This is a genomic window from uncultured Sphingomonas sp., assembly GCF_964237335.1.
Classification (GTDB): domain Bacteria; phylum Pseudomonadota; class Alphaproteobacteria; order Sphingomonadales; family Sphingomonadaceae; genus Sphingomonas.
The window spans coordinates 1-114835 of record NZ_CAXSHM010000001.1 but is presented as its reverse complement, the minus strand read 5'-3'; the positions used below and the strand labels follow the sequence as shown (position 1 = coordinate 114835).

The following is a 114835-nucleotide window of genomic DNA, read 5'->3' as shown; positions in this document are numbered from 1 at the left end:
CGCCGACACCTATACCCTGTCGCTCGCCGCGCGGGCGTTCGAGGCGAGCGGCGGGCGCTTGATGGCGGCGCAATTGCTCGACCGCGCGGCCGCGCCTGCCTCGCCGGGAACTGCGCCGTTCGGTAGCGACGACGACGCCTCCGCGCTGCAACAGGCGGTCGCGGCGAACCCGACCGATCCTGCCAAGGTGATGGAGCTGGTGCGCTCGCTGATCCAGGCCAGGCGTTTTGCGGCCGCGCTGTCGCTTGCGCGGGCGCTCGCTGACGAAGGCCCCGGCGCGCCGGAGGCATGGCGGCTGGTCGGCGACGTGCAGGCCGCAGCGGGGCATCTCGCCGACGCCGCGACGGCCTACGCGCGCGCCGCCGACCTGTCGTTCGACGAGCCGACGATGCTGCGGCTGGTGGGCGCGCTCGCCGCCTCGGGTCAGCGGGTGCCGGCCGCGCGGGCGCTCGCGCTGTACCTCGCGCAGAACCCGGCGAGCGTGCCCGCCGGCCAGATGGCGGCGGGATTGCAGGTGCAGGCGGGCGACTGGGACCATGCGATCGCCACGCTGGAACGGCTGCGCGCCGCGATCGGCAACCGCGACGCCGATCTGTTGACGCAGCTGTCCGTCGCCTATCTGGGCGCGGGCGACGCGGCGGCGGCGCGGGCGTTCGGGCAGGCGGCGTATCGGCTGCAACCGATGAGCGCGCGAGCGACGGACGCCTATGGCTGGGCGCTGTACGCGCTGGGTGACGGGACGGGCGCACGCGATCTGCTGCGCAAGGCGGCGATCCTCGCGCCGCACGATCCGGCCATCGCCGCGCATGTCGCGGCGGCAAACGGCCGCTGAGGCTTGGCCCGGCGCCGTTCGCGGGGCAGGAAGGCGCGATGACTGACCCGCTCGACCGTATCGCCGCCGCGCTGGAGCGGCTGAGCCCGCCGCCGCCGGCGGCGGCCGACCCGCTGGCGCACCCCGCCTATCTGTGGCGCGGGCGGGCGCTGGAGCCGGCGCGCGCGTTCCGGCCGCTGTCGCTCGATGCGCTGCACGGGATCGACCGGCAGAAGGCGGCGCTGCTCGCAAACGTCCACCGCCTCGCTGCCGGTCACGCCGCGCACGACGTGCTGCTGTGGGGCGCGCGCGGCACGGGCAAGTCGGCGTCGGTGACGAGCGCGGTCGCGGCGGTTCAGGCGGGATATGGCCAGACGGGCGGCGGCGACCTGGCGCTGGTGGAGGTGGTGACAGCGCGGCTCGACACGTTGCCCGCGCTGTTCGCCGTACTGGCCGGAGTACGGCGGGCGTTCGCCGTGTTCGTCGACGATCTTGGGCTGGAAAGCGCCGCCGACGGTCGCGCGCTGCGCTCGATGCTGGAAGGCGGCGCGGAGGCCAGGCCGGCGAACGCGCGGCTGTTCGTCACCAGCAACCGCCGCCATGTGGTCGCGCGCGACATGGCGGGGCAGGCGGGCGCGGGAACGGAGGGAGCGATCAACCCGCGCGACACCGCCGACGACGAACTCGCGCTCGCCGACCGGTTCGGCCTCAGCCTCGGCTTCCACGCGGTGGATCAGGCGGATTATCTGGCGATCGTGCGCGGCTATGCCGATGCGCGCGGGCTGCTGCTGGACGAGGCGGACGCGCTCGGCTGGGCGACGCGGCGGGGCGGCCGATCGGGCCGCGTCGCGTGGCAATATGTGGTGGAGCTGGCGGGACGGGCGGGGCTGGAGGTCTGAGGGTCAGGCGCGAACCTTGTCCATGATCGCCTGTACACCGTCCGGATCGACCGCGATCATCCGGAGCAGCGTTGCCGATCCCGTATCCGGCTGACGCCGTCCCTGTTCCCAGTCGCGCACCGTACCGGCGCGGAAGCCGAACGTTGCGGCGAACCGGTCCTGACTCATCGCCGTCCTGTTGCGCACCGCCTTCACGTCCACGGTCGCGACCCGCCCGCGTGACGTGTCGCCGCGGGCGTAAGCGATCGCATCGTCTAGCCCTGCCGCGATGCCGGCGAAGTCCGTGTCTTCCATCATCCACACTCCTGCTTCAGCGTTGCGGTCAGCGCCTTGAACGCGGCTTCCTGAGCATCCGTCAGCGTGTCGTCCCGGCTCTTGTCGATGATCCACAGCAGGAACACAGGATGTCGGTCGCCGGCGTGGAAGCTGAACACGCGATAACCGCCGCTCTTGCCCTTTCCGTCCTTCGCGATCCGCCCCTTCCGCAATCCGCCGGTACGTCGGACGACCGCGCCATAATCGGGATCGGTGGCATAGCTGTCGTAGATCGCGCCTCGTTCGACTTCGCTGACGTCAAGCCTGTCCATCTGCCTCGTGAACGCGACCGTCTCCACGATCATGTGAGTCGGCGACAACATTAAGAGCATATACGGCAATGCCGTATTGCAAGCAAGCGTCTACGCCAACCCGTCTACCTGCGCCGCCAGCTCCAGCCACCGCCCTTCCGCCGCGTCCTTCTGCGCGCGCGCGACGTCCAGCGCCTTCATCAGCCGGTCGAAGCCGGCCGGGTCCCGCACATACAGCTCCGCGTCCGCCAGCCGCGCCTCGTCGCGCGCGATGGCGGCGTCCAGCGCCTCGATCCGCTGAGGCAACTGGTCGTAGTCGCGCTGGTCCTTGTACGTCAGCTTCCGTCCGGGCGCGGCGACCGGCGGCGCGACCTTGGCCACGGCTCCCTTCTTGCCCTGGACGATCGGTTTGCGGCGGCGCTCCCAATCCTCGTAGCCACCCGCGACCACGTCGACGCTGCCCGATCCGTCCAGCCCCAGCGTCACCGTCACGGTTCGGTCGAGGAAGTCGCGATCGTGGCTGACGATCAGCACCGTGCCCTCGTAATCGGCGATCACCTCCTGCAGCAGGTCCAGTGTCTCGAGGTCGAGGTCGTTGGTCGGCTCGTCGAGCACCAGCAGGTTGGATGCCCTGGCAAACTCGCGCGCCAGCAGCAGCCTTGAGCGTTCGCCGCCCGACAGGGTGCCGACCTTCGCCTCGATCAGGTCGGGATCGAACAGGAACTCCTGGAGATAGCCGCGCACGTGCTTGCGGACGCCCAGCACGTCGATCCAGTCGCCACCGTCGGCCAGCACCTCGCGCACCGTCTTGCCGGGCGCCATCAGCTTGCGCTGCTGGTCGATCACCACGCCGTCGAGGTTCTTGGCGAGCTTTACCCGGCCCTCGTCGGGCTGGAGATCGCCGGTCAGCAGCCGCAGCAGCGTCGTCTTGCCCGCGCCGTTGCGCCCGACGATGCCGATCCGGTCGCCACGCGTCACGCGCAACGTCAGGTCGCGGATGATCGTGCGGTCATCGTAGGATTTGGTCGCATGTTCCGCGTCGATCACGACCTTGGTCTTGCTGTCGTCGCTGGCGGTGACGAGGTTGGCCGATCCCTGCGGCCCGATCATCGACGCCCGCTCCGCGCGCATCTCCTTCAGCTTGGTCAGCCGCCCCTGGTTGCGCCGCCGCCGCCCGGTCACGCCGCGCTGGAGCCAGTGTTCCTCGATCTTCAGCCGCGCGTCGAGCTTCTGCGCCGCGCGCTCCTCCTCGGCGTACACCTGCTCCGTCCAGGCCTCGAACCCCCCAAAGCCGATCTCCGCACGCCGGATCGCGCCGCGGTCGAGCCACAAAGTCTGCTTGGTCAGGCGGGTCAGGAACGTGCGGTCGTGGCTGATGACGACGAACGCACCGGAGAAGCGCCCCAGCCATTCCTCCAGCCATTCGATCGCGGCGATGTCGAGGTGGTTGGTCGGCTCGTCCAGCAGCAGCACGTCGGGATGCCGGGCGAGCGCGCGCACGATGGCGGCGCGCCGCCGTTCGCCGCCGCTCGCGGTCGCCGCCTCGCGCGCCAGATCGATGCCGAGCCGGTCGGCGATCGCCTCGGCCTCGTACCGCTCAGGCGCGTCTTCGCCGCCCAGCACATAGTCGTCGAGCGTCGCATAGCCGGTCAGGTCCGGGTCCTGCTCCAGCAGCACGACCTTGGTGCCCGGCACGATCGTGCGCCGTCCCTCGTCCGACTGGATCGCCCCGGCGATCAGCCTGAGCAACGTAGTCTTACCGGCGCCATTGCGGCCGATCAGTGCCAGCCGGTCGCGCGGGCCCACATACAGGTCGAGGTGCCGGAAGAGCCAGGTCGAGCCCTGATTGAGTCCGATGTCTTCGCAGGAGAGGATAGGTGCGGCCATGGGGGCGAGCTAGGGCGGGCGGGCGCCGGGAACAAGCACCGGCTATTCACAAGCTGTTCAACGCAAGGCCATCATGGCAGCAGGCATGGCGATGTTTCCGGCCCTCCTCCTCGCGCTCGGCGCGCCGGTTCAGCCTGCGGCCCAGCCCGCGGACCAGCCCGGGGACCAGCATCGCGACCAGGACCAGGCGTGGCAGGCGCGGCGGCAGGGACATATCCTGCCGCTGAAGGAGATCGAGCGGCGCGTGGTGCCCACGATGGCGGGCGCGCAATATATCGGCGTCGACTTCGATCCGGCCAGCGCGGTTTACACGCTCAAGTTCCTGCGCAATGGCGCGGTGATATGGGTCGATGTCGACGGCCGGTCCGGCCAGATCGTCGGGCGGACCGACAAGCAGCCCGGCAGATAGGGGAAAGACCATGCGCGTTCTGATCGTCGAGGACGAGCCGAGCCTCGGCACCCAGCTCAAGAACACGCTGGAGGGCGCGGGTTATGCGATCGACCTCGCCACCGATGGCGAGGAGGGTCATTTCCTCGGCTCGACGGAGAATTACGACGCGATCGTGCTCGATCTGGGGTTGCCGGAGGTCGACGGGCTGACGGTGCTCGACCGCTGGCGGCGTGAGGGGCGGACGGCGCCGGTGCTGGTGCTGACGGCGCGCGACAGCTGGTCCGACAAGGTCGCCGGGCTCGACGCGGGCGCGGACGACTATGTCGCCAAGCCGTTTCAGACGGAGGAACTGATCGCCCGGCTGCGCGCGCTGATCCGCCGCGCGTCGGGCAACGCCTCGTCCGAGCTGACGGCGGGCGACATCCGCCTCGACACCCGCAGCGGCAAGGTGACGCGCGCGGGCGAAGCGGTGAAGCTGACCGCGCAGGAATACAAGCTGCTGAGCTACCTCCTCCACCACAAGGGCAAGGTGGTGAGCCGCACCGAGCTGATCGAGCACATTTACGACCAGGATTTCGACCGCGATTCGAACACGATCGAGGTCTTCGTGACGCGGATCAGGAAGAAGCTGGGGCAGGACGTCATCACGACGATCCGCGGCCTGGGGTACAGCCTGGAGGAGCCGGCCTGAGCTTCAGAGCCATGTTCCTCCTTCCGTTCAGGCTGAGCTTGTCGAAGCCCTGCCCTTTCCTGCGAAGAAGTACAGCCCTTCGACAAGCTCAGGGTGCACGGTCTTAGGTCATGGCATCCACCCCCGCCACCCTCCCCGCCCGCACGCGCACCACCGGATCGCTGTCGCGCCGGATGATCCTGATCGCGGCGGTGTGGATCAGCGTGCTGCTGGCGGGCGGCGGGTTCGCGCTCGACCGGGTGCTGGTGAGCGCCGTTACCGCCAATTTCGACGACCAACTCGAATATGTCCTGACCTCGCTCATCACCTCGGCCGAGATCGATCGCGGCGGGGAGGTGATGTTCAGCCGCCAGGCGGCGGACCAGCGGTTCCTCGAACCCGGCTCCGGGCTGTATTGGCAGGTATCGGGCAAGCGCCACGACGATTTCGCGTCCCAGTCGCTGTGGGACCGGCGCTTGCGCTACGTCGGCGCGCATGTCGACAAGGACGTCCACCGGTTCGACAGCCTGCAATTCCCGGACGAGAAACTGCGGATCGTCGAACGCGACGTGACGCTGCCGCGATCGGGGACGATCTGGCGGTTCCAGGTCGCCGCCAGCCGCGATCAGCTCGACGCGCAGATCGCGGTGCTGCGCCGCACGCTGGTGCGGTCGTTCCTGCTTCTCGCGCTCGGCCTGGTCGTCCTGGCGGCGTTGCAGACCTTCTATGGCCTGTGGCCTCTGCGCCGGGTGCGCGAGGAGATCGCGGCGATGCGCGCGGGCACGTCCAGCCGGGTCGCGCGGCCGATGCCCAACGAGGTCGCGCCGCTGGTGGAGGAGCTGAACGCGCTGATCGCGCACAACGAGCGCCAGGCGGAGGAGGCGCGCGAGCATGCCGGCAACCTCGCCCACGCGCTGAAGACGCCGCTGACCGTCATCATGAACGCCGCGACCGCGCAGGCGGGCGACCTGTCCGATACCGTGTGCCGCGAGGCGACGACGATGCGTCGTCAGGTCGACCACCATCTCGCCCGCGCCCGCGCGGTCGGCCGGCGCGGATCGGCGCACAGCCGGGCGGAGGTGTGGCCGAGCCTGGAGGCGGTGGAGCGCGCGGTCGGACGCCTATACCGCCACGTCCGCCTCGACGTGACAGGACCCAAGGACCTCGCCGTCCATGTCGAGCGGCAGGACCTGGACGAGATGCTGGGCAATCTGATCGAGAACGCGGCCAAATACGGTGGCGGCAGCGTGTTCGTCACGGTGGGCGCCGCGGACGGCTTCGTCGAGTTCCTGATCGAGGATGACGGCACCGGCATCCCGGAGGCCGACCGCAGCCGCATCTTCGATCGCGGCGTGCGGCTCGACAGCGGCAAGCCCGGCACCGGCCTCGGCCTCGCGATCGTGCGCGACGTCGCGGAGATCTACGAAGGCTCCGTCGGGCTGGAGGAGAGCGAGGATCTGGGCGGGCTGATGGTCCGGTTGCGCCTGCCGGCGGCCGGTTAGGCTTACCCGATGCGCCAGCGGCCCCATATAGGACGGCAATGACAACCGACGCTCCCCGACCCGGTCCGCGCATCCTGGCGCTCGGCGATAGCCTGACCGCAGGCTACGGCCTTGCCTCCAGCGACTCGTTCGCCCGTCGGCTCGAGGCCGCGCTGGTGGAGCGGTACGGCGCGGCGACGGTCCATCAGGCGGGCGTGTCGGGCGACACCTCCGCGGACGGCCTCCGCCGCCTGCCGCGGGTGCTCGCCGGTCTGGGCATCAAGCCGGACCTCGCGATCGTGGAGTTCGGCGCCAACGACATGCTGCAGGGCGTGTCGCCGGACCGGATGCGTGCCAACCTCGATGCGATGCTGGTGGAGCTTGGCCGCTGCGGCATCCCCGCGCTGGTCGCCGGCATGAAGGCGCCGGTGTGGCTGGGGGTCTTCGCGGCGTCCTTCGACGCAGTGTTCCCGGCGGTGGCCGAGGCGCATGGCGCGTCGCTCTACCCGTTCTTCCTCGACGGCGTGGTGGGCGATCCCACGCTGACGCTCATGGACGGGATGCACCCCAACGCGCGCGCGATCGGGATCGTGGTGGCGAGGATGCTGCCGTTTGTGGAAGCAGCGTTGGTGAAGGCGCGGACTACGGCCTAACCGGCTTCAGCCGCCAAACAATAAACCGTTCGCCCTGAGTTTGTCGAAGGGTGTGCCGCGTGGCCTGTGCTTCGACAAGCTCAGCACGAACGGGAAAGATTGTCCGTCCGACGGTTAAGCCGCGCGCCGCTCCCTCGTGCCGATCTGCCCCATCGCCGCCGCCGCGATGCTCAGGCTGTGCTTGCGCGCCGCATGGTCGAAGATCGCGCTGGTCATCAGCACCTCGTCGACGCCGGTGCGTGCGACGAACGCGTCCAGCTTCGCCCGCACCGTCGCGGGGCTGCCGGTCGCCGAACAGCTCAGCACCTGATCGAGGATCGCCGCGCCGTGGATGCCCAGGCTCTCGCGATAGCCGGCGACGGGTGGCGGCAGTTGGCGCGGATTGCCGGTGCGCAAGCTCACGAACGCCTGCTGCTGCGACGAGGCGAGCAGCTCGGCTTCCGCGTCCGTGTCGGCGGCGAACACGTTGAACCCGGCCATCGCATAGGGTTTGGCCAATCGCGCCGACGGGCGGAAGTCTCGCCGATAGATCGCCAGCGCCTGATCGAGCGCGTCGGGCGCGAAATGCGAGGCGAACGCATAGGGCAGCCCGAACGCGGCGGCGAGCTGCGCGCCGAACAGGCTGGAGCCCAGTATCCACATTTCCGGGTTTGCGCCCGCGCCCGGCGTCGCGACGATGCCGGTTTGGCCGTCATCCGCAAAATAGCTCTGCAGCTCCAGCACGTCCTGCGGGAAGGCGTTGGCGTCGGTCTCCAGCGTCCGACGCATCGCGCGCGCGACCCGCTGGTCGGAGCCTGGCGCGCGGCCGAGGCCAAGGTCGATCCGGCCCGGGAACAGCGCGTCAAGCGTCCCGAACTGCTCCGCGATCGCGAGCGGGGCATGGTTGGGCAGCATGATCCCGCCCGCACCGACGCGGATCGTCTTCGTCGCGGCGGCGAGGTGCGCGACCACCACGGACGTCGCTGCGCTGGCGATGCCGCGCATCCCGTGATGCTCCGCCACCCAATAGCGCGTGAAGCCCAGCTCCTCGGCGTGGGCAGCGAGATCGGCGGCATTGGCGAGCGCCTGACCGACGCTGCCGCCTTCGACGACGGGGACGAGGTCGAGGAGTGCGTAGTGGGTCATGGAAAGGAGGTGGGGAGGCCAAGGCGACGGGGGAAGGGGGCAGCGGGGGAAGGAGGCCGCGAGCCGCGGGGAAGGATGCTTGCCCGTCCCGCGCCGCCTCCCTAAGCGTGGCCGCGATGCTCGCCCGCTTCGCCTCGATCGACACGTGGATCTTCGATCTCGACAACACGCTTTATCCCGCGAGCGCGGACCTGTTCGCGCAGGTCGATGCCCGCATGACCGATTACGTCGCGGGACGGCTGGGGCTCGATCGCGACGCGGCGTTTCGGGCGCAGAAGGCGTGGTTCCTGGGGCACGGGACGACATTGTCGGGGCTGATAGCCGAGCATGACGTCGATCCGCACGCCTTCCTCGCCTATGTCCACGACATCGAGCTGGACGTGCTGGCGCACGATGCGCTGCTGGTCGATCGGATCGCCGCCTTGCCGGGGCGCAAGCTGGTCTTCACCAACGGCGATGCGCCCTATGCCGGCAAAGTGCTGGAGCGGTTGGGCCTGGGGGCGAGCTTCGAGGGCGTTCACGACATTCACGCGATGAGGCTGATGCCCAAGCCGCACGCGTCCGCCTATCGCGGCCTGTGCGACGCGTTCGCGCTCGATCCCGCGCGGTCGCTGTTCGTCGACGACATGGCGCGCAATCTCGCGCCCGCCAAGGCGATCGGCATGACGACAGTGTGGGTCGACAACGGATCGGAACAGGCCGGCGATCCGGCCCGCGACTTCATCGATTTCACGATTCCCGATCTCGCCGACTGGCTCGGCGTCATCCTGGAGGACCAATGACCGATCTCGCTTCGACCATCGATGCCGCCTGGGAGGCGCGGGCCGACATCGGGCTGGGCACCCAAGGCGACGTCCGCGACGCGGTGACGCAGGCGCTGGCGTCGCTCGATGCGGGCACGACGCGGGTGGCGGAGCCCGACAGGGCCGGCGGCTGGCGGGTCAACCAGTGGCTCAAGAAGGCGGTGCTGCTGTCGTTCCGCCTCAACGACAACCGGGTGATGGACGGTGCCGGCGCGCCCGCGTTCGACAAGGTCGCCTCCAAGTTCGCAGGCTGGAACGAGGCCGCATTCCGCGCCGCCGGCTTCCGCGCGGTGCCCGGCTGCGTGGTGCGGCACGGCGCGCATGTCGCGAAGGGCGCGATCCTGATGCCGAGCTTCGTCAACATCGGCGCGCACGTGGGCGAGGGGACGATGGTCGACACCTGGGCGACCGTCGGCAGTTGCGCGCAGATCGGGCGCAACGTCCATCTGTCGGGCGGTGCCGGCATCGGCGGCGTGCTGGAGCCGATCCAGGCCGATCCGGTCATCATCGGCGATGGCGCCTTCATCGGCGCGCGGTCCGAGGTGGCGGAGGGCGTGCGCGTCGGCGAGGGCGCGGTGCTGTCGATGGGCGTGTACCTCGGCGCCTCGACCAAGATCGTCGACCGCGCCACGGGCGAGGTGTTCCGGGGCGAAGTGCCGCCCTATTCGGTGGTGGTGCCCGGCACGTTGCCGGGGAAGGACGGCGGCCCCGGCCTCTACTGCGCGGTGATCGTCAAGCGGGTGGACGCGCAGACGCGGTCGAAGACCAGCATCAACGACCTGCTGCGCGACTGATGCGCGCGCGGCTCCTGCTCGCTCTGGCGGTCGCCATCGGTGCCATCGGCGGGGCGCCGGCGCAGATGCACCAGCCCGCATCGGTGCCGACGACCGCCGCCAGCGTCATCCGAACCTTCCCGCACGACCCGCGCGCGTTTACCGAGGGGCTGCTGTTCCACGACGGCCACCTCTACGAGAGTACCGGTGAGCCGGGCCGCTCGTCGATTCGCGAGGTCGATCTCGCGACCGGCAAGGTGGTGCGCAGCGTCGCCATCCCGCCCCCTACGTTTGGCGAAGGCATCGTCGTCTGGGGTCGGCAGATCATCAGTCTGACGTGGCAGGACGGCATCGGCTGGCGCTGGTCGCTCGAAGACTTCAAGCGCGTCGGCAGCTTCCGCTATCCGGGCGAGGGCTGGGCGCTTACCACCGACGGGCGGTCGATCATCATGTCGGACGGGACGGACCAGCTCCGCTTCCTCGATCCCGTGACGCTCGCCGAGCGAAGCCGGTTGAGGGTGATGGACGGCAACCGCCCCGTCGATCAGCTCAACGAGCTGGAATATGTCGATGGCGAGATCCTGGCCAACATCTGGCGCACCAACCGCATCGCGCGCATCGATCCGGTCAGCGGCGTTATCATAGGGTGGATCGACGTGTCGGCGCTGACCGCAAAGGTGCATCCCACCGACCAGGACGACGTCCCCAACGGCATCGCCTGGGACGCCGCGCACCGGCGGCTGTTCGTCACCGGCAAGGACTGGCCGATCCTGTTCCAGATCCGGCCACCCAAAGGCTGACTTTCCGTTTTCAGCCCAGCTTCGCCGATCGTATCGACAACGCGCCGCCGCCTGCCTAAGCGCGGAGCAACCAGGGAGAACGCCATGTCAGTTACCGCGAGCAACGTCCTCGATCGTGTCCTCGTGCTCGAGATGGTGCGCGTCACCGAAGCGGCGGCGGTGGCGGCGTCGACGATGACCGGGCGTGGCGACGAGAAGGCGGCGGACGCGGCGGCAGTCGATGCGATGCGCACCGCGCTCAACGAGCTCTACATGGACGGCACTGTGGTGATCGGCGAGGGCGAGCGCGACGAGGCGCCGATGCTGTTCATCGGCGAGAAGGTCGGCTCCGCGATCGGCAAGGGCCCCAAGATCGATATCGCGCTCGATCCGCTCGAAGGAACGACGATCTGCGCGACCGCGGGCCCCAACAGCCTGGCTGTGCTCGCGATCGCGGAAGAGGGCGGGCTGCTCAACGCGCCCGACGTCTACATGCAGAAGATCGCATGCGGCCCGGGATACCCTGAGGGCATCATCGACCTCGACAAGTCGCCGACGCAGAACGTGGAGGCGCTCGCGGCGGCCAAGGGCGTGGCGGCGCGCGACATCGTCGCCTGCGTGCTCGACCGTCCCCGGCACGAGGCGCTGATCGCCGAGCTGCGCGCGATCGGGTGCGGCGTGATGCTGATCGGCGATGGCGACGTCGCGGGCGTGATCGCGACCACCAACCCCGACACGACGATCGACATCTACATGGGATCGGGCGGCGCGCCGGAGGGCGTGCTGGCGGCCGCTGCGCTGCGCTGCGTAGGCGGGCAGTTCAAGGGACGCCTGCTGTTCCGCAACGACGACGAGCGCGGCCGCGCCGCCAAATGGGGCGTGACCGATCTCGACAAGCAGTACGACCTGACCGAGCTTGCCAAGGGCGACTGCATCTTCGCGGCAACGGGCGTCACCGACGGATCGTTGCTCGCCGGCGTCAAGCGCAAGAGCGGCAAGATGACCACCGAGAGCGTCGTGATGCGCGCCTCGTCGGGCACCGTCCGCTGGGTGAAGGGCGAGCACCGCATCGGCTGACCGTCGGCGGGCGGGCGGGCAGTTCCGGTGAACGCCTGGCCCACCGCGTTGCTGCTCGCGGCGCTGCTGCCGATGGTGCGGCAGGTCCGGGGAGCGCGGGCTGCCCCCATGTGGCGCGGAAATCGCTTCCGTCGGTTCGCCATCGGCGCCTTGTGGCGGTTCGGCCTGCCCGTTCCCGTGCTGCTCGTTCTGGCTGGGCGAGCGTCGGCGCTCGTGATGGTGCCGCCGGAGTTCGCGCCGGTGACTCGGCTGTTGGGCCTGGGTGACCGCGATCCGTGGCTGGTCGGCGGCATGGTCGCAGGCGCGCTGCTCGGCATGGCGGCCGCGTCGGGCATCGCGGCCTGGCGGGCATGGCGCGGACGCTCGCCGCGCTACTGGTTCGGCGAGTTCGCCAGCCTGGAGGCGACCGATCCCGCGGATCGCGGATGGGCGACGGTGCTGAGCTTCGTCGCCGGCCTGACGGAGGAGGGGTATTTCCGCCTGCTCCTCCCGCTGCTGGCGGCGATGGCGCGGCCGGGCGGCGGGGGCGCGCTGGCGGGCTTTGCGGGATCGACAGCGCTGTTCGGTTTCGCGCACCGCTATCAGGGCTGGCGCGGGGTGGCGACGACGACGGTCGTCGGCGCAGGCCTGACGGCCTTGTATCTCGGCAGCGGCAGCCTGGCGCTCGCGATCGGCTATCATGCGCTGATCGACGTCGGCAGCCTGGTGGTGCGGCCGTGGGTGCGGCAGGCGGTGCGGCGGCGGAAACACGCGAAACTTTTCTCAAACCGTTAAGGCTGAGCTTGTCGAAGCCCTGTCCTGTCTTGCCAAAGAAAGGCAGCCCCCTTCGACGCCGCTTGCGGCGTCGCTCAGGACAGGCTTCAACAAGCTCAGGGTGAACGGAGTTTGAGGCAGGAGGGACACGCATATGCGCATCGGGGCATTGATCGGGGCGAGCATCTTGGCATTTTCGGCCGGCGGACAAGCCGCTCCTCAGTCCGCGCCGCCGCCCGCCGCCGCGAAATCCCCCTTCACCTTCGAGGAGGTGATGATCCCGATGCGTGACGGCGCGCGGTTGCAGACGGTGATCCTGCGTCCGACGGGCCGGTCCGACAAGCTGCCGATCCTGCTCCAGCGCACGCCCTATGGCGTGCCCGATGCGGCGCCGCCGGGCGCGGGGCGGTATGAGACGCTGATGCGCGACGGTTATGTCTTCGTGTTCCAGTCGATGCGCGGGCGGTTCAAGTCGGACGGCGTCTTCACGCTGTCGACCGCGGTTCATCCCGGCGACTCCAAGGCGGTGGACGAATCGACCGACGCCTACGACACGATCGACTGGCTGGTGAAGCACATATCCGCCAACAACGGCCGCGTCGGCATCTGGGGCGTGTCCTATCCCGGGCTCACCGCCGGCATGGCGCTGGTCCACCCGCATCCGTCGCTGAAGGCCGCGAGCCCGCAGGCGGCGTGGGTCGATTATTGGCAGTCGGACGACCTCCACCGCAACGGGGCGCTGCGGCTGAGCTACGCGACCGACTGGGTGTCGTCGCTGCAGCTCGACAAGACCGCGAACACCGATTTCGCCTATCCGACCCGCGACACCTACGAGTGGTTCCTGGGCAAGGGCGCGGCGGCGAACATCGATCGCGACAGCTTCCAGGGGCGCGTGCCGATGTTCACGGCGCTGGTGGAGCATCCCAACCACGACGCCTTCTACACCGGGCAGAACTGGCAGACCGCATTCGGCCGCACGACGGTGCCGACGCTGAACGTCGCGGGCTTCTGGGACCAGGAGGACCCGTCGGGGTCGTGGCGCATCTACGCGCAGCAGAAGAAGGACGATCCCCGGCACCTCGCGCAGATGGTGTCCGGCCCGTGGAACCACGGCGGCTGGCAGGGCAAGGGCGACACGCTCGGCCCGATCCCGCTGCCGCAGGAGAGCGGGACGCAGTTCCAGGAGCAGATCCAGGCGCCGTTCTTCCGCTACTGGCTGCATGGGCAGGGCGAGCGGCCGGACTTCACCGCGAAGATGTTCGAATCGGGCTCCAACATGTGGAAGACCTATGCAAGCTGGCCGCCCGCCGGCGCGCAGGCGACCGCGCTGTACCTCCATGCCGACGCCAGCCTGTCGTTCACCGCGCCGGCGGCCGACGAGGGGTGCCGGCAGTACATCTCCGATCCCGCCAACCCGGTGCCGTTCCGCGCGCGACCGATCTCGCCCACCTATCCCGCGCCCGAGTGGCGGTGGTGGGAGGCGGCGGACCAGCGCTTCGTCGATCACCGCCCGGACGTGCTGAGCTGGACAAGCGCGCCGCTGGCGGCGGACCTGACGGTGACGGGCAGCCTGGCGGCGACGATCTTTGCCTCGACCACCGGCACCGATTCGGACGTGGTCGTGAAGCTGATCGACGTGCTGCCCGACGACACGCAGGCCTATGATCCCGCCAAAGCGAAGCTCGGCGACTATACGCGGCAGCTGGGCGGCTATCAGTTGCCGGTCGCGATGGACGTGCGGCGCGGGCGGTTCCTCGCGAGCGACACCGATCCGCAGCCGCTCGTGCCCGGCAAGGTGATCGCCTGGGACGTGCCGCTGCGCGACCACGACCACGTGTTCCTGAAAGGGCACCGGATCATGGTGCAGGTGCAGTCGAGCTGGTTCCCGATGATCGACCGCAATCCGCAGACCTTCGTGCCCAACATCGCGAAGGCGAAGCCGGCGGATTACGTGACGGCGACGCAGAGCGTGTGCTTCGCGCCGGGGCAGGCATCGCGGGTGATGCTGCCGGTGATGCGGTGAAGCTTACCTATTATAAAGACCCAGTTTGTCATCTTTATAGCTAGTTAAGATCGACGGGCTTCTCTATAAGATTCGATTGCGTCATCGCCACGGTCAAGCTCTTCTTTAATGATAGCTTCTATTTCCTCTGGGTCCACGCCGACGTAAGTTACAACCCTGTCCATCGGAAGGCCGATACCCCAATGTGGTTCAAGTACGTGTTCGCGGTGACCGCGATGAAAGGCATAACGCAGCCTTTCAAAGGCGTCTCGCTTACGTAGCTCTCCTTTGCTTAGGAGACCTTTTCTACGAGCCATTCTTTGTGCCCATTCATCCTTCGCGTGTTCCTCATCGTTCATACTCATTTCCTTTGCTAAGAACTTTCTCAATATTCAGCTCTTCAGCCGCCACCCGGTCCGGAAGATCACGACGATCACGCCCAGGCACAGAGCCAAGAACCCCGCCGTCACCGCCAGGCTGATCCCGACGCCCACGTCGCCCTGGCCGTAGAAGCTCCAGCGAAAGCCGCTGACGAGGTAAAGCACCGGGTTGAACAGGCTGATCGTCCGCCACGGCTGGGGCAGCATGTCGATCGAATAGAAACTGCCGCCCAGGAAGGTCAGCGGTGTGATGAGCAGCGCGGGCACGACCGACAATTGCTCGAACCCCTTCGCCCACAGCCCGATGATGAACCCGAACAACGAGAAGGCGACGGCGGTCAGCAGGAAGAAGGCGAGCGCGGCGAGCGGGTGGTCGATCCGCACCGGCACGAACAGCCAGGCGGTGGCGAGGATCAGCAACCCGATCGCGATCGACTTGGTCGCCGCCGCGCCGGCATAGCCGATCACCATCTCGACCGCGGTGATCGGCGCCGACAGCAGTTCGTAGATCGTGCCGGTGAAGCGCGGGAAATAGATGCCGATGGACGCATTGCCGATGCTGTTGGTCAGGACCGACAGCATGATGAGCCCCGGCACGATGAAGCTGCCGTAGGCGACGCCGCCGACCTGGCTCATCCGGCTGCCGATCGCACCGCCGAAGACGACGAAATAGAGCGCGGTGGTGATGACCGGGGTCGCCAGCGTCTCCCAGATCGTACGCAGCGCCCGCGCCATCTCGAAGCGATAGATCGCCCAGACGCCATGCGTGTTCATGCGGCGCTCGCCACCTCTGGCCGCCCGACGAGCGACACAAAGATATCCTCCAGGCTCGACCGGTGCGTCTCCAGCCCGGAAAAGCCGATGCCGAGCGTCGCGAGCTCGGCCAGCAGCGCCGCCGTGCGATCGTCGCCCGCGATGTCGTACCGCAGCCGGTGCCCGTCTTCCTCCAGCACCAGCGGCCAGCCGGCGAGCCCCTCGGGCAGCGCCGCTAGCGGCCGGTCGAGCGCCAGCGTTAGCGAGCGGCGGCCGAGCTTGGCCATCAGCGCGGCCTTGTCCTCCACCAGCAGCAGGCGCCCGCGGTCGATCACGCCGACGCGGTCGGCCATCTCCTCTGCCTCCTCGATGTAATGGGTCGTCAGGATGATCGTCACGCCGCGCTCGCGAAGCCGGTGGACCAGCCCCCACATGTCGCGGCGCAGCGCCACGTCGACGCCGGCGGTGGGCTCGTCGAGGAACAGCACATCGGGCTCGTGGCTCAGCGCCTTGGCGATCAGCACGCGCCGTTTCATGCCGCCCGACAGTTCCAGGATCTTCGCGTGCCGCTTGTCCCACAGCGACAGGTCGCGCAGCACCTGCTCGATATAGGCGGCGTGGCCCGAGCGGCCGAACAGCCGGCGACTGAACGTGACGGTCGCCAGCACCGTCTCGAACATGTCGACGTTCAATTCCTGCGGCACCAGCCCGACGAGGCGGCGCGCCTGGCGGAAGTCCCGCACCGCGTCGTGGCCCGCGACGGTCACGTGGCCCGCGGACGCGGTGACGATGCCGCAGACGATGTTGATGAGCGTCGTCTTGCCCGCGCCATTGGGGCCGAGCAGCGCGAAGATCTCGCCGCGCCGGATCGCCAGGTCGACGGGCTGCAACGCGACGGTGCCTGAGGCATACGTCTTGGAGACGCCCTCGATCAGCAAGACGGGGTTCTCAAGGTTCGTCGCAGCGCTCACGTCGCAGTGCTCACGTGGCGGTCCGACCGGTGCGCGCGGCGGCGACCGCAGTACGCAACTGATCGAGCGTCTGCGCGCCGGTCAGCACCCGGTCGCCGATCACCCAGCTCGGCGTACCGCCAATGCCCAGCCGCTGCTGCATCGCGAGGTTCGCGCGGATCTCCGTGTCGGCCGCCGGCTCCGCGTCGGCGGCACGCGCGGTATCCACGCCCGCCGTTCGCTCCGCGGCGGCGATCGTCGCGTCGCTGACCGGCCCGGCCGCGTAGAGCGCGTCGTGGAAGCGCGCGAACCGGCCCTGACGCGCGGCGAGCAGGCTGGCCCGCGCGGCGACGAGGCTCGACTGGGCGAGCACCGGCAGCTCGCGATAGACGATCCGTACGCGCGGTTCGGCGGCGACCAACTCGCGGATCGTCGGCAGGCTCGCCCGGCAGTAACCGCAATTATAGTCGTAATATTCGACCACCGTCACGTCGCCCTTGGGATTGCCGGCCCAGGCGCTGCCGACGGGCGTCTCGATCGCCGGGCGGTTGGCGGCGACCTGCCTGCCCGCCTCGCGCTCCTGCAGCCGGCCCATCGCCTCCTGGATCACCTCGGGATGGTCGAGCAAATAGGCGCGGATCGCCTCGCCCCCGCGCGCGTCGCTTCCGCTCCCGCCGCTCCACCAGAGCACCGCGCCCGCGCCGAGCATCAGCCCCAGCACGGCGCCGATATACGGCGTCCAGCGGCTCAATGCTTGTGCTTCCGGCCGTCGTCGAGCTCGTTCTGGTTGGTCATCGCGATGTCCTGCGCGCGGAACCAGTCCGGGCTGTTCTGGGGGATGCCGGCCATCGCGTTGCGCGCGGTGAAGGCGGCGATCTTGGTATTGCCCGTCAGGCTCGCCTGCTCGGCGGTCGCGAGCGCGGCGCGCGCGTCGTCGCCCTGCAACGCATAGACCTGGCCCAATTGATACCAGCCGAACGGATTGTCGTCGTCCCGCGCCACCGCGACGCGCAGCACGCGCTCGGCTTCGGGATAGTTCGCCTTGTCCTCGGTCGCGATCAGCGCGTGGCCCAGCGTCGTCGCGATCAGCGGTGCGTCGCGCGATCCGTCGACGGCGCGGCGTAGTGGCGCCAGCGCATCGCGCGGCCGCCCCGCCTCCAGCAGGATCTGGCCGCGGATCTCCTCGAAATACGGATCGTCGGGCTGCGCCGTCACCAGCGCAGTCGCCTCGGCGTCCGCCTGCTCCGGGAAGCCCGATTTATGGTACGCATAGGCGCGCGCGTAATGTGCGTAGATCGACTGGTCGGACACCGGATACTTGCCGAGCGTGTCCTTGGCGGGGGCGACGAAGCCCTGCAATTTGGCGCGCACCCGCAGGAAGCGGACGTTCAGCGCTGCATCGGGCTTGGTGTGGAAGGCGGGCGACGCCTGGATGTCGGCGCTCAGGTCCGCGATCCGCTCGCCGGTGAGCGGGTGGTTCTGCATGAACGGATCGAGCTTGCCGGTGGCGGACCAATAGGCCTCTTGCGCCTGCAGCTTCTTGAAGAAATCGAGCATGCCCTGGCCGGTGATCCCCGCCTCGCGCAGGAACTTCGCGCCGGTCGCGTCCGCGGTCGCCTCCGTGGTGCGCGAATAGGCGAGGTAATTGCCCAGCGCCGCCTGCTGCCCCGCCGCCATGATCCCCGCCGCCGCCTCGCCGCCGCCCGCGGCCGCGGCCGCGATGCCCAGCACGATCGACAGGATCTGGATGCCCATCGCCGGCCGCACGCCCTCGTTGGCGAGCACGACATGCCCGTCGGCGATATGGCCCAGCTCATGCGCGATCACGCCCTGAACCTGGTTGGCGTTGTCCGCCGCCGCGATCAGCCCGGAATTGACGTAGATCGTCTGACCGCCCGCCGTAAACGCGTTGATCTCGTCGTCGTTGATGAGGACGACCTTGACGGTCTTGGGGTCCATGCCCGCCGCCTTCACCAGCGGCGCGGCCATGTCGGCGAACATCGCCTCCGTCTCCGCATCGCGCAGGATCGACTGCGCCGCGGCGGGCTGGGAGGCGGCGAGTGTCAGCGACGCCAGAGCCGCGAGGCGTAGCGATCTCCGGAATTGGGACCTTGATGCGGCCGCAAGGTCCGATATCCCGACATTAGCGCCCTCGGTCCCGAACGATGCGGCGTGAGGTGACTGGCGAACGAGGCGGAAGGCGCGGTTCGGCATCGCCGCCCATAAGCACAATCGGAGGATACAGAACAGGGGCAAGCGTCGTCGGTGCAATGTCGACCGCGCCGGGTCGCTGGCCTTTCGAAACTAGTCGATCAGAATGGGGCGGGAACGGCGTGGATCATCCGGAGCGCCGCAATGCGATCGCCGTCGAGCGCCAGTTGGATGGTCCAGACCATTGCGCCGCGCGGGTCAAAGGCATCGAGCTCCCAGGTCTCGCGCGGGGTGCCGGTGACGCCGGCGAGATCGACGGGACTCAGCAGCGGTGTCACTATGTATCGACCGACCGCGAACGTGCGGTCAAGCGGCAGAGCCGAGAGAAGGGCGCTACGTTCCGCTCCGTCTGGAGTCCTGAAGATCAATGGGACGGTGCCGCCGTCGCCGATCGACACGGTGGCATCGACGTGATTCGGGTGAGCAGCCGCGGCAGCGAGCAGGCGCATGATCGTGAAGGCGCGCGGACGATCGGACGCGTCAACGCCGAAGAACGTGGCAACCGGCGCCTCGCAATCGCCGTCGGCGGACGCCAATCGGTAGCGGCTGGGCTCGGTGATCAGCACACGCGCCGCACCGATCGCGGAGCCGGTGACGTGCCAGCTCCGCTTGACGCAGAAACCGGACGCGCGATCGAGTGTCGCCGCCGCGATCAGCCTGACGTCGAGCGGCGGGACATACGGAGGTGGCGGGACCGGCGCCGCCATTCGGTTAGGCCATCCGACGTCGACGATCGCCGGATGGCCGGGCGCGAGCAACGCGTCGGCGAGCGCGGCTGGGGTCATCGCCTCCGCCTCTGCCTGCGTCAAAGGCGCGGCATCACCACGCAATGCGACCGACGCGCCGGCGAGGAGAAGGGCAAGGCCCGCTACGAGCATCTTACCCTCCCCCTTACTCACGCCCCGAAGGTGCGCTGCCACCAGCCGCGACGGGGGGGCTCCGACGACTCGGGATCGCCGTCCGTCTCCGACGCCTCCGCCTGGACGGGAGCATCGGCATCTTGTGGCGCGGCCGCCGGTTCGGCCGAGACGATCGCCTCGTCCTCCGCCGGGACCGCGCCGTCGACCTGCGCGGTCTCGGTCAGCGCCGGGATCGCGGGCGCGCTCTCGTCCGCGTCCACCGCCGGCACGTCGGCCTTGCGCCGCGACCGGCGCCGGGGCGTAGGCTCGGCAGCCGTTGCTGTCTCCGGCTCCGGCGCCGCGTCTGCTATTGTCTCAGCCACCGGCTCGCCGACAGGCTCGGCCGTTGCCGGTACGTCGGCGGCCTTGCGGCGACCCCGACGCGGCTTGGGCGGCGCTTCCTCGGCGACCGGCTCGGCCGGCGCCGATCCCACCGCCGCGTCCGCCGCGCGAGCCCGCGGACGGCGGCGGCCGCGTGGCGCCTCCGCCGCCGGTTCGGCCACGACGGCCTCGACCGGGCTATCGGACGCATTACCCTCGGTCGCGAGATCGGACGTCGGCTCGTCCCCATCATAGGACGCGACGACCGCCTCCGCTTCGGCCTCCGACACGTCGGCAGTCAGTTGCGGGTCGACGATGCTGTCCGCGCCCGGCTCGGCCTCACCCTCCGTGCCGACGCCGACCGCGCCGTCCTCGCGCGGGCCGCGACGACCCCGGCGACCGCGCCGTCCGCGACGGCGCCGGCCTTCGCCGGCATCCTCGTCGAGCGGTGGCTCGCCGACGAATGCGCCGGCTTCAGACAGCTCGTCGCTCGCCGGCGCGTCGCCGCCGACCTCGAGGACGTCGGACGCATCCTCCTCATCGACCTCCGACTCCGCGTCGGTCGCATCGACCGCGGCATCGCCCTCGCCCGGGCGATTGCGCCGGCCGCGACGGCGACGACGGCGCCCGCGTCCGCCGCGCTCCTCGCCCTCCGCACGGTCCGCGCCGCGCTCCGGACGCTCGGCGCGCTCGGGCCGCTCCTCGACCTGCTCGACCTCCTCGACCTCGTCCTCCTCGATCTCCGGCTCGTCGACGTAATCGTCCTCGACCTCCTCGATCGGCCGGTCGAAGCGCGGCGGATGCGCGGGCGGCGGCCCGCTCGCCTCGACCGCCATGCGCGCGCCCTCGCGCTCGCCGTCGGGCAGGATCTCGACCATCACGCCATAGGCCTGCTCGATCTCGGCGATGTCGGCGCGCTTCTTGTTGAGCACGTACACCGCCGCTTCCTGGCTGGCGTGCAGCGTCAGGCACGATCCGCGCCCGCGCGCCGCCTCGTCCTCGATCAGCCGCAGCGCGGAGAGGCCCGCCGACGACGCCGTGCGGACGAGCCCCGTGCCCTCGCAATGCGGACAGCCGCGGGTGGAGGCCTCCAGCACGCCGGTGCGCAGCCGCTGCCGGCTCATCTCCATGAGGCCGAACGACGAGATGCGACCGACCTGGATGCGCGCGCGATCGTTGCGCAACGCTTCCTTCATCGCCTTCTCGACCTTCCGGACGTTGGAGTTGTTGTCCATGTCGATGAAGTCGATGACGACGAGCCCGGCCATGTCGCGCAGCCGCAACTGGCGCGCGATCTCCGCCGCCGCTTCCAGGTTGGTCGCGGTCGCGGTCTGCTCGATATTGTGCTCGCGCGTCGAGCGGCCGGAGTTGATGTCGATCGATACCAGCGCCTCGGTCGGGTTGATGACGAGGTAGCCGCCCGACTTCAACTGCACCACCGGGTGGTACATCGCCGACAGTTGCTCCTCGACGTGGCTGCGCTGGAACAACGGGATCGGATCGCTGTAATGCTTCACGCGGCGCGCGTGGGCGGGCATCAGCAGCCGCATGAAGTCGCGCGCCTGGCGATAGCCCTCCGTGCCCTCGACGATCACCTCGTCGATGTCCTTGTTATAGATGTCGCGGATCGCGCGCTTGATGAGGTCCGAATCGCCATAGACCAATGCGGGGGCGGCAGACTTGAGCGTGTTCTCGCGGATCTCGTCCCACAGCCGGGCGAGATAGTCGAAGTCGCGCTTGATCTCGGTGCGCGTGCGCTGCAGCCCGGCGGTGCGCACGATGCAGCCCATCGAGGCGGGCAGCGACAGGTCCGACATGATCGTCTTCAGCCGCCGGCGATCGGCGGCGTTGCTGATTTTGCGGCTGATCCCGCCGCCGTGCGACGTGTTGGGCATCAGCACGCAATAACGGCCCGCGAGCGACAGATAGGTGGTGAGCGCCGCGCCCTTGTTGCCGCGCTCTTCCTTCACGACCTGGACCAGCAGCACCTGGCGACGGTGGATCACGTCCTGAATCTTGTAGCGGCGGCGCAGGTTCATCCGCCGCTGGCGCAGCGCCTCGACCTGATCGTCGTTGCCGTTGCCGCGCAGCGCCTTCGCGGGCGCATCGACGGCGCCGTCGTCCTCGTCGTCCGCCGCCGCATCGACCTCCGGGTCGTCGAACCGGTCGTCCTCGTCGTCGGCCGGGCCGCCGTCGTCGTCATCGTCCTGCTCGGCGCGCAGCGCGGCCTCCTCCGCGGCGTGCTCCGCTTCCTCGCGCAGCAGCGCCTCGCGGTCCTCGCGCGGGATCTGGTAATAGTCGGGGTGGATCTCGGAAAAGGCGAGGAAGCCGTGGCGGTTGCCGCCGTAATCGACAAACGCCGCCTGCAGCGACGGCTCGACCCGGATCACCTTGGCGAGATAGATGTTGCCCTTGAGCTGTTTGCGCTCGGCGGACTCGAAATCCAGTTCCTCGATGCGGTTACCGGTGACGACCGCGACTCGGGTCTCTTCCCGGTGGCGTGCGTCGATCAACATACGCGTGGTCATGAAAACGTCTCCACGCGCCCGGGCCGCCTGGGGGCAGGACGACTGCCGATGGGGCCGGGGCGCGATGATGGATGAAATGGGGATGGACGGAATGGGAATGGCTTGATGCCGGACCGGTGTCCGCCAAGCGAAGGACTGCCTTCGCCCGCGCGCGCCGCCGGGGCGTGGTGCCTCCGGCCGGACCCGCGACGACGCTGCCGCCGGCGAAAGCCGGGCGGATCAGCGGACGGGGGCGTTGCGACATGCGGACGTCAACCTGGAATCGCCGAAACCGGAACGAAACCGGGTGGGCGGTGTTACCGGAACTGAAGCGCACACCCCAAGGGGCGGCTCCGCCGGTTGCGCTCTAGCTAGCATCGTACCGACCAGGCTTCAACTCCCGCCGACACGGCAGGATATTGCCGGTGCTTGCCGGCAGAAAACTGCCGAACGGCCGGTTAACCCCATCCCGCAATCGCGTCTTGAGCCCGCGCCGGTAGCCAGGGTCGCGAGAAAAGGGATTGGTGCTCATGGATTTGCGCTGGACGAGGATCGGCGTTGCGCGGCATGCGCTGCGGGTGGTCGTGCCGATTGGCCTGATGCTTGCCGCCTCCCTGGGCGTGCCCGCCGGGGCGGCGACCGTCACCGGCGTCACCGTCGATGCGCGCGCGATCACGATCCGCTTCGACGATGCGGTCTCCGCCGCATCCTGCGCACTGCTGCCACGGCCGGATCGCATCGCCGTCGATGTGTCGGGCCTCGATGCGGGAGCAGCACCGGCGGTGGCCGGTCTTGCATCCGAAATGAGCGAGACGGCCGGACCGGACGGGACGACCCGGCTCGTCTTCCAGCTCGCACGACCGCAGGAAGTGACCGACGGCCAATTCGAGCGGGGCGGCCGCACCCTCGTCCTGTCGCTCCGGCCGGTGGACCAGGCGGGCTTCGCCGCCGCGGCCGCGACCAGCCACCTCGATTTCTTCCCGTTCAGCTTCGGCAACCACCCCCACCCGCTGCCCCGCGCCCGCGCCGTCGCGACCATCCCGGCGGTGGCGACGAGCATCAAGCTGCCGCGCGTGCAGGGGGATGAAAGCCGGCCGCTGGTGGTGATCGACGCCGGCCACGGCGGCTTCGACCCGGGCGCCATCTCGGCGGAGACGGGGCTGCGCGAGAAGGACGTGACGCTGAAGATCGCGCAGGCGATCCGTGACGAGCTGCTCCGCTCGGGCCGGGTGCGCGTGGCGCTGACCCGCGACGACGACCGCTACCTCGTCCTGCGCGAGCGGTTCGGCATCGCGCGCCGGCTGCACGCGGACCTGTTCATCTCGATCCATTGCGACAGCGTGGGGGCAGGGGAGGCATCGGGCGCGTCCGTCTACACGCTGTCGGAGATCGCGTCCGACAAGGAGGCCGCGCGGCTGGCGCTGCGCGAGAACAAGGCGGACGTGATCTCGGGCGTCAACCTGGACGACGCGCCCGCCGACGTGTCGTCGATCCTGATCGACCTGACCCAGCGCGAGACGATGAACAGCTCCGCCGAGTTTGCGAAGCTGCTCGGCCGCGAGGGGCACGACCTGGTGCCGATGAAGCCCAACTTCCACCGCATGGCCTCGCTGATGGTGTTGAAGGCACCCGACATGCCGTCGATCCTGTTCGAGACCGGCTACATCTCCAACCCGCGCGATGCGGCCTTCCTCGACAGCGACGAGGGCCGCGAGCGCATCGCCCAGAGCATCCGCCGCGCGGTGGAGGTCCATTTCGCCCGCCGGATCGCGATGAAGTGATCGCCGGCGTTTCCGGGCCGGGTTCTTCCTGACCGGCGCCGAGCCCGCGCTTTCCTCGGGGCGCGAACCTGCTAGACGCGCGATCAGACCATGGCATCGCGTTCTTCCGACCCCGCTCTCCCGCCGCCGCAGGAGCGATCCTCCGCCGGCGGTTTCCGCCCCGCGTGGAGCCGCTGGTGGGTAAAGGTGCTGGCGCTCCTCGCGCTGCTTGCCGCCGCGGGGTACGGCATCCTGTGGGCGACGGTGATCCGCCAGTTGCCGTCGGTTGACGCGCTGCGGACCTACGAGCCGCCATTGCCTACCAACGTCCGCGGCGGCGACGGGACGCCGATCTATTCCTATGCGCGCGAGCGGCGGGTCGAGCTGTCGTACGCCGAATATCCGCCGCTGCTCGTGCGCGCGTTCCTGGCCGCGGAGGACAAGAACTTCTTCAGCCACCACGGCCTCGATTACGGCGGCCTCGCGCGTGCCGCATGGCAGGGCGCGGTCCACGGGTCGACGCCGCGCGGCACCTCCACGATCACGCAACAGGTGGTGAAGAACCTGCTGGTGGGCAATCAGGCGAGCTATTCGCGCAAGCTGAAGGAGGCGATCCTTGCCTACAAGATCGAGAACTCGCTGACGAAGCCGCAGATCCTGGAGCTCTACCTCAACCAGATCGCGCTCGGGCGGAATTCGTTCGGGGTCGAGGCAGCGAGCCACGCCTATTTCGACAAGGAACTGCCCGAGCTCGACATCGCGCAATTCGCCTATCTTGCGATCCTGCCCAAGGGGCCGTCCAACTACGACCCGTTCCGCCACACCGCGCGCGCGTTGGAGCGGCGGCATTACGTGCTGACGGAGATGCTGCTGAACGGCTTCATCACCCAGCCGCAATATGCCCAGGCGGACGCCGAGCCGATCGGCGCGATCCTGCGCCAGACGCCCAAGTTCGAGAAGATCGGCGGCTATTTCGTCGAAGAAGTGCGCCGCCAGCTGATCGACCGGTTCGGCGAAACGGAGCGCGACGGGCCGTACAGCGTCTATTCGGGCGGGCTGTGGGTGCGCACCTCGCTCGATCCCGCGCTCCAGCAGGACGCGGAGACGGCGCTGCGCGACGGCCTATTGCGCTACGATCGCGGGCGCGGCTGGAACGGCCCGCTGCACCATGTCGACATCGACGGCGACAACTGGTTGCAGGCGATGCTGAACGCCAACATCAGCATCAACTATTCCGACTGGCGCGCCGCCATCGTGATCGCGCGCGACGGCGAGGCGTGGCGGATCGGCTTCCCGGACGGCTCCACCGGCCGCCTGCCGAGCTATGGTGCGTCGATGCCGGTACGCGGGCAGGGCCAGGCGGCGTTCAACGCGATCAAGGTGGGGGACGTGCTGGCGGTGGCGCCTGCGGGCGACGAGTGGTCGCTGCGCGGCATCCCCAGGATCTCGGGCGGCTTCGTCGTCGAACAGCCGCAGACGGGCCGCGTGCTCGCGATGCAGGGCGGCTTCGAGGCCAGCGTCCAGGCGTTCAACCGCGCCACCCAGGCGGAGCGCCAGCCCGGCTCCGCGATCAAGCCGATCGTCTATTCGGCGGCGCTCGAGAACGGGATGACGCCCGCCTCGATCATCGTCGACGGGCCCTATTGCGTCTATCAGGGCGCGCGGCTCGGCCAGAAATGCTTCAAGAACTTCGGTGGCGAGGGGAGCGCGGGGCCGCACACGATGCGCTGGGGCATCGAGCAGTCGCGCAACCAGATGACGGTGCGCGCCGCCGCGCAAACGGGGATGCCGCACGTCGTCCAGCTCATCAAGGATATGAACATCGGCGACTATAAGCCGTATCTCGCCTATTCGCTGGGCGCGGGCGAGACGACGGTGAGCCGGATGGTCAACGCCTATGCGGTGCTCGCCAACCAGGGGCGCTGGCACGACCCGTCGCTGATCGACTTCGCGCAGGACCGGCACGGCAAGGTCGTCTGGCCCGAGAACTGGCGGCCGTGCGATGGGTGCAATGCGCCCGACTGGAACGCCAATGACGGCAGGGGCGGCGCGATGCCCCGCCCGGTCCCGCGCGGGCGGCAGGTGGTCGACGCGATGACCGCCTATCAGATGGTGCACATCACCGAGGGCGTGATCCAGCGTGGGACCGCGGTGACGTTGCGCGATCTCGACCGGCCGATATTCGGAAAGACGGGCACCAACACGGGTCCCACGGACGTATGGTTCATCGGCGGCACGCCGCAGATGATCGGCGGCCTCTACATCGGCTATGACACGCCGCGCAGCCTGGGCGGCGCCGCCCAGGGCGGCACGATCGCCGCGCCGATCTTCAAGCAGTTCGCGCTCAAGGCCTATGACGGGATGGAGAAGCTTCCGTTCCGCGCGCCCGAGGGCATCCGCATGGTGCGGATCGATCGCGGATCGGGCCGACCGGTCTATGGCACCTGGCCCGACACCGCCGATCCCAAGGCGGCGGTGATCTGGGAGGCGTTCAAGCCGGAAAGCGAACCCCGCCGCATCGCCCGCCGCACATCGGCCACGCCGACCGCTCAGGGAGCGCGCCCGACCGGCCGGCCCAAGCCCGCCGACAGCGAGTTCCTGCAGAGCCAGGGTGGCATCTACTAGGCCGGGGCGACAAGCTGAACGCCGTCTCGTGTCGCAAGCGAGCTGACGTGACCTCCGTCCACGTGAAATACCCTGGACGTCATCCATGCGATAAGCACGCTGTCATCTGCCATTACGCAACGCTTTCCAGCAGGCTCCACAGAACCTCAGTGTGGACAACGGGGATGCCGACGTCTTTGGGCCAGAAGGCGCCGCTATAGCCGGCAATGAAATGCCCGGTCAGCGGGCGGCCGAGTTCGTCGTGGCGATCCAGCATTGGAGCGATCGGATTGTCCGGAGCCGGCGCGGACACGATCTTCCCATCACGGAAGATGCCGGCCTCGCATTCATGGCTGAAAATGGTGCCGCGTGGGTCCAGCCCATCGGCGATCACCATCAGGTCGCGGGCCGAGACCTCCAGATCTACGTCCATCCATAGGCACATCAGCGGCGGCGGGCGCCATCGTCGAAACGTGTCCGCGAAAAAGCCCTTGTGGAAACTGACGCACTCGACGGCACCAAAGCGCGTGACGTGATCGCGCACCTCATCGAGGCTGCCGGCGTAATCTCCTGCCGTGTAGCCGGAACCGGGAGCGGGAGGCAGTCCCTCGAACGAATCGAAGATGTGCATTCTCAAACCCAGCTGCGCGCAGGCAAAGCTGAGCATCGCCGAGCTATAGCCCTTGAAGCAGCCGAACTCGGCGAACTCGCCAGCCACACCCCATGATCGAAGCACGTAAAGCTGATGGATGATGGCGAACAACTCGCGCACCGAGTTCGGTTTGCAATGGAAATCAGCCGCACCGGGCCTGGAAGAACGGTTGGTGGCCGGGAAGTGCCGCTCGACGAAACGGCAATGCGCCCAGGTCGCCGCCAGATAGCGCGTGTAGCTGGCAAAAGCGGGCAGCGCGTTGATGCCCGGGGTGCGAACGATCTGCGCGAGCCGCCTGGCAAACCTTGCCTGCCCCGCCATCGCGCCGAGATCTTCGCAATCTTCAGGCCAGACCGCGGCGATCGCATCGATCACCGGCTTGGGAAACGGCCCGGAAATGCCACTGTCCCCGGCCTCGCCCAGTCTGCGCTCCAGATCATCGCCAGCGGCGCGGAGGGTCGCGATGGTCGCGCTCGGTAGCCAACGCGAGCCATAGCGCGCGACGATCCGCAACTCACCCAAGCTTTGGGATGCCAGCGCCCCGACCGGAAGGTCGAGGGCGAAACCACTTGTCGTGGCCGCAGTTCGCTCGGGAAGAAAATGGGCGACGTCCAGGCGGGGCATCTGCGGGCGGCCGCGTGCGAGGCAGCGACCGTCCAGCCACACCTCCATCACCAGCGGGCCACGCCCAAGCGCCCATCCCACGACACGCGTGCCCGTCAGTGCGTCGACGTGTCCGCGTGGCGTCATATATTCATGAAATTGGCGCACGACCGGAAGGCGCGTCCACTTCATGAAGCCGGACCTCGCTCAGATTGCGACGCGCTTCTTGAACAGGCGAAAGTCATCGTTGTTTCAACCTACACGACTGGCGTTGCCACCAATGCGACAGAAAACAAGAAACGCTTCACATCTTGGCACTTGGCATAGACGATCCGAACAAAAGCAACACTTGCTCGCGCATCGCCATGACCCGAACGCCACATCACTCTTGATCTACTAGTGAGCAAAGGACGGCAACGGTGATGCCTCCATCAAATCGGCCGCCACCGCATAGCTAACAGGCTCCGCCATCGACGCGCGGGCAGGTAAACGAGCGTGGGAAACAGGACGTGGACGTGCAGCCGCGTCGTCGCGAGCCGCCAGGGCGTGGCCCCCACTTCGCATCCAGCGACGACTGGAGTCCGCGGCGCTTCGGACTCGTGGCGGTTCGAACAGCCGTCATCCCCGCCAACGTGGGGACCCGGCTCCAGCGCTTTGCGCCGAGCGCAGTGGTGGTCTATGTCGACACGACAGGAGATGGGTCCCCGCGTCCGCGGGGATGACGTCAGATCAGAGGAACACCGATGCGCGCCGAAGCGCAGGCCCATGTCAGTTCGATCAACGACGCGCTGGCATTGCTCCGCCGGTTCCTCGACTGGGACCGTGCGCTCCGCCGGCTCGACGAGCTGAACGCGCGCGTCGAGGACCAGGCGCTGTGGAACAATCCCAAGGCGGCGCAGGACGTGATGCGCGAGCGTCGCCGGCTTGACGAGGCGATCACCGCGACCCGCGCGATCCAGAGCGAGCTCGACGGCACGGTCGAGCTCATCGATCTCGCCGAGGCGGAAGGCGACACCGAACTCGAGGTCGAGGCGGTCGCCAGCCTGGCCGAGCTCGCGCGCCGTGCCGATACCGACAAGGTGAAGGCACTGCTGGCGGGCGAGGCGGACGCCAACGACAGCTATGTCGAGATCAACGCCGGCGCCGGCGGCACCGAGAGCCAGGACTGGGCCGAGATGCTGCAGCGCATGTACACGCGCTGGGCCGAGCGGCACGGCATGAAGGTCGAGCTGGTCGACTATCACGCCGGCGAGCAGGCGGGGATCAAGTCCGCGACGCTGCTGCTGAAGGGCGAGAACGCATACGGCTATGCCAAGACCGAGTCGGGCGTGCATCGGCTGGTGCGGATCAGCCCGTATGATTCGGCGGCGCGGCGGCACACCAGTTTCTCGTCCGTATGGGTCTATCCGGTGATCGACGACGACATCGACGTCGAGGTCAACGACGCCGACCTGCGCATCGACACCTATCGCGCATCGGGCGCTGGCGGCCAGCACATCAACACGACCGACTCGGCCGTGCGCATCACGCACCTGCCCACCGGTATCGTCGTCCAGTGCCAGAACCAGCGATCGCAGCACAAGAACAAGGCCGAGGCGTTCAACCAATTGCGCGCGCGGCTGTACGAGCGCGAGCTGGCGGAGCGCGAGGCGGTGGCGAACGCGGAGAACGCGACCAAGACCGACATAGGCTGGGGCCACCAGATCCGCTCCTACGTGCTCCAGCCGTATCAGTTGGTGAAGGACCTGCGCACGGGCGTCACGTCGACGTCGCCGGGCGACGTGCTCGACGGCGACCTCGATCCGTTCATGGCGGCGGCGCTGTCGCAGCGGGTGACGGGCGACGTCGCCGAAGTGGAGGACGTGGATTGACGATCGCGGGGGGCAGGCTCCGGGGGGGGCTGGCGGCGATGGCGCTGCTCGGGTCGACCTCCGGGTTGACGATGGTGGCGGCGTGCGACGGCACCAAGCCGCTGATCCGCCACGATGGCAAGGAGCCGGGCCCGTTCCCCACCCCGGACCGCCCGGTGGCGCCGATCGTGTCGCCGCGCTGGTCGACCGAGGAGGATCGCGACCGCAAGAACGAGGCCGGCGAGGTGATGGCCAAGGCCGGCATCGCCAAGGGCATGACGGTCGCGGACATCGGCGCGGGCGAGGGCTATTACACCATCCGCCTCGCCGCCCGCGTCGGCAAGGACGGTCGCGTGCTGGCCGAGGACATCATCCCCGCGGTGCGCGACACGCTGGCCGACCGGGTGGCGCGCCAGCGGCTCGACAACGTCTCCGTCCGGCTGGGCGGCGCCTCCGATCCCAAACTGCCCGACGACAGCTTCGACCGCGTGCTGATGGTCCATATGTACCACGAGATCGAGCAGCCCTACGAGTTCCTGTGGCGGCTGCGCCCCAGCCTCGACCGCACCGGCGAGGTGATCGTCGTCGACGCCGACCGGCCGACGCAATTCCACGGCACGCCGCCCGCGCTGCTGAAGTGCGAGTTCGCGGCGGTCGGCTACCAGCTCGTGCAGATGACGGACATGCCGTCGGCAGGCGGCTATCTGGCGGCGTTCAAGGCGGTGGGGCCGCGGCCGGACCCGGCGACTATCCACGCCTGCCGGTCGCCGAAGGGTTGACTGGCGGGACCGACAGATGCCGGGTATCGACGTGCGCCCCCGCCGTTCAGGCTGAGCTTGTCGAAGCCCTGCCCTTTTTCTCGAAGAAGGACAGCCCCCTTCGGCGAAGCTCAGGACAGGCTTCGACAAGCTCAGGGTGAACGGGTTGGAAATGAAGCGAAGGCCGTCATGCGCCAGTATCTCGATCTCCTCGACCGCATCCTGACTGCCGGCGCCGAGCAGCCGGACCGCACCGGCACCGGCACCTTGTCCGTGTTCGGCGCGCAGATGCGGTTCGATCTGCGCCAGGGCTTCCCGCTGCTGACCACCAAGAAGCTGCACCTGAAATCGATCGTGCTGGAACTGCTGTGGTTCCTGAACGGCGACACCAACGTGCGCTGGCTGCAGGAGCGCGGCGTCAGCATCTGGGACGAGTGGGCGGACGCGGAGGGTGACTTGGGCCCCGTCTATGGCCGGCAATGGCGCGACTGGCGGACGGCGGACGGCGGCCATATCGACCAGATCGCCGCGCTGGTGGAGCAGATCCGCCGCGAGCCGCACTCGCGCCGCCAGATCGTCACCGCCTGGAACCCCGGCGATCTGCCCGCGATGGCGCTGGCGCCGTGCCACTGCCTGTTCCAGACGCATGTCGCGAACGGGCGACTGTCGCTGCAACTGTACCAACGCTCGGCGGACGTGTTCCTGGGCGTGCCGTTCAACATCGCGAGCTATGCGCTGCTGACGCATCTGCTGGCCGACCAGTGCGGCTTGGCAGTGGGGGATTTCGTGTGGACGGGCGGCGACTGCCACCTGTACCTCAACCACCTCGACCAGGCGCGGCTGCAACTGACGCGGGTCCCCGGAGCCTTGCCGCGGCTGGAGATCACCCGCACCGCGCCGTCGGTCGACGGTTACGCACCGGAGGACTTCATATTCCACGACTATTCCCCCCAACCCGCGATCCGCGCGCCGGTGGCGGTATGATCCGCGCCGCCGCGCTCTTCGCGCTGCTGGTCGCGCCCGCGGTGGCGTCGGCGCAGAGCCTCGTCATACACCAGGTGCGCCCTTCCGCGATCGACCCGGGCGTAAAGGCGTTCGACGATCCCAGCATCGCGCTAGTCGAACGGAGCGTCGCGCCGGACGCGCCGCTGGTGCTGTTCTTCACCGGCACCGGCGGCAAGCCCGCGAACACGACGACGATCCTGTCGGTAATCGCGGGCCAGGGGTATCGCACGCTCGGCCTCTCCTATGACGACACGCCCGCCGTGGTGCAGGTGTGTCCGCGGGACCCGGACCCGGCCTGCGCGGCGCATTTCCGCGAGATGCGGCTGACGGGCACGGGGCCGGGAGCGCCAGGGATAAGGAACCCGCTCGCCGAGGCGATCGTGCCCCGGCTGGTCGCCGCGCTTCGGGCGCTGGATACCGCGGCGCCCAGGGAAGGCTGGGGGCAGTATGTGGATGCCGACGGCGCGGTGCGCTGGGATCGGATCATCGTGTCCGGCCTGTCGCAGGGCGCCGGCATGGCGGCGTTCATCGCCAAGCAGCACCTCGTCCGCCGCGTCGTCCTGTTCTCCAGCCCCTGGGAGTTCACCGGGCGCGATCGGCACCCGGCGCCCTGGATCGCCGGCCCGAGCGCGACGCCGACGACGCGCTGGTTCGCGGAATGTAACGCACGCGAAAATACGGTGCCGCTGATCCGGGCCGCTTATGCGGCGCTTGCCCTGCTGCCTGCGAACGTCCGCGTCTTCACCCTCGATCTGCCGGCGGGCGTCCATGAGGGGCCGAACAACCCGAACCCGTACCACGGCATCACGATCCGCGATCCGCGCTACGCCGACCAATGGCGCGCGATGTTCGGGCGGGCGGGCGATCCCCCTCCTGCTGATCCGACACCGTGATAACGCTGGTGCTGGCTCGCGCGGCCAACGGCGTGATCGGGCGTGACGGCGGGCTGCCGTGGCATCTGCCCGCCGACCTCCGCCGCTTCAAGGCGCTGACGCTCGGGCGGCCGATGGTGATGGGGCGCAGGACGTTCGAGAGCTTTCCCGCTCCGCTGCCCGGACGGCGGCACATCGTGCTGACCCGCGATCCGGCCTGGACCGCGACTGGCGCGGAGGTCGCGCGCTCGCCCGACGAAGCGCTGGCGCTGGCCGGCGACGACGTGTCGGTGATCGGCGGCGCGGCGGTGTTCGCAGCGTTTCTTCCGCTCGCGACCCGCGTGGATCTGACGGAGGTCCATGCCGAGCCCACAGGCGACACGATCGTGCCCCCCTTTACCGGCTGGCGCGAGACGGCGCGGGAGGATCATGCCGCCGAGGGAGCGCGCCCGGCCTACAGCTTCGTGACGCTGGAACGGTGAGCGGGGCTTTGCGGTCCGGGTTCCGCGCCCTATAGCCTCGCGCCATGCAACGGCTGGACGGCGGCTCGGCGGTTCCGCCGCACCTTGCGGGCGGCATCGTCGCGCTCGGCAATTTCGACGGGTTCCATCTGGGCCACCAGGCGGTGGTCGCCCGCGCGGTCGCGATCGCGCGGGCCGAGCGCCGGCCGGCGCTGGTGGCGACGTTCGACCCGCATCCGCGCGCCTTCTTCCGGCCCGACACGCCGCCGTTCCGGCTGACGACGATCGAGCAGCGGCTCGCGCTGTTCGCGGCGGCGGGGGTGGACGCGGCGGTGGTGTTCCATTTCGACGAGCAGCTCGCCGCGTTGACGGCGGAGGCGTTCGTCGCCGAGCGGCTGGTCCGCAACCTGGGCGTCGCGGGCGTGGTGACGGGGGAGGACTTCACCTTCGGCCGCGCCAAGGGGGGCACCGTCGGCGTGCTGGCGGAACTCGGCCGGATCGGCGGTTTCGCGACGGAGGCGATGGCACCGGTCGAACTGGACGGCGGCCCCGTCTCGTCCAGCCGTATCCGCGACGCGTTGCGCGAGGGGCGGACGGCGGAGGCCACGCGGCTGCTGACGCGGCCGTTCGCGATCGCGGGCGAGGTCATCCACGGCGACAAGGTAGGCCGCACGATCGGCTATCCGACCGCCAACGTCGCGATGGGCGACTATCTGCGCCCGGCCTACGGCATCTATGCGGTGCGCGGGCGGCTGGAGGATGGGCGCGTGCTGCAGGGCGCGGCGAACCTCGGCATCCGGCCGCAGTTCACCCCGCCCAAGGAGTTGCTGGAGCCGCATTTCTTCGACTTCGCGGGCGATCTTTACGGGCAGCGGATCGAGGTGGAGCTGGTGGAGTATCTGCGGCCTGAGGCGAAGTTCGACGGGCTGAAGGCGCTGATGACGCAGATGGACGCCGACTGCGCGCGGGCTCGGGCGGTGCTCGCCAGCCTTGATTGAACCCGTCACCCCAGCGAAAGCTGGGGTCTCGTTGGGAGCGGCGCGTTCCTGGCGAGAGATCCCAGCTTTCGCTGGGATGACGGAAATGCTTGGTGGGAAAGCGCGTTTTGCGTTGCCGCCGCGCCTTCGCTACAGCGCAGACACTCATGGCCGACGCTCCCGACACCCCCGCCTCGACGACGCGCGATTACCGCGACACCGTCTTTCTGCCGAAGACCGACTTCCCGATGAAGGCCGGCCTTGCCGCCAAGGAGCCGGCGATCCTGGAGCGCTGGGCCAGACTGGGCCTCTACGATCGCCTGCGCGAGCAGCGCGCCGGGCGCGAGCGGTTCATCCTCCACGACGGCCCGCCCTACGCGAACGGCAACATCCATCTCGGCCACTCGATGCAGAAGGTCCTCAAGGACTTCGTGGTCCGCAGCCAGACGCTGCTGGGCAAGGACGCGCCGTTCGTCCCCGGCTGGGATTGCCATGGCCTGCCGATCGAGTGGAAGGTCGAAGAGTCGTATCGGGCGAAGAAGCAGAGCAAGGACGAGGTGCCGGTCGACCAGTTCCGCGCCGAATGCCGCGCCTATGCCGCCAAGTGGGTCGACGTGCAGCGCGCGGAGTTCCAGCGGCTGGGCGTGATGGGCGACTGGGCCGACCCGTATCTGACGATGAGCCACGAGGCGGAGGCCGCGATCGTCGGCGAGCTGCTCAAGTTCGCGCAAGGCGGCCAGCTGTATCGCGGCGCGAAGCCGGTGATGTGGTCCCCCGTCGAGCGCACCGCGCTCGCGGAGGCGGAGGTCGAGTATGAGGACATCGTCTCGACGCAGATCGACGTGGCGTTCGAGATCGTGGAAGCGCCCAACGCACCCGAACTGGTCGGCGCGCACGCGGTGATCTGGACGACGACGCCGTGGACGATCCCGGTGAACCAGGCTTTGGCTTATGGGCCCGAGATCACCTACGTATTGGTCGAGATAGATGGAAGGCGGCTTTTGCTCGCCAGAGGCGATGAAGGATTTGCGCCAGTCGGCCCAGCGCTCTTCCGATGGCTCGGTAATGATGTGGAAGGTGTGACGCAGGCCATTCAGGCCGCAGCAGATCGCGGTGGTGCAATGCAGTTCCACGGGTCGGCGTTAAGCGGCGCCTTTGTCCGTCACCCGATGCACCATCTGGACGGCTTCTTCGCCAAGCCCCGCCCCATGCTGCCCGGCGATTTCGTCACCACCGACGCCGGCACCGGGCTCGTTCACATGGCGCCTGACCATGGCGAGGACGATTTCGAGCTGTGCAAGGCGCACGGCATCGATCCCGTCTTCGCGGTCGACGGCGCGGGGATGTATCGTGCCGACTGGGCGTGGCTGGGCGGGCAGGGGTCGGTCATCGCCAAGAAGTTCGTCAGCGCCGACGGCCCGATCTGTTCGGACCTGCGTGCGGCCGGCGCGCTGCTCGCCGCATCCGACGACTATGCGCACAGCTATCCGCATTCGTGGCGCAGCAAGGCGAAGGTGATCTTCCGGGCGACCCCGCAATGGTTCATCGGGATGGACCGCCCACAACCGTCCGTCACCCTAGCGAACGCTGGGGTCGCTGCGGGGCAGGGACCGTCCGCTCACGACGAGACCCCAGCGTTCGCTGGGGTGACGGACGAAGCTGGGGTAACGCAAAGTGCGGAAGGCAACGGCGCCACCCTCCGCGACATTGCGCTTGCCGCCATCGCCGACACCCGCTGGGTCCCCGCGCGCGCCGAGAACCGCATCCGCTCGATGGTGGAGGGCCGCCCCGACTGGGTGATCTCCCGCCAGCGCGCATGGGGCGTGCCGATCGCGCTGTACGTGAACCGGCGCACCGGCGCGTACCTGAACGACCCGGCGGTCAACGCCCGCATCGTCGCGGCCTTCCGCACCGCCGGCGCGGATGCGTGGTTCGTTGCGGATCATCAGGCGCTGCTCGGGCCCGACCACGAGCTGTCGGACTACGAGGTCGTCACCGACATCCTCGACGTCTGGTTCGATTCGGGCTGCACCTATGTCTTCACGCTGGAGGCGCGTTATGGCGAAGGCACGCGCGCGAACCTGTACCTCGAAGGCTCCGACCAGCATCGCGGCTGGTTCCAGTCGTCGCTGCTCGAAAGCTGCGGCACGCGCGGGCGGGCGCCGTACGAGGCGGTGCTGACGCACGGCTTCGCGCTCGACGGGCAGGGGCGCAAGATGAGCAAATCGCTCGGCAACGTCGTCGATCCGTTGAAGGTGATCGGCGAGTCGGGCGCGGACATCCTGCGCATCTGGGTCGCCTCCACCGATTATTTCGACGACGTGCGGATCGGGAAGGAGGTGCTGGCGGGCGCGTCCGACACCTATCGCAAGTTGCGCAACACCTATCGCTACCTGCTCGGCGCGCTCGACGGGTTCACGGAGGCGGAGCGGGTCGCGCCCGCCGACATGCCGGAGCTGGAGCGCTACGTGCTCCATCGGCTGGCGGCGCTGGACGCGGAGCTGCGCGCGGCGGCGCTGGCGTACGAGTTCAACCGCTACCTGCGGGCGCTGACGGACTTCGCCGCGGACGACCTGTCGGCGTTCTTCTTCGATGTTCGTAAGGACTCGCTCTATTGCGACGCGCCCGGCGACCTCAAGCGACGCGCGTACCGGACGGTGCTCGACACGCTGTTCCACGCGCTCGTCCGCTATGCCGCGCCGGTGATCCCCTTCACCGCGGAGGAAGTGTGGCAGGCGCGCTTCCCGAGCGAAGAGGGCTCCGTCCACTTCCTCGAATGGCCCGAGTTGCTGCCGCTCGCCGATACCGACGGGGTCATCGATCGCTGGGACGCGGTGCGTCACCAGCGGGTCCAAGTGACGGAGGCGATCGAGCCGCTGCGCCGCGCCAAGGCGATCCGCTCCAGCCTGGAGGCGGAGGTGAGCGTGCCCGCGATGCTGCTGCCCGAGGGCGAGGCCGCCGAGACGTTCATCGTCGCGCGCGTGGTGCCGGGCGGCGAGGTGACGGTCAGCCGTACGGCGTACCACAAATGCGGCCGCTGCTGGCGTCATCTGCCCGAGGTGATCGAGGACGCAACCCTGTGCGATCGCTGCGAAACGGTCGTCGGCAAGGTGGCCGCATGAGCCGCATCCCCCGCCTCGGCCTGCTCGCGCTGGTGCTGGTGTTCGCGGCCGATCAACTCGTCAAATGGCTCGTCACCGGACCGCTCGACATCGCGATGCTGGGCGACGTGAAGACGTTGCTGCCGGTCTTCGATCTGCGCTTCATCCCCAATATCGGGGTCTCGCTGGGGCTTCTGAACGCGACCTCGACCACCGCCCACTGGATGCTCGTCGCGTTGACCGGCGTGATCGCGATCGGCGTGCTGGTGTGGATGTGGCGCGAGCGGGCGCGGGTCGACCAGGCGGCGCTCGGCTGCGTCGCGGGCGGGGCGCTCGGCAACATCCTCGATCGCGTGCGGCTGGGCTATGTGACGGACTATGCCGACCTGCATTTCGGCGAGTGGCGGCCGTTTCTGGTCTTCAATCTCGCCGACGCGGCGATTACGGTGGGCGTTCTGGTACTTCTGGTGCGGGCGCTCCTTATGCGCGACAAGCGCCCCACAGCGGAGAAAGTTAATGCGTAAGCTCGGGTTGGCGGCGGGGATCGTCGCGGCGACGTTGGTGAGCGGCTGCGGCCATCGCGGGTTCAGTCGTACACGGTCGGGGCCGGATGAGCTGGCGGTCGTGCGCCAGCAGCCGCTGGTGATCCCGCCCGATTTCGCGCTCCAGCCTCCCCAGCCGGGCGCGGCGGCGACCGGCAGCAATAACGCGAGCGCGCAGGCGCTCGACGCGCTGTTCGGCGGCGCCGCGGCGCGGTCGGCGGGCGAGCGCGGTGTGGTGGACACGGCGGGCGGCGACCAGGCCGATCCTGGCATCCGCTCGGGCGCGGGCGATCCGGGCACCACGGTGGTCGACAAGGCCTCGACGACGCGCGACATCGTCGCGGCGCCGGAGGGCAATGGCCGGGACGCGGGCGCCACCGCGAAGTGACTTCCGCAAGGCGCCTTGGCTGATGGCGTATGACACAGCCGGGCTGCCGAGCCGCGAGCAGATCCTCGACTTCATCGCGACGTCCGACGTGCCGGCCGGCAAGCGCGAGATCGCGCGCGCCTTCGGCCTCCACGCACAGCAGAAGATCGCGCTCAAGGCGCTGCTGAACGACATGGCCGACGAGGGCCTGATCGATGGCGGTCCGGGAAGGGCCTTCCATGCGATGGGCGGGCTGCCCAAGGTGACGGTGCTGCGCGTCGCGGACGTGGACGACGGCGGCACCGTATGGGCGGTGCCCGAGCGGTGGGAAGCGGAGGGCGTGCCGATCCCGCGGCTGCGCGTCCGGGAGCGCAAGCGGGGCGCGCTGGGCGTAGGCGACCGCGTGCTCGCGCGGACGGAAGAAGCGGGCGCTGGCTGGATAGCCCACCCGATGAAGGTTCTGCCCAAGGGCGAGGAGCTGATGCTCGGCGTCCTGCGCGCGGAGGGCGCGACCCTGTTCCTCCAGGGCGTCGACAAGAAGGACCGCCGCGACTGGCCGGTGTCGGACGCCGGCGGCGCGCAGGCGGGAGATCTGGTGCTGGCGGAGCGGGCCGGCCGTCCGCCGCGCATCACCGCGCGGGTGACGCAGGTGCTGGGCGATCCCTTCGCGCCGCGCAGTTTCTCGCTGATCGCGATCCACAAGCTCGGCATCCCCGACGTGTTCGCGCCCGAGGCGCTGGCGGAAGCGACGGAGGTGGCGAAACTCCCCCTAAATCCTCCCCGAGCTAGTCTCGGAGTTACGGGTCGGATCGTCCCCCGGACGATCCTTGATCGCGCGGGGCGCGATCAACCCGGAACTGGGGACCGCTCGCCGCAGGCGAGTGGTGGAGGGGCGGTGAACGCAAGGTCACCGGCTTCGCCGGCCCCTCCACCAGCTTCGCTGGTCCCCCTCCCCGAGCAAGCTCGGGGAGGATTAGACAGGGAAGACCTCACCCATCTGCCGATCGTCGCGATCGATCCCGCCGACGCGCGCGACCATGACGACGCCGTCTGGGCGGCGCCCGACGACGATCCCGGCAATCCCGGCGGCTGGCGCGCGATCGTCGCGATCGCGGACGTGTCCTTCTACGTCCGCCCCGGCTCCGCGCTCGACCGCGAGGCGCGGGCGCGGGGGAACAGCGTATATTTCCCCGACCGAGTCGTGCCGATGTTGCCTGAGCTGCTGTCGGCGGACGTCTGCTCGCTGAAGGAAGGCGAGGACCGAGCGGCGCTCGCCTGCCACCTGCGGATCGGCGCGAAGGGCGACCTGAAGGACTGGCGCTTCACCCGCGCGACCGTGCGGATCACCGCCAACATCGCGTACGAGGACGCGCAGGCGCTGGTGGACGCGCATGAGGCTTCCTCATCCGATACCCCGTCACCCCAGCGAAGGCTGGGGTCGCTGTCGAGAGAAGGGGAACCCTCGCAGAGCGATCCCAGCGTTCGCTGGGATGACGGTTTGGTGCTGGCCGCCCTCCTCCCGCTCTGGTCCTGCTGGCGCGCACTGCTCGCGGCGCGCGAGGCGCGCGAGCCGCTGGACCTCGACCTGCCCGAGCGCCGCGTCGTGCTGGACGAGAAGGGCCGCATCATGTCGGTCGCCCCCCGCGAGCGGCTCGACGCGCATCGGCTGATCGAGGATTACATGATCGCCGCCAACGTCGCCGCCGCCAAGGCGCTGGAGGGCAGACGCGCGCCCGTGATGTACCGCGTCCACGAGCCGCCGGCGCGGGAGAAACTGGCGGCGCTCAAGGACTATCTGGAGACGTTCGACGTGCCGCTGGCGCTCGGCCAGGTGATCCGCCCGGCGACGTTCAACCATGTGCTCGCGCGCGTGGGTGAGGCGGATTTCCGGCCGCAGGTGATGGAGCAGGTGCTGCGCACGCAGACCCAGGCCTATTACGCGCCCGCCAACCAAGGCCATTTCGGGCTGGCGCTGGGCAGCTACGCGCATTTCACCTCGCCAATCCGCCGTTATGCCGACCTGCTGGTGCATCGTTCGCTGGTCGCCGCCTACGACCTCGGCCCCGGCGGCCTGTCGTCGGGCGAGACCGAGGCGATGGAGGTGATCGGCGAGGCGCTCAGCCGCCTCGAACGCCGTGCGATGGAGGCGGAGCGCGACACGATCGACCGCTACGTCGCCGCCTTCCTCTCGGAGCGCGCGGGCGAGCTGGTCGAGGCGCGCGTGACGGGCGTCACCAATTTCGGCCTGTTCGCGACGGTGGAGGGGATTGGCGGCGACGGCCTGCTCGCCGTTCGCGATCTGGGGGGCGAGTATTTTCGCTTCGACGAGGGCATGCGCACGCTGACCGGCGAGCATAGCGGCGAGCAGTACACGCTCGGCCAGCGGCTGACGCTGCGGCTCGCGGAGGCGAACCCGGTATCGGGTGCGTTGCGGTTCGAGCTGCCCGAAGGGCGCGGCGGTGGGATGCCCGCGCGCGATCCGGCCAAACCCGGGAAGGGCCCGCGCGTGCTCCACCGCCGCGGGCGACCCGCCAACATCCGGCATCAGGGGAAGAAACGATGAGCGGCACGATCGCAGCCACGATGGCCGCCCGCGCGCGGCGGCGGATCGTCGACCATTTCACGAGCGCCGGCGCGACGGTGGCGGCCCACGCGATCCCCTTCGCCGCGCCGACGGGCCGCATCGAACGCCACATCTTCCGCCGCATGGTGTCGTTCGGCGCACTCCACGAGACGGCGCCCGGCACCTATTGGCTCGACACGAAGCGACTGGCGGACTTCCGCAAGGAGTCGCTGGCGCGGGTGCTAACCGCGGTGGCAGTGGCGGGCTTCGCCGCTGCGGGGGCGATCGCGTTCGGGGGGTGAGGAGTTAGGTCGAAAAAGGACATCTTCTTCGGATATGGAGTGGATACTCAATCTTGTTCTCATCCCAACCCACCGTTGCCGAGCGAGTGACGTCCGCTTGCGCCCAAACGCGGCTATTCAAGCTCCTCGTTGCGCTTCCTCATTGCGGACGTTTGTTCAGCGGCTACGATGGCCTGATGGACGATGTTGGCTTCATAGCGCTGGCCGAAAGCGCAATCGGCTTCGTTGACGAACGGTGGGGTCGCCCTTTCGCGTGGGCGCTGGCGGTTATAGCAGTTGTGCTGCCAATCGCACTCGTTGCCTTCCTGATCTTTCGATAACGGCAGCAACCGCCCAAACGCAGTCGCTTAGGCATCCGCCGATTCACCTGACATTCGTGGTTCATCTACCCACCTTGATCAGAAATTGCCTTCTGCTACGTCCGGAACGGAGGTTGATCGATGACGCTGACTAGGCGCACTTACTTCATGTTCTATGCCGCGCTGGCGCTGTTTTCCTTTGTGCATTTGATCGCGGGAGCTGTATTTCCGTCGTCTTACGACCGCGAGGCAACCAAGTCGCTCATCTTCGCAGCAATGGTCGTCACGCTTTATATTTCAAGGTCGGACAAGCCTTACTTAATAAGCTCTATGCCTCTTCGCGCGATCGGAGGATGCTCCATGCTACTGGCTTTGGCGGTCGTTGCAACGATTGTCGGTCGTCCGTCGTGACGAGCGCGGCTATGCAATATAGCTAAGCGGCCGAAAGTGATGGCGATCCCGTTTGTGATCGTCATAACCATAAGGTGATCGGACCGGTGCTTGATCGCCGCTACGAAAGCAGACGGACTGTTCACCACCAATGCCCGACGCTGCCTTACCCGCTTGCGATGTTGGAAAGTCCATGCAAACCTGAGCGCTGCTTTTTCCCATCGCTGCTTCCCAACGCTTCTCGCGCCGAGCCCGCTGGCGTCGCCGCGAAAGTGCGTTTTGGTGTTACCTACTGTTACCTACTTTTGCGCCGGGCGGTGCGCGGAGCCATGGGTGCCCGCTACGCCGCCTCGCTGAACTGCAGCGCCGCCAGTCGCGCATACAGCCCGCCTTCCGCGATCAGCGCGGCGTGGGTGCCCTGTTCGACGATCCGGCCCTCGTCCATCACCACGATCCGCCCCGCCGCGCGCACCGTCGCCAGGCGGTGGGCGATCACCAGCGTGGTGCGGTGCGCCATCAGCCGTTCCAGCGCCTGTTGCACCAGTTGCTCGGACCCAGCGTCGAGCGCGCTCGTCGCCTCGTCGAGCAGCAGCACCGGCGCGTCGCGGAGCAGCGCGCGAGCGATCGCGACCCGCTGGCGCTGCCCGCCCGACAGGCGCGCGCCCGCTTCGCCGAGATAAGTGTCGAGGCCTTGCGGTAACTGGCGCAGGAACTCGGCCGCGTTCGCCGCCTCCGCCGCCGCCCAGACCTCTGCGTCGTCCGCGTCCCAGCGGCCGTAGCGCAGGTTGTCGCGCGCGGAGGCGGCGAAGATCACCGTATCCTGCGGCACCATCGCGATGCGGCCGCGGATCGCCGCCGGATCGGCCTGCGGCAGGGCGACGCCGTCGAGCCGTATGGTGCCTGCCTGCGGGTCGTAGAAGCGCTGGATGAGCTGGAACAGCGTCGACTTGCCCGCGCCCGAAGGCCCGACGATCGCCACCGTCTCGCCGGGCGCGATCGAGAGGCTGAAGTCGTGCAGCGCCGGCATGTCGGGCCGGGTCGGGTAACGGAACGCGACATGCTCGAACGCGACCGCGCCAAGCGGATGGCCGGGTGCGGCCTGCGGCAGCGCGACCGGATGGACAGGCGCGGCGATACCGGGCGCCTCCACCAGCAACTCGTGCAGCCGCTCGGCGGCGCCCGCGGCGCGTAGCAGGTCGCCATAGACCTCGGTCAGCGCCCCGAACGCGCCGGTGACGAGCCCGGCGGTGAAGATGAACGCGGTCAGCGACCCGCCCGACAGGCGCCCGGCCGCGACGTCCGAGATCGTGCTCCACAACAATAGCGTCACCGCGCCGAACAGCAGCATGATGACGAGCGCGGTCATCAGCGCGCGGATCAGGATCCGCTGCTTGGCCGCCGCGAACCCGCGATCCACCGCGTCGGCGAAGCGCCGCGCCTCGCGCTGTTCCTGACCGAACGCCTGGACGATCTTCATCGCGCCGAGCACCTCGACGACCATCGCGCCGATGTCGGCGATCCGGTCCTGGCTGGTGCGCGAATAGCCGCGCACACGGCGGCCGAGCAGCGCGATCGGCAGGATCACGATCGGGATCGCGACGATCAGCGATCCGGCGATCTTGGGCGCGAGCACGAACAGCGAGATGATGCCGCCGATGCCGGTCAACGTGTTGCGGAGCGCGATCGAGATCGTGCTACCCACCGCCGTCTCGATCTGCGCGGTGTCGGAGGTCAGGCGGCTGGCGATCTCGGACGGGCGGTTCTCCTCGAACCAGCCGGGCGACAGGCGCAGCAGGTTCGCCTGCACCGCCGCGCGGATGTCCGCGACCGTCCGCTCGCCGAGCCACGACACGCAATAGAAACGCACGGCCGTCGCGACCGCCAGCAGGATGACGAGGCCGAACAGCCCGTAGAAGACGCGGTCGATATGCGCCATGTCGGCGCCGTTGCCAAAGCCCTTGTCGATCACCGACTTGAAGCGCCACGGGATGAACAGCGTCGTTCCCGACGTGACGAGCAGCGCGAGCAGCGACGCCGCGATCTGCCCCGGATAGTGTGCGGCGAAGCGCCAGATCATCTTCAGGCTGCCGAGCCGGCGGGTGGGGGCGACGACGGGGGCGGGCTCTGGCATGCGGGTCCCGGTAGCAGCGGCGGTTGCTGCGCTCAACAGCGGGCTCGTCCGCGCGGCATGCCGTTGCTGCGATGCAGCATTGCCTGCCGGCCGATTTGCTTTACGAACCGGTCAATCTATTTCGTCCATGGACGGTGCCATGCTTTACGATGCCCATGAATATCAGCGCTCGATGCTCGCCAGTGCCGGCGCGATGGCCAGCTGGAGCGCGGGGCTGCTGCGCAACCCCTTGAACCCGTTCGGCTATTTCGGCGGCGGGCCCGTGATGAGCTCCGCGCTGGAGGTGTTCGCCCACGCCGCCGCGCCGCGCGGCAAGCCCGCGTTCGGGATCGACCATGTCGCGATCGACGGACGGGACGTCGCGGTCCACGAGGAGGTCGTGCTGCGGCTGCCGTTCGGGCAGCTCAAGCGGTTCCGCCGCGAGGGGATCGAGGGTGGCCCCAAGCTCCTGATCGTCGCGCCGATGTCCGGCCATTTCGCCACGCTGCTGCGCGGCACCGTCGAGCGGATGATCCAGAGCGCGGACGTCTACGTCACCGACTGGCGCGACGCGCGATGCGTACCGCTGACGGAAGGGTCGTTCGACCTCGACGACTATGTCGATTACCTGATCCGCTTCTGCGAGACGATCGGCCAAGATGGCGGACAGGACGGCGAGCCCCGTCCGCATGTCCTGGCGGTATGCCAGCCGTCGGTGCCCTGCTACGCCGCCGCCGCGCTGATGAGCGCGGACGCGCATCCCAACCGCCCGCGCACGCTGACGATGATGGGCGGCCCGGTTGATACGCGCGAGGCACCGACCGCGGTCAACACGCTCGCCACCAAACGCCCGCATTCGTGGTTCGAGCAGAACGTGATCGCGACGGTGCCGGCGAGCTATCCGGGGGCGGGTCGGCGCGTCTATCCTGGGTTCCTGCAGCTTGCAGGGTTCATGACGATGAACCTCGGCAACCATCTCGACAGCCATTATGGTATGTTCAAGCATCTGGTGGCTGGCGATGGCGAGGGCGCGGGCGCGACGCAGGCCTTTTACGACGAGTATCGCTCAGTCTGCGACATGACGGCGGAGTTCTACCTTCAAACGATCGACGTCGTGTTCCAGAGCCACGCGCTGCCACGCGGCGAGATGACGCATCGCGGCCGGCCGGTCGATCCGGCGGCGATCACCGACATCGGCCTGCTGGCAATCGAGGGTGAGCGGGATGATATCTCCGGCCTGGGCCAGACGAAGGCGGCGCTGACGCTGGCGACGGCGCTACCGGAAGAGAAGAAGCTGTATCACCTCGCCGAGGGCGTGGGCCATTACGGCATCTTCAACGGATCGAAATGGCGCGATCGGATTGCGCCGGTGGTCGAGGGTTGGATTGCCGCCAACGTTGGCTGAGCCTTGAGGCGACAATGTCTGCAAACTAAAAGAGCCCCGCCGGTCGTCCGGCGAGGCTCTTTTCCGTTGGAAGCCTGGATCAGGCGACCGAGTTGACCACCGCGTGGCTGCTCGATTCCTGCGGCTTGATCGTGCCGCCCAACAGCATCTTGAGCCGCCCGGACAGCGACACATCGGTCTCCCAGAGCTCGGCGGAGCGTATGTCGAAACGGTTGAGGCGCGCGTCGGTCTTGCCGTTGGGAAACCACGACTCGACCCGGTTGTCCCACAATTTGTCGAACGTCGCGCGATCGGTCTCCTCGCTGATCGTGCCGGCGAGGCAGGCGAAGAAGTCGTGCCCCTTGCCGACGAACTGCGCCATCGCCTCGCCACCCTTTGCGATGCGATTGCCCGGGGCGGAGAAGACGAACAGCGTGTTGGGCTGATCGTCGTCGGTCTTGACGTTCATCGGCTCCGAATGGTTGCCATCCATCAGCCCGATCATGACGAAGGGGCTGGACTTCAGCTTCTCGAGGAACTTGGCGGCCACTTCCTGCGGCGTATCCTTGTCGGCCATGATCGTCTCCTGTGATCGGTTCGGCTGGAGAACGACCGCCGGGGAGGTTGGTTGCGAGCGCTTTCGTTGGCCGCAGACATGCGCCGTTGCCTCCATTCCCGAGGTGTTGTGCAGTTAGGACGGGCAGCGCACAACAAGGGTGGCAGCGATGGTGCTGCCGACGCAGAAAGGTAAGTCTATGACATTTGCCGATCTGTGCCTGTTCCTGAGCGTCGTTATCGCGTTCGCGACCTTGGTCGTGAAGGTGATCGAGGTAGCTCGCAAAGGATAGGTACACGGGCGGGGTCCGGGCTGACACTCGGACCCCAAACGATTGAGCCCCGGCCGCTGACACGACCGGGGCTCGCAGAGAGGCGCCTATGACGTCGCCGCGCGATTACATAGCTTATCGCCCGTTATCGTTCAACTCACAGCACCTCGAACAGCCCGGCCGCGCCCATGCCGCCGCCGATGCACATCGTGACGACGACATGCTTCGCGCCGCGACGCTTGCCCTCGATCAGCGCATGGCCGGTCATGCGCGCGCCGCTCATGCCATAGGGATGGCCGATCGCGATCGCGCCGCCGCTGACGTTCAGCCGCTCCTCGGGGATGCCGAGCTTGTCCTGGCAATACAGCACCTGCACCGCGAACGCCTCGTTCAATTCCCAAAGGCCGATGTCGTGCATCTTCAGCCCGAACCGCTCCAGCAGCTTGGGGATCGCGAAGACGGGCCCGATGCCCATCTCGTCGGGCTTCGTGCCTGCCACCGCCATGCCGATGTAGCGGCCGAGCGGGTTGAGGCCGCGCTTCTCCGCCAGTTTCTCCTCCATCAGCACCGACGCCGACGCGCCGTCCGACAGCTGCGACGCGTTGCCCGCCGTCACGATCGCGTCCGGTCCCATCACCGGCTGCAGCTTCTGCAGGCCCTCCAGCGTCGTGTCAGCGCGGTTGCCCTCGTCCTTCGACAGAGTGACTTGCGTGTGGGAAACCTCCTTGGTCTCCTTGTTCACGATCGCCATCGTCGCCGTCACCGGCACGATCTCGGCGTCGAAGCGCCCGGCCGCCTGCGCCTCGGCGGTCAGCCGCTGCGAGCGCAGGCCGTATTCGTCGCACCGATCCCGCCCGATGCCGTAACGCTTGCCGACCACCTCGGCGGTCTGCAGCATCGGCATGTAGATGTCCGCATGCAGCGCCAGCAGCTCGGAATCGGGCGCGACGCGCATCTGCGGGGTCTGGACAAGGCTGATGCTCTCGACGCCGCCGCCGATGGTCACGTCCATGCGATCCTCGGTGATCTGCTTGGCCGCGGTCGCGATCGCCATCAGGCCGGACGCGCACTGCCGGTCGAGCGACATGCCCGCGACGGTAGTCGGCAGGCCGGCGCGCAGAGCTGCGTTGCGCGCGATGTTGCCGGCCTGATGCCCCTGCTGGAGCGCGGCGCCAAACACGACGTCGTCCACGTCCGCGCCGTCGATCCCGGCACGCTCGACGGCGGCCCTGATCGCATGGCTCGCCAGCGTGGGCGAGGGCAGGTTGTTGAACGCACCGCGATAGGCGCGGCCGATCGGGGTGCGGGCGGTGGAGACGATGACGGCGGATCGCATGGGAGATGCTCCTGAAAGGTAAGGGAAGATCGAGGTGCCGGGTTTCAGGTGAAGACCTGGCCGATCCACTCGGCGACCAGTGCGGGCTTGGCCTGCCCCTCGATCTCGACGGTGAAGCTGGTGGTCTGCTGATACTGGCCTGGCCGCTTCTCCTCGAAGGCGGCGAGCACGAAGCGGCCGCGTACGCGGGAACCCGAGCGGACCGGGGTGACGAAGCGCACCTGGTTGCCGCCATAGTTGACGCCCATGCGCGCGCCCGCCAGCCGCGGCGCGTCCGGCACCTTGGCGGACAGTAGGGGCATCAGCGAAAGCGTCAGGAACCCGTGCGCGACGGTGCCGCCGAACGGCGTCTGCGCCGCGCGGACCGGGTCGACATGGATGAACTGGTGGTCGCCCGTCGCCTGCGCGAACTGGTCGATCATCGCCTGGCTGACCTCGACCCAGTCGCTCACGCTCTCGGTGCCGATGCGGGTCTTCATCTCGGCAGGCGTTAGCTCCGGCACCGTTCCACTCCCTCGCGCATTGGCGCACCATGCGTCGCGCGTCCTCTAGCCGCGCCCGCTCGTCGATCGCAAGTCAAACCGAACCGGAACCTCTAACATGGCCACTGCCCACGTCTCCGCTGCCCGTGCCGACATGCGCCGGCTGCACCGCGCCGCCGAACCCGATGTTCTAAGACCGCTGCTGGCCCGCGCCGCGACGACGCCCGACTCGCGCGAGCGGACGATGGGGACGGCGCTCGGCCTGCTCGCGGACCTGCGCGCGGCGCAGAACAAGGGGTGGGTGAACCGATTCCTGCAGGAGTACCGCCTCAACTCGTCGGAGGGCGTGGCGCTGCTCAGCCTCGCCGAGGCGTTCCTGCGCGTTCCCGATCCGGAGACGGCGGACCTGCTGATCGCCGACAAGCTGGGCGAGGCGGATTGGCGCGCGCATGCCGGGCGATCGTCGTCGCTGCTGGTCAACTCGGCCACCTGGGGCCTGGTGGTGGGCCGCGCGCTGGTGGGGGACGGGGGCGGTACGCTGCGGCGTCTGATCGGCCGCGCGGGCGAGCCGTTCGTGCGCCAGGCGGTCGGGGCGGCGATGAAGACGATGGGCGAGATCTTCGTGATGGGCCGTACCGTCGACGAGGCGATGGCCCGGATGCGCCGCACCGAGCACAAGGGCTTCACCGCCAGCTTCGACATGCTGGGCGAGGCGGCACGGACGAGCGAGGATGCCGCGCGGTATTTGGACGCCTATCGCGGTGCGATCCGCCAGATCGGTGCGATGGCGCACGAGGGGCATTCGGTGTCGATCAAGCTGTCGGCGCTCCACCCGCGCTACGAGGTCGGGCAATACGACCGTTGCGTGCCCGAGCTGACCGCGATCCTGCTCGAGCTCGCCATCATGGCGCAGGATGCGGGTATCCACCTGACCGTCGACGCCGAGGAGTCGGAGCGGCTGGAGATGAGCCTCGACATCATAGAGGCCGTGGCGCGCCAGCCTCGTTTTCGCGGCTGGGACGGGTTCGGCATGGCGGTGCAGGCGTACTCGAAGCGCGCACGGCCGGTGATCGCCTGGGCCGACGCGCTGGCGGGCGAGTGCGCGCAGCGGTGGAACGTCCGGCTGGTCAAGGGCGCCTATTGGGACAGCGAGATCAAGCGCACGCAGGTCGAGGGCATACCGGATTATCCGCTATTCACGCGCAAGGCGGCGACGGACGTGAGCTATCTGGCGGTCGCGCGCGACATGCTGGATGCGGCGAACATTCGGCCGGCGTTCGCCAGCCACAATGCGCTGACCGTCGCCACCATCGCCGAATGGGCGGGGAACCGACGCGATTTCGAGTTCCAGCGGCTGCACGGCATGGGCGACGGTCTGTACGAGCGGCTGGTCCGCGAGCACGGCTACCACACGCGCGTCTATGCGCCGGTGGGCGGGCACCGCGACCTGCTCGCCTATCTGGTCCGGCGGCTGCTGGAGAACGGAGCGAACTCCTCGTTCGTCCACCAGCTCGCCGACGAGCGATTGTCCGAGGCGGAAATCCTCGCCGACCCGGTCGCGAAGATCGCAGGCGTGGGCGGGGCGCGGCATCCGAGCATCCCGTTGCCGGTGGATCTGTTCAAGGCGGGTGATGGGCATCGCAACTCGGCGGGGTTGGACCTGGCGGATCGCGAGGTGCTGGCGGGGGTGGCGAGCGCGGTGTCCTCTTCCCGTCACCCCGGGCTCGACCCGGGGTCCCGCTTTCCGGGAGCGCACGAGGAAGAAGCGGGACCGCGGCTCAAGGCCGGGGCGACGGATAAGAATGATGGGGCGGAGGATGTAAGCCCGGCCATCACCCGCGCCCACGCCGCCTTTTCCGCTTGGTCCCGCACCCCGGTCGATCAGCGCGCCGCCTGTCTCGACCGTCTCGCCGACCTGCTGGAGCGCGATCGCGAGCACCTCATGGCGATCTGCGTGCAGGAGGCGTTCAAGACCATCCCGGACGCGCTCGGCGAAGTGCGCGAGGCGGCGGACTTCTGCCGCTATTACGCCCAGCAGGCGCGCCGGGCGCTGAACCCGGTCGAGCTGCCCGGCCCGACCGGCGAGCGCAATGTCCTGCGGCTGGAAGGTCGCGGCGTCTGGGCGACGATCGCGCCGTGGAACTTCCCGTTGGCGATCTTCCTCGGGCAGACGGTCGCCGCATTGGTGACGGGCAATACGGTGGTCGCCAAGCCCGCACCGCAGACGCCGCGCATCGCCGCCGCGGCGGTCGCGCTGGCGCACGAGGCTCGCGTGCCGGCCGACGCGCTGGTGCTGGTAACGGGCGGTCCGGACGTGGGTGCGGCGCTGACGGGCGATGCACGGATCGCGGGCGTCGCCTTCACCGGTTCGACGCCCACCGCCCGCCGCATCGCGCGCAGCCTGCTGGAGGACGACACGTGCCCGCTCGTCCCGCTGATCGCCGAGACGGGCGGGATCAACGCGATGATCGTCGATTCCACCGCGCTGCCCGAACAGGTGGTCGCGGACGTGGTGACGAGCGCTTACCGCTCGGCAGGCCAGCGCTGTTCGGCGCTGCGGCTGCTGCTGGTGCAGGAGGAGGTGGCGGACGGGCTGCTCCACATGCTGGCGGGCGCGATGGACGAACTGGTGCTTGGCGACCCCGCCGATCCCGCGACCGACATCGGCCCGGTGATCGATCGGGCGGCGTACGACCGGCTGATGGCCTATCGCGAGCGGGTGCGCGATCGGACGGTCAAGACTGTGCCGGTGCCCGATGCCGAGGCCGGGGGCGGCCTGTTCGTGCCGCCGACGCTGGTGCGGCTCGACCGGATCGAGGAGCTGACCGCCGAGTGGTTCGGCCCGGTCCTCCACGTCGCGACTTGGCCGGCGGGGCAGCTCGCCGAGACGATCGCGCGGGTGAACGCCAAGGGCTTCGGCCTGACGATGGGCCTCCACAGCCGCATCGCGCGCGCCGCCGAGCTGGTGGAGGCGGACGCGCGGGTGGGCAATCTGTACGTCAACCGCTCGATGATCGGCGCGGTGGTGGGCAGCCAGCCGTTCGGGGGCGAGGGGCTGTCGGGCACCGGGCCGAAGGCGGGCGGGCCGCATTACCTGCCGCGCTTCTGCGTCGAGCGCGCGATGTCGGTGGACACGACCAGCGCCGGCGGCAACGCGACGCTGCTGAGCCTGGACGAGGGCGGGATTTAGGGTGCTGAATCGGCCACCGTGATGTCCGCGAACCTCGTCACCCCAGCGCACGCTGGGGTCTCTTCGTGGCGGCGCGTGGCCGTTCCAACTACGAGATCCCAGCGTTCGCCGGGATGACGAACAGGGTAAACTTAGTCCGGACTGCTCGCCAGCCAGATCAAATGCACCGGTCCCTTGCCGTTCTGGCGCGCGCGGACCTTGCGTTCGTCGACCGCGAACCCCGCCTGCGCGAGCCGCCGCGCGAAGGCGGCGTCCTGGCCGGCGGACCAGATCGCGAGCACGCCGCCCGGTGCCAGCGCCGCGCGGGCGCCGGCGAGCCCGCGCGCCGAGTAGAGGCTGTTGTTCGCCGCTCGCGTCAGCCCGTCGGGGCCGTTGTCGACGTCGAGCAGGATCGCGTCGTACCTGCCCGCGGCTGACGCGATCGACGCGCCGACATCCTCGATCCGCAACTCGACGCGCGGATCGTCGAGGCAGCCGGCCGTCATCGCCGCCATCGGCCCGCGTGCCCAGTCGACGATGCCCGGCACCAGCTCCGCGATGACCACCCGCGCCTCCGCGCCGACCGCCGCCAGCACGGCGCGCAGCGTGAAGCCCATGCCATAGCCGCCGATCAGCACGCGCGGCGCGGGGGCGGTCAGGCGCTCGCAGGCGAGCGTCGCCAGCGCCTCCTCCGATCCGCTCATCCGGCTGCTCATCAGCTCGTTGCGGTCGAGCACGATCATGAAATCATCGCCGCGCCGGAACAGCCGCAGCGGCTCGCCGCCCGGCACCTCGGCGAGGCCGATCAATTCGCGCGGCGTCATGCAGGTGGGGCGGGGGAGGGGATCATGCCCCCCGCGTACCGTGCGGGGGCGCCGCAGACCATGCCAAACGAAAGGGCGCCCGCTCCCTTGGAAGCGAACGCCCTGACTAGGCTGTATCGAAAGACCGGCCTTTAGAAGTCGACCCGTGCGCCCATGCGGAAGTAACGGCCGATGAAGCCCTGGCCGGCCCAGGCCGGGTTGAACTGGTACAGGCTGTACCCGGCGCTGGGATCGTACGGCGCCTTGACGTCGAGGATGTTGAGGACGTTCAGGTACAGCGTGAACTTCTCCTGCACCTTGACGCTGGCGGTCATGTCGACGTCGATGAAGTGCTTCGTCTTGCAGCTGATCGGGGTCGTTGAGTCCGCATAGGTGATGACCGAGACGCCGAGGCTGTCGGCGCAATCGTAGCGAATGCCGCCGAAATCGGTCGACTCAAGCTCATAGCCGCTCGTGTAGTTGACCGTCACCGACAACGTCGCCTTGTTGTTGAAGTCCAGCGTGTTCTGCCAGTTGCCGCGCCACTTGGGACTGCCCGAGCAGGAGGTGATGTTGCAGGGGCTGAGCGTACCGTCATAGCGCTGGACGCCGGTGCTCAGATTCTCGGCAAGGTACATGAGATAGGTGGCGCTCAGATTGCTCGTCAGCCGTACGCCGGCGAACAGCGGCGTACGCGCATTGATGCTGAAGTCCATGCCATGCGTGTTGAGCGAGTTGGCGTTGGTGTAGACGCTGGTGACGTTGCCGAGCAGCGGCAGGGAGCCCGGGAAGGCGGTGTCCGGAAGCCCTGCCGTCGTCGTGCAACCCGGCGTATTGGTGACGCCGTTGTTGGCGTAATATTGCGTGATCGCTCCCGAGCAGTCCGGGGTGGTGATCAGGTCCTTGATTTTGATATGATAGTAATCGACCGTCGCCGTGATGAAGCGGGTCGGCTCCAACACGATACCCAGCGTGTACTGGTCGGACTTCTCCGGCCGCACCGACGGGTTGCCGATCGAGGTCAGGCCATAGCTGTACGACTGCTTGGAATAAGCGTCGTTGCCATGCGCCGCGAGGAAGGCCGCGCCGCCCGGTGTCGAGTTTGTGATCTGGCTGTTCACATATCCCGTGGTCGGGAGTCCGAACGCCTCGTTGAAACTCGGGATCGCGAAGCCCTTCGAGTAGGTGCCCCGCAGCTTGATCTGGCTGATCGGCTTGATCTGCGCCTCGAACTTGGGCGAGAAGTTGCTCTGGCCCGTCGAGTAATGATCGTAGCGACCCGATGCCTTCAGATCGAGCTGGGTGATGATCGGCGCGTCGACCTCGAAGTAACCGGATTCGACGTTGCGCTTGCCCTGCACGCCGACGGCATTGATGCCGTAGTAACGGTCATAGGGGTCCGCCTCGTTCGGCGCATTGGCGCTGGGGTTGGTAATCGATTCGTGACGGAACGCGCCGCCGACCGCGACCTGCAGGTCGCCGCCCGGAAGCGTGAAGAACGAATGCGCCAGCGATGCCTGGACGAGGCTGAGGCCCGAGACGGAGTTGTTCACTTGAACCGGTGCGAGATAGTTGCGTTCGGCTTGTGAATTGAGTGACGGGTTGACGAAATTATACGAACCGTCGGCGATCACGTCGAGAAGATGCTGCGCAAAGATATAGTTGTTGCTCTCGTACCGCAGGAAGGCGTTCGAGTGCGTCGCGTCGACGGTGTAGTGCCAGCTGTCGTTAGCACCGAAGGAGCCATTGACGCCCGCGGTGTAGCGGAACGTCTGCGTCAGCGTGTCGTCCTCGGTCGGCAGATCGTAAGTACCCAAAATACGCGCGGTCTCACCCAGCGCCGCGAACGGGTTCTGCGGGTTGAGCGTGCCGTTGGCGCCGGTGCAGGCGGCCGTCGTGCCGCGCGGGCAGACATAGACCGGCAGCAGCAGCGGGCTGAGCGTCACCTGCGTGCCGCCCGCCGCCGTCTGGCCCGCGAAGGACTCGGGCGTCAGCGGGTTGATCGTGCGCGTCTGATAGAAGTTGAACATCGCGTATGCCTGAGCGTGGCTGCCCAGGTTCACGGTCAGATGCGCATTGCCACCGATACGCTGGAGGTAACCGCTATACTCATAATATTGATTAACATTATCCTGCTGACAGACTGTCGCGGGTGCGCTCGGCCTGTTTAGGTTAGCTGCTGTAGCGGTCGAGGCGAGCTGCGCTGCGTTTAGGTTCACCGACGGCAGGTTTTGACACCCGAGCGACGGGTTCAGGTTTTGATATGCCGACCCAGGGACTGCCGCCGTGCCGGCCGCGTTATACGGTCGCACGAAATTGACACCCGTTGTCGCGAAGCCGCCGTAGGTGCCGTCGGCCTGGATGCCGTTGGCGACGCCGTTGTTGGCGCAGGTGCGGCTGCCGTCTATGACGCTGGTGCCGCAGATGCTGCTTTGGTCGGACGTGCCGTACGGGAAGCCGCGGGCATTCAGGTACAGCGGATCGTTCTGCTGATACTCGCCATTGACGTAGAAGTTGAAGCCCTGCTCCGCGAGCTTTCCGTACCCGTACGTCGCGTCCGCGCGCCGCTCGCCATAGTCGCCGCGCTCGGAGATGGCGCCCGACGCATTGGCATGGAAACCGGTGATTTCCTTCTTGATGATGACGTTGACCACGCCCGCGACCGCGTCGGCGCCATAGGTCGACGAGGCGCCGTCCTGGAGCACTTCGATCCGGTCGACGATCGAGTCCGGGATGGTGTTGATATCGACGAAGTTGCGGTAGCCGTCATCGGCCAGCGGGTAGGGAGCGGAGCGCAGGCCGTCGAACACCGTCAGCGTACGCCCGTCGGTCAGGCCGCGCAGTGATGGCGCGCTGGCACCCTTGGGGAAGCCGAACTGCGACCAGTTGCTGTTGAGCGTGCCGCCATTATTGGCCGCCAGCGACTGGATCGCGTCCGCCACCGTGTTGATGCCGCGATTGGCGAGGTCCGCCGACGACAGGACGGTGACCGGCGACGCCGTGGCGCCCGAGGCATTGCGGAACAGCGTGCCGGTGACGATGACATCGTTGTTCCCGGTCGTGGTGTCGACCGCGGCGGGCTGGGCCTGCGGCACCGGATCGGCCGTCTCGCCGCTGATGGGGGTCCGCTGGTTGGTCTGCGGACCCGTCGTGTCCGACGCGCTGGCGGGCGCCGCGCTGCTCACCTGCGCCATCGCCGGCGTGGCGCCGGCCAGCAGCAGCATCGGCACGACGATGCTGGATCCAAGCCGCGATACCGTGCTGAGGGCAGTCGCGCCGGCAAACCGCTGGATGTGCATGACCCTAATTCCCTGCTTGTAATGGCGATGTCGCGCCCCTGATCCTGTGCCGAAGGCTTGTACAGCACAGCTTACCTACCCGGCGTCTATTCGGAAGTTTTGTAACATTATTGCAACAACTTATTATGCATTCGTAACGCTCGCATGACGGCGCCGTTAGTCGTTTGACGGTGACGCCGCTCGGCTGAAGCATCTTCGATCGATCCCTGATGGCGTGGCGGACGATAGGAGGTATCCCGGCATCCCAGCGACAGGAGACGGACATGGCAGCGATCGAGATACGGCAGGCCTGCCGCGTCGGGGCGCTGCTCGGCGAAGGGCCGTTGTGGCTCGACGGCGCGCTGTGGTTCGTCGACATCAAGCAGCATAGGGTCCATCGGTTCGAGCCCGGCACGGGAGCGCTTCGGACGTGGCCCGCGCCCGACCAGATCGGCTGGGTGCAGCCTGCGGCCGACGGCACGATGCTCGCCGGGCTGAAGACGGGGCTGCACCGCTTCGACCCCGCGTCGGGCCGCTTCGACCTGCTGCTGGCGGTGGAGCCGGACCGGCCGGGCAACCGGCTCAACGATTCGTGCGTCGATCCCGCGGGGCGATTGTGGATCGGCTCGATGGACGAGGCGGAGCGCGCGACCACCGGCCGCGTCTATCGCGTCGACGCACGCGGGGTCGTGCCGGTGGCGGACGGGATCACGATCACCAACGGCCCGGCAGTGAACCCGGCGGGTGACGTGCTCTACCATTGCGACACGCTCCGCGGCATCGTCTACGCGTGCAATCTCGATGGCGGTGGCGCGATCACCGCCAGCCGCATGTTCGTGACGGTCGATGTCGCAAGCGACGGCCATCCCGACGGGCCGATCGTCGATGCCGAGGATCACCTATGGGTCGCCTTCTATGGCGGCTGGTGCGTGCGTCGCTACGCGCCCGACGGCCGGCTGGTCGCCGAGATACGCATGCCCGTCGCCAATCCGACCAAGGTCGCGATCGGCGGCCCGGACGGCCGCACCGCCTATGTCACCTCCGCCGCTCGCAATCTGAGCGACGCGGAGCTCGCCCGCCAGCCGTTGGCGGGGGACCTCCTTGCCTTCGACGCGGGCGTCGGCGGCCAGACCGCATGGCCGGTGGCGGCCGTCCCACCTGCGGCCTGATCGCTGATCTCCCGGGGCCCGGGACGCTTCGGCATGCGTCTGGTTGGGCAAGACCGGCGTGATCGGACGCGCCGTCGGAACCCGGGACGACGATGATGGCACGCACGGCACTGGTGGTTGGGGCGAGCGGGATCGTCGGCGGCGCGACGGCGGCGTTGCTGGACGAGGAGGGCTGGGTTGTCCACGGCCTCGCCCGGCGCCCGATCGATCAGCCGGGTGTCACACCGGTCGTGGCGGACCTGCAGGATGCGGCCGCCACGCGCGCGGCGCTGAGAGGCATCCATCCCGATGCGGTGTTCGTCATGACGTGGCTGCGGCAGGATAGCGAGGCGGAGAACATCCGTGTGAACGGGGCCATGGTGCGCAACCTGCTGGATGGCCTGCCCAAGCCGACCAGCCCTCGCCACGTGGCCCTCGTCACCGGTCTGAAACATTACCTTGGGCCGTTCGAATCCTACGGCCGAGGCACGCTGCCTCAGACGCCGTTCCGCGAGGAACAGGGGCGGCTGCCGGTCGAGAACTTCTATTACGCGCAGGAGGACGAGCTGTTTGCGGCCGCGGTGCGGGATGGCTTCACCTGGAGCGTCCACCGGCCACATACCGTGATCGGCAAGGCCGTCGGCAACGCGATGAACATGGGCACGACGCTCGCCGTCTATGCCACGCTCTGCCGCGAGACGGGCCGGCCGTTCGCCTTTCCCGGCTCGGCCGCGCAGTGGAACGGGCTGACCGACATGACGGATGCCCGCCAGCTTGCGCGCCACCTTTTGTGGGCGGCGGATACCCCGGCGGCCGCGGACCAGGCGTTCAACGTCGTCGACGGCGACGTCTTCCGCTGGAGCTGGATGTGGGGCCGCATCGCCGGATGGTTCGGCATCGAGCCCGTCGCGTTCGACGGCACCGTGCGGCCGCTCGCGGAGCAGATGGCGGGCGACGCCAAGTTGTGGCGCCGGATCGCCGAACGCGAAGGGCTGATCGAGCCCGATCTCGCGCGGCTTGCCTCGCCCTGGCACACGGATGCCGATCTCGGGCGGCCGATCGAGGTCGTGACGGACATGTCGAAGAGCCGGCGCCTCGGCTTCATCGCCTATCAGCCGACCGACGACGCCTTCATGGCTTTGTTCGCTCAGCTACGCGCGGACAGGCTGATCCCGTGACCGAAACAATGACGAAGGCTGGTGACCCCTACGAGAATCGAACTCGTGCTTACGCCGTGAGAGGGCGTCGTCCTAACCGCTAGACGAAGGGGCCATCGATAGAGGGCGGGCAACTACCCGGTGCCGCCGCGAGCGTCAAGCGGCCGCCGCCCAGCTGACATCGCACATTACGCCGCCTTGCGCCGCTCCGCCATCTCGGCGTTCAGCATCTCGGCGAGCAGGAACGCGAGTTCCAGGCTTTGGCCGGCGTTGAGCCGCGGGTCGCAATGGGTATGGTAACGATCCGCGAGGCTCTGCTCGGTCACGTCCACCGCGCCGCCTGTGCACTCGGTCACGTTTTGGCCGGTCATCTCCGCGTGGATGCCGCCGGCATGTGTCCCCTCCGCGCGATGGACGGCGAAGAAGCCGCGCACCTCCGCTAGGATGCGCTCGAACGGCCGCGTCTTGTAGCCGGTCGACGCCTTGACGACGTTGCCGTGCATTGGATCGCAGCTCCACACCACCGGATGGCCCGCCCGCGTCACCGCGCGCACCAGCCGCGGCAGCGCCGCCTCGATCCGGTCGGCACCATAGCGGGTGATGAGCGTGACGCGTCCCGGCTCGCGCGCGGGGTTGAGCGTGTCGAGCAGCCGCAGCAGCAGGTCCGGCTCCAGCCCCGGCCCGCACTTCACGCCGATGGGATTGCCGATGCCGCGCAGGAACTCGACATGCGCCGAGCCCTCGAAGCGCGTGCGGTCGCCGATCCAGAGGAAATGCGCGCTGGTATCGTACCAGTCGCCGGTCAGCGAGTCCTGCCGCGCCATCGCCTGCTCGAACGGCAGCAGCAGCGCCTCGTGGCTGGTGTAGAAGCGCGTCTGCGACAGTTGCGGCGCGGTTTCCGGATCGATGCCGCAGGCGGCCATGAAGTCGAGCGCCTCGCCGATCCGGTCGGCGGTCTCGGCATATTTGCGCGCCCAGGGGCTGCGGCCCATGTAATCGAGCGTCCAGCGATGCACCTGGTGCAGATTGGCATAGCCGCCGCTCGCGAAGGCGCGCAGCAGGTTGAGCGTCGCCGCCGACTGGGCATAGCCCTGGATCATCCGCGCGGGATCGGGCGCGCGGCCCGCGGGCGTGAACGCGATGTCGTTGACGTTGTCGCCGCGATAGGAGGGCAGATCGATCCCATCGACCGTCTCGGTGTCAGCGGAGCGCGGCTTGGCGAACTGGCCCGCCATGCGCCCGAGCTTCACCACCGGCAGCTTGGACGCATAGGTCAGGACCACCGCCATCTGCAGGATGACGCGGAACGTGTCGCGGATGTTGTTGGGATGGAACTCGGCGAAGCTCTCCGCGCAATCGCCACCCTGGAGCAGGAACGCGTCACCGGCCGCAACCCGCGCGAGATCGGACGTCAGATGTCGCGCCTCGCCCGCGAACACCAGCGGCGGATAGCTCGACACCTGACGACAGGCGGCGGCGAGCGCGTTCTGATCGGGATAGTGGGGAAGCTGGCGCGCCTCGTGGCGGGTCCAGCTGTCGGGGGCCCAAAGGGCGGCCATGGCGTACGTCCGGCGGTCTGTGTGGATCAATGCCATGCGCCCAATCGGACAGTGGCGCAATCGGCGGGGTCCTAGGGCCGTCATCAGGATAGCGGCCGGTTCCGGATGCCTGCGCCGCACCGGTGGCATTCGCGAGACGCTTTGCTAAGGGTTCGCGCCTATCGACGGGTCGCCGCCGTTCGGGCGATGGAGTGTGGCATGCGCATCACGATGATCGGCTCGGGCTATGTCGGCCTCGTCTCGGGCGCTTGCTTCTCCGACTTCGGCCACCAGGTGACGTGCGTCGACAAGGACGAGGGCAAGATCGAGTCGCTGCGCGCCGGCCGCATGCCGATCTTCGAGCCGGGCCTTGCGCAACTGGTCGCGTCCAACGTCGCGGCGGGGCGGCTGACGTTCACGACGAACCTCGCCGAGGGCGTGGCGCAGGCGGATGCGGTCTTCATCGCCGTGGGCACGCCGTCGCGGCGCGGGGATGGGCATGCCGACCTGTCCTATGTCTTCGCTGCCACGCGGGAGATCGCCGAGGCGGCGACGCGGCCGCTGGTGGTCGTCACCAAATCGACCGTGCCGGTGGGCACCGGCGATCGGGTGGAGACGCTGCTGCGCGAGACGCGCGGGGACATCGCCTTCTCGGTCGTGTCCAACCCCGAGTTCCTGCGCGAAGGCGCGGCGATCGCGGACTTCAAGCGGCCCGACCGGATCGTGATCGGAAGCGAGGAGTCGAGCGACGGCGAGCGCGCGCGCGAGGTGATGCGCGAGATCTACCGGCCCTTGTACCTGAACGAGTCGCCGATCCTGTTTACCGGCCGGCGCACCGCCGAGCTGACCAAATACGCCGCCAACGCGTTCCTCGCGACCAAGATCACCTTCATCAACGAGGTCGCGGATCTGTGCGAGGCGGTGGGCGCGGACGTGAAGGACGTCGCGCGCGGCATCGGGCTGGACAACCGCATCGGCCGCAAGTTCCTCCACGCCGGGCCCGGCTATGGCGGGTCGTGCTTCCCCAAGGACACGCTCGCGCTGCTCAAGACGGCGGAGGATTTCGAGAGCCCCGTCCGGATCGTCGAGGCGGTCGTGCAGGTGAACGACAATCGCAAGCGGGCGATGGGCCGAAAGGTGCTCAAAGCGCTGGGCCACGGCGAAGATGGGGGTGACTCGCGCGGCAAGACGGTCGCGCTGCTGGGCCTGACGTTCAAGCCCAACACCGACGACATGCGCGACGCACCGAGTCTCGCGATCGCGATGGCGTTGACGGATGCCGGCGTCCACGTCCGCGCGTACGATCCGGAAGGGATGGCAGCGGCGGAAGCCTTGCTGCCCGGCCTTGTTTGCTGCGCGGACGCCTACGAAGCCGCGGCGGGCGCGGACGCCGTCGCGATCGTGACCGAGTGGGACGTGTTCCGCGCGCTAGATCTCGACCGACTCGCCAAGGCGATGGCCCGGCCGGTCCTTGTGGACCTGCGCAACATCTATCATCGCGCCGACGTCGAGTCCGCCGGCTTCACCTACGTTGCGATTGGTCGCTGATCGGGAAGCCTTGCGATCCTATCCTGCATGTCGTCGGTCTTCCGCGCGGATCGACCACCTGCGCCGTCGCCGTGACGGGCTCCGAGTCGCAGTCGCGCCAACCTTTGCCGCATCGCGATCCTAGGCCCACATGTGGCGGGTGATCACGCCAGACCAATAAAAAAGGGGGCCCGAGAGCCCCCTTTTCCATCCCGATCGGGATGATAAATCAGTTGCTGGACGAGTTGTTCGCAACCACGACCACGCCGACGACCACTGCGGCCGCCGCAACGACTGCGATGACCAGACCACCGCCGAACAGATCGCTGCCATGCTTGGCATGCGAGTGGGCGCGAGCCGTAGGCGCCAGCGACAGCGACGCGGCGGGGTTCGCCGTGTCGGCGAGCGCCGGAGCAGCTGCGAGCGAGAGAGCGGCCGCGGCCGCGAAATACTTAGTCAGACGCATGGTCGTACTCCTGTTTCCCGAAACTGCTTCGGTATCCGTTGTGGGTAATGAACGAAACAAACCTTTGTTGCAACTGATTCATGACGCAGCTGCGAGATATCGGCGAAACCGCGTCTTTCCGGCTACACTCCGGCAAGTCACTAATAAGTCGCTAATATCCATCCACGAGGCTGACGACGTTGTCGAGACCGACACCGCGCCGATAGAGTCGCAGGTTCGTGAGGAATAGGGCGGCTGCGCGGGGGAACATCGTCGACTGACTGCGACCGGACAGATGCATCGTGACCAGTGCGTTGGGCGTGGACCACAAGGGACTGTCGGGCGGCAGCGGCTCGGGCGTCGTCGGATCGAGGATCGCGCCGGCGATCGTGGCACCCTCCAGCGCCGCGACGAGCGCATCCTGGTCGACCATGTCGCCGCGCGCGATGTTGATCAGCCAAGCACCGTGCCGCATCGCGCTCAACTCGCCGGCGGCGATCATCGCCCTGGTTTCGCCGGTCGACGGCGCGGCGAGGATCACCCAGTCGAACTCCCCCAGCCGTGCACGCCACGTCTCCGGTGTCAGCGTGCCGCCGGCGCCGGAGCGAGTGACGCCGGTCACCGCGACGCCGAACGCGGCGAGTCGCTCGCCGATCAGCCGGCCGATCGTGCCATAGCCGATCACCAGCGCGTGAGTGCCTGCCAGCTCCACCTTGCCCGGCGAGTCGCGCAGCCACGTGCGCCGGTCGTGCGCGCGGACGACCTCGTCGAAGCGTTTGGCGGCGGCGAGCACGGCCAGCACCGCATAGTCGGCGACCGCGACCGCGTTGATCCCGCGCCCATTGGTGAGCGTCACGCCGCGCTCGCGCAGCCAGCCGAGCGGAAAGGCGTCGAGCCCGGCGTACAGGGTGGACACCCAGCGCAGTGCCGGCCCGGCCGCGCGGATCGTGTCCGCCACCCGCGACGTCGGCTGCATGTCCACCCAGGCGATCTCCGCGTCGGCGATGCCGGCCTTCGCCGAGTCGGGGTCGGTGAACCACGTGACCTCCAGGTCGGGCGGCAGCTGCGGTTCGAGGAGCGTACGCGCGATGGCGGGCAGGACGGCCTTCATGCCGACCGTCCCGGCGGTGCGTTCTCGTCGCCATCGCTACGAGCCACCGCGTCCAACCGCCAGTCCCATCCGAGCGGGTCGCCGTCCATCACCTCGACTCCCGCGGCGTGCAGCGACTCGCGGATCGCGTCGGAGCGGGCGAAGTCCGTCGCCGCCCGCGCCTCGCGGCGTTCGGCCAGCCGCTCGGCGATCGCCCGCTCGTCCATCCCTGCGTCCGCCGGGCGGACGCGCAGCGCCTCGCGCGTCAGCGTCATCAGGTCGAGCCCCAGCACCGCGTCGTAATCGGCCAGTGCGGCGAGTCGCGCGCCCGGCGCGATCGTCTTGTCCGCCAGCATCGCTTCTAGCACCGTGAGCGCGCGCGGCGTGTTGAGGTCGTCCGCCATCGCCGCGTCCAGCTGCTCGCGATACGCGCCCGCGTCCGCCGCGCCCTTGCCTTCGGCGCGCGCGCGCAGGCCCTCGACCGCATGGGTCAGCCGCCGCAGCCGCGTCAGTGCCGCAGCGAGCCCCGCCCACGAGAACTCCAGCTCGGACCGGTAGTGCGCCTGCAGGCACATCATCCGATAGCCGAGCGGGTGGATGCCGCGGTCGACCAGCGACTGCAGCGTGGTGAAGGCACCCGACGACTTGCTCATCTTGCCGGACCCGCCCGTCCCCTGGCGCTCGACGAGGAAATTGTTGTGCAGCCAGAAGGTCGCGCCCGGATCGGCGCAATCGCACCGCGCCTGGTTTTGCGCGATCTCGTTGGGATGGTGGATTTCGCGATGGTCGATGCCGCCGGTGTGGATGTCGAACGGGCTGCCGAGATAGCGACGGCTCATCACCGAGCATTCCAGGTGCCAGCCCGGCGCGCCGCGGCCCCAGGGCGAGTCCCATTCCATCTGCCGGTGCTCGTCGGCAGCCGAGGAGCGCCAGATCGCGAAATCAGCCAAATGGCGCTTGCCGGCGACGGGATCGATCCGGCTCTCGCCCCCATCCTCGCTGCCGGCGCGGGCGAGGCGGCCATAGTCGGGGACGGTGCCGACGTCGAAATACAAGCCGCCCGGCAGTCGGTAGCAATGCGCGGGGGCGATCGCTTGCGCGAAGTCGATCATCTCGCCGATGTGATCGGTCGCGACCGCCCAGACGGTCGGCTCGACGATGCCCAGCCGCGCGACGTCGCGCTTGAAGCCGGCGGTATAGTGCGCGGCCACGTCCCAGATCGAGCGGCCGGCGGCGGCGGCGGCGCGCTCCATCTTGTCGTCGCCGGCGTCCGCGTCGCTGGTTAGGTGGCCGACGTCGGTGATGTTGATGACGTGGCGGACCTGCCCCCAGCCTTCCGCGCCCGCCCGCGCCCGGAGCGTGCGTATCAGCGTGTCGGCGAACAGGAACGCGCGCATGTTGCCGACATGCTGGTCGTTATAGACCGTCGGCCCGCAGGTGTAGACGCGCACGTCGGCGGGATCGATCGGGCGGAATGCCTCGGGCTGGCGCGAGAGGCTGTTGAACAGGACGAGCGGCGGCATGATGCAGCGGCCATAGCCTGCCGGCTCCGCCGCCGCCAAGAGCCGGCGCCGCGCGGTGCCGTACCGTCCTCCGCAATGGCGACCCAGACTCTACCGGCGGACCGCCCGACTTGCGCAACCCACGCGACGGTCGCAAGAGGAGCGACTGTCCACATGGGAGGGGCGTCGCGCTTTCCCGTCACCTGCTCCAGCACGAGGCTCCCGCTTGACCTACACGTCTCCTGACCGCGTCCTCGTCACCGGCGGCGCGGGGTTCATCGGATCGCACCTATGCGAGCGGCTGCTCGGCGGCGGGGCCGAGGTCGTCTGCGTCGATAACTACTACACCGGCCGGCGCGAGAACATCCGCACGCTGCTGGGCCATCCGCGGTTCGAGACGGTGCGCCACGACGTCACCTTCCCGCTCTATGCGGAGGTAGATCGCATCTATAATCTCGCCTGTCCCGCCTCGCCGATCCACTATCAGTTCGATCCGGTGCAAACGACCAAGACGAGCGTCGTCGGCGCGATCAACATGCTGGGGCTCGCCAAGCGGCTGAAGGTGCCGATCCTGCAGGCGTCGACCAGCGAGGTCTACGGCGACCCCGACGTCCACCCGCAGCCCGAGGGGTATTGGGGTCGGGTCAATCCGGTCGGCATCCGATCGTGCTACGACGAGGGCAAGCGCTGCGCCGAGACATTGTTCTTCGACTATCGCCGCCAGCACGGCCTCGCGATCAAGGTGATCCGCATCTTCAACACCTATGGCCCCCGGATGCACCCGGACGACGGGCGCGTGGTGTCGAACTTCATCTGCCAGGCGTTGAAGGGGGAGCCGATCACGCTGTACGGCGACGGCGCGCAGACGCGGTCGTTCTGCTATGTCGACGATCTGGTGGACGGCATGATCGCGACCATGGCGACGCCGGACGCGTTCACCGGTCCCGTCAACCTCGGCAACCCCGGCGAGTTCACGATGCGGGAACTGGCCGAGATCGTGCGCGAGCTGGTCGGCTCGTCGGTGGCAATCGTTCACCGGCCGTTGCCGCCCGACGATCCCCGCCAGCGCAAGCCGGACATCGCCAAGGCGCAGGCCGAGCTCGGCTGGACGCCCAAGGTGCCGCTGCGCGAGGGCCTGTCGCGGACCATCGTCTATTTCGACACGCTGCTGGGTACCGGCCGGACGGCGCGGGGCGAGCCCGATCGCGTGGCGGCGATCCGGTGAGGTCCGGGTGATGACCGGGCGGCCGGGCTGGGTGGTCGGCTGGCTGTGCCTTCCGCTGCTCGTCGCCGCATCGCCCCCAAGAAATGATGACGCCGCGCAACTTCGCGCATTGCGTCTCGTCGATGCGCGGCTGGCGGGTGTCGGCTATCGGCTGGCGACGGCGAACGCGGCGCTGTGCCGCGATCTTCAGCCCGGCACCGGTGCGACGCTGCATGCGCTCGACCAATACGACCCGGCGCTGCGACCCGCGGCGCGGCAGGTGTTCGGCTTCGCGACGCCGGTTGCAGTGGAGCTGGTCGTGCCGGGCTCACCCGCCGATCGCGCCGGGATACTCGCCGACGACGGCGTCGTCGCGATCGACGGCGCGCCGCTATCCACGGGCGATGACGGCGCGGCGACCGATGCGACGCGGGACGCCGCCGCCGCGCGGATCGTCGCCGCGCCGCCGACGGCACCGCTTCTCCTGTCGCTGACCCGGTCGGGCACCGCGCGCACCGCGACGGTGATGCCCGTCGCCGAATGCCGCGTGGGGTTCGAGCTGCTGCTCGGGCCGAAGCTGGTGGCGGACTCGGACGGCCGGCAGGTCCAGATCGGCGCGGCCTATTTCGCGCGCTATGACGACGATCAGGTCGCGGTGATCGTCGCGCACGAACTGGCGCATGTGATCCTGCGCCATCGCGTGCGGCTGGAGGCGGCCGGGGTGCATTGGGGCGTGCTGGGCCAGCTCGGCCGCAGCGCGCGGCTGTTCCGGCAGACGGAGGATGCGGCGGACCAGCTCAGCGTCTCGCTGTTGCGCAACGCCGGCTATGATCCGGCGATCGCGGTGCGGTTCTGGCTGCACGACATCGGCACGCTCGACGGCGGCGTCCTGCACGGGGCGACCCACGGCTCGTCGAGCGCACGGGCGAAAGCGATCGCGGCGGAGATCGCGAGCATCCCGGCCACCGCGCTGACGCCCTATGTTCCGCCGGTGCTGGCCACACGCGACCAGCCCCTGGAATGATCGGGTAGCCGCGACGGACGCTGCCGCAACCGGTGCGCCTCGCCTTGCCAATCGCGGCCGGGGTCGCTAACGGCGTGCCCTACACGGCGCGCGCCTCGGGTTCGCAGCCGCAATAGCCAATTTCGGGATATCATCGATCATGCAGATCATCGTTCGCGACAACAACGTCGATCAGGCCCTGCGCGCGCTCAAGAAGAAGCTGCAGCGCGAGGGTGTGTATCGCGAGATGAAGTTGCGGCGGCATTACGAGAAGCCTTCGGAGAAGCGCGCGCGCGAGCGTGCCGCGGCCGTACGGCGTGCCCGCAAGCTCGACCGCAAGCGTGCGGAGCGCGACGGCGCCCGCTGATCGCCGACGCGAGGTGATCTGTCCGGCTCGGCCCGGTGATCGCCTGAACGGACCATGCGTGTTGACGGTCGAGCGAGCGAAGCCCCCGCGGCTCCGGTTCGGCCGGTTGTAGAAGCGAGATCCCTATGTCGACCGTCACCGCCGTTCCGATCCTGCCGATCAAGCGCGGGTATCTCGTCTGGCTGTGGGTCGGCGTCGTCGCCGTCATCCTCGCGGCCGCCGCGCTCGCCAGAGCCGCGCCGGTCGATCCCGCGGCAGCGTTCCTGGCCGGCAATCGCGGCGCTGCCGGTGTGATGGAGACCCCGTCCGGCCTGCAGTACAAGGTGTTGCGCCCGGGCACCGGCACGCCGCCGACCGACAGCGACGTGGCGCTGGTGATGTACGACGGCACGCTCGTCGACGGAACGCGGTTCGACAAGTCGACGCAGCCGTTAGTGGCCGCCTTGGGCGAGCAGGCGACAGTGCCCGGGTTCGAGGAAGCGCTGAAGCTGATGCCGCGCGGGTCGAAATACCGGGTCTGGATCAAGCCAAGCCTCGGCTACGGTCCCGAGGAGAAGCGCGATCCGACTGGGCGCGTGGTGATCCCGGCCAACAGCGTTCTCGTGTTTGACCTCGACATGCTGGACTACCGCTCGAAGATCGAACTGCAGCAGATGCAGGCGCAGCGTCAGATGGGTGCCGTTCCGCCCGCCGGCGCGACCGGTGCGCCACCGTCAGACGCGATTACTCACTGACGGTTGGAACGAGCAGCCTGACCTCCGTTGGGTTGCGATCGGCGTAAGCGTGGCTGGTGCCGCCTGTGCTGACGTGCGTGACTACCAGGGCGTGAGCCGCGGTACAAAGGTCGAGATAAGCGTCAGGCCGCTTTTCCGGAACCGGCGCCTTTAACGAAGCCGCCCGGTCGCCAGCGCGTCGCCGTCCGTCCATCCGCCGCCCAGCGCCTGGATCAATGCCACGGCAGCGGTCTGGCGATCGAGTTGCGCCTGGAGCAGCGCGCGCCGCGCGGCGAGCGCGGTCGCCTGCGCGGTGACGACGTCGGTGTAGATCGCGGTGCCCGCGGCATATTGGTTGCGCAGCGCCGTCTCCGATCGGTCCGCCGCCTGGCTCGCGGTCCGCAGCAAGGCCTCCTGTCGCTCTAGTACCTCGGTCGCGACGAGATCGTCCTGTACTTCCTGGAAGCCCGTCAGCGTCACCTGGCGATAGTTTGCGACCGCCGCGTCGTAGGCGGCCCGCGCCTCCTGCACCCGTGCCTTGCGCGCGCCGAAGTCCAGGATCGTCTGGGCAAGCTGCCCTCCCACAGACCAGAGCGACGAGGCGGCGCTGAACAGGCCGGAGATCGCGTTGTTCTCGAACCCGCCGCTGCCCGTCAGGGTGACGTTCGGGAAATAGGCGGCACGCTGCACCCCGATCAGCGCATTGGCTGCCGCCACCTGCCGCTCGGCGGAGGCAATGTCCGGGCGGCGTTCCAGCAGAACGGAGGGGAGGTCGACGGGGGTCTGCGGAACCACCGGCTGCCAGGCCGTGCCGAGCGACACCAGTCGAAAGCCGGCAGGGTTCTCGCCGATCAGCACCGCGATCGCGTCCTCATATTGCGAACGGGTCCGCGCGCCGCCTTCCAGGTCGGATTGGGCGGAGGCGAGCTGCGACTGCGCCTGGAACACGTCCGTCCGCGCGACGATCCCGGCGTTGTAGCGGTTGGTCGCGATGGTGAGCGATCGTTGATAGGCGGCGACCGTCGCCGCGAGGCTGGCGATGTCCGCATCCGTCTCGCGGAGCGACAGATAGTCGGTGACGAGCTCGCCGTGCAGCACCAGCCGCGTGTTGGCGAGGTCCGCCAGTCGCGCCTGCTGCGTGTAGCGGGCGTTGCGCACGGTGTTGGTGATCTGGCCGAAGAAGTCCGGCTGCCACGTCGCCGCGAGGGTCAGGCGGTAGTTGTTCGAGTTGTTGCCGCTGCTGACATAGCCGGTGGTGGTGCCGCCGGTCGTGCCGGTGCCTGTGGTGCCGGTCGTCGTGCCTGTGCCGGTAGTGGTGCCGGTCGTGCCGGTCGTTCCGCCCGTAGTGCCCGAGACGACGTCGCTCGTCACGATGCCGCCCGATCCCGAGTGCGTATGCGTGACGGCGCCATTGGCGGTGACGGTGGGAAACAGGCTGGAGCGCGCCTCGCGCGTCGTCGCGACGGCCTGGCGATAGGTCGCGATCGCCTGCGCCAGCGTCTGGTTGTGCGCGTCGACGCGGGCGACGAGGTCGGCCAGCTGCGGATCGCCGAACCCGGTCCACCAGTCCCCGCGCGGCGCGCCGTCGGCGGGATTGGCCGGACGCCATCCGGCGACCGTCTTCCACACCGGCGCCGTGTCGCCCGCGACGAGCGGGCGATGATAGGCAGGCGCGAGCGAGCAGCCGGCCAGGGCGGTGAGGGACAGCAGAACAGGAAGGCGGGAAAGGGGGCGGGGGGTCATGCAGGCAACTCTCGCAAGGGGGCGCCCCGGCCTTCGCGGAGCGCACGGCGTTCGCGGCGTCGCCGGCGGCGGGTGCCGAGCCGGTCGAGCGCGACATAGACGACGGGGGTGGTGATGAGGGTGAGGAGCTGGCTCGCGATCAGGCCGCCGATGATGGCGACGCCCAGCGGCCGGCGCAGCTCCGCGCCCTCGCCGAAGCCGATCGCCAGCGGCAGCGCGCCCAAGGCGGCGGCGAGCGTCGTCATCAGGATCGGGCGAAAACGAAGGATGCTCGCCTCGCGCGCCGCTTCCAGCGCGGTCAGCCCGCGGTCGCGCTGCGCGGCCAGCGCGAAGTCGATGATGAGGATCGCGTTCTTCTTCACGATGCCGAGCAGCAGGAACACGCCGATCAGCGCGATGATGTCGAACTCCATCTTGAACGCGAGCAGCGCCAGCACCGCGCCGACGCCGGCGGCCGGCAGCGTAGACAGCACGGTGATCGGGTGGATCAGGTTCTCGTACAGCATGCCCAGCACGATGTAGATCGTCACCAGCGCGGCGACGATCAGCAGCGGTTGCGACCCCTGGCTCTGCTGGAACTGGAGCGCGGTGCCCGAGAAGGTGCCGTGGACGGTCGTGGGCAAGGCGATACGCGCCTGGATCGCCTCGATCTGCGTCGCCGCCTGCGACAGCGAGTGGCCGGGCGACAGGTCGAACGAGATCGTCGCCGCAACCTCCGTGCCCTGATGATTGACGGTCGCGGCGGTCGCTGCCTGCGCGGTGCCGGCGATCGTGGCGAGCGGCACCATCTGGCGTGCCGACGTGCTGAGCGCGGTGCCTGTCGACGGATCGCGCAGCGCGGGGTTGGTCGGGATGCTGGCGGCCGCGCTCCCACCGGAGGTGATGGCGCCTGTCGTCGTGCCAGTGCTGGCGCCGGTCGTGCCGGCACTGCTGCCGTTGCCCAGCGTCGTGGTGCCGCTGGCGCCGGTCGCGGTTGTTAAGCCGGTGCCGCTCGCCCCGTTCGCGGCGCCGGTGCTCGACAGGCCGGACGACAGGCTGCTCGCGGTCCCGCCCGCGCTGCCCGACGTCGCGTTGACGCCGGTGGTGGCCGCGGTCGCCGCGCCGGCGGGGACGCGCACGTCGATCAGGTCCTGCGGCCCTTCCGTCTGGTCGGGATGCCAGCCCAGGATCACGCTATACTGGTTGATGTCTTCATAGATCGTGGCGACGTTGCGCTGGCCGAACGCGTCGTACAGCGCGTTGTCGACATCGCGCGGCGAGATGCCGATGCGCGAGGCGGCGTCGCGATCGACGGTGACATAGCTCTCCACGCCGTTCTCGGCGAGGTCGCTGTCGACGTTGGTGAACGTCTTGTCCGCCGTCATCGCCTCGTTCAGCTTCTGCGCCCAGGTCTTCAGATGCGCGGTGCTGTCCGCCATCAGCGTGTATTGGTACGTCGCATTGCCCTGCCGCCCGCCCGCGCGCAGGTCCTGCAGCGGCGACAGGAACAGGCGGATGCCGGCGACGGGCTGAAGCCGCTTCTGCAGTCGCTGGATGACGACGGTGCTGGGCTGGCCGCGGCGCTGTTCGACGGGCTTCAGCGCGATCAGGATGAACGCGCCGCCCGCGCGGCTGCCGCCGGTGAAGCCCACGACGTTCTGCACTGCGCGATCATGGTGGATGATGCCGACGATCTGCCCGAGCTTGGCCTGCATCGACTGGAACGACACGCTCTCGTCCGCGCGGACGCCGGCGAAGATCAGCGGGCTTTCCTGTTGCGGGAAGAAGCCCTTGGGCGCGGCGATGTACAGATAGACCGTAAGGCAGATCACGGCGGCGAGCAGCAGCAGCACCAGCCGCTTCATGCCCAGCGCCCAGTCGAGGCAGCGTTCGTACAGCCGCTCGACGCGCTGGTACCCGCGCTCGAACGTGCGGCCGATCCGCCCCTCCGGCTTGCGTTCCTGCATCGCGTCGCCGGGGCGCAGGAACCAGGCGCACAGCATCGGCGTGGTGGTGAGCGACAGGACGAGGCTGATCATCACCGCGACGCAGAGCGTGACGGAGAACTCGCGGAACAGCCGCCCGACGATGCCGCCCAGGAACAGCAGCGGGATGAAGACCGCGACCAGGCTGATCGAGATCGACAGGACGGTGAACCCCACCTCCTGTGCGCCGAGCAGCGCCGCCTCGAACCGGTCCATGCCGGCCTCCAGGTGACGGGTCGTGTTCTCCAGAACCACGATCGCGTCGTCGACCACGAAGCCGGTCGCGACGGTGATCGCCATCAGCGACAGGTTGTTGAGGCTGAACCCGGCGAGGTACATCACCCCGAACGTGCCCATCAGCGACACGATCGTCGCCACCGCCGGGATCATCGTCGCGCGCACGTCGCGCAGGAAGGCGAGCACCACCAAGACGACGAGTGCCAGCGAGATCAGCACCGTCAGCTCGATCTCGCGGATCGACGCGCGGATCGAGCTCGTGCGGTCCATCGCGACGTCCAGCGTCACATCGGCGGGGATCGACGCCTGGATGCCGGGCAGTTCCTTGCGGATCGCGTCGACCATCTTGATGAGGTTGGCGCCGGGCTGTTGGGTGATGTTGACGACCACCGCCCGTTCGCCGTTGAACAGCCCGAGCGTGTGGAGGTCCGCGACGCCGTCGCTGACCGTCGCGATGTCGCCCAGCCGCACCGCCGCGTTGTCGCGCCACGCGATCACCAGCGGGCGATAGTCGGCCGCGACGCGCCCGGCGGCGTTGGTGTAGATCTGCCACGCGCGTCCGCCCGTGCCCTGCACCAGCCCCTTGGGCCGGTTCGCGTTCGCCGCCTCGATCGCGGCGCGCACGTCCTCCATCGCGATGCCATAGCTCGACAGGCGGTACGGGTTCACATCGACGCGCACCGCGGGCAGCGACCCGCCACCCACCTCGACGTCGCCGACGCCCGGGATCTGCAGCATCCGCTGCTGCACGATGTTGGACACCGCATCGTAGATCTGCCCCGCCGTCTTGGTCTTCGAGGTAAGCGCGAGCGTCACCACCGGCTGGTTGGCCGGGTTCACCTTGCGATAGGTGGGGTTCTGTTTCAGCGTCGCGGGCAGGTCGATCCGGCTGGCGTTGATCGCCGCCTGCACCTCGCGCGCGGCGCCGTCGATGTTCTTCGATATGTCGAACTGGAGCGTGATCCGCGTCGAGCCCAACGTGCTCGACGACGTCATCTCGGTCACGCCCGCGATGGTGGACAGGCGGCGTTCCAGCGGCGTCGCGATGCTCTGCGCCATCGTGTCCGGGCTCGCGCCCGACAGGGTGGCGCTGACGCTGATCGTCGGAAAGTCGACCTGCGGCAGCGGCGCGACCGGCAGGCTGAAGAACCCCGCGATACCGGCCAGCGCGATCCCGATCGTCAGCAGGATCGTGCCGATCGGCCGCCGGATGAAGGGGCCCGACAGGTTCACGCGCGCGCCTCCGGACCGGGATCGCGTCCGGGTGCGACGAGCCCGCCGGGCTGCGCGCCGGGCGGCGTGTCCTGCGCCTCGCGGCTGACGTTCGGACTGCCCTTGGCGCCCCAGCCCGCGCGCGCGAACCGCTGCTGCGCGCGGTCGAAATACAGGTACACGATCGGCGTGGTGAAGACCGTCAGCAGCTGGCTGACCAGCAGCCCGCCGAAGATCGCGATGCCCAGCGGCCGACGCAGCTCCGCGCCGTTGCCGGTGCCGACCATCAGCGGCACCGCCGAGAACAGCGCGGCGAGCGTCGTCATCAGGATCGGGCGGAAGCGCAGCACCGCCGCCTGCCGGATCGCGGCGACGGGCGCCAGGCCCTCGTCGCGCTCGGCCGCGATCGCGAAGTCGATCATCATGATCGCGTTCTTTTTCACGATGCCGATCAGCAGCACGATCGCGATGATGCCGATGATGTCGAGATCATGCCCGGTCACTAGCAGCGCCAGCAGCGCGCCGACCGCGGCCGAGGGCAGCGTCGACAGGATCGTGACGGGGTGGATGAAGCTTTCGTAGAGGACGCCCAGCACGATGTAGACGCACACGATCGCGGCCAGGATCAGGTAGAGCTGGTTGTTGAGCGACGAGGCGAACGCCCCCGAGGCGCCCAGGAAAACGGTGGTGATGCCCCGCTTCACCTGCAGCCGCGTCAGCGCCTTCGTGATCGCATTGGTCGCGGTGCCCAGCGACACGCCGGGGGCGGTGTCGAAGTTGACCGTCGCGGCCGGGAACTGGCCGACATGGGTGATCGCGAGCGGCGATTGGCCCTGCGTGATCGTCGCGACCGCGTTGAGCGGCGTCGCGCCGCCGCCCGCGGGCAGGTGGAGCAGCCCGAGCGAGGCCGGATCGGTCACCAGCCCCGGCGCCGCCTCCAGGATCACGCGATATTGTGTCGTCTCGGTGAAGATGGTGGACACGATCCGCTGGCCGAAGGCGGAATACAGCGTGTCGTCGACGCTCGACGCGGTGATGCCGACGCGCGCCGCGGTATCGCGGTCGATGGTGACGAACGCCGCCGCGCCCATCGCGCCCGCGTCCGTCGAGACGTTGCGCACCTGACTGAGCCCGGCGATCGCGGCGGTGATCCGCTTGGCCTCCGCGGTCACGTCGGCGGTGTTTGATCCCTGCACCGCCATCCGGTACTGCGTCGGGCCACCCTCCGCGTCGATCGTCAGATCCTGCGTCGGCTGGAGGTACAGCGTCAGGCCGGGGATGCGCGCGACGTCCGCCGTCAGGCGCGTCATCACGTCCGCCTGCGCGGCATGGTGGTCCTTCAGGTTGATGAGCATCGTGCCCGAGTTGAGCGACGCGTTGTTCGACCCGTCGACGCCCACGAACGCCGACAGCGACTGGACGTCCGCGTCCTGGAGGATCGTGCCCGCCGCCTGCGCCTGAAGCTGCGACATCCGCTCGTAGGATACGCCGTTGGCCGCGATCAGCCGCGCCTGGAGCTGGCCGGTATCCTGCGTCGGGAAGAGCCCCTTGGGGATGACGAGGTACAGCAGCACCGTCAGCACCAGCGTCGCGATCGCCACGATCAGCGTCGGCAGCCGGCGCGCGAGCACGAAGTCGAGCCCGCGCTCGTACCGCCGCTCGACCCAGCCGAACGCGGCGGCGGAGCGCTCGGCGACGCGGCTCGGCTTCTCGTCGCGCGGTGCTTTCAGCCAGCGCGCGGACAGCATCGGCGTCAGCGTCAGCGAAACGACCGCTGAGATCAGGATCGTGACGGCGAGCGTCACCGCGAACTCGCGGAACAGCCGCCCGACGATGTCCCCCATGAACAGCAGCGGGATCAGCACCGCGATCAGCGACACGGTCAGCGAGATGATCGTGAAGCCGATCTCCTGCGCACCCTTCAGCGCCGCCTCGAACGGCGGAATGCCCTCCTCGATGTGGCGCTGGATGTTCTCGATCATCACGATCGCATCGTCGACGACGAAGCCGGTCGCGATCGTCAGCGCCATGAGGCTCAGGTTGTCGAGGCTGTAGTCGAGCAGATACATGATGCCGAACGTGCCCACGAGGCTGATCGGCACCGCGAGCCCTGCGACCAGCGTCGCGCGCCCCGAGTGCAGGAAGAAGAAGATCACCAGCACGACCAGGAAGACGGCGAGCACCAGCTCTAACTCGACGTCGTGGACGCTCGCGCGGATGCCGGTGGTGCGATCGGTCAGCACCGTCGCATGGAGCCCGGCGGGCAGGCTCTTCAGCAGCTCGGGCAACTGACGCTTGATCGCGTCGGTGGTGGCGATGACGTTGGCGCCCGGCTGGCGCTGCACGTTCAGGATGATCGCCGGCGTCCGGTTGGCGATCGCGCCGAGCTGGCTGTTCTCCGCGCCCTCCGCGACGTCCGCCACCGCCGATAGCCGGACGGGCGCGGCGTTCTGATAGGTGACGATCAGGTTCTTGTAGTCGTCGACGCTTTCCAGCTGGTCGTTGGCGTTGATCTGGTACGACCGTGCCGGCCCGTCGAAGCTGCCCTTGGCCGAATTGGCGTTGGCGTTGTCGATCGCGGTGCGCACCTGCGCGAGACTGATGCCATAGCTTGCGAGCTTCTGCGTGTCCGCGCGGATGCGCATCGCGGGCTTCTGCCCGCCGGCCAGCCCGACGAGGCCGACGCCGCTGATCTGGCTGATCTTCTGCGCCAGCCGCGTGTCGACAAGCGACTGCACCTGCGTCAACGGCATCGTGTCCGACGTGATCGCGATCGTCAGCACGGGCGCGTCGGCCGGGTTGATCTTGGCATAGACCGGCGGGGCGGGAAGGTCGGCGGGCAGTAGCGCCTGACTCGCGTTGATCGCCGCCTGCACCTCCTGCTCGGCGACGTCGAGCCCTTCGGACAGGGTGAACTGCAGCGTGATGACCGACGCGCCCGACGAGCTGGTCGACTCCATCCGCGCGAGGCCCGGCATCTGGCCGAAGTTGCGCTCCAGCGGCGCGGTCACCGTCTGGCTCATCACCTCCGGGCTGCCGCCGGGATAAAGCGTCGTCACCTGGATCGTCGGATAGTCTACCTCCGGCAGCGCCGACAGCGACAGCAGGCGAAAACCGACGAGCCCCGCCAGCACGATCGCGACCATGAACAGCGCGGTCGCGACCGGTCTCAGGATGAACAGGCGGGAGGGACCCATGTGCGTGGCCTCAGCGGCCCTGCGCGGCCGCGCCGCCACCGGCGCCGCCAGTGCCTGTACCGGCGCCCGTGCCTCCCTGGCCCGCGCCACCGCGACCATGGCCGCCGCGCCGCCCGCCGCCGCCCGCCGGCTTGTCGCCCGGCAGCGCCACTTTCGCGCCCTCGTTCAGTCGGTCGCCGCCGTCGGTGACGACGGTGTCGCCGACGTTCAGGCCCTGCGTCACCTGCACCGCGTCGGCGGTCGCGGTCGCGGTCGTCACCTTGCGCTGCGTGACGGTACGGTCGGGCTTGAGCAGCCAGACGAAGCTGCCGTTCGGCCCCGATCGCACGGAAGCGGGCGGCACCACGGTCGCGCCGCGCACGGTGTCGATCGTCAGCCGCACGTTGACGAACTGGCTGGGGAACAACTGGTAGCCGGCGTTGGGGAAGCGCGCCTTGCCCTTGATCGTGCCGGTCGTGGTGTCGACCTGGTTGTTGAGCGTCGAGAACTGGCCGTGGTCGAGCGTCTGCGTCCGCGTGCTGTCGAGCACGACCGCCGGGATGCGCGCGTCCTGCGCGATGCGCTGCTGGATCTGGGGCGCCTGCTGCTGCGGTATCGCAAACTCGACGTCGATCGGCTGCAGCGTCGTCACGACCACGAGGCCGTTGGCGTCACCCGCCGCGATGTAGTTGCCGATGTCGACCACCTTCAGGCCGACGCGGCCCGCAACGGGCGAGACGACGCGGGTATAGCCCAAATTGATCTGCGCCTGCTGCGCCGCACCGCGATCGACCGCGATCGTACCCTCGAGCTGGCGCGCGGTCGCGGCCTGCGTGTCCACGTCCTGCCGCGCGATCGAGTCCTGCGACAGCAACGTCTGATATCGCCCGAGCTGGATGCGCGCGTTGGCGAGCGTCGCCTCGTCGCGGGTCAGCGCGCCCTGGGCCTGGAGGAGCGCGGCCTGGTACGGACGCGGATCGATGATCGCCAGCACCTGGCCGCGGCTGACGTGCTGGCCCTCGCGGTACAGAAGCTGGGTGATCGTGCCCGACACCTGCGGGCGGACGGTGACGGTCGCGGCCGGCGTGACGGTGCCGAGCGCCTCCACGACGATCGGCAGGTCCGCCGTCGTCGCCTTGGCCGTACCGACGGTGGTGGGCTGCGCGCCGCCCGGGCCGCCGCGACCGCCACGCCGGCCGCCGCCGCCGGACCCGCCGCGACCGCTACCGCCGCCGCCCGGGCCGCCTGGCCCACCGGGTCCGCCGCCTTGCCCGGCCTGCGCGCTGCCATCCTGCGCGCGATGCGTGAGGAACACCGCCAGCAGGACGACCAGCGCCAACCCGACGAGACCGCCGATCCAGCTCAGCGCCCGACTACGCCCCGCCGGGCGATACACTGGGGTCGCGGCACGGTCCTGCTCGTCCTGCGGGTAGGGCGCGGTCGGATCGTGGTCGTTCATGATGTCTCGAACCGTTTTGCTGTTGGCGCCGGACGGGCACGCTTCCATGACAAGCCACCCGCGCGCTGTCACCCGCTATCATGGCGCAATGTGTCGCAACATGTCGTCGCGGCTCCCGCCGCAACTCTCGTCCGGGCGCGGCCGGATCAGGCGGTGGCGCGGGCGCTGGGCCGGGCGGCGGGCTTGCCGGCGGCCAGCGCGGCGTCGCTCGCCAGCCGGTCGGCGCGCTCGTTCTCAGGATGGCCCGCATGGCCCTTCACCCACTGCCACTCGATCCGATGCTGCTGCGTCAGCGCGAACAGTCGCTGCCACAGTTCGACGTTCTTGACCGGCTTCTTGTCCGCGGTCTTCCAGCCGTTGCGCTGCCAGCCTTTGATCCAGCGCGTCAGGCCGTCCATCACATATTTGCTGTCGGTGTGCAGCTTGACCGCGCAGGGACGGGTGAGCAGCGACAGCGCCTCGATCGCGGCGGTCAGCTCCATGCGGTTGTTGGTGGTGTGGGGATCGCCGCCCGACAACTCCTTCTCGGCGTCGCCGAAGCGCATCACCGCGCCCCAGCCGCCGGGGCCGGGATTGCCCTTGCAGGCGCCGTCGGTGAAGATCTCGACCGGTGTCGGGGCGGGCGGAGCGGTGTCGTCGGTCACGCGAACGTCTCCGGTCCGTGGGCGGCATACCAGTCGTATCGGCGCATATAGGCGAGCGGGTCCTTGCGGGTGACGAGCGCATCGGCGGGCGTGTTGAGCCAGTCCCACGCGCGGGTAAGGGCGAAGCGGAGGCATGCGCCGCGGGCGAGCACGGGCAAGGCCGCACCCTCCGGGCCCGACAGCGTGGCGGCGGATCGATAGCCATCGAGTACCGCACGCCCGATCGCGGGATCGAGCGGGTTGCCGGTGGCATCAAAGGTCCAGGCGGTATGCATCACCGCGACGTCATAGGCGTGAATGTCGGTACACGCGAAGTAGAAGTCGATGAGGCCCGTCACCGCATCGCCCCGCATCAGGACGTTGTCGGGGAAAAGGTCGGCGTGGATCGCGCCGCGCGGAAGGCCGGGGAAGAAGCCGTTGTCGTCGGGCCAGGCGGCGAGCACCCCGGCGAGAGCCAACGCGATCCACTCGTGCAGCCCCGGCGCGATCGTATCGAGGTCACGTCCGCACCGCTCGAACAGCGGTTGCCATGTGTCGACTCCCATCGAGTTGGGCCGCTGCATCGTGAAAGCCGCCAGCCCGACGTGCATGCGCCCGAGCGCCGCGCCCGCGCTCCGTGCCTGCGGCGGCGTCGGCCGCGTCACCGACACGCCGGGCAGGAACTCGATCAGGCAGGCGGGGCGCCCCTCCAGCTCGTGCAGCCACTCGCCATGTCGGTCGGCGATCATCCGCGGCACGGGATTGCCCTTGGCCGCGAGGTGATCGGTCAGCGCGCGGAAGAAGGGCAGGTCGCCCGCCGCCACACGCTTCTCGTACAAGGTCAGGATGAAGCGGCCGCAGGTGGTATCGACGAGGTAGTTGGAGTTCTCCACCCCCTCGGCGATGCCCTTGGCCGACGTCATCTCGCCGACGTCGAAGCGGCGCAGGAACGCGCTCAGCGCCTCGGCGGGAACCTGCGTGTACACCGCCATCGCGAGTGATCAGTCGACCAGTTCGAGCGCGCGGGGAAGCTTGAACGCGATCGTCTCGCGCATCGTCTCCACCTCGGTCTCGCGAACGGCGTAGCGCATCGCGAGCGCGTCGATCAGCCCGCGCACCAGCAGCTCGGGCGCGGACGCGCCGGCGGTGAGGCCCAGCGTCGCGACGCCCCCCAGCCAGTCCCAGTCGAGCTCGGCGGCGCTCTGGATCAGCCGCGCGCGCGTCCCCTCGCGCTCCGCGACCTCTACCAGACGCACCGAGTTGGACGAGTTGGGCGCGCCGATCACCAGCACCGCGTCGCAGCGCGCGGCGATCGCCTTCACCGCCGCCTGGCGGTTGGAAGTGGCGTAGCAGATGTCCTCGCCCCGCGGCCCCTCGATCAGCGGGAACCGCCGGCGCAGCGCCGCGACGACGCGGGCGGTGTCGTCCACCGACAGCGTGGTCTGGGTGAGGAAGGCGAGGGAGGCACCGTCTCGTCCGCCGACATCGGGCGTCAACGCCTCCACGTCCGCCACCGTCTCGATCAGCGTCATCGCGCCCGGCGGCACCTGGCCGAGCGTACCGATCACCTCGGGATGGCCGGCGTGGCCGATGAACAGGATGTGCCGGCCTTGTCCCACCAGCCGCTCGGCCTGGCGATGCACCTTGCTGACCAGCGGGCAGGTGGCGTCGAGGTAATCGAGCCCGCGATCCTGCGCCTCCGCCGGCACCGCCTTGGGCACGCCATGCGCGCTGAACACCACCGGCGCGCCGTCGGGCACCGCGTCCAGCTCTTCGACGAACACCGCTCCCTTGGTACGCAGCGCGTCGACGACGTGCGCGTTGTGGACGATCTCGTGGCGGACGTAGACGGGCGCGCCGTGTTTCTCGATCGCGAGCTCGACGATGCGGATCGCGCGATCGACGCCCGCGCAGAAGCCGCGCGGCGCGGCGATCAGAAGCTCCAGCGGTGGCAGCGGGTCGGCGGCGTGAACCATGACAATCTGTCATCTACGCGATTGCTTGCGCCGACGATAGCCGGTTCCTATGACGCGCGGACCAGCGCCGGCGTCCCGGGGCGCGACTGTATTCGAGGTTCCCCCGCGTGTCCCCATCCCGTTTCCTCGGCCTCCCGCTGGCCCTCACGCTGCTGGCCGGCGGATGCGTGCACAAGGGCGACATCGACGTGGAGAATGGCGTCGGCATCACCGCGGTCCGCTCGGCCTGCCCGCGCGTCGAGGTCGCGGCCGGCACCGGCGACATCACGCTGTTCGATCCGCCCGCCGCGCAGACGGCGGACGCGATCGACGTCGTCGCGGTGATCACCAACGTGCGCGGCGCCTGCAACGACGCGGCGGACCCGATCGCCAGCACCGTCAGCTTCGACGTCGACGCGCGCCGCCGCGACGCCGGGCCCGCACGCGACCTGACGCTGCCGTTTTTCCTGACGGTGGTGCAGGGCGGCAACGCGGTGGTCGCCAAGCGCGTCGGCCATGTCGCGCTGCACTTCGACGCAGGCCAGCTGCGCGCGCATGCGGCGGGATCGGCAGGCGCCACGGTCAGCCGCGCCGCCGCGACGCTGCCCGACGACGTCCGCCGCCGCCTGACCGAAAAGCGCAAGGCGGGGCAGGAGGATGCCGCGATCGATCCGCTGACCCGTCCCGAGGTGCGCTCCGCGGTGCTGCGCGCGACGTTCGAGGCGCTGGTCGGCTTCCAGCTGACGCAGGACCAGCTCAAGTACAACGCCACGCGCTGAGCCACAGGCTAGGCGATCGCGGCGCCGGGCAGGAGCGCGCGCAAGCCGTCCCTGTCCGCGAACGCGCCGCGCCCGGCCGCGGCGTCGCCAAGCTCGATCACGAGCAGTTGGTCCTTGACCGCGTTGAGGCTCGAATCGAGGTACAGCCGCGCCTCGAGGAGGGCGATCGGCTCCGGCGTCTCGACCAGCGAGAGCGATCCGCCATCGCTCCACGCCCGTTTGCAGCGGGCGATCTCCCGCAACAGGCTGGCGCGCCGATCGGCCGCGCCGGCGTCGTCGAGGAAGTGATAGGAGATCGCGTAACGGGCCATGGCTGCCTTCCTGGTGCGGGGACGCGCCTTCTATCGCCGGCGGATCGCAGGCGACGGCGGATCGGGTCCATTCCGGCGCAATCGATCGCGGTTGACTTGGCCCCGGCGCGTCGCCAAGTCCGGTCGGGTCATGGCCGGGCGACCGGCCGGCCACGCGCGGGAGAGTGCGCACCGTCTTCCAGGCGGGCGCCGCCGAAGGAGCAACCACCCCGGAATCTCTCAGGCACCCAGGACCGCGCGGGGCCACGACACTCTGGAAAGCGCTTCCGCGCGCCCGTCGACGGGCGCGCGATGGGCCACCGAAGGGGTAAGCCCAACACATCGTTGGGCGAAAGCTCTCAGGTTCCGTGACAGAGGGGGTGCAGGCGATGGGGCGATCCGCCCTGATTGCCTGTCCCCGATTGCGGAGCGTGACCGATGAGCGACCTGCCCCTTACGTCCGACCTTCCCGAACCCAGCGTCCTCAACGTCGAGGACGCTCCCGACGATCTGGAACCGCAGCTGCTGCCGCTCGACGCCTGGCACCGCGCGCGCGGCGGGCGGATGGTGGCGTTCGCTGGCTATATGATGCCGGTGCAGTACGACGGCATCATGGCCGAGCATCTGTGGACGCGCGATAGCGCCGGGCTGTTCGACGTCAGCCACATGGGCCAGCTCACCGTCAGCGGCGAGGGGACGGAGGCGGCGCTGGAGGCGATGCTGCCCGCCGCGATCGAGCCGGGGCTGCCGTTCGATCAGGCGCGTTATTCGCTGCTGCTGACGACCAGCGGCGGCATCCTCGACGACCTGATGCTGACCAGACGCGCCGAGGGCACCGTGTACCTCGTCGTCAACGGCGCGACCAAATATGACGACGTCGCGCACATGCTCGACTATCTGCCCGACGAGGTGACGCTGAACCTGATGGAAGACCACGCGCTGCTGGCGCTGCAGGGCCCCAAGGCGGTCGATGCGCTCGCCCGCGTCGTGCCGGGCGTCGAAGCGATGGTGTTCATGCAGGGCCGCGCGTTCGAGTGGGCCGGGCACGAGCTGTGGATCAGCCGCTCGGGCTATACCGGCGAGGATGGGTTCGAGATCTCCGTGCCCGCCGAAGCCGCCGAGGCGCTGGCCGATGCGTTGTGCGCGCAAGCCGAGGTGAAGCCGATCGGCCTGGGCGCGCGCGACTCGCTCAGGCTGGAGGCGGGGCTGCCACTGTACGGTCACGACCTCGATCCCGAGACGACTCCGGTGATGGCCGACCTGGGCTTCGCACTGTCCAAGCGCCGCCGCGACGCCGCCGACTTTCCGGGCGCCGAGCGGATCATGACCGAGCGCGCGAGCGGCCCGGTCGTCAAGCGCGTGGGGCTGCTGGTCGAGGGGCGCCAGCCGGTGCGCGAGGGCGCCGCGGTGGTGGACGCGGACGGCAGCGAGGTCGGCCGCGTCACGTCGGGCGGTTTCGCGCCCACCGTCGGGCATCCGATCGCGATGGCATACGTTCCCCTCGCCATGGCGACGCCCGGTACCGCGATCACGCTCGCCCAGCGCGGCAAGGTCCACCACGCGACCGTCGCCGCCATGCCCTTCGTCCCCCATCGCTACGTCAGAGGAGCCCGATAGATGCGCTACTTCACCGAGGATCACGAGTGGATCGACGTCGACGGCGAGGTCGGGACGATCGGCATCTCCGACTATGCGCAAGGCCAGCTCGGCGACATCGTGTTCGTGGAGGTGCCCGACGAGGGCAAGATCCTCGCCAAGGGCGACGAGGCGGCGGTAGTCGAGTCGGTCAAGGCGGCGTCCGACATCTATTCGCCCGCGTCCGGCGAGGTAATCGAGGGCAACGCCGCGCTCGCCGACGATTCGTCGCTCGTGAACACGGACCCGGAGGGCGAGGGCTGGTTCTACAAGATCACGATCAGCGATCCGGCGGAGCTCGAGACGCTGATGGACGAGACGGCGTACGCGAGCTTCGTCGCCAAGCTGTGATCGCCGCTGTCGCCCTCCTGTCGCTCGCCGCACCGGCACCCGGCGTGTCCGCGCCGGTTCCGTTGCTGACCGTTCCCGATCTCGCCCAGCGGCACGGCGCGCTGACTGGTCGGACGGTGCGCGTCCGCGGCCGGCTGGCCGAATGCCAGCCGCTCTCGTGCGGACTGCTGGACGACGAGCGGCTGGCGGCGCCGATCGCCTGGCTCAGCTTCGAGTATGCGCCTGCGGTCGATGCGGCCGCGCACGGCGCGATTGGGCGGCGGGTGGTAGTGGAGGGCATCGTGCTCGCCCATTGCTGGCCGGGGGATCGGGAAGCCAGCGGTAGGCCTCGTCCGCCTTGTTTTGACCGGGCGACGCAGTTCCGACCCTTGCGGATCGTGCGCGTGCTGCCCGATTCGGCGGGCGGGGAGGACGGACGTTGAGCGTCAACGAAGCCTCGCGCTGGAACCCGGTGGATTATGCCGCCAACGCCGCCTTCGTGCCCGCGCTGGGCGCACCGGTGCTGGCACTGCTCGCGCCGCAGACAGGCGAACGCATCCTCGACATCGGCTGCGGCGACGGGGTGCTGACGGAGCGGATCGTGGCGACGGGCGCGACGGTGGTCGGCGTCGACGGCTCGCCCGAGATGGTCGCGGCAGCCAGGGCGCGCGGGATCGACGCGCATGTGGTGGACGCGCAGGCGCTGCCGTTCGGGCCGGAGTTCGACGCCGCCTTCTCCAACGCCGCGCTGCACTGGATGCTCGACAAGGGCGCGGTCGCGCGCGGGGTGTTCGCCGCGCTGAAACCCGGCGGCCGGTATGTGGGCGAGATGGGCGGCGCGGGCAATATCGCGACCTTGCGCGCCGGACTGCGCCAGGCGGTGGGCGAGATGGGTTACACGCCGCCCGCCGGGGACCCGCAATGGTATCCCGACGTGGCCGACTTCACCGACACCTATGCGGCGGCGGGCTTCTCCGACGTCCGAGCCGAGCTGATCGAGAGGCCGACGCCGGTTCCCGCCGGCCTCGCCGAGTGGTTCCGCACCTTCCGCATGGGCTTCCTCGACCAGTCGGGCGTGCCGCCGGACGCACGCGACCCGCTCGCCGCCTGCGCCGCCGCGATCGCGGAGGGTGGCCTGCCGCGCGATGCCGACGGCACGATCCTGGCCGACTATGTCCGCCTCCGCTTTTCCATGAGGAAGCCCGACTGATGCGCTACCTTCCCCTGACCGGACACGATCGCGAGGCGATGCTCTCGACGATCGGCGTCCACTTGATCGACGCGCTATTCGTCGACGTGCCCGACCATGCGCGGCTCGACGGGCCGGTGCGCGGCCTGCCGATGCACGCTTCCGAGATGGCGGTCGAACGGCACATGTCGGCGCTCGCGAGGCGGAACACCGTCGCGGGCGAGGTGCCGTTCTTCCTGGGCTGCGGCGCGTATCGGCACCATGTGCCCGCCAGCGTCGATCACCTGATCCAGCGCGGCGAGTTCCTGACCGCCTACACGCCCTATCAGCCCGAGATCGCGCAGGGCACGCTGCAGATGCTGTTCGAGTTCCAGACGCAGGTCGCCCGCCTGCTGGGCACGGACGTCGCTAACGCCAGCATGTACGACGGCTCGACCGCCTGCTGGGAGGCGATCGGCATGGCGCGGCGGATCACGCGGCGGGGCAAGGCGATCCTGTCGTCGGGGCTGCACCCGCATTACGTCCAGGTCGCCAGGACGATGGCGAAATACACCGGCGACGCGCTGGAGACCGCCGCGCCCACGCTGACCGCCGAGACGGACCTCGACGCGCTGATCGGCCGGATCGATGCCGACACCAGCTGCGTCGTCGTCCAATATCCCGACATCCTCGGCCGCATCGCGGACCTGCGGCCGCTCGCCGACGCCTGCCATGCCGCCAGGGCGCTGCTGATCGCGGTGGTTACGGAGCCGGTGTCGATGGGCGCGCTGATCTCGCCGGGCGAGATGGACGCCGACATCGTGGTGGGCGAGGGCCAATCGCTCGGCGTCGGGCTCCAGTTCGGAGGGCCTTACGTCGGGCTCTTCGGATGCAAGGAGAAATACGTCCGCCAGATGCCCGGCCGGCTGTGCGGCGAGACGGTGGACGCGGACGGCAAGCGCGGCTTCGTGCTGACGCTCTCGACGCGCGAACAGCATATCCGCCGCGAGAAGGCGACGAGCAATATCTGCACGAACTCAGGGCTTTGCGCGCTGGCCTTCTCGATCCACATGACCCTGCTGGGCGAGGCGGGGCTGCGGCGGCTGGCGGGGCTGAACCATGCGGGCGCGGTCCGCGCGGCGGAGCGGCTGGCCAAGGTGCCGGGCGTGCGGCTGGTCAACGAGACCTTCTTCAACGAGTTCACGCTCGACTTGGGGCGAGAGGCGCGACCGATCGTGCGCGCGCTGGCCGACCGGGGCGTGCTGGCGGGCGTGTCGCTCGGACGGCTCTACCCGGATGAGGCGGCGCTCGCCGACGGCCTGGTCGTCGCGGTGACGGAGACGACAACGCCCGAGGATGTGGAAGCGCTGGCGACGGCGCTCGAGGAGACGTTGGCGTGATGGCCTCTCAGTGTAGCGAGTCCACCCCCTCCGTTCACCCTGAGCTTGTCGAAGGGCTGTACTTCTACTCCTCAAGGAAAGGGCAGGGCTTCGATAAGCTCAGCCTGAACGGGATTTGAGATCATGACCATCAACCAGAGCGGCTGGCGTCCTGAGGCTCCCTCGCCCGCGCGCACGCGCGAAGAGGGTGCGACTTTAGCGACTTTTACCGGCAACCGCGCGCTGATGCTGGAGGAGCCGCTGATCTTCGAGATCGGCTCCACCCGCACCACCGGCGTCGACTTCGCCGAGGGCGATGTGGCGCACGACCGGCTCGGTGGCCTGACCCGCAAGGCGCCGATCGGACTGCCGGGCCTGTCGGAGCCCGAGACGGTGCGCCACTACACGCGCCTGTCGCGGCAGAACTACGCGATCGATCTGGGGCTGTTCCCGCTCGGCAGCTGCACGATGAAGCACAACCCGCGGCTGAACGAGCGGATGGCGCGGCTGCCCGGGTTTGCCGACGTCCACCCGCTCCAGCCCGTCGATACGGTGCAGGGCGCATTGGAGGTGATCCACCAGCTCGCGCACTGGCTGGTGACGCTAACGGGCATGCACTCGGTCACGATGAGCCCCAAGGCGGGCGCGCATGGCGAGCTGTGCGGCATCCTGGCGATCAAGGCGGCGCTGGCGGCACGCGGAGAAGGCGGGCGCCGCGTGATCCTGGTGCCCGAGAGCGCGCACGGGACCAACCCCGCGACCGCCGCCTTCGCCGGCTTCGACGTCGAGGACATCGCCGCGACCGCCGAAGGCCGCGTCGACACGGAGGCGCTGAAGGCACGGCTGGGGCCGGACGTCGCCGGCGTAATGATCACCAACCCCAACACCTGCGGGCTGTTCGAGCGCGATCTTCACGCGATCAGCGAGGCCGTGCATGCGGCGGGTGGCTTCGTCTATTGCGACGGCGCGAACTTCAACGCCATCGTGGGTCGCGTGCGGCCGGGCGATCTCGGCATCGACGCGATGCACATCAACCTGCACAAGACCTTCTCGACCCCGCACGGTGGCGGCGGCCCGGGATCGGGGCCGGTGGTGTTCTCGGAGGCGCTCACTCCGTTCGCGCCGCTGCCGTTCGTTGAGAGGCAGGGCGACACGTTCGCGCTCGTGGAAGAAGAGAGTGCAGGCGAGCACCACGGCTCCAGCTTCGGCCGGATGGTGGCCTTCCACGGCCAGATGGGCATGTTCACGCGCGCGCTGACGTACATCCTGTCGCACGGCGCGGACGGGCTGCGGCAGGTGGCGGAGGATGCGGTGCTCAACGCCAATTACGTGCTGCGATCGCTGGAGGGCACGCTCGACGCGCCGTTCGCCGGCAGCGGCCCGTGCATGCACGAGGCGTTGTTCTCCGATTCCAACCTTGCCGAGGGATTCTCGACGCTGGACGTCGCCAAGGGGCTGATCGACGAGGGCTATCACCCGATGACAGTGTATTTTCCGCTCGTCGTCCACGGCGCGATGCTGGTGGAGCCGACCGAGACCGAGTCGAAGGCCGCACTCGACCAGTTCATCGGCGCGCTACGCTCGGTCGCGCAGCGGGCGAAGGCGGGGGACGAGGGCCTGAAGGTGGCGCCCCACTTCGCGCCCCGCCGGCGGCTCGACGAGACGCAGGCGGCGCGCAAGCCCGTGCTGGTATGGAGGGAGCCGCCGCTGGCGCAGGCGGCAGAATAGACTTGGCGGCGCTGTATTGGTGAGGTAGAACACCCCTTGCAACAGCCGGGGGGCAAGCATGCAGCACGGACAGGTCGTACAGCCGGGCGGGATCGCGCAATATCTGATCCCGATCGCCGTCATCGCGGTTGTGTTCGCGTTTCGGGCGCGACGTATGTCGCGGACCCGGCCGTTGAAGCTGGGGCAGCTTTGGATCGTCCCGGCGCTCTACGCGATGATGGTGGTACTGGCCTTTGTCCGCGTATCGCCCAACGCCGCAGGTTGGGGTGCGGCGGCGGTCGGCTTGGCGGTTGGTGGCGCCCTGGGTTGGTGGCGGGGCAAGACGATCGCGATCCACGTCGATCCGGTGACGCAGACGCTGAGCCAGCGTGCCTCGCCCGTCGGCATCCTGATCCTGCTCGCGCTGGTCGTGACGAGATCGGCCGCGCAGATGGGCGGGCGCGCCGCGCATCTCGATGTGACGACCCTGACGAATGGTCTGCTCCCCTTGGCGCTGGGGACCTTCACGATGATGCGTGTGGAAATGTACCTGCGCGCCAAACGTGTCTTGAGGGCCGATCTGGTCGAGCGGTTCAGGTAATCCGGGGGGTGGCGCCAGCGCGGCCCGCTGGCTATCCGCCCCCATGGCCATCAAACACGCGCTCCCCGTCGCCCGCGAGGCGGACTTCGCCGCCTGGTATCAGGCCGTCATCACCGAGGCGGATATGGCGGAGGAGTCGGGCGTCCGCGGCTGCATGGTCATCCGCCCCTGGGGCTATGGCATATGGGAGCGCATTCAGCGCCTGCTCGACGACCGCATCAAGGCGACGGGGCACGAGAACTGCTATTTCCCGGTCTTCATCCCGCTCTCGTACTTCGAGAAGGAGGCCGAGCATGTCGAGGGATTCGCCAAGGAAATGGCGGTCGTTACCCACCACCGGCTGATCTCGGACGGGAAGGGCGGGCTGGTGCCCGATCCCTCTGCCAAGCTGGAGGAGCCGCTGGTCGTCCGGCCGACGTCGGAGACGGTGATCGGCGCCGCCTTCGCGCGCTGGATCCAGTCGTGGCGCGACCTGCCGGTGCTCATCAACCAATGGGCCAATGTGGTGCGGTGGGAGATGCGCACCCGCATGTTCCTGCGCACCAGCGAGTTCCTGTGGCAGGAGGGGCATACCGCCCACGCCAGCGTCGCGGAGGCGCAGGAGGAGACGCGCCGGATGCTGGAGGTGTACAGGTCATTCTCCGAGGATGTCGTCGCCATGCCGGTGGTGGCGGGCGAGAAGCCAGAGAACGAGCGGTTCCCGGGAGCGGTCGAAACCTGGTCGATCGAGGCGATGATGCAGGACGGCAAGGCGCTGCAGGCAGGCACGTCGCATTTCCTGGGCACCAATTTCGCGTCCTCGCAGAACATCCGGTTCCAGAATGCCGAAGGGCAGTTCGAGTTGGCCAACACGACGAGCTGGGGCATGTCGACACGGATGATCGGCGGCCTCATCATGACGCACGGCGACGACGACGGGCTGCGCGTGCCGCCGCGGCTCGCGCCGTGGCAGGTCGTGATCGTGCCGATGCTGCGCGACGCGCCGGAGGACGAGGCGATCGTCGCCTATTGCAAGGCGTTGCAGGCCGATCTTGCCGGCCGGTCGGCGTTCGGCGAGCCGGTGCGGGCGCTGCTCGACCTCAAGTCGGCGAAGTCGACCGCCAAGCGCTGGGCTTGGGTGAAGAAGGGCGCACCCGTGGTGATCGAGGTCGGCGGACGCGACGTGGCCGGCGGCAATCTATCAGTGATCCGCCGCGATCGGCTATACCGGGACGACGGCAAGGTCGACAGCCGGGTCGTGCCGCGCGACGGCTTCGGCGCGGGCGTGGCCGAACTGCTGGCGGACATCCAGTCCTCGCTCCACATCGAAGCGCGGCACCGCATGGAAGCGGGCATCCGCCGCGACGTGACCGACATGGCCGGGTTGGAGCGCGCGTTCGAGGGCGAAAAACCCGGCTGGGTCGAGGTGCAATGGAGCCGCCCGACCGGAGCTGCGCTCGACGCGGTGGTGGAGCGGCTGAAGGCGCTGAAGCTCACGATCCGGAACACGCCGATCGACGCCGCGGCGGTCGACGGCGCCTGCCTGTTCACGGGCCAGCCAGCCGTCGAGCGTATTGTGGTGGCGCGGGCGTATTGACTTTCGTCACCCCGGATTTGTTCCGGGGTCCAGGCCCGTACGAGCAAACCGCTGCATGTCTAAGTGCATCGCTCGTCCGACGCTGGACCCCGGAACAGGTCCGGGGTGCCGATGTCGGATGAGCAACCGGACCGTCGTTCCACCGTCACCTTTTTGGATCACTTCGACACTCATGCTCGACACCATCCCGTCCGCCGCCCCCGATCCCGCGCCCGAACCGACCTCCGCGATCACCACCTTCGCCCCGATCGCCGCGACCGCGCCGGTGCGCGAGGGCGCGCCCTATGCGCGTGACGAGTTGCTCCACGAGCTGTTCGACGCGACCTGCGCCGCGCATCCGACCCGGTGTGCGATCGGGATGCTCGAGGTCGACGCCGACAGCAGCCGTCGCGGATCACTGCCGTACGCCAGCCTGCGCGAGCGGGCGCTGCGGATGGCGCACTTCCTGCGCGATCAGGGCGTCGGGCGCGGCGATCGGGTGCTGATCTGCCTGCCGCGCGGGCTCGACCAGTATCTGGCGATCCTGGGCACATTGTGGGCCGGCGCGGCGTATGTGCCCGTCGACTGGGGCTATCCCAAGGACCGGATCGACTTCATCGCCGCCGACAGCGGCGCGAAGCTGGCGCTCACCGCGTCAGCCCGGCTCGCCGAGATGACGGTGCCGGCGGTGGCGCTCGACGAACTGCTGGGCGACCTCGCGGCGGCCACGGCCGCGCCGATCGGCCGGGCCGAAACAGGCAGCGAACCGGGCGACCTCGCCTACATCATCTATACCTCGGGCACGACCGGCCGCCCCAAGGGCGTGATGATCTCCCACGCCAATGCCTGCCACCTCGTCCGATCCGAAAGCGCGATCCTGGCACTCGATCCGTCGGACAAGGTGTTCGGCGGCTTCAGCCTCGCCTTCGACATGTCGGTGGAGACGATGTGGAGCGCGTTCTTCGTCGGTGCCGAGCTGCTGGTCGCATCCGAGGCGCTGACCAAGGCGGGGCCGGACATCGCGAAGACGCTCGCTGAGCGGGGCGTGACGATCTGGCACGTCGTGCCCTCGCTGCTCGCGTTGGTGGAGCAGGACTGGCCGGCGCTGCGCCTGCTGAACCTGGGCGGCGAGGCATGTCCGCCCGATCTGGTCCAGCGCTGGGCACGGCCGGGGCTGCGCCTCCTCAACACCTATGGGCCGACCGAGACGACGGTGACGGCGACCTGGACCGAGGTGCAGCCGGGCCGCCGCGTCACCATCGGGCGACCGTTGCCCGGTTACTCCGCCTGGATCGTCGACGAGCGGCTGATGCCGGTCGCGGCGGGCGCGGAGGGCGAGCTGGTGATCGGCGGCCCGGGCGTCGGCGTCGGCTATGTCGAGCGGCCTGAGCTGACGGCGGACAAGTTCGTCCTGACGCCCTTCGCGGGTCCGTCCGGCAGGCCGGAGCGCATCTATCGCTCGGGCGACCTTGTGCGGATCGACGCGGCCGGCGAGATCGACTTCATCGGCCGCATCGACACGCAGGTGAAGATCCGCGGTTTCCGCGTCGAACTCGCGGAGATCGAGGCGGTGTTGGGCGAACAGCCGGGCGTCGCGCAGGCGGTGGTCCATCTGTTCAAGGACGACGACGGCGCCGAGCTGCTCGCCGCTTTTCTCGTCGCGCGCACGGGCGCGGCGCTCGACATGCCCGCGATCCGCGCGGCGGTGCGCGAGCGGCTGCCCAACTACATGCGGCCCGGCGCCTACCAGCGGCTCGATGCGCTGCCGACGCTGCCCGCTTCGGGCAAGGTCGACCGCAAGGCGCTCGTCCGCCCCGTCCCCGATCCGGTTGGCGAGCGCGAGATCATGTCGCCGACGACCGCGGCCGAGATCGCGATCCACGCCGTCTGGGCAGAGTCGTTCGCGCCCCAAGCCGTGTCGGTCACCGACGATCTGTTCGAGGATCTGGGCGGCCATTCGCTCAAGGCGGCGCGGCTGGTCTCGGCGATGCGGCGCGTGCCGGGCTATGAGGGGACGTCGCTGGAGGACGTGTACGCCGCCCCCACGATCCGCGGCCTCGCGGCGCGGCTGGCGGGCGCAGGGGTCGTCCGGCACGTCACCGAGGCGGACTTCCACCGCACGCCCGACTGGCAGCGGCGGCTGTGCTTCGTCGCGCAGACGGCGGCGCTGGTGCCGATCTTCACGGTGGCGGGGCTGCAGTGGTTCTTCCCGTACCTCGCCTACACGTTTCTCGCGTCGCGGATGGATCGGCTGCCGGCGCTGACGCTCAGCGGGTTGAGCTTCATCCTGATCCCGCCCGCGGCGATGCTGTTGTCGGTCGCGATCAAGTGGCTGGTGATCGGCCGCTACCGCGCCGGCGAGCATCCGTTGTGGGGGATGTATTATTTCCGCTGGTGGTTCGTGCGGCGGTTCCAGGACGTGATCGCGACGCCATACCTCGCCGGCACGCCGATGATCCGCGCCTATTACCGCCTGCTCGGCGCGAAGGTGGGCCACCGTGCCTATATCGGCCGCACGACGATCGACGCGGCGGACCTCGTGACCATCGGCGAGGATGCGGTCGTCAGCGGCTATGCCATCCTGGCGACCAGCGCGGTCGAGGGCGGGATTCTGCGGCTAGGCCGCGCCACCTTGGGCGCACGCGCGTCGCTCGGGTCGATGGCGGTGCTCGGCCGCGATGCGACGATCGAGGCGGACGGCGAACTGGAGGACCTGTCCGCGCTGCCGGCGAACGCGACGATCCGTGCCGGCGAGATATGGCGCGGCTCGCCCGCCCGGCCCACCGGCGAGCGGCGGTCGCCTGCCCCACGCCCACAGGTGAGCAGGGCTGCCCGGCTGGCGGTGTACGTCGCGTTGCTGATAGCCGGACTGTCGCTGCCGCTCGTCGCGATCCTGCCGATCGCGCCCGGCCTGGTGTCGATGATCGAGCTTGATTGGGCCACCGACGGCTATCTCTACCTGCTGATCTCGCCGCTGCTCGCCGCCACGTACGTGGTCTTGATGTGCGTGCTGACGGTACTCGCCAAGCGGCTGATCCTCGGCAAGGTTCAGCCTGGCACCTACCGCCGGACGAGCTGGTTCTACGTCCGTTACTGGTTCGTGCAGCAGGTGAACGACCTCGCGCTCAATCTCTTGCACCCGATTTATGCCACGCTGTTCGTCGCGCCCTGGTATCGCGCGCTGGGCGTGAAGGTCGGCCGGCGGGCAGAGATATCCACCGCCGCATCGATCGTCCCCGACCTGGTCGAGATCGGGCCGGAGAGCTTCATCGCCGACGCCGTGCTGTTCGGTGCGGCGAAAGTGGAGCCCGGCACGATCCGGCTCGATCGGACGCGCATCGGGCGCCGCACGTTCGTCGGCAACTCCGCGCTGCTGCCTGCCGGTTCCGACATCGGCGACGACGTGCTGATCGGCGTCCTGTCGCGCCCGCCCGCCGGCGGCGAGGCGAGCGCGCCGGGCGGCACATGGTTCGGATCGCCGCCGATCTCGCTGCCGGTGCGCCAGAGCGTCGGGCTGTTCGACGAGGGCGCGCGGTTCAACCCGTCTCGCAAGCTGGTGGCGACGCGGCTGGCGATCGAGAGCGTGCGCGCGATCCTGTCGCTTACCGTCTTCATCGCGCTGTTCAGCCTGCTGCTGTCGGCAGTCGGTGATCTGAGCGACCTCGATCACGGCGGCGGGTGGATCGTGCTCGCCTTCCCGTTCCTTTATGTCGCTTTCGCGGTCGCCTGCGGGCTGTTCGTGGTGGCGCTGAAATGGCTGGTGGTCGGCCGCTACAAGCCGGTGACCAAGCCGTTGTGGAGCCCGTTCGTGTGGCGGACGGAACTGGTCACTTCGACCTATGAGAACCTCGCCGTCGCCAATCTGCTCGAACCGCTCAGGGGCACGGCGTGGCTGCCGATGTTCCTGCGGTTGATGGGCTGCCGGATCGGGCGGCGCTGCTACATCGACTCGACCGACATCACCGAGCACGACCTCATCACGCTGGGCGACGATGTGGCGCTCAATGAACAGGCCGGGCTGCAGACGCACCTGTTCGAGGACCGGGTGATGAAGGTCGGCCCGGTGACGATCGGCGCGCGCGCGACGATCGGATCGATCGCGATCGTGCTGTACGATGCGAGCGTCGGCGAGGACGCATCGCTCGGCGACCTGTCGGTGGTGATGAAAGGCGAGGCGCTGCCGCCCGGCACCGCCTGGGAGGGCTCGCCCGCGCGGCTGGCGTGAGCCGGTGACGGCCGGCGTCCGCTGGATCGACGCGCCGGAGGAGGCGAGGTCCGCGCAGGCCGCGGCCTGGCTCGTCAGGCTAGACGATCCGCGGGTGGATCGGTGGCTGGCTCGCTCGCCTGCCTTGGCCGCGGATCTTCCGATCGTCGCCAGTAGCGCCGACGCGGGCGAGCGGCTGGTCCGCCGACGGCTCGCGCGGCTGTTGCTCGGCGAGATGACGGGAATGTGGCCTGCCGGGGTGGTGCTGGACCGTACGGCCGGGGGCGGTCCGATCGTTGCTGTTCCCGCCGATTGGCACGTCTCGCTCGCTGGCAGGGCACCGTGGTGCGCGGTCGCCGTCGCCCGTTCGCCGGTCGGCATCGATGTCGAGCCGATCGCGGGGGAACCGTTACCGCTCGATCTGCTGACGGCGGCGGAACGGGCGTGGATCGCCGATCGGCCGGCCGCCGACCGCCTGCGCGCGTCGCTCGCCTGCTGGGTAGCGAAGGAGGCGCACGCCAAGCGCTTCGGCCATCCGCGCGGCCTCGATCCTGCGGCCGTGGAGACTCAGCCCGCGGGTCGGCCCAGGTTCGTCCGCTCGGGCGACGACTGGTCGCGGGTGGTGTTCGCCGGTGGCGCGGCTTGTGTCGCGGCAGTGGCGGTCGACATCGAATAGGGACGCTCGCTAGCTTGGATGGCCCAGTGACGGTTCGGCGTCGCGCCCATCGTAAAGCGCAGCTCGCCGCCCGCCTCGATCTCGGCATGCGTGATGTAGCTGCGGGCCAACGGCTTGCCGTCCAGCGTCACCGCCTCGACATAACAGTTGCGGCCGCTCAGCCCGCTCGCGAGAATTGCTAACGCCTTGCCGTCCGGCAGGTGCAGCACCGCGCGCGGCAGGAACGGTCGCCCGATCGCATATTCCAGGCTGCCGGGCGTCACCGGGTAGAAGCCCATCGCGGTGAACACGAGCCAGGCGGACATCTGCCCCAGGTCGTCGTTGCCCGCGAGGCCGTCGGGCGTCGGCTTGTACTGGCTGCCGACGATCTGCGCCAACCGCTCCTGCGTCCGCCACGGCGCGCCGGCATAGTCGTAGAGATAGGCGACGTGGTGGCTCGGCTCGTTGCCATGGATATACTGGCCGATCAGCCCGGCGATATCCTCGGCACGGCTGTAGTCGAGCTTTGAATTGTCATAGTCGAACATCGCGTCCAGCTTGGCGACCACCTTGGCGTCGCCGCCCATCGCGCCGAACAGCGCCGCCTGATCCTGCGGCACGAACCAGCTATATTGCCAGGCATTGCCCTCGGTATAGTCGGAGCCGTAGTCGATCGCGGTCGGATCGAACGGCGTCCGGAACGCGCCCGACGCCAGCCGCGCGCGGACGAAGCCGGTCGCGGGATCGAACGTGTTGCGCCAGTTGCCCGCACGCTTCTCGAACGGAGCAGCCACGTCGCTGCGGCCCATCGCCTGCGCCATCCGCGACAGCGCCCAGTCGTCATAGGCGTATTCGACGGTCTTGGACGCCGCCTCCGGGTCGCGATCGATGGGATCATAGCCGCGCGCCATGTACTCGCCGAGGCCGCCGTAGGGCGCGTAGGTGGCGCTCGCGACCATCGCCTTCAGGGCGGCGTCGGCGTCGAAGCCACGAATGCCTTTGAGATACGCGTCTGCGATCACCGGAACGGCGTGATAGCCGATCATCGTCCACGTCTCGCGCCCCTGGAACTGCCACACCGGCAGGATGCCGAACGGGCTCTCCTGCTGGCTTGCCACCAGCGAACGGACAACGTCGACGGTGGTCTGCGCGGGCTGGACGATCGTCAGCAGCGGATGCTCGGCGCGGAACGTGTCCCACAGCGAGAAAGTGGACCGGAAGGTGAAGCCGTCGGCGCGGTGCACGGCGTCGTCCGGGCCGCGATACCGCCCATCCGCGTCGCTCGCTACCGACGGAGCGAGCAGCGAGTGGTACAACGCCGTCATCACGTTGCGCCGCATCGGCGCGGGGCCGGCGACCTCCAGCGCACCCAGTGCCTCGCGCCACGCGGCGGTCGTGCGGGCATGGATCGCGTCGAAATCGCCAGGCTCGGCATCGAGGTTGGCGATCGCGCCTGCCTCGTCGACCGACGAGATGGCTACCTTCACCTCCAGCGGCTTCGCGAGCCGGCCGAAGTCGAGTCGTGCAACCAGCGCGCGTCCCGTACGCTCGGCTACGGCGTCCGTGCCGCGACCGGGACCCTGGAACCCCTTGTAGGCGACGTCCTTCTCCGTGCTGACGAAGGCATGGTCCGTCAGCGGCGCGTCGAAGCGCATCGCGAAGCACAGGATGCGATCGGGAGCCCAGCCGCGCGTCTGGCGACAGCCGGTGACGCTGCCGTCGTCGCGCACCCGCACTGACGACCACAGCACCTTGCCGGGATAGTTGTAGAGCGACGTGCGCAGGTCGAGCACCAGATGCGCCGCCTCGCCGCGCTGGAAGCGGTAGCGGTGGACGCCGACGCGCGTGCCCGCCGTCATCTCCGCCCGGACGTGGGCGTCCGACAGGGTGACGGCGTAGTAACCTGGCTTCGCGACCTCGTCGGCATGGGAGAAGCGGGACCGATACCCCGATCCGGGATTGGCGGGATCGCCTGGTTCCAGCGGCACCGTGTCACCCGAAACGGGCATGACCAGGAAGTCACCCAGGTCCGAATGACCGGCGCCCGAGAAATGCGTGTGGCTGAAACCCTGGATCGTCGGGTCGGTGTAGCGATAGCCGGCCGCCCATTTGTAGCTGTCGCGGACGACGTGGCTGGTGTCGGTGTCGGGGCTTAGCTGCACCATCCCGAACGGCGCGGTCGCGCCCGGGTAGGTGTGACCCTCGCCGCCGGTGCCGATCATCGGATCGACGTCCGCCAGCGGGTCCGGCGCGGCGGGTGCAGCGGTGAGGGGGGCGGCGAGGATGAGGGCGAGTGCGGTGGCGGCGAGGGGGCGGATCATGGGCGGGTTAGAGCATGACCCAGTTCCAACGTCACCCCTCGTCACCCCGGACTTGATCCGGGGTCCCGCTTATCGCCGGTATCAAGGAAGCGGGACCCCCGGTCGAGCCCCGGGGTGACGGGTAAGGCTACCGCTCGCTTAGATAGTACCGCTCCACCTCGGCCAGGTCGTCGTCCAGCTCGTACACGATCGGCTGTCCCGTCGGGATCTCCAGGCTCGTGATCTCGTCGTCTGGAATGTTCGATAGGTGCTTCACCAGCGCGCGCAAGCTGTTGCCGTGGGCGGAGATCATCACCCGCTGGCCGCTCCGCAGCGCCGGCGCGATCCGCTCGTTCCAATAGGGCAGCACGCGGTCGATCGTGTCCTTCAGGCTCTCGGTTCGCGGGATGGCGATGCCGGCGTAGCGGCGGTCGTGGGACAGGTCGAACGGGCTGCCGGGCTCCTGCTGGGGCGGTGGCACGTCGAAGCTGCGGCGCCAGACGTGGACCTGGTCGGCGCCGTGACGTGCCGCCGTCTCCGCCTTGTCGAGCCCGGTCAGCCCGCCGTAATGCCGCTCGTTCAGCCGCCAGTCCTTCTCGACCGGCAGCCACAACCGCCCCATCGCTTCCAGCGCGATGTTGAGCGTCTTGATCGCGCGGGTCTGCAGGCTGGTGAAGCAGGTGTCCGCGTCCATGCCCTTGGCCGTCAGCAGCTCGCCCGCCGCGCGTGCCTCCTCGCGACCCTTGTCGGTCAGGTCCACGTCCCACCATCCGGTGAAGCGGTTCTCGAGGTTCCAGGCGGACTGGCCATGGCGGATGAGGATCAGCGTGGGCATCGGGTCTCCGTTACAGGATCAGGGTCATGAAGCGATTGTGGGGACTGGGCGGATAACCGCCGAACGCGTCCCGGTCGACGAAGCCGAACCGCTCGTACAGCGCGTTGGCTGCCGCGAAGCGCGGGCCGACGCCGGTCTCCAGGTTGACGCGATGGTGGCCGTCCGCGCGGGCGGCGGCGATCAGCCCGTCGAGGATCAGGCGGCCCACCTTGCGGCCGAGATAGGCAGGGTCGGTGCGCATCGACTTCACCTCCGCCTCGCCATCGCCCAGCGCGCGGAGCGCGCCGACGCCCGCGAGCGCGTCACCATCCCAGGCTGCGAAGAACCGGATGTCGGGACTGCGCAATGCGGCGGGGTCGAGCGCGTGGGCAAAGCCAGAAGGAAAGCCGTTGTGCGCTTCGCGATGATGAAAGGCGAGCAGCGCAGTCACCACCGGATCGTCCAATCCGCCCTCGCGAACGATCAGCTCCGTCATCGTCGACCGCCTGAGGGGATCAGGTCGATCATCGTCGCCAGCGTTTCGAGGGTGGCATGGGCGAGGGCCTTGGATCGCTCCGGGCTCCACCCGAACTCGGGATCGGGGTTGAGGTCGTGGTCCTTGAACGGCATCTCCAGCGTCATAGCCACCGCGCCGAACCGCTCGGCGATCTGATTGGTCGACATCGACAGGTTCGCGCGGCCCGCGGCCGCCTTGCCGTAACCGCGCTCGGTCTGAAAATCGGGCGTGTGCGCTGCCAGTCGCCGGCCGAACTCGTAGAACAGCTCACCCTGCGCGTCGGTCCAGTTCGGGATGCCCTCGAAGCCGGCGATGAAATTGGCCGGGATCGCCTCGTCGCCATGGACGTCCATCGCATAGGCGACGCCGGTTCCGTCCATCGCCGACAGCACGCCCAGCACTTCGGGGCTGCGCTCGGCGGACGGCGCGTGCCATTCGCGGTTGAGGTTCACGCCCGCGGCGTTGGTGCGCAGATGGCCACGCCGCGTGCCGTCCGGGTTCATGTTGGGGACTAGGTGGAAGGTGAAGGCGTCGAGTAGCGCACGCGTCGTCGGATCGGTCGCGTCGGCGAGCCGCTCCAGCGCGCCTTCCATGAGCCACTCGCACATCGACTCGCCGGGATGCTGGCGCGCGTAGATCCAGGCGGGTCGAGAGCCGCTGCCGACCGTCAACAAGTCGATCGGCTGCCCGTCGAGCGACCGGCCAAGCTCGCGATGCGTGAACCCCGGCGCGTTGGCGAAGCGTGCGATCAGCGAGGCGTGCCGCTCCGTGGTGTACGGCGCGAAGTACGCGAACCAGACGACGTCGCCATCCGCTCCGTCCCAATCGAACGCCAGCACGCCGTCGTCGTAGCGCGTCTCGATCTGGCGCCACGCGCCTCGGTCGGTGCTGGCTCGAGTACGATAGCCTGGCCAGCCCATCGGATAGGCGGAGCCGCCGGCGTTGACGATCCGGAACGTCCATCGACCCTCGCGCAGCCCGGCCGCGCGGAAGTAGAACCATTGGTAGAAGTCCGACCCGTGATCGCGCACGATCTCGAGATCTATGCGCTGGCCATCGACGGCGACAAAATGGATGTTGCCGCCATCAAACGCGGCGTTGATGCTCGGGGTCATTTCACTTCGATAGTGCGCCCCGAATCGCCTGGGAACCCCAGGAACAGCGCATGCGAGAGCCGCGCCGCGGTAGCATTGGCGTCGGCATCGCGCGCCGCGACGTCTGTCGCGGTCTGGGCGTGGCCCTCCCACACCGCGTCCGGCCCGCGCCGGATACGCACGCTCAGTTCCGAGATCACGCCCACGCGGCCGCGCGGATGGCCTACCGGGAAGCTGACACCGCCGCCAAGCCCGACGCCGCCACCACCACGATAGCCGCCGCCGCCCGAGAAGCCTCCCGCCCCTAGCCCGATACTGACGGGGGAGCGACGCGGCGGCAACGGTCGGTCGGTGCGATTGAACCCTACCGTCACCCGGAATTGCGGCACCGCACCCGGCGCGACCGGCGTGTAGCCCAGGCGGAGCAACTCGGCCTGCACGGCGGCAGCATAGGTCTGGAACTCGAGGCTTGGCGGCCCGCTCGTGTCGAGCGGTTCCACCGCGACCGTGCCGCGATCCGCGACCGGGTCGTAATGGAAGCGGGTCGCCTCGACCGGAAACCGCGTCGGCCCGGTCGCGCAGCCCGCGAGCCCCAACGGCACCAAGACCAGACCCACCACCGCCAGCCGCTTGTGCATATATCATCCCCATCGTGTCGTTTCGCGGTGGTAACGCTTCAATGGCGCGACGGGTCCGGGGCCGACCGGCTCGGCAATGCGGTTGACCCCCGTGCGCGCAACCACTAGGCAATTTCGTCCAGTCAGAAATCCATCGGTCAGCAGAAAACAGCCATGAAGATCCGCAACTCGCTCAAGTCGCTCAAGGGTCGTCACCGCGACAATCGCGTGATCCGTCGCCGCGGCCGCACCTATGTCATCAACAAGACCAACCGTCGCTTCAAGGCGCGCCAGGGCTGATCTTGCGCTCGGTCGAGGTGGCGCACGAGGGTCCGACGACCGTCATCTTCGACATCGGTGCCGTCCTGTACGATTGGGACCCACGGTTCCTGTACGAGCGCCTGATCCCACGGGGTGAGGCGCTTAATGCATTCTTGCGGGACGTCGTAACGCGCGAGTGGCATTTCCAGCATGACGCGGGCCGCCCCTTCGCGGAGACGTCCGCCGAGCTGATCGCGTCGCACCCACATCATGCCGACCTGGTCGCAGCCTGGGGCGAGCGGTTCCTCGACACCATCCCGGGCCCGATCCCGGGCATGCCCGAACTGGTCGACGAGCTCGATGCGGCGGGCGTGCCGCTCTATGCGATCACCAACTTCTCCGGCGAGTTCTTCCCGCCGTTCCGCGAGCGCGAGGCGGCGATGTTCGATCGGTTCCGCGACATCGTCGTTTCGGGCGACGAGAAGATGGTGAAGCCGCATGCCCCCATCTATCGTCTTGCGCTGGATAGGTTCGGGTTGCGCGCGGAAGAGGCGGTGTTCATCGACGACAATGTCGCCAACGTCGCCGGGGCGCAGGCGGTCGGGATGACCGCGCTGCACTTCACCGACGCCGCGAAATTGCGGGCGGAGTTGGTGTCGCTGGGCCTGCTGGCGCCGGCCAGCCGCTCACAGTCGGGTGCGCCCGCGCCGCCTCGCTGATCGAGAGGCCAATCAGCCGGTTTCTCCCACAGTTTGGCCAGCCTCCCGAACCAATAAAGACGGACGGCCTCGTCTCCGGTCACCTCCCGGGCAGGTACCGGCAATCAGATCTGGCAGTGGCCATGACGCTGCCCGGTCAGTGGCGATCCCATGACGCACCGTCAGCGTCCAAAAGTCGGCCGACTGGAAGATGCCGGCATTGGTGACATTGACGTCGAGATGGCGCACGGCCGCGAATGGTGCTTCTGCGCCCGTTGCATCAGGCGGACCACCAACGACGCCACGCGTCTTCCCCCGACTCGGCCCGCCACGGCATGGTCCTTGCCCGCGCTGGTTAACGATCACCTCAGCGCCAACTGCGCGCGATGGCTCGGCCGTCGGGTCGACGATCACGCGTTCGCCCCTCTTGCCAGTGCTGACAGCGCCAAGGGGTTTTGCGTCCTGAAAGTCGCCTGCCGTTGTTGCGGTCAGGAAGTGGTGCCCAGGGGCGGAGTTGAACCACCGACACGACGATTTTCAGTCGTCTGCTCTACCACTGAGCTACCCGGGCACTCCCGCGTTGGCGGGAGCGGGCTCATTAGTCGCGGGTTTCGGGGCTGTCCAGCCCGTCCGCGTCACCCGACGGATCGGCGGGATGCGCGGGCAGGCGGTATCCGTCGGACAGCCATTGCAGCAGGTCGCGATCGCGGCAGCCCTGGCTGCAGAAGGGCGCGGTCGTGGGGTCGGCCGGCTTGCCGCAGATCGGGCAGCCGTTCTTGGCGGACGCGCGGGCGATCAGTCGCTCTCCAGATCGGGGGTGGCGCCGGTGCGCCGGGCGAGGTCCGCCAGCCAATCGGGCTGGGCGGCGATCCGTGCCAGCACTGCCGCGGGCAGGCGATGGCGGCGCGGCGCGCCGGGCGGCACCCGCTCCAGCCGGCGGAGCGCCGCGCGCGCCTCTGCGCCCATCGGGTCGACCCGCAGCAGCTCGGGCAGCGAGGCGCGGGGTCTCGGCCGCACGATCTGGAGGAACCCGAAGCCGTTGACCGCGGTCCGCTCGAACGGCGGCGGCAGCGCGGCGTCCAGCGCCGCGGCGACCGCCTGGCGCGGCTCGCGTCCCGCGACGGTCGGGAAATCGATCCCGATCGATCCGCCGATGCCGTGACGACGGATCGCCTCCGCCACTGCGGGCGCGGCGGCGAGCGCAAGCGGGGTCGGGGGCGTCGGACCGTCGACGTCGAACAGCGTCATCGCGGGCGTCGGCGTCATCCGGAGCGCGCCGCCGGCAAAGGCGATCTCGCCGGTCAGCGCCTCGTCGAGCAGTTCGGACCAGCCGGCCGCTTCCAGCGCATCGGCCTCGTGCGCACGGAGCCGACGAACGGCGGCGCCGGTGGCGGCGATGCGCGCGAGCAGGTCGGGCCCGGCCGCAGGGGCGGCATCGGACGACGCTGGTTCCGCCTTCGTGCGCTTGGCCCGGCCGGGCTCCGGGATCGCCTCGCGCGTGACGGTCACCAGCAGCGCGGCGCCCTGCGACAGGCCCGGCGGCAAGCGGACCAGCATCGCTTCGCTGCCGCCGTCCAGCATGACGATCGCCGGCGGGCCTCGGTCCGCGAGCCGGGCGCGCAGGACGGCGCCAACGCGCGGGCCTGCGTCGTCCAGCTCGATCGCGGCCTCCAGGATGCGACCGTCCTCGACCAGCGCCGCGCGGCTCTCGCCGATCCCGGCTTCGTACAGCCATTCGGCCACGGGCGGATCAGTCGACCGCGATGCCGCAGGCCGCAAGCAGCGCGCGCGTCTCGAACAGCGGCAGGCCGACCACGCCCGAATGGCTGCCGTGCAGGAAGCGGACCCACGCCTCCGCCCGGCCCTGGATCGCATAGCCGCCGGCCTTGCCGCGGCCTTCGCCGCCGGCGACGTACGCGTCGATCTCGGCGCGCGAGAGCGGGCGAAGGGCGACGATCGTGTCCGACAGGCGCACGCGGACCACGCCCGCCGGATCGATCGTGGCGACGGCGCTGAGGCAATGGTGCCGCCGGCCGGACAGCAGCGCGAGCATGCGAACATGGTCAACGTCGTCCACAGGCTTGCCCAGGATCCGCCGGCCGGCCGCGATCACGGTGTCGCCGGCGATCACCGCCTCGTTCGGGCCCCGCTCGACGGCGAGCGCCTTGGCTTCGGCAAGCCTAAGTACATGATTTCGCGGAAGTTCTCCGGGCAGCGGCGTCTCGTCGACGTCGGGCGCGGCCACACGCGCGGGCGTTATGCCGATCCGGGCCAGCAGATCGAGCCGGCGCGGGCTGGTGGAGGCGAGAACGAGCCGCACCGGATCGGGTGCGGCGGTCGGCACCGGATTGCCCGTCAGGACGGGCCGGGGCCGCCGCGGCCCGGCATGAAGCGATAGGTGATCCGTCCCTTGGTGAGATCGTACGGCGTCAGTTCGACCAGCACCTCGTCGCCCGTCAGCACGCGGATGCGGTTCTTGCGCATCTTGCCGGCCGTGTGGCCGAGAATCTCGTGGTTGTTTTCGAGCTGGACGCGGAACATCGCGTTGGGGAGCAACTCCACCACGCGGCCACGCATCTCGAGCAGTTCTTCCTTGGGCAAACAATACCTCGCTTCGGGTTCGGCGCGCCCTTAGCGGACGGGCGCGCAAAAGGGAAGGCGAGGGCATGGATCCGCCCGCGTTCCCGTCAATCCCCAAATGGGGAGCCTCGCCACGACCATCAATCGCGCGAGCGGGGCGTCAGACGCCGTGCTGATAGCCTAGGCTCGGCGGCAGCGCCACCGGCACGCCGTCGCGCACGAGCGTTAGTCCCGCCCCGGCCGCGAACGTACCTATGCGGGTGGCCGGGACCGGCGGTTCGAAGCCGGCAGGCGCGGCGAAGAGGAGCTGGTAATCGTCACCCGCCGTCGCCGCCCGGAGCACGTCATCGCCGGCAAAGGCACGGTAGGCGGCCGACAGCGGCACGGCGGACAGGTCGATGCCGACGGCGAGCCCGCTGGCGGCGGCGATGCGCGTGGCGTCGATCAGCAGCCCGTCCGACACGTCCGCCATCGCATTGACGAGCGGCGCGAGCGCGCGACCCTCGGCGACTAGCGGCCTGGGACGGCGATAGGCGGCGAGCAGCACGTCCGGACCGTCGGCCCCTAGCGCAATCGCGAGCCCCGCGCCCGCGTCACCGATCGTACCCGTCACCCACAGTCCGTCACCCGCCCGCGCGCCCGATCGCGGCGGCGCGGCGGCGTCCGTGCCTAGTGCGGTGATCGTCAGCACGCGCGGCGCACCCTGGGGCAGCGACACCGTGTCACCCCCGATCAATGGCGTCGCGAACGCGGCCAAGGCCTCGGCCAGCCCCGCCACGAACGCGCGATCCCACGCATCGTCGGTCAGCGGATAGTTGAGCAGCACGCCTTCCGGGCGGGCACCCTTGGCCGCCAGATCGGACAGGTTCTGCGCGACGAGCTTCCAGGCGACGTCGCCGGGCGGATCGCCGGGCAGGAAGTGCACGCCCTCCACGATCGTGTCGGTGGTGAGGACGTACGGACCGACGACGGCCGCATCGTCGGTCAGCCCCCGCGCGCCCGGATGCAGCGGCAGGGTGCGCAGCGCGGCGATGAACTCGACCTCCGTCATGTTGCCGCCGCGCCTACACGCGCCACAGACTTGGTGGAACCGGCGCCTGCGATGTACACCGCCCGGCATGACAGCCGCCGCCCCGCCGATCGACCTTGCCGCCCATGTCGTCCAGCTCGCGCTGACGCCGATCTTCCTGCTGACGGGCATCGCCTCGATGCTCAACGTCTTCACCTCGCGGCTCGCGCGGGTCTCGGATCAGGTCGACAAGGCGATGGCGTTGGCGGAGGAGCGTCCGCGCCAGCTCGCGCGGCTGCGATCGCGCTCGCACCTGCTCGACGTCGCGGTGCTGTTGGCGGCGATCGGGGGCGCGCTGACGTGCGGTGCGGCGATGACGTTGTTCGTCGGCGCGATCCGCACCGGCGCCGCCGGCGGGCTGTTGTTCACGCTGTTCGGCGGGGCGCTCGGCTGCTCGATCCTGGGGCTGGGCGCGTTCGCGGTCGAAATGATCCTCGCCGGCCGCACGGTGCGCGAGCAGGTGGAGGAGCGGTCGGCCAAGGCGGAGGGCAGGCCGCCCGCCGTCTGACGTCACGCGATCAATCCTCGCGGCGAGCGCCGTCCAACAGGCGAGCCTGCCGCTCCGCCGCGATCCGTTCCGCCTGTTTCTGCGCGCCCGTCCGGCCGAACGCCACGCGGTTGGCGGCGGCCTGCGCTTCCCGATCGACGCGCGCCTTCGCCTTGCGGGCGCGGCCGAGACCGACGACCGTCGCCGTCACGCGCCGGCGGGCTCGGGCGCGCGCGGCCGCACGTCCTTGGCGATCGCATCGAGCAGGCCGTTGACGAACCCCGCCTCGCGCCGTTCGTAGAAGGCGTGGGCGACGTCGACATATTCGCTGATGATCGCGCCCACCGGCACGTCGGCGCGGGCGAGCAGCTCATAGGTGCCGGCGCGCAGGATCGCCTTCATCGGCTTGTCGAGGCGTTCCAGCGTCCATCCGCTCGCGAGCTTGGCCGCCACCGCGCCGTCGATCTCGCCGGCCCGCGCGGCCGCGCCGCGCACCAGATCGTCGAAGAAGGCAACGTCCGCCTCCTCATATTCCACGTCCTCGATCGTCGCGCCCAGCCGGTGCTGGTGGAACTCGTGGAGCAGCGGAGCGACCGCGATGCCTTCCATGTCGCGCTGATACAGCGCCTGGACGGCGGCGAGGCGCGCGGCGGCGCGGGCCCGGGTGCGGGGCTGGCGGATCTGGGTTCGGGCCATCGGACGCCGCATGTAGGCGCGGGCGCGGCCTGCGTCACCCCATTGATAGCGGCGTTGGGCTCGCGGCGTTGGACGCGCGCTAGGCGCGCGGTGTCTGCGCGCGGCGGCGGTCACAACCGGCCGAAGACCGCCTCGAACCCCGCCCGGTCGCCCGCGGCGAGGAAGCGCGCCTGTTCCACCCAGCGATCCCGCGCGAGGCGGCCCTGGAACGCGCCCAAGCTGGCGTCGATCGCGTCCGCCGCATCGTCGTCGAGCGCGGCGATCTGGCCGACGCAGGTGATGCCCAGCTCCGCCAGCCGCGCCGCGACCTTGGGCCCCAGGCCCTTTAGCTGCGTCACCGGGCCGCCCGCTGGGGAGGCGGCGACGGGCTCGGGAAAGGTCTGGGTTTGGGTCTGCGTCTGCGATTGCGACTGCACCTGCGCCGGCGGCACCGGAGGCAGCGGACGCTGCCCCTCCCGGGGCGATATGGCGCCGGGCTCCGCGGGCGGGACCGGCGCTGACGGGGGAGCCTCGACCTGGGAGCTCTCGACCGGGAGAGCGTCGCGATGCTCGTCGGCATAGGCGTCGAGCCGTTCCTGTTCCTCCCGCTGCGCCAGGGTGCGACGGCGTTTCAGGCGCGCGCCGTACACCATCGCGATCAGCACGATCACGGCGACCGCCGCGATCAGGATCAGATGGGCGGTGGTGATCGCCTCCACCGCGGAGAACGGGTCGGCGCCGGCGCCGGGCGGAGGACTGGTCTGCATCGAATCTACCTCGCGCCGGAGCGAGCGGCCGGCAGGCTGATCATGCCACGGATCGGGCCGGCGAAGAACCTCGCTCGTGCGTCCGGCATCACCCGCGCGCGCCGATGTCACGACGATGGAAGCCGTCGGGGTAGTCGATGCGGTCGACCGCCCGGTAGGCGAGCGCGCGCGCGTCGGCGAGCGTGTCGGCCGCCGCCGTCACCGTCAGGACGCGACCGCCCGACGCCACCAGCCTGCCCCCGTCGCCGTCGCCGTCGTCGGCCCGCGTGCCGGCGTGGAAGACGCGCGCGCCGGTCGCCTCTGCCGCCGCGATCCCGCCGATCGCGCCGCCCGCGACGGGCGCATCGGGATAGCCCCGGGCGGCCACCACGACGCCCAGCGCCGCGCCGCGCGCGAACCGGGGGTGCGGCGCGTCGGCCAGCCGCCCTTGCGCCACCGCCAGCAACAGCGTCAGCAGGTCGCCCTCGAACCGCATCATCAGCGCCTGGCATTCCGGGTCGCCGAAGCGGACATTGTACTCGATCAGCTGCGGTCCTTCGTCGGTCAGCATCAGGCCGGCGTACAGGACGCCGACGAACGGTGTCCCGTCCTGCGCCAGCGCCGCCACCGTCGGACGGACGATGCGCGCCATCGCCTGCTCCTCGAGGTCGGGGGTGAGCGCGACCGACGGGCTGAACGCGCCCATGCCGCCCGTGTTGGGGCCGGTGTCGCCCTCGCCGACGCGCTTGTGGTCCTCCGCCGAGCCGAACGCCGCGATATCGGCGCCGTCGCACAGCACGAACAGGCTCGCCTCCCGGCCGGACAGGAACCGCTCCAGCACCGCCTCCGCGCCCGGTACCTGGAACAGGGCGGACAATGCATCCACCGCCTCGCCGCGCGTCGCCGCGACCGTCACGCCCTTGCCGGCGGCCAGCCCGTCCGCCTTCACCACCACCGGCAGGCCGAACCCGTCGAGCGCCGCGAGCGCGTCGGCGAGCGACGCCAGCCGGCGATAGGCGGCGGTGGGGATGTGGACCCTGGCGCACAGGTCCTTGGTGAAGCCCTTCGACCCCTCCAGACGCGCCGCCGCCGCGGACGGGCCGAACACCGCCACGCCGCCCTCGCGCAGATCGTCCGCCAGCCCCGCCACCAACGGCGCCTCGGGGCCGATCACGACAAGCGCCACGTCACGCGATCGGCAGAAGTCGAGCACCGCTCCATGATCGGCGATGTCCAGCGCGACGCATTCCGCGTGGGTCGCGATCCCCGGATTGCCCGGCGCGGCGAACAGCCGCATCAGCCCGGGCGATTGCGCCAGCCGCCAGGCGAGCGCATGTTCGCGGCCACCGCCGCCCACCAGCAGGACGTTCATGCCCGATCCCTTCGCGCCCACGCTCGACACCCGCGCCGACCGGCCCGCGCGGCTGGTAGCCGAGAGCCTGCCCGGCGACAACGCAGCCGCGGTCTCGGTGGGCGAGCTTGCGGGGCGGCTCAAGCGGCTGGTCGAGGGCGAGTTCGGCCATGTCCGGCTGCGTGGCGAGATATCGGGTTACAAACGCGCGACGTCCGGCCACGTCTATCTGGCGCTGAAGGACGACGTCGCGGTGATCGACGGCGTGATGTGGAAGGGTTCGGCCGCCGCGCTCGCCTTTACGCCCCAGGACGGGATCGAGGTGATCGCGACCGGCCGCCTGACGACCTATCCCGGCCGATCCAAATACCAGATCGTGATCGAGCGGATGGAGCTCGCCGGCGCGGGCGCGCTGATGGCGCTGTTCGAGAAGGTGAAGGCGCGGCTCGCCGGCGAGGGACTGTTCGATCCCGCGCGCAAGCGGCCGCTGCCGTTCCTGCCGCGCGTCATCGGCGTCGTCACCAGCCCGACCGGCGCGGTGATCCGCGACATCCTCCACCGGCTGGAGGACCGCTGTCCGACGCGCGTCGTGGTGTGGCCGGTGAAGGTGCAGGGGGAGGGGGCGGCGGCGGAGGTCGCGGCGGCGATCCGCGGGTTCGACGCGCTGCCGGCCGACGGCTCGGGCCCCGTGCCGCGTCCCGATCTGGTGATCGTCGCGCGTGGCGGCGGATCGATCGAGGACCTGTGGGCCTTCAACGAGGAGGCGGTGGTGCGCGCGGTCGCGGCCTGCTCGATCCCGATCATCTCCGCGGTGGGCCACGAGACGGACACGTCGCTGTGCGACCACGCCGCCGACCTGCGCGCGCCGACGCCCACCGCCGCCGCCGAGCTCGCCGTGCCGGTGCTGGCGGACCTGCGCTTCACGCTCGATGCGCAAGGCGCGCGGACGGAGCGGTGCGCGCGCCGCTACGTCGAGCGCGGGCGCGAGCGGGCCGACGCGCTCGCCCGGCTGCTGCCGACGCGCGATCGGCTGCTCGGACCCCAGCGCCAGCGCGCCGACGATGCGGGCCAGCGGCTCGACCGCGCGCTCGAACGCCGGGTAACGCTGGCGCGCGGCGCGCTCGACCGCGGCGGCGGCGCGCTGCGTCCGGCGATGCTGGAGCGCCAGCTCGAGGCGGCGCGCCGCCGGCTGGAGGCGACGTGGCGGCTTGCCGAATCACTCAACCCCGACGGCGTGCTCCAGCGCGGCTATGCGATCGTCACCGACCGCGACGGCCGCGTGCTGCCGACCGCCGACGAAGCGCGCGCGGCCGGGCAGGTGACGATCCGCTTCCGCGACGAGCCGGTGCCGGCGGTGGTGGAGAGCGCGACGGTTGAGCGCGCGACGGTTGAGCGCGCGACGGTTGAGCGCGCGACGGTTGAGCGTGCCCGGCCGCGCGGCTACGTCAAGCCGGCGGCCGACCAGCCGCAGCTGTTCTGACCTTCTCTCGGGCTGTTTTTCCATGCTGATGTCCAACACCAACCGCGCGGCACGGCTCCACTACATGGCCAACGGCTTCCGCGTGCTGACGCCCGGCGACCATGTGGTGTGCGCGCGGTCGGGCGCGTCGATCCCGATCGAGGAACTGCGCTACTGGAGCGTCGTCCGGCAGGAGCCCTACGCCAGCGCAGAGGTCGCGACGGAGGCGATGGCGCCGCGATGAGGCGGGGGGCGGCGTCGATGGTCGCGCTGGCGCTGATCGGCTGCCTGTCGCACTCGACGGCAGCCGCTCCGCGCCAGATCGATGCGACGCGATTACCGGTTCCGATTGCCGAACATACGGCTTTCGAGGTGACGGGTACATTGGAGCAGGGTGGTCTGGCGACCGGCCTTGCCCCTGTGGACGCACCGCTGACGCTCGATGGCCGGCCGGTTCCGGTCGCGCCCGACGGCCGGTTCATCGTCGCCTTCGATCGGGACGCGGGGCCTGTCGCCGAGTTGCGTTACGTCTCCCCCAACGGCGTCTTCCTCGTCCAACGCCTCACCATCGCCCCCCGCGCGTGGCGGATCGAGCGGCTGCCGACGCTGCCCCGCCACGCGCAGCCCGAGCCCGAGTTCGAGGCGCTGCGCGCGCCCGAGGCCGCCGCCATCGCCGCGGCGCGCGCAACCGTCACCGACGCCGCCGGCTGGCGCCAGTCGTTCCGCTGGCCGGTCGCCGGGCGCCAGTCGGGCTGGTTCGGCTCGCAGCGCATCTATGCCGGCGAGCCCGGATCGTACCACACCGGCGCCGATATCGCGGTGCCCGACGGCACGCCGGTGGCCGCGCCCGCCGACGGCGTGGTGATCCTGGCGGCGGACCATCCCTTTACGCTGGAGGGCAATCTGTTGATGATCGACCATGGCATGGGGCTGTCCACCGCGCTGCTCCACCTGTCGCGGATCGACGTGGCGGTCGGCGAGCATGTGCGCCAGGGTCAGATCGTCGGCCGGTCGGGGCACAGCGGCCGCGCGACCGGGCCGCACCTGCATTGGGGCCTGCGCTGGCGCGACGCACGGCTGGACCCGCTGCTCGTCGCGGGAAGCCCGCCGCCGCGCTGACGCAGCGGGCCGACGCATCAAAATGTCGATCGCGAGCGCGTCACGGACATAGTGTGGCTGTTGTGGCACACGGCCCCGACAAGTTCCGCGCGTCCTGAATGCCGGCTTTACAGTGGGTGACGCTGGCGTCATCTCCCGATCATCAACCGCTGGACCGTCAAAGACGGCCGGGGTTCAGGGACGCCGGCCGCTCGCGAACGCGAAAGGCCCGGGAAAAAGGGAAAAGCGGACGTGATCAGAACCACTGGACTCAAGCGCAAGTCGCTCACGCTCGGCGTGTCGTCGGCGGCGTTGCTCGTCGCGCTGGCCGGCCCGGCCTTCGCGCAGACCGCGCCGGCCACGACGCAGGAGACGCCGGCGCCCGGCGATGCGCAGACGCCGGGCAACGTCGCGCTCAAGGACCAGAACTCGCAGGACACGGCGCTGTCGTCGTCCAAGGACCAGGCGCAGGCCGATGGCGGCGATGTCGTCGTCACGGGTACGCTGTTCCGCGGCACGGCGCAGACGCCGTCGCCCGTCACCACCCTGACGGCCGCCAACCTCGAGCAGCGCGGCATCAACACGGTGACGGAGGCGATCCAGCGCCTGTCGGCCAACGGCGCCGGCACGCTGCCCAACTCCTTCTCCGCCAACGGCGCGTTCGCGGCCGGTGCCTCGGCGCCGTCGCTGCGCGGCCTGACGACTGATTCGACGCTGGTGCTGTTCGACGGCCTGCGCGCGGCCTATTATCCGCTCGCCGATGACGGCGTGCGCAACTTCGTCGACATCAACCAGATCCCCGACGCGATCGTCGATCGGATCGAGGTGCTGAAGGACGGCGCGTCCTCCACCTATGGCGCGGACGCGGTCGCGGGCGTGGTCAACATCATCACCAAGAAGCAGATCACCGGCGTCCACCTCAACGGATCGGCCGGCATTTCCGAGCGTGGCGACAGCGCGGAGCAGCGGCTCGACGCCACGGTAGGCTATGGCGACCTGTCGGAGAACCACTTCAACTTTTACGTCAGCGGCGAGTATCAGAAGGATGCGATCCTCTACAATCGGGATCGTGGTTATCCGTACAACACGTCGGATCTCAGCGGACTCTGCGCACCAAGCGTAGGTACCGCGACAATTCCTGCCGGCACCACGACGTGTCGCAGCAACGGAGTCTTGAACGGCATTCAGGCTGACGGCACTTATGCCGGCTTCGCAGCGACGATAAATCCGACTGTTCGTCCCTACAACGCAACCAACACGGCGGCATTATCGCGATATACGCTGCTCAATCCAGCGCAGGGTTGCGGTGTACTCCCCACGGTCACGTTGAACGCGGCGCAGGCAGCCGCCAACACGGCTGCGGCGATCACAAACTGCCAGCAGGATAACCGCAATCTGTACAGCGTAATCACGCCGGCGCAGGAGCGGATTGGCGGCAGCGCGCGACTGACAGTCCAACTTGGCGAGAAGACGCAGGCCTATGTCTCAGGCAATTTCTATCAAAGCGATGTGTTTTACACTGGCGTCCCGGCATCTGTCCGCACGACTTCAGCAAACGGTGGCGGGCTTTACAACGGCGCGCTGCCGACGACGACAACCCTTGCGTTGCCGGTATTCGTCTGCCCACTCAATGGCGCGAACGCGACCTATCCGAACAGCGTGCCGACAGCGCCCGGCGGTTGCACCGCAGCAAATGGAACGCTGAACCCGAATAATCCGTACGCGGCTCTTGGCGAAACGGCCCGTATCTATAGCTACCTTCAGGGCATCCCGCTCAGCAACGAGCGGCGCAGCCGCAGCTACCGCGCAGCGGCCGGATTGAACGGAAGCGCCGGCAGCCTGTTCGACTATTCGGTCGAAGGCACGTATAACCGCGAAGATTTGCGGGCGACCTACAACGGATACATCAATCTGCAACGACTGATCAATGTGGTCGCGGATGGCAGCTATAACTTCGTCAATCAGGCTGCGAACAGCCAGGCGGAACGCAACTATCTGGCGCCCAGCTTTGTCGTTAACTCGAAGTCCGAACTCGCGCAGGTTCAGATCACGCTTCGAAAGGAGCTGTTCAACCTACCGGGCGGTCCGCTTGGGATCGCGGCGGGTGGCGCGTTCCGCTATGAGGAAATCTACGCTCCAAGCGCCAATCCGGTGGACACCGCAGACGCATTCGATACCACCAACATCAACCGGTTCGGGACCAGTGGTGCGCGTGGTGTTGCCTCGGGCTTCTTTGAAATCAACGTGCCGCTGTTCAACCAGTTCCTGCTGAACGGTTCGGGTCGCTACGACAGCTACTCGTCGGGACAGACGAACTTCTCGCCAAAGATCGGCGGCAAGTTCACCCCGATCAAGCAGATTTCATTCGTCAGCACCTTCTCCAAGGGGTTCCGCATCCCGAGTTTCGCCGAGGCCTATGGCCTGCCGACGACCGGTTTCTCGACTTTCACGCCTCCTGCGTCGTATCAGAACAGCGCCGCTTGCACTATTCCAGGAACTGTCCCGGCTGCAAAATATGCGTATTGCACCAATACGTATAGTGTCGGTGTGACGTCGGTCGGCAATCCGAACCTCAAGCCTGAGAAGGCAACAAACTTCACTGCGGGTGTGATCCTCAATCCGACGAACAACATCAGTCTACGCGTAGATTATTATAATATCTACAAGAAGGACCTGATCATCGCCGCCACTCCAGGCGATCAGGTTTCTCTATATTATGCGAGCAATGGATCGGGTGCCCTTGCTTCCGGCGTGCAGGGTATCACGGTAGATAACGTGAACTATATTCCCGGTCAGGGACCGTATCCTCTGCTCGCCACGCTTACCTCGGCTTTCTTCAACGCCAACTCTGCCAAGAGCACCGGTATCGACTTTGACCTAGAGAGTTCCTACAACATCACGCCCGGCGTTAAGTGGATCAGTTCGTTGGATGCGAACTATGTGCTTGAGCTCAGCACGACGATCAATGGCGTCAAACAGAACTACGTAAACTCGCTCGGACCGTATCAGACGACGTCTGCTTCAGGAACGCCTCGCTGGCGGGGCAGCTGGCAGAACACCTTTGACTTCGGTAAATTAGCGCTGACTGGCACCGCATATTACACATCCGGCTATTCGGAAGGCGCAGCGGATGCCGGCAATACGCCTGATGGCCAGACCTGCTATTCCTCCACAGCTGCGGCAGGGACGCCGGCGTCTAATATTGGGAGTTTTGCGGTCTATCGCGATGGTGCTACGGTCGTCGCCTGCCGCGTGAAGCATTTCATCGACGTGGACGTAACGGCGACGGCCAAGGTCAACGACAATTTCACGTTGTATTTCAACGTGCTCAACGTGCTCAACGTGTCGGCACCGTACGATCCCAGCACTTACGGCGCTTCCAACTACAACCCCGCCTGGGCGAATGCCGGCATCATCGGCCGCTACTTCCGCATGGGCGCGCGCGTGAAGTTCTAGGCTTCGCCGCCGGACGAGATCGGGCCGGCTCCTCACGGGGCCGGCCCTTTTCGTATCTGCCGTCAATGGCCGGCGCAGTGGCCGTCACGCCGTCAGCAGCAATCGCCCGTCTCCTTCGTCGACGTGCACCGTCGCGCCGTCCTTCACGTCGCCGCGCAGGATCATGTCGGCGAGCGGGTCCTGCACGTAGCGCTGCACCGCGCGGCGCAGCGGGCGGGCGCCATAGACGGGATCGTACCCCACCCGCCCCAGCCACACGCGCGCCGCGTCCGTCAGGTCGAGCGTGATCTTGCGATCCGCCAGCAGCCGCCCGACGCGCGCCACCTGGATGTCGACGATCGGCGCCATGTGCGCCTGGCCCAGCCGGTGGAACAGGATGATCTCGTCCAGCCGGTTGAGGAACTCGGGCCGGAAATGCCCGCGCACGATCTCCATCACCTGCGGCTCGACGCTCGCCACGTCCTCGCCGTCGGCGATGTTGGCCAGGTACTGCGATCCCAGGTTCGACGTCAGGATGATGATCGTGTTGGCGAAATCCACCGTCCGCCCCTGGCCGTCGGTCAGCCGCCCGTCGTCGAGCACCTGGAGCAGCACGTTGAACACGTCGCCGTGCGCCTTCTCCACCTCGTCGAACAGCACGACCTGATACGGGCGCCGCCGCACCGCCTCGGTCAGCACGCCGCCCTCCTCGTAACCGACATAGCCCGGCGGCGCGCCGATTAGCCGCGCGACCGCGTGCTTCTCCATGAACTCGCTCATGTCGATGCGCACCATCGCGTTCGGATCGTCGAACAGGAACTCGGCCAGCGCCTTGGTCAGCTCGGTCTTGCCGACGCCGGTAGGGCCGAGGAAGAGGAACGAGCCGAGCGGCCGCCCGGGATCCTGCAGCCCTGCGCGCGCGCGGCGGACGGCGTTGGCGACGGCGCGAACCGCCTGTTCCTGGCCGATCACGCGCGCGCCGAGCTTCGCCTCCATCTGCAACAGCTTGTCGCGCTCGCCCGCCAGCATCCGGTCGACGGGAATGCCGGTCCAGCGCGAGACGACGCCGGCGATGTCGTCAGCGACCACCTCTTCGCGCAGCATCGCTCCCGCCATCGCCCCGGCCGCATCGGCGAGCTGCTTCTCCAGCGCCGGGATCGTGCCGTAGGACAGCTCGCCCGCCCGTGCGAGGTCGCCGGACCGCTGCGCCTGCTCCAGCGCCAGCCGCGCCGCGTCGAGCTGTTCCTTCAGCTTCGCCTCCGCGCCGATCTTGTCCTTCTCGGCGGTCCAGCGCAGCGTCAGCGCGGCGGACTGTTCCTCCAGCCCCGCCAGCTCCGCCTCGATGTGCGCGAGCCGGTCGACCGAGCCCGCGTCGCTCTCGCGCTTCAATCCCTCGCGCTCGATCTTCAGGCGCAGGATGCGGCGATCGAGCGTCTCGATCTCCTCGGGCTTGCTCTCCACCTCCATGCGGATGCGGCTGGCGGCCTCGTCCATCAGGTCGATCGCCTTGTCGGGCAGGAAACGGTCGGTGATGAAGCGGTTGGATAGCGTCGCGGCGGCGACAAGCGCGCCGTCGGTGATCCGCACGCCGTGGTGCAGCTCGTATTTCTCCTTCAGCCCGCGCAGGATCGAGATCGTGTCCTCGACCGTCGGCTCGCCGACCTGCACCGGCTGGAACCGCCGCTGCAACGCCGGGTCCTTCTCGACATACTTGCGATATTCGTCGAGCGTCGTCGCGCCGACGCAGTGGAGCTCGCCGCGGGCGAGCGCGGGCTTGAGGAGGTTGCCCGCGTCCATCGCGCCCTCCGATTTGCCCGCGCCGATCAGCTGGTGCATCTCGTCGATGAACAGGACGATGTCGCCCTCGGCCGCCTTCACCTCGTCGAGCACGCCCTTCAGCCGCTCCTCGAACTCGCCGCGATATTTCGCGCCCGCGATCAGCGCGCCCATGTCGAGCGCCATCAGCCGGCGACCCTTCAGCGTGTCGGGCACGTCGCCGTTGGCGATGCGCAGCGCGAGGCCCTCGGCGATCGCGGTCTTGCCGACGCCGGGCTCGCCGATCAGCACGGGGTTGTTCTTGGT

At 69.0% G+C, this 114835-nt stretch carries 98 protein-coding genes, 2 tRNA genes and 1 riboswitch (1 of these 101 cut by a window edge); of the genes, 53 read left to right on the top strand and 47 right to left on the bottom strand.

Annotation, left to right across the window (positions count from 1 at the left end; genetic code table 11):
* Together ACFE65_RS00500 and ACFE65_RS00495 are read left to right on the top strand one after the other, a co-directional pair.
* Positions 1–832, top strand: partial view of a tetratricopeptide repeat protein gene (locus tag ACFE65_RS00500; protein WP_375380365.1) — the end only. 1256 nt of this gene lie to the left of the window's left edge; the window shows 832 of its 2088 coding nt (coding positions 1257–2088); the start codon falls outside the window, past its left edge; its stop codon occupies positions 830–832.
* A gap of 38 nt (positions 833–870) precedes the next feature.
* Positions 871–1710, top strand: coding sequence for a DUF815 domain-containing protein (locus ACFE65_RS00495; protein WP_375380364.1), 840 nt, complete (start codon positions 871–873; stop codon positions 1708–1710).
* A gap of 3 nt (positions 1711–1713) precedes the next feature.
* On the opposite strand, the gene ACFE65_RS00490 is transcribed toward ACFE65_RS00495, so the two are convergent.
* The 3 genes from ACFE65_RS00490 to ACFE65_RS00480 are packed head-to-tail and all read right to left on the bottom strand — an operon-like array spanning position 1714 to position 4163.
* Positions 1714–2007, bottom strand: a complete 294-nt coding sequence (locus ACFE65_RS00490) for a helix-turn-helix domain-containing protein (RefSeq protein WP_375380363.1) — start codon at positions 2005–2007, stop codon at positions 1714–1716.
* Positions 2004–2330, bottom strand: coding sequence for a type II toxin-antitoxin system RelE/ParE family toxin (locus tag ACFE65_RS00485; protein ID WP_375380362.1), 327 nt, complete (start codon positions 2328–2330; stop codon positions 2004–2006). Before ACFE65_RS00485 ends, ACFE65_RS00490 begins: the two co-directional genes overlap by 4 nt.
* Positions 2331–2387: 57 nt before the next feature.
* On the bottom strand, positions 2388–4163 hold the full coding sequence (locus ACFE65_RS00480; protein ID WP_375380361.1) for an ABC-F family ATP-binding cassette domain-containing protein: 1776 nt from the start codon (positions 4161–4163) through the stop codon (positions 2388–2390).
* Between the two features lie 85 nt (positions 4164–4248).
* On the opposite strand from ACFE65_RS00480, the gene ACFE65_RS00475 reads away from it, so the two are divergent.
* The 4 genes from ACFE65_RS00475 (at position 4249) to ACFE65_RS00460 (ending at position 7358) form a co-directional block, all read left to right on the top strand.
* On the top strand, positions 4249–4572 hold the full coding sequence (locus ACFE65_RS00475) for a hypothetical protein (RefSeq protein WP_375380360.1): 324 nt from the start codon (positions 4249–4251) through the stop codon (positions 4570–4572).
* A gap of 10 nt (positions 4573–4582) precedes the next feature.
* Complete coding sequence (locus tag ACFE65_RS00470) at positions 4583–5245, top strand: response regulator transcription factor (RefSeq protein ID WP_375380359.1); 663 nt, start codon at positions 4583–4585, stop codon at positions 5243–5245.
* Positions 5246–5355: 110 nt separating this feature from the next.
* Positions 5356–6726 carry a sensor histidine kinase gene (locus tag ACFE65_RS00465; protein WP_375380358.1) on the top strand — a complete coding sequence of 457 codons (1371 nt, stop codon included), beginning with the start codon at positions 5356–5358 and terminating at the stop codon, positions 6724–6726.
* A 38-nt stretch (positions 6727–6764) separates the two neighbouring features.
* Positions 6765–7358, top strand: coding sequence for an arylesterase (locus tag ACFE65_RS00460; protein ID WP_375380357.1), 594 nt, complete (start codon positions 6765–6767; stop codon positions 7356–7358).
* Between the two features lie 114 nt (positions 7359–7472).
* Here ACFE65_RS00460 and ACFE65_RS00455 read toward each other — a convergent pair whose 3' ends face one another.
* Positions 7473–8483, bottom strand: a complete 1011-nt coding sequence (locus ACFE65_RS00455) for an LLM class flavin-dependent oxidoreductase (protein ID WP_375380356.1) — start codon at positions 8481–8483, stop codon at positions 7473–7475.
* Positions 8484–8599: 116 nt separating this feature from the next.
* Between ACFE65_RS00455 and ACFE65_RS00450 the strand changes: the two genes are divergently transcribed.
* The 6 genes from ACFE65_RS00450 to ACFE65_RS00425 all read left to right on the top strand — a co-directional run bounded on the left by ACFE65_RS00450 (position 8600) and on the right by ACFE65_RS00425 (position 14691).
* Positions 8600–9265 (top strand): pyrimidine 5'-nucleotidase, encoded by a 666-nt coding sequence (locus ACFE65_RS00450; protein ID WP_375380355.1) that lies wholly within the window; start codon positions 8600–8602, stop codon positions 9263–9265.
* Entirely contained in the window at positions 9262–10080 is an 819-nt protein-coding gene (gene dapD, locus ACFE65_RS00445; protein WP_375380354.1) for a 2,3,4,5-tetrahydropyridine-2,6-dicarboxylate N-succinyltransferase, read from the top strand. The genes ACFE65_RS00450 and dapD overlap by 4 nt, the downstream gene beginning before the upstream one ends.
* Positions 10080–10859 carry a glutaminyl-peptide cyclotransferase gene (locus ACFE65_RS00440; protein WP_375380353.1) on the top strand — a complete coding sequence of 260 codons (780 nt, stop codon included), beginning with the start codon at positions 10080–10082 and terminating at the stop codon, positions 10857–10859. Before dapD ends, ACFE65_RS00440 begins: the two co-directional genes overlap by 1 nt.
* An 84-nt stretch (positions 10860–10943) precedes the next feature.
* On the top strand, positions 10944–11915 hold the full coding sequence (glpX, locus tag ACFE65_RS00435; protein WP_375380352.1) for a class II fructose-bisphosphatase: 972 nt from the start codon (positions 10944–10946) through the stop codon (positions 11913–11915).
* Between the two features lie 27 nt (positions 11916–11942).
* Positions 11943–12689 carry a CPBP family intramembrane glutamic endopeptidase gene (locus ACFE65_RS00430; protein ID WP_375380351.1) on the top strand — a complete coding sequence of 249 codons (747 nt, stop codon included), beginning with the start codon at positions 11943–11945 and terminating at the stop codon, positions 12687–12689.
* Between the two features lie 166 nt (positions 12690–12855).
* Entirely contained in the window at positions 12856–14691 is a 1836-nt protein-coding gene (locus ACFE65_RS00425) for a CocE/NonD family hydrolase (protein WP_375380350.1), read from the top strand.
* Between the two features lie 44 nt (positions 14692–14735).
* Here ACFE65_RS00425 and ACFE65_RS00420 read toward each other — a convergent pair whose 3' ends face one another.
* The 7 genes from ACFE65_RS00420 to ACFE65_RS00390 form a co-directional block, all read right to left on the bottom strand.
* Positions 14736–15029, bottom strand: a complete 294-nt coding sequence (locus ACFE65_RS00420) for a hypothetical protein (protein ID WP_375380349.1) — start codon at positions 15027–15029, stop codon at positions 14736–14738.
* A 33-nt stretch (positions 15030–15062) separates the two neighbouring features.
* Positions 15063–15824, bottom strand: a complete 762-nt coding sequence (locus ACFE65_RS00415) for an ABC transporter permease (RefSeq protein ID WP_375380348.1) — start codon at positions 15822–15824, stop codon at positions 15063–15065.
* The gene (locus ACFE65_RS00410) at positions 15821–16774 is read right to left on the bottom strand and encodes an ABC transporter ATP-binding protein (protein WP_375380347.1); all 954 of its coding nucleotides are present in this window, start codon (positions 16772–16774) and stop codon (positions 15821–15823) included. Before ACFE65_RS00410 ends, ACFE65_RS00415 begins: the two co-directional genes overlap by 4 nt.
* 10 nt (positions 16775–16784) lie before the next feature.
* Complete coding sequence (locus tag ACFE65_RS00405) at positions 16785–17504, bottom strand: DsbA family protein (RefSeq protein ID WP_375380346.1); 720 nt, start codon at positions 17502–17504, stop codon at positions 16785–16787.
* Positions 17501–18967 (bottom strand): M48 family metalloprotease, encoded by a 1467-nt coding sequence (locus tag ACFE65_RS00400; RefSeq protein ID WP_375380345.1) that lies wholly within the window; start codon positions 18965–18967, stop codon positions 17501–17503. Before ACFE65_RS00400 ends, ACFE65_RS00405 begins: the two co-directional genes overlap by 4 nt.
* A 98-nt stretch (positions 18968–19065) precedes the next feature.
* Positions 19066–19722: a hypothetical protein gene (locus tag ACFE65_RS00395; RefSeq protein ID WP_375380344.1), complete on the bottom strand. Its 657-nt coding sequence runs from the start codon at positions 19720–19722 to the stop codon at positions 19066–19068.
* Positions 19723–19859: 137 nt separating this feature from the next.
* A complete protein-coding gene (locus ACFE65_RS00390; RefSeq protein ID WP_375380343.1) occupies positions 19860–22712 on the bottom strand; it encodes an Rne/Rng family ribonuclease in 2853 nt (950 codons plus the stop codon).
* Positions 22713–23221: 509 nt separating this feature from the next.
* On the opposite strand from ACFE65_RS00390, the gene ACFE65_RS00385 reads away from it, so the two are divergent.
* Positions 23222–24472, top strand: a complete 1251-nt coding sequence (locus tag ACFE65_RS00385) for an N-acetylmuramoyl-L-alanine amidase (RefSeq protein ID WP_375380342.1) — start codon at positions 23222–23224, stop codon at positions 24470–24472.
* Between the two features lie 90 nt (positions 24473–24562).
* A complete protein-coding gene (locus ACFE65_RS00380; RefSeq protein WP_375380341.1) occupies positions 24563–27076 on the top strand; it encodes a penicillin-binding protein 1A in 2514 nt (837 codons plus the stop codon).
* Positions 27077–27188: 112 nt separating this feature from the next.
* Here the strand turns inward: ACFE65_RS00380 and ACFE65_RS00375 are convergent, their stop codons facing one another.
* Positions 27189–28502 carry a class I SAM-dependent methyltransferase gene (locus tag ACFE65_RS00375; RefSeq protein WP_375380340.1) on the bottom strand — a complete coding sequence of 438 codons (1314 nt, stop codon included), beginning with the start codon at positions 28500–28502 and terminating at the stop codon, positions 27189–27191.
* A 551-nt stretch (positions 28503–29053) separates the two neighbouring features.
* Between ACFE65_RS00375 and prfB the strand changes: the two genes are divergently transcribed.
* The 12 genes from prfB to ACFE65_RS00315 all read left to right on the top strand — a co-directional run bounded on the left by prfB (position 29054) and on the right by ACFE65_RS00315 (position 41818).
* Positions 29054–30181 (top strand): peptide chain release factor 2, encoded by a 1128-nt coding sequence (gene prfB, locus ACFE65_RS00370; protein ID WP_375380339.1) that lies wholly within the window; start codon positions 29054–29056, stop codon positions 30179–30181.
* A 38-nt stretch (positions 30182–30219) separates the two neighbouring features.
* On the top strand, positions 30220–30939 hold the full coding sequence (locus ACFE65_RS00365) for a class I SAM-dependent methyltransferase (protein ID WP_375380529.1): 720 nt from the start codon (positions 30220–30222) through the stop codon (positions 30937–30939).
* A 168-nt stretch (positions 30940–31107) separates the two neighbouring features.
* Positions 31108–31902, top strand: a complete 795-nt coding sequence (locus tag ACFE65_RS00360; RefSeq protein ID WP_375380338.1) for a thymidylate synthase — start codon at positions 31108–31110, stop codon at positions 31900–31902.
* Positions 31899–32816, top strand: a complete 918-nt coding sequence (locus ACFE65_RS00355; protein WP_375380337.1) for a hypothetical protein — start codon at positions 31899–31901, stop codon at positions 32814–32816. The genes ACFE65_RS00360 and ACFE65_RS00355 overlap by 4 nt, the downstream gene beginning before the upstream one ends.
* Positions 32813–33277 carry a dihydrofolate reductase gene (locus tag ACFE65_RS00350; protein ID WP_375380336.1) on the top strand — a complete coding sequence of 155 codons (465 nt, stop codon included), beginning with the start codon at positions 32813–32815 and terminating at the stop codon, positions 33275–33277. The genes ACFE65_RS00355 and ACFE65_RS00350 overlap by 4 nt, the downstream gene beginning before the upstream one ends.
* 44 nt (positions 33278–33321) lie before the next feature.
* Positions 33322–34254, top strand: coding sequence for a bifunctional riboflavin kinase/FAD synthetase (locus tag ACFE65_RS00345; RefSeq protein ID WP_375380335.1), 933 nt, complete (start codon positions 33322–33324; stop codon positions 34252–34254).
* Positions 34255–34400: 146 nt separating this feature from the next.
* Positions 34401–37355 (top strand): isoleucine--tRNA ligase, encoded by a 2955-nt coding sequence (ileS, locus tag ACFE65_RS00340; protein ID WP_375380334.1) that lies wholly within the window; start codon positions 34401–34403, stop codon positions 37353–37355.
* Complete coding sequence (lspA, locus tag ACFE65_RS00335; RefSeq protein ID WP_375380333.1) at positions 37352–37858, top strand: signal peptidase II; 507 nt, start codon at positions 37352–37354, stop codon at positions 37856–37858. Before ileS ends, lspA begins: the two co-directional genes overlap by 4 nt.
* Positions 37851–38264 carry a DUF3035 domain-containing protein gene (locus tag ACFE65_RS00330; RefSeq protein WP_375380332.1) on the top strand — a complete coding sequence of 138 codons (414 nt, stop codon included), beginning with the start codon at positions 37851–37853 and terminating at the stop codon, positions 38262–38264. The genes lspA and ACFE65_RS00330 overlap by 8 nt, the downstream gene beginning before the upstream one ends.
* A gap of 22 nt (positions 38265–38286) precedes the next feature.
* Complete coding sequence (locus tag ACFE65_RS00325; protein ID WP_375380331.1) at positions 38287–40806, top strand: ribonuclease R family protein; 2520 nt, start codon at positions 38287–38289, stop codon at positions 40804–40806.
* Positions 40803–41108: a hypothetical protein gene (locus ACFE65_RS00320; protein ID WP_375380330.1), complete on the top strand. Its 306-nt coding sequence runs from the start codon at positions 40803–40805 to the stop codon at positions 41106–41108. Before ACFE65_RS00325 ends, ACFE65_RS00320 begins: the two co-directional genes overlap by 4 nt.
* A 440-nt stretch (positions 41109–41548) precedes the next feature.
* On the top strand, positions 41549–41818 hold the full coding sequence (locus tag ACFE65_RS00315; protein WP_375380329.1) for a hypothetical protein: 270 nt from the start codon (positions 41549–41551) through the stop codon (positions 41816–41818).
* Positions 41819–42137: 319 nt separating this feature from the next.
* On the opposite strand, the gene ACFE65_RS00310 is transcribed toward ACFE65_RS00315, so the two are convergent.
* Positions 42138–43928, bottom strand: a complete 1791-nt coding sequence (locus ACFE65_RS00310; RefSeq protein ID WP_375380328.1) for an ABC transporter transmembrane domain-containing protein — start codon at positions 43926–43928, stop codon at positions 42138–42140.
* 139 nt (positions 43929–44067) lie between these two features.
* Here ACFE65_RS00310 and ACFE65_RS00305 point away from each other — a divergent pair, with 139 nt between their 5' ends.
* The gene (locus ACFE65_RS00305; protein ID WP_375380327.1) at positions 44068–45312 is read left to right on the top strand and encodes a polyhydroxyalkanoate depolymerase; all 1245 of its coding nucleotides are present in this window, start codon (positions 44068–44070) and stop codon (positions 45310–45312) included.
* Between the two features lie 79 nt (positions 45313–45391).
* Here the strand turns inward: ACFE65_RS00305 and ACFE65_RS00300 are convergent, their stop codons facing one another.
* The 3 genes from ACFE65_RS00300 to ACFE65_RS00290 form a co-directional block, all read right to left on the bottom strand.
* The gene (locus ACFE65_RS00300) at positions 45392–45868 is read right to left on the bottom strand and encodes a pyridoxamine 5'-phosphate oxidase family protein (RefSeq protein ID WP_375380326.1); all 477 of its coding nucleotides are present in this window, start codon (positions 45866–45868) and stop codon (positions 45392–45394) included.
* Positions 45869–46275: 407 nt separating this feature from the next.
* Positions 46276–47454: an acetyl-CoA C-acyltransferase gene (locus tag ACFE65_RS00295; RefSeq protein ID WP_375380325.1), complete on the bottom strand. Its 1179-nt coding sequence runs from the start codon at positions 47452–47454 to the stop codon at positions 46276–46278.
* Between the two features lie 44 nt (positions 47455–47498).
* Positions 47499–47933: a MaoC family dehydratase gene (locus tag ACFE65_RS00290; protein WP_375380528.1), complete on the bottom strand. Its 435-nt coding sequence runs from the start codon at positions 47931–47933 to the stop codon at positions 47499–47501.
* A 121-nt stretch (positions 47934–48054) separates the two neighbouring features.
* Between ACFE65_RS00290 and putA the strand changes: the two genes are divergently transcribed.
* Complete coding sequence (gene putA, locus ACFE65_RS00285) at positions 48055–51126, top strand: bifunctional proline dehydrogenase/L-glutamate gamma-semialdehyde dehydrogenase PutA (protein ID WP_375380324.1); 3072 nt, start codon at positions 48055–48057, stop codon at positions 51124–51126.
* A 131-nt stretch (positions 51127–51257) separates the two neighbouring features.
* On the opposite strand, the gene ACFE65_RS00280 is transcribed toward putA, so the two are convergent.
* Together ACFE65_RS00280 and ACFE65_RS00275 are read right to left on the bottom strand one after the other, a co-directional pair.
* A complete protein-coding gene (locus ACFE65_RS00280) occupies positions 51258–51929 on the bottom strand; it encodes a spermidine synthase (protein ID WP_375380323.1) in 672 nt (223 codons plus the stop codon).
* A 131-nt stretch (positions 51930–52060) separates the two neighbouring features.
* Positions 52061–55207, bottom strand: coding sequence for a TonB-dependent receptor plug domain-containing protein (locus tag ACFE65_RS00275; protein WP_375380322.1), 3147 nt, complete (start codon positions 55205–55207; stop codon positions 52061–52063).
* 263 nt (positions 55208–55470) lie between these two features.
* Between ACFE65_RS00275 and ACFE65_RS00270 the strand changes: the two genes are divergently transcribed.
* Together ACFE65_RS00270 and ACFE65_RS00265 are read left to right on the top strand one after the other, a co-directional pair.
* Positions 55471–56355 carry an SMP-30/gluconolactonase/LRE family protein gene (locus ACFE65_RS00270; RefSeq protein WP_375380321.1) on the top strand — a complete coding sequence of 295 codons (885 nt, stop codon included), beginning with the start codon at positions 55471–55473 and terminating at the stop codon, positions 56353–56355.
* A 95-nt stretch (positions 56356–56450) separates the two neighbouring features.
* Positions 56451–57512 carry an SDR family oxidoreductase gene (locus tag ACFE65_RS00265; protein ID WP_375380320.1) on the top strand — a complete coding sequence of 354 codons (1062 nt, stop codon included), beginning with the start codon at positions 56451–56453 and terminating at the stop codon, positions 57510–57512.
* Positions 57513–57531: 19 nt separating this feature from the next.
* Here the strand turns inward: ACFE65_RS00265 and ACFE65_RS00260 are convergent.
* A tRNA-Glu gene (locus tag ACFE65_RS00260) sits at positions 57532–57606 on the bottom strand.
* A gap of 73 nt (positions 57607–57679) precedes the next feature.
* Entirely contained in the window at positions 57680–59050 is a 1371-nt protein-coding gene (locus ACFE65_RS00255; protein WP_375380319.1) for a class II 3-deoxy-7-phosphoheptulonate synthase, read from the bottom strand.
* 198 nt (positions 59051–59248) lie between these two features.
* On the opposite strand from ACFE65_RS00255, the gene ACFE65_RS00250 reads away from it, so the two are divergent.
* The gene (locus ACFE65_RS00250) at positions 59249–60577 is read left to right on the top strand and encodes a UDP-glucose dehydrogenase family protein (RefSeq protein ID WP_375380318.1); all 1329 of its coding nucleotides are present in this window, start codon (positions 59249–59251) and stop codon (positions 60575–60577) included.
* Between the two features lie 208 nt (positions 60578–60785).
* Here ACFE65_RS00250 and ACFE65_RS00245 read toward each other — a convergent pair whose 3' ends face one another.
* From ACFE65_RS00245 to ACFE65_RS00235, 3 genes are all read right to left on the bottom strand, one after another.
* Positions 60786–61022, bottom strand: coding sequence for a hypothetical protein (locus ACFE65_RS00245; protein WP_375380317.1), 237 nt, complete (start codon positions 61020–61022; stop codon positions 60786–60788).
* Between the two features lie 151 nt (positions 61023–61173).
* A complete protein-coding gene (locus ACFE65_RS00240) occupies positions 61174–62112 on the bottom strand; it encodes a D-2-hydroxyacid dehydrogenase (RefSeq protein WP_375380316.1) in 939 nt (312 codons plus the stop codon).
* A complete protein-coding gene (locus ACFE65_RS00235; protein ID WP_375380527.1) occupies positions 62109–63614 on the bottom strand; it encodes a cysteine--tRNA ligase in 1506 nt (501 codons plus the stop codon). The genes ACFE65_RS00240 and ACFE65_RS00235 overlap by 4 nt, the downstream gene beginning before the upstream one ends.
* Positions 63615–63819: 205 nt before the next feature.
* On the opposite strand from ACFE65_RS00235, the gene ACFE65_RS00230 reads away from it, so the two are divergent.
* The 4 genes from ACFE65_RS00230 (at position 63820) to ACFE65_RS00215 (ending at position 66901) form a co-directional block, all read left to right on the top strand.
* Positions 63820–64818, top strand: a complete 999-nt coding sequence (locus ACFE65_RS00230) for a UDP-glucuronic acid decarboxylase family protein (protein ID WP_375380315.1) — start codon at positions 63820–63822, stop codon at positions 64816–64818.
* A gap of 10 nt (positions 64819–64828) precedes the next feature.
* Complete coding sequence (locus ACFE65_RS00225; RefSeq protein WP_375380314.1) at positions 64829–65821, top strand: PDZ domain-containing protein; 993 nt, start codon at positions 64829–64831, stop codon at positions 65819–65821.
* A 139-nt stretch (positions 65822–65960) separates the two neighbouring features.
* Positions 65961–66167 carry a 30S ribosomal protein S21 gene (gene rpsU, locus ACFE65_RS00220; protein WP_022686405.1) on the top strand — a complete coding sequence of 69 codons (207 nt, stop codon included), beginning with the start codon at positions 65961–65963 and terminating at the stop codon, positions 66165–66167.
* 125 nt (positions 66168–66292) lie between these two features.
* A complete protein-coding gene (locus ACFE65_RS00215; RefSeq protein ID WP_375380313.1) occupies positions 66293–66901 on the top strand; it encodes an FKBP-type peptidyl-prolyl cis-trans isomerase in 609 nt (202 codons plus the stop codon).
* A gap of 150 nt (positions 66902–67051) precedes the next feature.
* On the opposite strand, the gene ACFE65_RS00210 is transcribed toward ACFE65_RS00215, so the two are convergent.
* The 7 genes from ACFE65_RS00210 to ispH form a co-directional block, all read right to left on the bottom strand.
* Complete coding sequence (locus tag ACFE65_RS00210) at positions 67052–68623, bottom strand: efflux transporter outer membrane subunit (protein ID WP_375380312.1); 1572 nt, start codon at positions 68621–68623, stop codon at positions 67052–67054.
* Positions 68620–72057 (bottom strand): efflux RND transporter permease subunit, encoded by a 3438-nt coding sequence (locus ACFE65_RS00205; RefSeq protein WP_375380311.1) that lies wholly within the window; start codon positions 72055–72057, stop codon positions 68620–68622. Before ACFE65_RS00205 ends, ACFE65_RS00210 begins: the two co-directional genes overlap by 4 nt.
* On the bottom strand, positions 72054–75233 hold the full coding sequence (locus ACFE65_RS00200; protein ID WP_375380310.1) for an efflux RND transporter permease subunit: 3180 nt from the start codon (positions 75231–75233) through the stop codon (positions 72054–72056). Before ACFE65_RS00200 ends, ACFE65_RS00205 begins: the two co-directional genes overlap by 4 nt.
* 10 nt (positions 75234–75243) lie before the next feature.
* Positions 75244–76671, bottom strand: coding sequence for an efflux RND transporter periplasmic adaptor subunit (locus ACFE65_RS00195; RefSeq protein ID WP_375380309.1), 1428 nt, complete (start codon positions 76669–76671; stop codon positions 75244–75246).
* A 146-nt stretch (positions 76672–76817) separates the two neighbouring features.
* Positions 76818–77315, bottom strand: a complete 498-nt coding sequence (rnhA, locus tag ACFE65_RS00190; protein WP_375380308.1) for a ribonuclease HI — start codon at positions 77313–77315, stop codon at positions 76818–76820.
* On the bottom strand, positions 77312–78286 hold the full coding sequence (gene thrB, locus ACFE65_RS00185) for a homoserine kinase (RefSeq protein ID WP_375380307.1): 975 nt from the start codon (positions 78284–78286) through the stop codon (positions 77312–77314). Before thrB ends, rnhA begins: the two co-directional genes overlap by 4 nt.
* A 9-nt stretch (positions 78287–78295) precedes the next feature.
* Positions 78296–79270, bottom strand: a complete 975-nt coding sequence (gene ispH / locus ACFE65_RS00180; RefSeq protein ID WP_375380306.1) for a 4-hydroxy-3-methylbut-2-enyl diphosphate reductase — start codon at positions 79268–79270, stop codon at positions 78296–78298.
* A gap of 107 nt (positions 79271–79377) precedes the next feature.
* Between ispH and ACFE65_RS00175 the strand changes: the two genes are divergently transcribed.
* On the top strand, positions 79378–80028 hold the full coding sequence (locus ACFE65_RS00175) for a hypothetical protein (RefSeq protein ID WP_375380305.1): 651 nt from the start codon (positions 79378–79380) through the stop codon (positions 80026–80028).
* Positions 80029–80036: 8 nt separating this feature from the next.
* On the opposite strand, the gene ACFE65_RS00170 is transcribed toward ACFE65_RS00175, so the two are convergent.
* Entirely contained in the window at positions 80037–80339 is a 303-nt protein-coding gene (locus ACFE65_RS00170; RefSeq protein ID WP_375380304.1) for a hypothetical protein, read from the bottom strand.
* Between the two features lie 147 nt (positions 80340–80486).
* A riboswitch (glycine riboswitch) is annotated at positions 80487–80585 on the top strand.
* A gap of 171 nt (positions 80586–80756) precedes the next feature.
* Between ACFE65_RS00170 and gcvT the strand changes: the two genes are divergently transcribed.
* The 10 genes from gcvT to ACFE65_RS00120 all read left to right on the top strand — a co-directional run bounded on the left by gcvT (position 80757) and on the right by ACFE65_RS00120 (position 93573).
* The gene (gene gcvT, locus ACFE65_RS00165; protein WP_375380303.1) at positions 80757–81935 is read left to right on the top strand and encodes a glycine cleavage system aminomethyltransferase GcvT; all 1179 of its coding nucleotides are present in this window, start codon (positions 80757–80759) and stop codon (positions 81933–81935) included.
* Positions 81936–82304 (top strand): glycine cleavage system protein GcvH, encoded by a 369-nt coding sequence (gene gcvH / locus ACFE65_RS00160; protein WP_375380302.1) that lies wholly within the window; start codon positions 81936–81938, stop codon positions 82302–82304.
* The gene (locus ACFE65_RS00155; RefSeq protein ID WP_375380301.1) at positions 82301–82726 is read left to right on the top strand and encodes a hypothetical protein; all 426 of its coding nucleotides are present in this window, start codon (positions 82301–82303) and stop codon (positions 82724–82726) included. Before gcvH ends, ACFE65_RS00155 begins: the two co-directional genes overlap by 4 nt.
* The gene (locus ACFE65_RS00150) at positions 82723–83493 is read left to right on the top strand and encodes a class I SAM-dependent methyltransferase (protein WP_375380300.1); all 771 of its coding nucleotides are present in this window, start codon (positions 82723–82725) and stop codon (positions 83491–83493) included. Before ACFE65_RS00155 ends, ACFE65_RS00150 begins: the two co-directional genes overlap by 4 nt.
* Entirely contained in the window at positions 83493–84851 is a 1359-nt protein-coding gene (gcvPA, locus tag ACFE65_RS00145) for an aminomethyl-transferring glycine dehydrogenase subunit GcvPA (RefSeq protein WP_375380299.1), read from the top strand. Before ACFE65_RS00150 ends, gcvPA begins: the two co-directional genes overlap by 1 nt.
* Before the next feature lie 123 nt (positions 84852–84974).
* Complete coding sequence (gcvPB, locus tag ACFE65_RS00140; protein WP_375380298.1) at positions 84975–86558, top strand: aminomethyl-transferring glycine dehydrogenase subunit GcvPB; 1584 nt, start codon at positions 84975–84977, stop codon at positions 86556–86558.
* Between the two features lie 58 nt (positions 86559–86616).
* Entirely contained in the window at positions 86617–87138 is a 522-nt protein-coding gene (locus ACFE65_RS00135) for a DUF1453 domain-containing protein (protein ID WP_375380297.1), read from the top strand.
* A gap of 43 nt (positions 87139–87181) precedes the next feature.
* A complete protein-coding gene (locus ACFE65_RS00130; protein WP_375380296.1) occupies positions 87182–88714 on the top strand; it encodes an aminoacyl--tRNA ligase-related protein in 1533 nt (510 codons plus the stop codon).
* Between the two features lie 172 nt (positions 88715–88886).
* A complete protein-coding gene (locus ACFE65_RS00125; RefSeq protein WP_375380295.1) occupies positions 88887–92918 on the top strand; it encodes a Pls/PosA family non-ribosomal peptide synthetase in 4032 nt (1343 codons plus the stop codon).
* 4 nt (positions 92919–92922) lie between these two features.
* Positions 92923–93573 carry a 4'-phosphopantetheinyl transferase family protein gene (locus ACFE65_RS00120; RefSeq protein ID WP_375380294.1) on the top strand — a complete coding sequence of 217 codons (651 nt, stop codon included), beginning with the start codon at positions 92923–92925 and terminating at the stop codon, positions 93571–93573.
* Here ACFE65_RS00120 and ACFE65_RS00115 read toward each other — a convergent pair.
* From ACFE65_RS00115 to ACFE65_RS00095, 5 genes are all read right to left on the bottom strand, one after another.
* Complete coding sequence (locus ACFE65_RS00115) at positions 93465–95873, bottom strand: GH92 family glycosyl hydrolase (RefSeq protein ID WP_375380293.1); 2409 nt, start codon at positions 95871–95873, stop codon at positions 93465–93467. The genes ACFE65_RS00120 and ACFE65_RS00115 overlap by 109 nt on opposite strands.
* 127 nt (positions 95874–96000) lie before the next feature.
* Complete coding sequence (gpmA, locus tag ACFE65_RS00110) at positions 96001–96687, bottom strand: 2,3-diphosphoglycerate-dependent phosphoglycerate mutase (protein WP_375380292.1); 687 nt, start codon at positions 96685–96687, stop codon at positions 96001–96003.
* Between the two features lie 10 nt (positions 96688–96697).
* Complete coding sequence (locus ACFE65_RS00105) at positions 96698–97162, bottom strand: GNAT family N-acetyltransferase (protein ID WP_375380291.1); 465 nt, start codon at positions 97160–97162, stop codon at positions 96698–96700.
* On the bottom strand, positions 97159–98298 hold the full coding sequence (locus tag ACFE65_RS00100; protein ID WP_375380290.1) for a M14-type cytosolic carboxypeptidase: 1140 nt from the start codon (positions 98296–98298) through the stop codon (positions 97159–97161). The genes ACFE65_RS00105 and ACFE65_RS00100 overlap by 4 nt, the downstream gene beginning before the upstream one ends.
* Positions 98295–98915, bottom strand: a complete 621-nt coding sequence (locus tag ACFE65_RS00095) for a hypothetical protein (protein ID WP_375380289.1) — start codon at positions 98913–98915, stop codon at positions 98295–98297. Before ACFE65_RS00095 ends, ACFE65_RS00100 begins: the two co-directional genes overlap by 4 nt.
* Positions 98916–99068: 153 nt before the next feature.
* Between ACFE65_RS00095 and ykgO the strand changes: the two genes are divergently transcribed.
* Entirely contained in the window at positions 99069–99194 is a 126-nt protein-coding gene (gene ykgO / locus ACFE65_RS00090) for a type B 50S ribosomal protein L36 (RefSeq protein ID WP_004210176.1), read from the top strand.
* 2 nt (positions 99195–99196) lie between these two features.
* Complete coding sequence (locus ACFE65_RS00085) at positions 99197–99874, top strand: HAD family hydrolase (protein ID WP_375380288.1); 678 nt, start codon at positions 99197–99199, stop codon at positions 99872–99874.
* Between the two features lie 475 nt (positions 99875–100349).
* On the opposite strand, the gene ACFE65_RS00080 is transcribed toward ACFE65_RS00085, so the two are convergent.
* The 6 genes from ACFE65_RS00080 to thiL all read right to left on the bottom strand — a co-directional run bounded on the left by ACFE65_RS00080 (position 100350) and on the right by thiL (position 103484).
* A tRNA-Phe gene (locus tag ACFE65_RS00080) sits at positions 100350–100424 on the bottom strand.
* A 27-nt stretch (positions 100425–100451) separates the two neighbouring features.
* A complete protein-coding gene (locus tag ACFE65_RS00075) occupies positions 100452–100649 on the bottom strand; it encodes a DNA gyrase inhibitor YacG (protein ID WP_375380526.1) in 198 nt (65 codons plus the stop codon).
* Entirely contained in the window at positions 100649–101596 is a 948-nt protein-coding gene (locus tag ACFE65_RS00070) for a ribonuclease (protein WP_375380287.1), read from the bottom strand. The genes ACFE65_RS00075 and ACFE65_RS00070 overlap by 1 nt, the downstream gene beginning before the upstream one ends.
* 7 nt (positions 101597–101603) lie before the next feature.
* Complete coding sequence (locus ACFE65_RS00065) at positions 101604–102173, bottom strand: Maf family protein (protein ID WP_375380525.1); 570 nt, start codon at positions 102171–102173, stop codon at positions 101604–101606.
* A gap of 35 nt (positions 102174–102208) precedes the next feature.
* Complete coding sequence (gene infA, locus ACFE65_RS00060) at positions 102209–102454, bottom strand: translation initiation factor IF-1 (RefSeq protein WP_197394904.1); 246 nt, start codon at positions 102452–102454, stop codon at positions 102209–102211.
* A 139-nt stretch (positions 102455–102593) separates the two neighbouring features.
* On the bottom strand, positions 102594–103484 hold the full coding sequence (gene thiL, locus ACFE65_RS00055; RefSeq protein ID WP_375380286.1) for a thiamine-phosphate kinase: 891 nt from the start codon (positions 103482–103484) through the stop codon (positions 102594–102596).
* Positions 103485–103551: 67 nt separating this feature from the next.
* Between thiL and ACFE65_RS00050 the strand changes: the two genes are divergently transcribed.
* Positions 103552–104010: a DUF2721 domain-containing protein gene (locus ACFE65_RS00050; protein WP_375380285.1), complete on the top strand. Its 459-nt coding sequence runs from the start codon at positions 103552–103554 to the stop codon at positions 104008–104010.
* Positions 104011–104020: 10 nt separating this feature from the next.
* On the opposite strand, the gene ACFE65_RS00045 is transcribed toward ACFE65_RS00050, so the two are convergent.
* The 4 genes from ACFE65_RS00045 to purD form a co-directional block, all read right to left on the bottom strand.
* The gene (locus ACFE65_RS00045) at positions 104021–104200 is read right to left on the bottom strand and encodes a DUF4169 family protein (protein WP_375380284.1); all 180 of its coding nucleotides are present in this window, start codon (positions 104198–104200) and stop codon (positions 104021–104023) included.
* Complete coding sequence (nusB, locus tag ACFE65_RS00040) at positions 104197–104685, bottom strand: transcription antitermination factor NusB (protein ID WP_375380283.1); 489 nt, start codon at positions 104683–104685, stop codon at positions 104197–104199. Before nusB ends, ACFE65_RS00045 begins: the two co-directional genes overlap by 4 nt.
* Before the next feature lie 110 nt (positions 104686–104795).
* On the bottom strand, positions 104796–105431 hold the full coding sequence (locus ACFE65_RS00035; protein ID WP_375380282.1) for a hypothetical protein: 636 nt from the start codon (positions 105429–105431) through the stop codon (positions 104796–104798).
* 88 nt (positions 105432–105519) lie between these two features.
* Positions 105520–106782, bottom strand: a complete 1263-nt coding sequence (gene purD, locus ACFE65_RS00030; protein WP_375380281.1) for a phosphoribosylamine--glycine ligase — start codon at positions 106780–106782, stop codon at positions 105520–105522.
* On the opposite strand from purD, the gene xseA reads away from it, so the two are divergent.
* From xseA to ACFE65_RS00010, 4 genes are all read left to right on the top strand, one after another.
* Positions 106781–108241: an exodeoxyribonuclease VII large subunit gene (xseA, locus tag ACFE65_RS00025; protein WP_375380280.1), complete on the top strand. Its 1461-nt coding sequence runs from the start codon at positions 106781–106783 to the stop codon at positions 108239–108241. The two genes, purD and xseA, sit on opposite strands and share 2 nt — an antisense overlap.
* Positions 108242–108263: 22 nt before the next feature.
* Positions 108264–108464 carry a DUF2093 domain-containing protein gene (locus ACFE65_RS00020; RefSeq protein ID WP_375380279.1) on the top strand — a complete coding sequence of 67 codons (201 nt, stop codon included), beginning with the start codon at positions 108264–108266 and terminating at the stop codon, positions 108462–108464.
* On the top strand, positions 108461–109339 hold the full coding sequence (locus tag ACFE65_RS00015) for a M23 family metallopeptidase (protein WP_375380278.1): 879 nt from the start codon (positions 108461–108463) through the stop codon (positions 109337–109339). The genes ACFE65_RS00020 and ACFE65_RS00015 overlap by 4 nt, the downstream gene beginning before the upstream one ends.
* A gap of 231 nt (positions 109340–109570) precedes the next feature.
* The gene (locus ACFE65_RS00010) at positions 109571–112774 is read left to right on the top strand and encodes a TonB-dependent receptor domain-containing protein (RefSeq protein WP_375380277.1); all 3204 of its coding nucleotides are present in this window, start codon (positions 109571–109573) and stop codon (positions 112772–112774) included.
* A gap of 84 nt (positions 112775–112858) precedes the next feature.
* On the opposite strand, the gene ACFE65_RS00005 is transcribed toward ACFE65_RS00010, so the two are convergent.
* Positions 112859–114835: AAA family ATPase (locus tag ACFE65_RS00005; protein WP_375380276.1), on the bottom strand; the 1977-nt coding region annotated here is incomplete at its 5' end.

Coding starts and splice junctions, on each gene's coding strand:
- ACFE65_RS00495 (WP_375380364.1), top strand. CDS start 871: ATGACTGACCCGCTCGACCGTATCGCCGCCGCGCTGGAGCGGCTGAGC.
- ACFE65_RS00490 (WP_375380363.1), bottom strand. CDS start 2,007: ATGATGGAAGACACGGACTTCGCCGGCATCGCGGCAGGGCTAGACGAT.
- ACFE65_RS00485 (WP_375380362.1), bottom strand. CDS start 2,330: ATGATCGTGGAGACGGTCGCGTTCACGAGGCAGATGGACAGGCTTGAC.
- ACFE65_RS00480 (WP_375380361.1), bottom strand. CDS start 4,163: ATGGCCGCACCTATCCTCTCCTGCGAAGACATCGGACTCAATCAGGGC.
- ACFE65_RS00475 (WP_375380360.1), top strand. CDS start 4,249: ATGGCGATGTTTCCGGCCCTCCTCCTCGCGCTCGGCGCGCCGGTTCAG.
- ACFE65_RS00470 (WP_375380359.1), top strand. CDS start 4,583: ATGCGCGTTCTGATCGTCGAGGACGAGCCGAGCCTCGGCACCCAGCTC.
- ACFE65_RS00465 (WP_375380358.1), top strand. CDS start 5,356: ATGGCATCCACCCCCGCCACCCTCCCCGCCCGCACGCGCACCACCGGA.
- ACFE65_RS00460 (WP_375380357.1), top strand. CDS start 6,765: ATGACAACCGACGCTCCCCGACCCGGTCCGCGCATCCTGGCGCTCGGC.
- ACFE65_RS00455 (WP_375380356.1), bottom strand. CDS start 8,483: ATGACCCACTACGCACTCCTCGACCTCGTCCCCGTCGTCGAAGGCGGC.
- ACFE65_RS00450 (WP_375380355.1), top strand. CDS start 8,600: ATGCTCGCCCGCTTCGCCTCGATCGACACGTGGATCTTCGATCTCGAC.
- dapD (WP_375380354.1), top strand. CDS start 9,262: ATGACCGATCTCGCTTCGACCATCGATGCCGCCTGGGAGGCGCGGGCC.
- ACFE65_RS00440 (WP_375380353.1), top strand. CDS start 10,080: ATGCGCGCGCGGCTCCTGCTCGCTCTGGCGGTCGCCATCGGTGCCATC.
- glpX (WP_375380352.1), top strand. CDS start 10,944: ATGTCAGTTACCGCGAGCAACGTCCTCGATCGTGTCCTCGTGCTCGAG.
- ACFE65_RS00420 (WP_375380349.1), bottom strand. CDS start 15,029: ATGAACGATGAGGAACACGCGAAGGATGAATGGGCACAAAGAATGGCT.
- ACFE65_RS00415 (WP_375380348.1), bottom strand. CDS start 15,824: ATGAACACGCATGGCGTCTGGGCGATCTATCGCTTCGAGATGGCGCGG.
- ACFE65_RS00400 (WP_375380345.1), bottom strand. CDS start 18,967: ATGCCGAACCGCGCCTTCCGCCTCGTTCGCCAGTCACCTCACGCCGCA.
- ACFE65_RS00390 (WP_375380343.1), bottom strand. CDS start 22,712: ATGACCACGCGTATGTTGATCGACGCACGCCACCGGGAAGAGACCCGA.
- ACFE65_RS00385 (WP_375380342.1), top strand. CDS start 23,222: ATGGATTTGCGCTGGACGAGGATCGGCGTTGCGCGGCATGCGCTGCGG.
- ACFE65_RS00380 (WP_375380341.1), top strand. CDS start 24,563: ATGGCATCGCGTTCTTCCGACCCCGCTCTCCCGCCGCCGCAGGAGCGA.
- ACFE65_RS00375 (WP_375380340.1), bottom strand. CDS start 28,502: ATGAAGTGGACGCGCCTTCCGGTCGTGCGCCAATTTCATGAATATATG.
- prfB (WP_375380339.1), top strand. CDS start 29,054: ATGCGCGCCGAAGCGCAGGCCCATGTCAGTTCGATCAACGACGCGCTG.
- ACFE65_RS00365 (WP_375380529.1), top strand. CDS start 30,220: ATGGCGCTGCTCGGGTCGACCTCCGGGTTGACGATGGTGGCGGCGTGC.
- ACFE65_RS00360 (WP_375380338.1), top strand. CDS start 31,108: ATGCGCCAGTATCTCGATCTCCTCGACCGCATCCTGACTGCCGGCGCC.
- ACFE65_RS00355 (WP_375380337.1), top strand. CDS start 31,899: ATGATCCGCGCCGCCGCGCTCTTCGCGCTGCTGGTCGCGCCCGCGGTG.
- ACFE65_RS00345 (WP_375380335.1), top strand. CDS start 33,322: ATGCAACGGCTGGACGGCGGCTCGGCGGTTCCGCCGCACCTTGCGGGC.
- ileS (WP_375380334.1), top strand. CDS start 34,401: ATGGCCGACGCTCCCGACACCCCCGCCTCGACGACGCGCGATTACCGC.
- lspA (WP_375380333.1), top strand. CDS start 37,352: ATGAGCCGCATCCCCCGCCTCGGCCTGCTCGCGCTGGTGCTGGTGTTC.
- ACFE65_RS00330 (WP_375380332.1), top strand. CDS start 37,851: ATGCGTAAGCTCGGGTTGGCGGCGGGGATCGTCGCGGCGACGTTGGTG.
- ACFE65_RS00325 (WP_375380331.1), top strand. CDS start 38,287: ATGGCGTATGACACAGCCGGGCTGCCGAGCCGCGAGCAGATCCTCGAC.
- ACFE65_RS00320 (WP_375380330.1), top strand. CDS start 40,803: ATGAGCGGCACGATCGCAGCCACGATGGCCGCCCGCGCGCGGCGGCGG.
- ACFE65_RS00315 (WP_375380329.1), top strand. CDS start 41,549: ATGACGCTGACTAGGCGCACTTACTTCATGTTCTATGCCGCGCTGGCG.
- ACFE65_RS00310 (WP_375380328.1), bottom strand. CDS start 43,928: ATGCCAGAGCCCGCCCCCGTCGTCGCCCCCACCCGCCGGCTCGGCAGC.
- ACFE65_RS00305 (WP_375380327.1), top strand. CDS start 44,068: ATGCTTTACGATGCCCATGAATATCAGCGCTCGATGCTCGCCAGTGCC.
- ACFE65_RS00300 (WP_375380326.1), bottom strand. CDS start 45,868: ATGGCCGACAAGGATACGCCGCAGGAAGTGGCCGCCAAGTTCCTCGAG.
- ACFE65_RS00295 (WP_375380325.1), bottom strand. CDS start 47,454: ATGCGATCCGCCGTCATCGTCTCCACCGCCCGCACCCCGATCGGCCGC.
- ACFE65_RS00290 (WP_375380528.1), bottom strand. CDS start 47,933: ATGAAGACCCGCATCGGCACCGAGAGCGTGAGCGACTGGGTCGAGGTC.
- putA (WP_375380324.1), top strand. CDS start 48,055: ATGGCCACTGCCCACGTCTCCGCTGCCCGTGCCGACATGCGCCGGCTG.
- ACFE65_RS00280 (WP_375380323.1), bottom strand. CDS start 51,929: ATGACGCCGCGCGAATTGATCGGCCTCGCCGAGGTGCCGGGCGGCGAG.
- ACFE65_RS00275 (WP_375380322.1), bottom strand. CDS start 55,207: ATGCACATCCAGCGGTTTGCCGGCGCGACTGCCCTCAGCACGGTATCG.
- ACFE65_RS00270 (WP_375380321.1), top strand. CDS start 55,471: ATGGCAGCGATCGAGATACGGCAGGCCTGCCGCGTCGGGGCGCTGCTC.
- ACFE65_RS00265 (WP_375380320.1), top strand. CDS start 56,451: ATGGCACGCACGGCACTGGTGGTTGGGGCGAGCGGGATCGTCGGCGGC.
- ACFE65_RS00255 (WP_375380319.1), bottom strand. CDS start 59,050: ATGGCCGCCCTTTGGGCCCCCGACAGCTGGACCCGCCACGAGGCGCGC.
- ACFE65_RS00250 (WP_375380318.1), top strand. CDS start 59,249: ATGCGCATCACGATGATCGGCTCGGGCTATGTCGGCCTCGTCTCGGGC.
- ACFE65_RS00245 (WP_375380317.1), bottom strand. CDS start 61,022: ATGCGTCTGACTAAGTATTTCGCGGCCGCGGCCGCTCTCTCGCTCGCA.
- ACFE65_RS00240 (WP_375380316.1), bottom strand. CDS start 62,112: ATGAAGGCCGTCCTGCCCGCCATCGCGCGTACGCTCCTCGAACCGCAG.
- ACFE65_RS00235 (WP_375380527.1), bottom strand. CDS start 63,614: ATGCCGCCGCTCGTCCTGTTCAACAGCCTCTCGCGCCAGCCCGAGGCA.
- ACFE65_RS00225 (WP_375380314.1), top strand. CDS start 64,829: ATGACCGGGCGGCCGGGCTGGGTGGTCGGCTGGCTGTGCCTTCCGCTG.
- rpsU (WP_022686405.1), top strand. CDS start 65,961: ATGCAGATCATCGTTCGCGACAACAACGTCGATCAGGCCCTGCGCGCG.
- ACFE65_RS00215 (WP_375380313.1), top strand. CDS start 66,293: ATGTCGACCGTCACCGCCGTTCCGATCCTGCCGATCAAGCGCGGGTAT.
- ACFE65_RS00210 (WP_375380312.1), bottom strand. CDS start 68,623: ATGACCCCCCGCCCCCTTTCCCGCCTTCCTGTTCTGCTGTCCCTCACC.
- ACFE65_RS00200 (WP_375380310.1), bottom strand. CDS start 75,233: ATGGGTCCCTCCCGCCTGTTCATCCTGAGACCGGTCGCGACCGCGCTG.
- ACFE65_RS00195 (WP_375380309.1), bottom strand. CDS start 76,671: ATGAACGACCACGATCCGACCGCGCCCTACCCGCAGGACGAGCAGGAC.
- thrB (WP_375380307.1), bottom strand. CDS start 78,286: ATGGCGGTGTACACGCAGGTTCCCGCCGAGGCGCTGAGCGCGTTCCTG.
- ispH (WP_375380306.1), bottom strand. CDS start 79,270: ATGGTTCACGCCGCCGACCCGCTGCCACCGCTGGAGCTTCTGATCGCC.
- ACFE65_RS00170 (WP_375380304.1), bottom strand. CDS start 80,339: ATGGCCCGTTACGCGATCTCCTATCACTTCCTCGACGACGCCGGCGCG.
- gcvT (WP_375380303.1), top strand. CDS start 80,757: ATGAGCGACCTGCCCCTTACGTCCGACCTTCCCGAACCCAGCGTCCTC.
- gcvH (WP_375380302.1), top strand. CDS start 81,936: ATGCGCTACTTCACCGAGGATCACGAGTGGATCGACGTCGACGGCGAG.
- gcvPA (WP_375380299.1), top strand. CDS start 83,493: ATGCGCTACCTTCCCCTGACCGGACACGATCGCGAGGCGATGCTCTCG.
- gcvPB (WP_375380298.1), top strand. CDS start 84,975: ATGACCATCAACCAGAGCGGCTGGCGTCCTGAGGCTCCCTCGCCCGCG.
- ACFE65_RS00135 (WP_375380297.1), top strand. CDS start 86,617: ATGCAGCACGGACAGGTCGTACAGCCGGGCGGGATCGCGCAATATCTG.
- ACFE65_RS00130 (WP_375380296.1), top strand. CDS start 87,182: ATGGCCATCAAACACGCGCTCCCCGTCGCCCGCGAGGCGGACTTCGCC.
- ACFE65_RS00125 (WP_375380295.1), top strand. CDS start 88,887: ATGCTCGACACCATCCCGTCCGCCGCCCCCGATCCCGCGCCCGAACCG.
- ACFE65_RS00115 (WP_375380293.1), bottom strand. CDS start 95,873: ATGATCCGCCCCCTCGCCGCCACCGCACTCGCCCTCATCCTCGCCGCC.
- gpmA (WP_375380292.1), bottom strand. CDS start 96,687: ATGCCCACGCTGATCCTCATCCGCCATGGCCAGTCCGCCTGGAACCTC.
- ACFE65_RS00105 (WP_375380291.1), bottom strand. CDS start 97,162: ATGACGGAGCTGATCGTTCGCGAGGGCGGATTGGACGATCCGGTGGTG.
- ACFE65_RS00100 (WP_375380290.1), bottom strand. CDS start 98,298: ATGACCCCGAGCATCAACGCCGCGTTTGATGGCGGCAACATCCATTTT.
- ACFE65_RS00095 (WP_375380289.1), bottom strand. CDS start 98,915: ATGCACAAGCGGCTGGCGGTGGTGGGTCTGGTCTTGGTGCCGTTGGGG.
- ykgO (WP_004210176.1), top strand. CDS start 99,069: ATGAAGATCCGCAACTCGCTCAAGTCGCTCAAGGGTCGTCACCGCGAC.
- thiL (WP_375380286.1), bottom strand. CDS start 103,484: ATGACGGAGGTCGAGTTCATCGCCGCGCTGCGCACCCTGCCGCTGCAT.
- ACFE65_RS00050 (WP_375380285.1), top strand. CDS start 103,552: ATGACAGCCGCCGCCCCGCCGATCGACCTTGCCGCCCATGTCGTCCAG.
- nusB (WP_375380283.1), bottom strand. CDS start 104,685: ATGGCCCGAACCCAGATCCGCCAGCCCCGCACCCGGGCCCGCGCCGCC.
- ACFE65_RS00035 (WP_375380282.1), bottom strand. CDS start 105,431: ATGCAGACCAGTCCTCCGCCCGGCGCCGGCGCCGACCCGTTCTCCGCG.
- xseA (WP_375380280.1), top strand. CDS start 106,781: ATGCCCGATCCCTTCGCGCCCACGCTCGACACCCGCGCCGACCGGCCC.
- purD (WP_375380281.1), bottom strand. CDS start 106,782: ATGAACGTCCTGCTGGTGGGCGGCGGTGGCCGCGAACATGCGCTCGCC.
- ACFE65_RS00020 (WP_375380279.1), top strand. CDS start 108,264: ATGCTGATGTCCAACACCAACCGCGCGGCACGGCTCCACTACATGGCC.
- ACFE65_RS00015 (WP_375380278.1), top strand. CDS start 108,461: ATGAGGCGGGGGGCGGCGTCGATGGTCGCGCTGGCGCTGATCGGCTGC.